This is a genomic window from Bradyrhizobium archetypum, assembly GCF_013114835.1.
Taxonomy (GTDB): domain Bacteria; phylum Pseudomonadota; class Alphaproteobacteria; order Rhizobiales; family Xanthobacteraceae; genus Bradyrhizobium; species Bradyrhizobium archetypum.
Genome location: NZ_JAAVLW010000001.1, coordinates 571,885 through 686,645 on the forward strand (window position 1 = coordinate 571,885; position 114,761 = coordinate 686,645).

102 protein-coding genes and 1 pseudogene (1 of these 103 running past the window's edge) are annotated in these 114,761 nt (G+C 63.1%); 47 read left to right on the forward strand and 56 right to left on the reverse strand.

Features of this window, described 5'->3' with window-relative positions:
• Together HCN50_RS02555 and HCN50_RS02560 are read left to right on the forward strand one after the other, a co-directional pair.
• On the forward strand, positions 1-98 hold the 3' end of the coding sequence (locus HCN50_RS02555) for a sugar kinase (RefSeq protein ID WP_171708030.1). It extends 796 nt beyond the left edge of the window; 98 of the gene's 894 nt are visible here — the last part of the coding sequence; its start codon lies off the left edge, out of view; it ends in the stop codon at positions 96-98.
• 25 nt (positions 99-123) lie between these two features.
• Positions 124-1,035, forward strand: a complete 912-nt coding sequence (locus HCN50_RS02560) for a ribokinase (RefSeq protein ID WP_171708031.1) — start codon at positions 124-126, stop codon at positions 1,033-1,035.
• On the opposite strand, the pseudogene HCN50_RS33370 reads toward HCN50_RS02560, so the two are convergent.
• Positions 1,035-1,197, reverse strand: a pseudogene (locus HCN50_RS33370) (ABC transporter substrate-binding protein); the annotation flags it as partial. The gene HCN50_RS02560 and the pseudogene HCN50_RS33370 overlap by 1 nt on opposite strands.
• A gap of 194 nt (positions 1,198-1,391) precedes the next feature.
• Positions 1,392-2,612 carry an NAD(P)/FAD-dependent oxidoreductase gene (locus HCN50_RS02570; protein ID WP_171708032.1) on the reverse strand — a complete coding sequence of 407 codons (1,221 nt, stop codon included), beginning with the start codon at positions 2,610-2,612 and terminating at the stop codon, positions 1,392-1,394.
• A gap of 271 nt (positions 2,613-2,883) precedes the next feature.
• Here HCN50_RS02570 and HCN50_RS02575 point away from each other — a divergent pair, with 271 nt between their 5' ends.
• The gene (locus HCN50_RS02575) at positions 2,884-3,681 is read left to right on the forward strand and encodes an enoyl-CoA hydratase/isomerase family protein (RefSeq protein ID WP_171708033.1); all 798 of its coding nucleotides are present in this window, start codon (positions 2,884-2,886) and stop codon (positions 3,679-3,681) included.
• Between the two features lie 135 nt (positions 3,682-3,816).
• Here HCN50_RS02575 and HCN50_RS02580 read toward each other — a convergent pair whose 3' ends face one another.
• Together HCN50_RS02580 and HCN50_RS02585 are read right to left on the reverse strand one after the other, a co-directional pair.
• On the reverse strand, positions 3,817-5,523 hold the full coding sequence (locus HCN50_RS02580; protein ID WP_171708034.1) for an IlvD/Edd family dehydratase: 1,707 nt from the start codon (positions 5,521-5,523) through the stop codon (positions 3,817-3,819).
• A 125-nt stretch (positions 5,524-5,648) separates the two neighbouring features.
• A complete protein-coding gene (locus tag HCN50_RS02585; RefSeq protein WP_171708035.1) occupies positions 5,649-6,467 on the reverse strand; it encodes an NAD-dependent epimerase/dehydratase family protein in 819 nt (272 codons plus the stop codon).
• A gap of 93 nt (positions 6,468-6,560) precedes the next feature.
• Here HCN50_RS02585 and HCN50_RS02590 point away from each other — a divergent pair, with 93 nt between their 5' ends.
• Positions 6,561-7,529 (forward strand): SMP-30/gluconolactonase/LRE family protein, encoded by a 969-nt coding sequence (locus HCN50_RS02590; protein WP_171708036.1) that lies wholly within the window; start codon positions 6,561-6,563, stop codon positions 7,527-7,529.
• A gap of 433 nt (positions 7,530-7,962) precedes the next feature.
• Here the strand turns inward: HCN50_RS02590 and HCN50_RS02595 are convergent, their stop codons facing one another.
• Together HCN50_RS02595 and HCN50_RS02600 are read right to left on the reverse strand one after the other, a co-directional pair.
• On the reverse strand, positions 7,963-9,393 hold the full coding sequence (locus HCN50_RS02595) for an aldehyde dehydrogenase family protein (RefSeq protein WP_171708037.1): 1,431 nt from the start codon (positions 9,391-9,393) through the stop codon (positions 7,963-7,965).
• A 191-nt stretch (positions 9,394-9,584) separates the two neighbouring features.
• Positions 9,585-11,951 (reverse strand): thiamine pyrophosphate-binding protein, encoded by a 2,367-nt coding sequence (locus HCN50_RS02600; RefSeq protein WP_171708038.1) that lies wholly within the window; start codon positions 11,949-11,951, stop codon positions 9,585-9,587.
• Positions 11,952-12,088: 137 nt separating this feature from the next.
• On the opposite strand from HCN50_RS02600, the gene HCN50_RS02605 reads away from it, so the two are divergent.
• Together HCN50_RS02605 and HCN50_RS02610 are read left to right on the forward strand one after the other, a co-directional pair.
• Entirely contained in the window at positions 12,089-12,550 is a 462-nt protein-coding gene (locus HCN50_RS02605; protein WP_171708039.1) for an Lrp/AsnC family transcriptional regulator, read from the forward strand.
• An 860-nt stretch (positions 12,551-13,410) separates the two neighbouring features.
• Complete coding sequence (locus HCN50_RS02610; RefSeq protein WP_171708040.1) at positions 13,411-14,562, forward strand: DJ-1/PfpI family protein; 1,152 nt, start codon at positions 13,411-13,413, stop codon at positions 14,560-14,562.
• Positions 14,563-14,581: 19 nt separating this feature from the next.
• Here the strand turns inward: HCN50_RS02610 and HCN50_RS02615 are convergent, their stop codons facing one another.
• From HCN50_RS02615 to urtA, 10 genes are all read right to left on the reverse strand, one after another.
• Positions 14,582-15,544 (reverse strand): DMT family transporter, encoded by a 963-nt coding sequence (locus tag HCN50_RS02615; RefSeq protein WP_210264770.1) that lies wholly within the window; start codon positions 15,542-15,544, stop codon positions 14,582-14,584.
• 192 nt (positions 15,545-15,736) lie between these two features.
• A complete protein-coding gene (locus tag HCN50_RS02620; RefSeq protein WP_171708042.1) occupies positions 15,737-16,579 on the reverse strand; it encodes an aldo/keto reductase in 843 nt (280 codons plus the stop codon).
• Positions 16,580-16,703: 124 nt separating this feature from the next.
• The gene (locus HCN50_RS02625) at positions 16,704-17,744 is read right to left on the reverse strand and encodes an aliphatic amidase (protein ID WP_171708043.1); all 1,041 of its coding nucleotides are present in this window, start codon (positions 17,742-17,744) and stop codon (positions 16,704-16,706) included.
• Between the two features lie 37 nt (positions 17,745-17,781).
• A complete protein-coding gene (locus HCN50_RS02630; protein WP_171708044.1) occupies positions 17,782-18,129 on the reverse strand; it encodes an FmdB family zinc ribbon protein in 348 nt (115 codons plus the stop codon).
• Between the two features lie 94 nt (positions 18,130-18,223).
• Complete coding sequence (gene fmdA, locus HCN50_RS02635; protein WP_171708045.1) at positions 18,224-19,453, reverse strand: formamidase; 1,230 nt, start codon at positions 19,451-19,453, stop codon at positions 18,224-18,226.
• 35 nt (positions 19,454-19,488) lie between these two features.
• Positions 19,489-20,178: an urea ABC transporter ATP-binding subunit UrtE gene (gene urtE, locus HCN50_RS02640; RefSeq protein ID WP_171708046.1), complete on the reverse strand. Its 690-nt coding sequence runs from the start codon at positions 20,176-20,178 to the stop codon at positions 19,489-19,491.
• A gap of 68 nt (positions 20,179-20,246) precedes the next feature.
• The gene (gene urtD, locus HCN50_RS02645) at positions 20,247-21,002 is read right to left on the reverse strand and encodes an urea ABC transporter ATP-binding protein UrtD (protein WP_171708047.1); all 756 of its coding nucleotides are present in this window, start codon (positions 21,000-21,002) and stop codon (positions 20,247-20,249) included.
• A 124-nt stretch (positions 21,003-21,126) separates the two neighbouring features.
• Positions 21,127-22,275: an urea ABC transporter permease subunit UrtC gene (gene urtC, locus HCN50_RS02650; protein WP_171708048.1), complete on the reverse strand. Its 1,149-nt coding sequence runs from the start codon at positions 22,273-22,275 to the stop codon at positions 21,127-21,129.
• Positions 22,276-22,293: 18 nt separating this feature from the next.
• Entirely contained in the window at positions 22,294-23,220 is a 927-nt protein-coding gene (gene urtB / locus HCN50_RS02655; protein WP_171708049.1) for an urea ABC transporter permease subunit UrtB, read from the reverse strand.
• 125 nt (positions 23,221-23,345) lie between these two features.
• Positions 23,346-24,605, reverse strand: coding sequence for an urea ABC transporter substrate-binding protein (urtA, locus tag HCN50_RS02660; RefSeq protein WP_171708050.1), 1,260 nt, complete (start codon positions 24,603-24,605; stop codon positions 23,346-23,348).
• A gap of 176 nt (positions 24,606-24,781) precedes the next feature.
• Here urtA and HCN50_RS02665 point away from each other — a divergent pair, with 176 nt between their 5' ends.
• Both HCN50_RS02665 and HCN50_RS02670 read left to right on the forward strand, forming a co-directional pair.
• The gene (locus tag HCN50_RS02665; RefSeq protein WP_171708051.1) at positions 24,782-28,153 is read left to right on the forward strand and encodes a hybrid sensor histidine kinase/response regulator; all 3,372 of its coding nucleotides are present in this window, start codon (positions 24,782-24,784) and stop codon (positions 28,151-28,153) included.
• Positions 28,143-29,069 carry a response regulator gene (locus HCN50_RS02670; protein WP_171708052.1) on the forward strand — a complete coding sequence of 309 codons (927 nt, stop codon included), beginning with the start codon at positions 28,143-28,145 and terminating at the stop codon, positions 29,067-29,069. The genes HCN50_RS02665 and HCN50_RS02670 overlap by 11 nt, the downstream gene beginning before the upstream one ends.
• 157 nt (positions 29,070-29,226) lie before the next feature.
• Here HCN50_RS02670 and HCN50_RS02675 read toward each other — a convergent pair whose 3' ends face one another.
• From HCN50_RS02675 to HCN50_RS02695, 5 genes are all read right to left on the reverse strand, one after another.
• Complete coding sequence (locus HCN50_RS02675) at positions 29,227-29,643, reverse strand: globin family protein (protein WP_171708053.1); 417 nt, start codon at positions 29,641-29,643, stop codon at positions 29,227-29,229.
• A gap of 74 nt (positions 29,644-29,717) precedes the next feature.
• Positions 29,718-30,512, reverse strand: coding sequence for an ABC transporter ATP-binding protein (locus tag HCN50_RS02680; RefSeq protein WP_171708054.1), 795 nt, complete (start codon positions 30,510-30,512; stop codon positions 29,718-29,720).
• 11 nt (positions 30,513-30,523) lie between these two features.
• Complete coding sequence (gene ntrB / locus HCN50_RS02685) at positions 30,524-31,432, reverse strand: nitrate ABC transporter permease (RefSeq protein WP_171708055.1); 909 nt, start codon at positions 31,430-31,432, stop codon at positions 30,524-30,526.
• Between the two features lie 64 nt (positions 31,433-31,496).
• Positions 31,497-32,813, reverse strand: a complete 1,317-nt coding sequence (locus HCN50_RS02690; protein ID WP_171708056.1) for a CmpA/NrtA family ABC transporter substrate-binding protein — start codon at positions 32,811-32,813, stop codon at positions 31,497-31,499.
• Positions 32,814-33,140: 327 nt separating this feature from the next.
• Positions 33,141-34,055: an intradiol ring-cleavage dioxygenase gene (locus HCN50_RS02695; RefSeq protein WP_171708057.1), complete on the reverse strand. Its 915-nt coding sequence runs from the start codon at positions 34,053-34,055 to the stop codon at positions 33,141-33,143.
• Positions 34,056-34,188: 133 nt separating this feature from the next.
• Between HCN50_RS02695 and HCN50_RS02700 the strand changes: the two genes are divergently transcribed.
• Both HCN50_RS02700 and HCN50_RS02705 read left to right on the forward strand, forming a co-directional pair.
• Positions 34,189-35,463: a serine hydrolase domain-containing protein gene (locus HCN50_RS02700; protein ID WP_171708058.1), complete on the forward strand. Its 1,275-nt coding sequence runs from the start codon at positions 34,189-34,191 to the stop codon at positions 35,461-35,463.
• Between the two features lie 199 nt (positions 35,464-35,662).
• The gene (locus tag HCN50_RS02705; protein ID WP_171708059.1) at positions 35,663-37,171 is read left to right on the forward strand and encodes a sensor histidine kinase; all 1,509 of its coding nucleotides are present in this window, start codon (positions 35,663-35,665) and stop codon (positions 37,169-37,171) included.
• Positions 37,172-37,187: 16 nt separating this feature from the next.
• Here HCN50_RS02705 and HCN50_RS02710 read toward each other — a convergent pair whose 3' ends face one another.
• The 3 genes from HCN50_RS02710 to HCN50_RS02720 form a co-directional block, all read right to left on the reverse strand.
• Positions 37,188-38,507 (reverse strand): TRAP transporter large permease, encoded by a 1,320-nt coding sequence (locus HCN50_RS02710; RefSeq protein ID WP_171708060.1) that lies wholly within the window; start codon positions 38,505-38,507, stop codon positions 37,188-37,190.
• Positions 38,504-39,019 carry a TRAP transporter small permease gene (locus HCN50_RS02715; protein WP_171708061.1) on the reverse strand — a complete coding sequence of 172 codons (516 nt, stop codon included), beginning with the start codon at positions 39,017-39,019 and terminating at the stop codon, positions 38,504-38,506. The genes HCN50_RS02710 and HCN50_RS02715 overlap by 4 nt, the downstream gene beginning before the upstream one ends.
• A gap of 82 nt (positions 39,020-39,101) precedes the next feature.
• Positions 39,102-40,100, reverse strand: a complete 999-nt coding sequence (locus tag HCN50_RS02720) for a TRAP transporter substrate-binding protein (RefSeq protein ID WP_171708062.1) — start codon at positions 40,098-40,100, stop codon at positions 39,102-39,104.
• An 845-nt stretch (positions 40,101-40,945) separates the two neighbouring features.
• On the opposite strand from HCN50_RS02720, the gene HCN50_RS02725 reads away from it, so the two are divergent.
• Both HCN50_RS02725 and HCN50_RS02730 read left to right on the forward strand, forming a co-directional pair.
• Positions 40,946-41,317 (forward strand): helix-turn-helix domain-containing protein, encoded by a 372-nt coding sequence (locus HCN50_RS02725; RefSeq protein ID WP_376700250.1) that lies wholly within the window; start codon positions 40,946-40,948, stop codon positions 41,315-41,317.
• A 388-nt stretch (positions 41,318-41,705) separates the two neighbouring features.
• Entirely contained in the window at positions 41,706-42,524 is an 819-nt protein-coding gene (locus HCN50_RS02730; protein WP_171708063.1) for an enoyl-CoA hydratase, read from the forward strand.
• A gap of 220 nt (positions 42,525-42,744) precedes the next feature.
• On the opposite strand, the gene HCN50_RS02735 is transcribed toward HCN50_RS02730, so the two are convergent.
• The 8 genes from HCN50_RS02735 to HCN50_RS02770 all read right to left on the reverse strand — a co-directional run bounded on the left by HCN50_RS02735 (position 42,745) and on the right by HCN50_RS02770 (position 51,796).
• Positions 42,745-43,827, reverse strand: a complete 1,083-nt coding sequence (locus tag HCN50_RS02735) for an isocitrate/isopropylmalate dehydrogenase family protein (RefSeq protein WP_171708064.1) — start codon at positions 43,825-43,827, stop codon at positions 42,745-42,747.
• Between the two features lie 130 nt (positions 43,828-43,957).
• Complete coding sequence (locus tag HCN50_RS02740) at positions 43,958-45,028, reverse strand: alcohol dehydrogenase (RefSeq protein ID WP_171708065.1); 1,071 nt, start codon at positions 45,026-45,028, stop codon at positions 43,958-43,960.
• Between the two features lie 91 nt (positions 45,029-45,119).
• Positions 45,120-46,094, reverse strand: a complete 975-nt coding sequence (locus tag HCN50_RS02745) for an ABC transporter ATP-binding protein (protein ID WP_171708066.1) — start codon at positions 46,092-46,094, stop codon at positions 45,120-45,122.
• Complete coding sequence (locus HCN50_RS02750; RefSeq protein ID WP_210264744.1) at positions 46,091-47,071, reverse strand: ABC transporter ATP-binding protein; 981 nt, start codon at positions 47,069-47,071, stop codon at positions 46,091-46,093. Before HCN50_RS02750 ends, HCN50_RS02745 begins: the two co-directional genes overlap by 4 nt.
• Before the next feature lie 11 nt (positions 47,072-47,082).
• A complete protein-coding gene (locus HCN50_RS02755) occupies positions 47,083-47,955 on the reverse strand; it encodes an ABC transporter permease (RefSeq protein ID WP_171708068.1) in 873 nt (290 codons plus the stop codon).
• Positions 47,942-48,892, reverse strand: coding sequence for an ABC transporter permease (locus HCN50_RS02760; protein WP_171708069.1), 951 nt, complete (start codon positions 48,890-48,892; stop codon positions 47,942-47,944). The genes HCN50_RS02755 and HCN50_RS02760 overlap by 14 nt, the downstream gene beginning before the upstream one ends.
• Before the next feature lie 6 nt (positions 48,893-48,898).
• Entirely contained in the window at positions 48,899-50,440 is a 1,542-nt protein-coding gene (locus tag HCN50_RS02765) for an ABC transporter substrate-binding protein (protein WP_171708070.1), read from the reverse strand.
• Positions 50,441-50,590: 150 nt separating this feature from the next.
• The gene (locus HCN50_RS02770) at positions 50,591-51,796 is read right to left on the reverse strand and encodes a CaiB/BaiF CoA transferase family protein (protein ID WP_171708071.1); all 1,206 of its coding nucleotides are present in this window, start codon (positions 51,794-51,796) and stop codon (positions 50,591-50,593) included.
• A 194-nt stretch (positions 51,797-51,990) separates the two neighbouring features.
• On the opposite strand from HCN50_RS02770, the gene glgA reads away from it, so the two are divergent.
• Positions 51,991-53,418 (forward strand): glycogen synthase GlgA, encoded by a 1,428-nt coding sequence (glgA, locus tag HCN50_RS02775; RefSeq protein ID WP_171708072.1) that lies wholly within the window; start codon positions 51,991-51,993, stop codon positions 53,416-53,418.
• A gap of 7 nt (positions 53,419-53,425) precedes the next feature.
• On the opposite strand, the gene HCN50_RS02780 is transcribed toward glgA, so the two are convergent.
• The gene (locus tag HCN50_RS02780; protein ID WP_171708073.1) at positions 53,426-54,589 is read right to left on the reverse strand and encodes a patatin-like phospholipase family protein; all 1,164 of its coding nucleotides are present in this window, start codon (positions 54,587-54,589) and stop codon (positions 53,426-53,428) included.
• A 23-nt stretch (positions 54,590-54,612) separates the two neighbouring features.
• Positions 54,613-55,437, reverse strand: coding sequence for a 3-hydroxybutyrate dehydrogenase (locus HCN50_RS02785; protein ID WP_171708074.1), 825 nt, complete (start codon positions 55,435-55,437; stop codon positions 54,613-54,615).
• A gap of 186 nt (positions 55,438-55,623) precedes the next feature.
• On the opposite strand from HCN50_RS02785, the gene HCN50_RS02790 reads away from it, so the two are divergent.
• The 4 genes from HCN50_RS02790 to HCN50_RS02805 all read left to right on the forward strand — a co-directional run bounded on the left by HCN50_RS02790 (position 55,624) and on the right by HCN50_RS02805 (position 58,366).
• Positions 55,624-56,526, forward strand: a complete 903-nt coding sequence (locus HCN50_RS02790; protein ID WP_171708075.1) for a LysR family transcriptional regulator — start codon at positions 55,624-55,626, stop codon at positions 56,524-56,526.
• A gap of 113 nt (positions 56,527-56,639) precedes the next feature.
• Positions 56,640-56,825, forward strand: coding sequence for a hypothetical protein (locus HCN50_RS02795; RefSeq protein WP_171708076.1), 186 nt, complete (start codon positions 56,640-56,642; stop codon positions 56,823-56,825).
• A 368-nt stretch (positions 56,826-57,193) separates the two neighbouring features.
• Positions 57,194-57,634, forward strand: coding sequence for an antibiotic biosynthesis monooxygenase family protein (locus HCN50_RS02800; protein WP_171708077.1), 441 nt, complete (start codon positions 57,194-57,196; stop codon positions 57,632-57,634).
• A gap of 162 nt (positions 57,635-57,796) precedes the next feature.
• Positions 57,797-58,366, forward strand: coding sequence for a NuoB/complex I 20 kDa subunit family protein (locus tag HCN50_RS02805; RefSeq protein ID WP_171708078.1), 570 nt, complete (start codon positions 57,797-57,799; stop codon positions 58,364-58,366).
• 129 nt (positions 58,367-58,495) lie between these two features.
• Here the strand turns inward: HCN50_RS02805 and HCN50_RS02810 are convergent, their stop codons facing one another.
• Positions 58,496-59,215 carry a peroxiredoxin-like family protein gene (locus tag HCN50_RS02810; RefSeq protein WP_235976706.1) on the reverse strand — a complete coding sequence of 240 codons (720 nt, stop codon included), beginning with the start codon at positions 59,213-59,215 and terminating at the stop codon, positions 58,496-58,498.
• A gap of 81 nt (positions 59,216-59,296) precedes the next feature.
• Entirely contained in the window at positions 59,297-59,581 is a 285-nt protein-coding gene (locus HCN50_RS02815; protein ID WP_171708080.1) for a hypothetical protein, read from the reverse strand.
• A gap of 241 nt (positions 59,582-59,822) precedes the next feature.
• On the opposite strand from HCN50_RS02815, the gene HCN50_RS02820 reads away from it, so the two are divergent.
• From HCN50_RS02820 to HCN50_RS02835, 4 genes are all read left to right on the forward strand, one after another.
• Complete coding sequence (locus HCN50_RS02820; protein ID WP_171708081.1) at positions 59,823-60,314, forward strand: DUF302 domain-containing protein; 492 nt, start codon at positions 59,823-59,825, stop codon at positions 60,312-60,314.
• A gap of 90 nt (positions 60,315-60,404) precedes the next feature.
• Positions 60,405-61,766, forward strand: coding sequence for a dihydrolipoyl dehydrogenase family protein (locus tag HCN50_RS02825; RefSeq protein WP_171708082.1), 1,362 nt, complete (start codon positions 60,405-60,407; stop codon positions 61,764-61,766).
• 131 nt (positions 61,767-61,897) lie between these two features.
• Positions 61,898-62,383, forward strand: coding sequence for a cupin domain-containing protein (locus HCN50_RS02830; RefSeq protein ID WP_171708083.1), 486 nt, complete (start codon positions 61,898-61,900; stop codon positions 62,381-62,383).
• A 119-nt stretch (positions 62,384-62,502) separates the two neighbouring features.
• Positions 62,503-63,732: an MFS transporter gene (locus HCN50_RS02835; protein ID WP_171708084.1), complete on the forward strand. Its 1,230-nt coding sequence runs from the start codon at positions 62,503-62,505 to the stop codon at positions 63,730-63,732.
• Here HCN50_RS02835 and HCN50_RS02840 read toward each other — a convergent pair.
• From HCN50_RS02840 to HCN50_RS02855, 4 genes are all read right to left on the reverse strand, one after another.
• Positions 63,695-64,990, reverse strand: a complete 1,296-nt coding sequence (locus tag HCN50_RS02840; RefSeq protein WP_171708085.1) for an MFS transporter — start codon at positions 64,988-64,990, stop codon at positions 63,695-63,697. The genes HCN50_RS02835 and HCN50_RS02840 overlap by 38 nt on opposite strands.
• A 45-nt stretch (positions 64,991-65,035) precedes the next feature.
• The gene (locus HCN50_RS02845) at positions 65,036-65,530 is read right to left on the reverse strand and encodes a PRC-barrel domain-containing protein (protein ID WP_171708086.1); all 495 of its coding nucleotides are present in this window, start codon (positions 65,528-65,530) and stop codon (positions 65,036-65,038) included.
• 47 nt (positions 65,531-65,577) lie between these two features.
• A complete protein-coding gene (locus HCN50_RS02850) occupies positions 65,578-67,776 on the reverse strand; it encodes an amylo-alpha-1,6-glucosidase (protein WP_171708087.1) in 2,199 nt (732 codons plus the stop codon).
• Positions 67,777-67,842: 66 nt separating this feature from the next.
• Positions 67,843-69,606 (reverse strand): ABC transporter ATP-binding protein, encoded by a 1,764-nt coding sequence (locus tag HCN50_RS02855; protein ID WP_171708088.1) that lies wholly within the window; start codon positions 69,604-69,606, stop codon positions 67,843-67,845.
• A 322-nt stretch (positions 69,607-69,928) separates the two neighbouring features.
• Here HCN50_RS02855 and HCN50_RS02860 point away from each other — a divergent pair, with 322 nt between their 5' ends.
• Positions 69,929-70,999 carry a glycosyltransferase family 4 protein gene (locus tag HCN50_RS02860; RefSeq protein ID WP_171708089.1) on the forward strand — a complete coding sequence of 357 codons (1,071 nt, stop codon included), beginning with the start codon at positions 69,929-69,931 and terminating at the stop codon, positions 70,997-70,999.
• Between the two features lie 136 nt (positions 71,000-71,135).
• Here the strand turns inward: HCN50_RS02860 and HCN50_RS02865 are convergent, their stop codons facing one another.
• On the reverse strand, positions 71,136-73,094 hold the full coding sequence (locus HCN50_RS02865) for an alkyl/aryl-sulfatase (protein WP_171708090.1): 1,959 nt from the start codon (positions 73,092-73,094) through the stop codon (positions 71,136-71,138).
• A gap of 50 nt (positions 73,095-73,144) precedes the next feature.
• Positions 73,145-73,573: an anthrone oxygenase family protein gene (locus HCN50_RS02870; RefSeq protein ID WP_171708091.1), complete on the reverse strand. Its 429-nt coding sequence runs from the start codon at positions 73,571-73,573 to the stop codon at positions 73,145-73,147.
• 63 nt (positions 73,574-73,636) lie between these two features.
• Between HCN50_RS02870 and HCN50_RS02875 the strand changes: the two genes are divergently transcribed.
• The gene (locus HCN50_RS02875) at positions 73,637-74,116 is read left to right on the forward strand and encodes a MarR family winged helix-turn-helix transcriptional regulator (protein ID WP_171708092.1); all 480 of its coding nucleotides are present in this window, start codon (positions 73,637-73,639) and stop codon (positions 74,114-74,116) included.
• A gap of 113 nt (positions 74,117-74,229) precedes the next feature.
• Here the strand turns inward: HCN50_RS02875 and HCN50_RS02880 are convergent, their stop codons facing one another.
• Positions 74,230-75,234 carry an ABC transporter substrate-binding protein gene (locus HCN50_RS02880; protein ID WP_171708093.1) on the reverse strand — a complete coding sequence of 335 codons (1,005 nt, stop codon included), beginning with the start codon at positions 75,232-75,234 and terminating at the stop codon, positions 74,230-74,232.
• Positions 75,235-75,329: 95 nt separating this feature from the next.
• Here HCN50_RS02880 and HCN50_RS02885 point away from each other — a divergent pair, with 95 nt between their 5' ends.
• The 14 genes from HCN50_RS02885 (at position 75,330) to soxA (ending at position 88,215) form a co-directional block, all read left to right on the forward strand.
• Entirely contained in the window at positions 75,330-75,977 is a 648-nt protein-coding gene (locus HCN50_RS02885; protein ID WP_171708094.1) for a TetR/AcrR family transcriptional regulator, read from the forward strand.
• Positions 75,978-76,062: 85 nt separating this feature from the next.
• Positions 76,063-76,833, forward strand: a complete 771-nt coding sequence (locus tag HCN50_RS02890; protein WP_171708095.1) for an ABC transporter permease — start codon at positions 76,063-76,065, stop codon at positions 76,831-76,833.
• Positions 76,834-76,846: 13 nt separating this feature from the next.
• Complete coding sequence (locus HCN50_RS02895; protein WP_171708096.1) at positions 76,847-77,884, forward strand: NAD-dependent epimerase/dehydratase family protein; 1,038 nt, start codon at positions 76,847-76,849, stop codon at positions 77,882-77,884.
• On the forward strand, positions 77,871-78,695 hold the full coding sequence (locus tag HCN50_RS02900) for a GNAT family N-acetyltransferase (protein ID WP_171708097.1): 825 nt from the start codon (positions 77,871-77,873) through the stop codon (positions 78,693-78,695). Before HCN50_RS02895 ends, HCN50_RS02900 begins: the two co-directional genes overlap by 14 nt.
• A gap of 11 nt (positions 78,696-78,706) precedes the next feature.
• A complete protein-coding gene (locus HCN50_RS02905) occupies positions 78,707-79,762 on the forward strand; it encodes a dihydrodipicolinate synthase family protein (protein ID WP_171708098.1) in 1,056 nt (351 codons plus the stop codon).
• Positions 79,750-80,538, forward strand: coding sequence for an ABC transporter ATP-binding protein (locus tag HCN50_RS02910; RefSeq protein WP_171708099.1), 789 nt, complete (start codon positions 79,750-79,752; stop codon positions 80,536-80,538). The genes HCN50_RS02905 and HCN50_RS02910 overlap by 13 nt, the downstream gene beginning before the upstream one ends.
• A 118-nt stretch (positions 80,539-80,656) precedes the next feature.
• Positions 80,657-82,048 (forward strand): MFS transporter, encoded by a 1,392-nt coding sequence (locus tag HCN50_RS02915; RefSeq protein WP_171708100.1) that lies wholly within the window; start codon positions 80,657-80,659, stop codon positions 82,046-82,048.
• A gap of 154 nt (positions 82,049-82,202) precedes the next feature.
• Entirely contained in the window at positions 82,203-82,652 is a 450-nt protein-coding gene (locus tag HCN50_RS02920) for a (2Fe-2S)-binding protein (RefSeq protein ID WP_171708101.1), read from the forward strand.
• Positions 82,653-82,662: 10 nt separating this feature from the next.
• Entirely contained in the window at positions 82,663-84,861 is a 2,199-nt protein-coding gene (locus HCN50_RS02925) for a xanthine dehydrogenase family protein molybdopterin-binding subunit (RefSeq protein ID WP_171708102.1), read from the forward strand.
• Between the two features lie 55 nt (positions 84,862-84,916).
• A complete protein-coding gene (locus tag HCN50_RS02930; protein WP_171708103.1) occupies positions 84,917-86,188 on the forward strand; it encodes an NAD(P)/FAD-dependent oxidoreductase in 1,272 nt (423 codons plus the stop codon).
• Complete coding sequence (gene soxX, locus HCN50_RS02935) at positions 86,181-86,636, forward strand: sulfur oxidation c-type cytochrome SoxX (protein ID WP_235976707.1); 456 nt, start codon at positions 86,181-86,183, stop codon at positions 86,634-86,636. Before HCN50_RS02930 ends, soxX begins: the two co-directional genes overlap by 8 nt.
• Before the next feature lie 9 nt (positions 86,637-86,645).
• The gene (locus HCN50_RS02940; RefSeq protein ID WP_171708105.1) at positions 86,646-87,125 is read left to right on the forward strand and encodes a SoxY-related AACIE arm protein; all 480 of its coding nucleotides are present in this window, start codon (positions 86,646-86,648) and stop codon (positions 87,123-87,125) included.
• Positions 87,125-87,445, forward strand: coding sequence for a thiosulfate oxidation carrier complex protein SoxZ (soxZ, locus tag HCN50_RS02945; RefSeq protein ID WP_171708106.1), 321 nt, complete (start codon positions 87,125-87,127; stop codon positions 87,443-87,445). Before HCN50_RS02940 ends, soxZ begins: the two co-directional genes overlap by 1 nt.
• Complete coding sequence (gene soxA / locus HCN50_RS02950; protein WP_171708107.1) at positions 87,442-88,215, forward strand: sulfur oxidation c-type cytochrome SoxA; 774 nt, start codon at positions 87,442-87,444, stop codon at positions 88,213-88,215. Before soxZ ends, soxA begins: the two co-directional genes overlap by 4 nt.
• A gap of 54 nt (positions 88,216-88,269) precedes the next feature.
• Here soxA and HCN50_RS02955 read toward each other — a convergent pair whose 3' ends face one another.
• Entirely contained in the window at positions 88,270-89,043 is a 774-nt protein-coding gene (locus HCN50_RS02955; RefSeq protein ID WP_171708108.1) for a ferredoxin--NADP reductase, read from the reverse strand.
• Between the two features lie 145 nt (positions 89,044-89,188).
• Here HCN50_RS02955 and HCN50_RS02960 point away from each other — a divergent pair, with 145 nt between their 5' ends.
• The 5 genes from HCN50_RS02960 (at position 89,189) to HCN50_RS02980 (ending at position 94,915) form a co-directional block, all read left to right on the forward strand.
• A complete protein-coding gene (locus tag HCN50_RS02960) occupies positions 89,189-90,388 on the forward strand; it encodes an amidohydrolase family protein (RefSeq protein WP_171708109.1) in 1,200 nt (399 codons plus the stop codon).
• Positions 90,389-90,576: 188 nt separating this feature from the next.
• Positions 90,577-92,181 (forward strand): SUMF1/EgtB/PvdO family nonheme iron enzyme, encoded by a 1,605-nt coding sequence (locus HCN50_RS02965; RefSeq protein WP_171708110.1) that lies wholly within the window; start codon positions 90,577-90,579, stop codon positions 92,179-92,181.
• Between the two features lie 18 nt (positions 92,182-92,199).
• On the forward strand, positions 92,200-92,625 hold the full coding sequence (locus tag HCN50_RS02970) for a DUF4399 domain-containing protein (protein WP_171708111.1): 426 nt from the start codon (positions 92,200-92,202) through the stop codon (positions 92,623-92,625).
• 221 nt (positions 92,626-92,846) lie between these two features.
• A complete protein-coding gene (locus HCN50_RS02975; RefSeq protein WP_171708112.1) occupies positions 92,847-94,247 on the forward strand; it encodes a selenium-binding protein SBP56-related protein in 1,401 nt (466 codons plus the stop codon).
• 2 nt (positions 94,248-94,249) lie between these two features.
• On the forward strand, positions 94,250-94,915 hold the full coding sequence (locus HCN50_RS02980; protein WP_171708113.1) for a hypothetical protein: 666 nt from the start codon (positions 94,250-94,252) through the stop codon (positions 94,913-94,915).
• A gap of 16 nt (positions 94,916-94,931) precedes the next feature.
• Here HCN50_RS02980 and HCN50_RS02985 read toward each other — a convergent pair whose 3' ends face one another.
• The 8 genes from HCN50_RS02985 to HCN50_RS03020 all read right to left on the reverse strand — a co-directional run bounded on the left by HCN50_RS02985 (position 94,932) and on the right by HCN50_RS03020 (position 103,134).
• Entirely contained in the window at positions 94,932-95,387 is a 456-nt protein-coding gene (locus HCN50_RS02985; protein WP_171708114.1) for a MarR family winged helix-turn-helix transcriptional regulator, read from the reverse strand.
• A 26-nt stretch (positions 95,388-95,413) separates the two neighbouring features.
• On the reverse strand, positions 95,414-96,118 hold the full coding sequence (locus HCN50_RS02990) for an ABC transporter ATP-binding protein (RefSeq protein WP_171708115.1): 705 nt from the start codon (positions 96,116-96,118) through the stop codon (positions 95,414-95,416).
• Entirely contained in the window at positions 96,115-96,906 is a 792-nt protein-coding gene (locus tag HCN50_RS02995; RefSeq protein WP_171708116.1) for an ABC transporter ATP-binding protein, read from the reverse strand. Before HCN50_RS02995 ends, HCN50_RS02990 begins: the two co-directional genes overlap by 4 nt.
• On the reverse strand, positions 96,903-98,789 hold the full coding sequence (locus HCN50_RS03000) for an ABC transporter permease (protein ID WP_171708418.1): 1,887 nt from the start codon (positions 98,787-98,789) through the stop codon (positions 96,903-96,905). Before HCN50_RS03000 ends, HCN50_RS02995 begins: the two co-directional genes overlap by 4 nt.
• Before the next feature lie 166 nt (positions 98,790-98,955).
• The gene (locus HCN50_RS03005) at positions 98,956-100,158 is read right to left on the reverse strand and encodes an ABC transporter substrate-binding protein (protein ID WP_171708117.1); all 1,203 of its coding nucleotides are present in this window, start codon (positions 100,156-100,158) and stop codon (positions 98,956-98,958) included.
• A 23-nt stretch (positions 100,159-100,181) separates the two neighbouring features.
• Positions 100,182-100,766 (reverse strand): amino acid synthesis family protein, encoded by a 585-nt coding sequence (locus HCN50_RS03010; RefSeq protein WP_171708118.1) that lies wholly within the window; start codon positions 100,764-100,766, stop codon positions 100,182-100,184.
• Entirely contained in the window at positions 100,763-101,692 is a 930-nt protein-coding gene (locus HCN50_RS03015; RefSeq protein ID WP_171708119.1) for a UPF0280 family protein, read from the reverse strand. The genes HCN50_RS03010 and HCN50_RS03015 overlap by 4 nt, the downstream gene beginning before the upstream one ends.
• The gene (locus HCN50_RS03020) at positions 101,689-103,134 is read right to left on the reverse strand and encodes a 6-hydroxynicotinate reductase (protein WP_171708120.1); all 1,446 of its coding nucleotides are present in this window, start codon (positions 103,132-103,134) and stop codon (positions 101,689-101,691) included. The genes HCN50_RS03015 and HCN50_RS03020 overlap by 4 nt, the downstream gene beginning before the upstream one ends.
• Positions 103,135-103,420: 286 nt before the next feature.
• On the opposite strand from HCN50_RS03020, the gene HCN50_RS03025 reads away from it, so the two are divergent.
• From HCN50_RS03025 to HCN50_RS03045, 5 genes are all read left to right on the forward strand, one after another.
• Entirely contained in the window at positions 103,421-103,903 is a 483-nt protein-coding gene (locus HCN50_RS03025; RefSeq protein ID WP_171708121.1) for a (2Fe-2S)-binding protein, read from the forward strand.
• Positions 103,903-107,457 (forward strand): molybdopterin cofactor-binding domain-containing protein, encoded by a 3,555-nt coding sequence (locus HCN50_RS03030; protein WP_171708122.1) that lies wholly within the window; start codon positions 103,903-103,905, stop codon positions 107,455-107,457. The genes HCN50_RS03025 and HCN50_RS03030 overlap by 1 nt, the downstream gene beginning before the upstream one ends.
• Positions 107,458-107,518: 61 nt before the next feature.
• The gene (gene pncB, locus HCN50_RS03035) at positions 107,519-108,823 is read left to right on the forward strand and encodes a nicotinate phosphoribosyltransferase (protein WP_171708123.1); all 1,305 of its coding nucleotides are present in this window, start codon (positions 107,519-107,521) and stop codon (positions 108,821-108,823) included.
• Between the two features lie 44 nt (positions 108,824-108,867).
• The gene (locus HCN50_RS03040; protein WP_171708124.1) at positions 108,868-110,163 is read left to right on the forward strand and encodes an O-acetylhomoserine aminocarboxypropyltransferase; all 1,296 of its coding nucleotides are present in this window, start codon (positions 108,868-108,870) and stop codon (positions 110,161-110,163) included.
• Between the two features lie 3 nt (positions 110,164-110,166).
• Entirely contained in the window at positions 110,167-110,952 is a 786-nt protein-coding gene (locus tag HCN50_RS03045) for an alpha/beta fold hydrolase (protein WP_171708125.1), read from the forward strand.
• A 199-nt stretch (positions 110,953-111,151) separates the two neighbouring features.
• Here HCN50_RS03045 and HCN50_RS03050 read toward each other — a convergent pair whose 3' ends face one another.
• The 4 genes from HCN50_RS03050 to HCN50_RS03065 all read right to left on the reverse strand — a co-directional run bounded on the left by HCN50_RS03050 (position 111,152) and on the right by HCN50_RS03065 (position 114,730).
• Positions 111,152-112,171 carry a S1C family serine protease gene (locus HCN50_RS03050; RefSeq protein WP_171708126.1) on the reverse strand — a complete coding sequence of 340 codons (1,020 nt, stop codon included), beginning with the start codon at positions 112,169-112,171 and terminating at the stop codon, positions 111,152-111,154.
• Between the two features lie 82 nt (positions 112,172-112,253).
• Positions 112,254-112,703: a gluconate 2-dehydrogenase subunit 3 family protein gene (locus tag HCN50_RS03055; RefSeq protein ID WP_171708127.1), complete on the reverse strand. Its 450-nt coding sequence runs from the start codon at positions 112,701-112,703 to the stop codon at positions 112,254-112,256.
• Between the two features lie 8 nt (positions 112,704-112,711).
• Positions 112,712-114,316, reverse strand: a complete 1,605-nt coding sequence (locus HCN50_RS03060) for a GMC family oxidoreductase (protein ID WP_171708128.1) — start codon at positions 114,314-114,316, stop codon at positions 112,712-112,714.
• A 126-nt stretch (positions 114,317-114,442) separates the two neighbouring features.
• Positions 114,443-114,730, reverse strand: a complete 288-nt coding sequence (locus HCN50_RS03065; protein WP_171708419.1) for a GIY-YIG nuclease family protein — start codon at positions 114,728-114,730, stop codon at positions 114,443-114,445.
• Between the last annotated feature and the right edge of the window lie 31 nt (positions 114,731-114,761).

Consider the following 114,761-nt stretch of genomic DNA (forward strand, 5'->3'; position numbering starts at 1 on the left):
CCTCGACCTTCAAGATCCAGCGTCTTGGCAACGAGGCCGGCCTGCCGACGCTGATCGACATCGACGCAATCGCGCGGGAATTTCGGGTACACGCCTGAAGGAGCGAATGGGGGGTTGCTACGCATGAGGCGCGTGTTCGTCGCCGGCAGCATCAACATGGATGTAGTGGCGACCGCCGACCGGCATCCCAAGGTCGGCGAGACCGTCGCCGGCAAGGAGGTGCACTACTTTCCGGGCGGCAAGGGCGCCAACCAGGCGGTGGCCGTCGCAAAGCTCGGCGCATCGTCAACGCTGATCGGCCGGCTGGGCACGGATGCATTCGGCCAGCAATTGCGGCAGTTTCTCGCCGCCCAAAGTGTTGATCTCACGCTGGTCAAGGACACCGCGGATGTCCATACCGGCACAGCCGTGATCACCATCGCCGACGCCGACAACACCATCGTCGTCGTGCCCGGCGCCAATGCGTTGGTCAGCGCCGAGGACGTCGCCGCCCCCGTGCTCGCCAAGGGCGACGTCGCGGTTAGCCAGTTCGAAATTCCGCAAGCTGCGATCGCCGCCTTCTTCAAGCGGGCGCGCACGGCCGCGGCGACCACCATCCTCAATCCAGCGCCGGCGCGCCCGTGTGGCCGCGACCTGCTCGATCTCGTCGACATCCTCATCCTCAACGAAACCGAGCTGGGGCTTCTGGCGCAGGCCGAGCTTCACGATACCGATGAGCCCGTCCGGTTTGTCGAGGCCGCGCGACGGCTGCCAACGGCTTCAGACAAGATCATCTGCGTCACCCTGGGCAAGCGCGGCGTGCTTGCGCTAATCGGCGGCGAGCCCATGCTGATAGCTGGACGTGTCGTGAAAGCGGTGGACACCACCGGCGCCGGCGATTGCTTCGTGGGCGCTCTTGCCGCGCAGCTTGCCAATGGAAAGCCAATCCGCGACGCGCTTGAATACGCCAATGCCGCCGCCTCGATCTGCGTGCAACGGATGGGCGCCGCGCCGTCGATGCCGACGGCTGCCGAAGTGGCGGCGATGCGGGGCTAGCTGCCGAGCCCAAGCCCTTCATTGAGTTGGTTCTCGTTGCCGAGTTGCGAAGCCGGAAGTACCTCGATTTCGAACCGGCCGTTGGTGCGCTTTTTGATCTCGCCGGCCGCCCACAGCCGCCTCGGTGTGGTAGGGTTCGGTGACCTCATAGACATGCGCCCATCAGCCCCGTATGCGCTGCAGCCGGGTCCGGCCGCAGCCAAGACGACAATGGCACCGCTGATTAACCTGAGATTGCACGCCCAACCGGACATATACCCTCCGAGAACTGACCGCCGGAGATTCTTGACGGTGCTTCGTTCGGCAAGGTTGCCGAGTTGATCGGCAGATGCAAGCAGACCAACGCTGCACAAGACTTAGATCAGGGCACTCTTCAGGTCGAAGCCGGGATCGGCAGCCTGCTCCGGCGTGATCGAGCCGTTGGCGGCAAGCAGGCGCCGTCCGAACATGTGATCGCCCGCGCGGTTGACGGACTCGATGCCGACAAGTTGGCCCTCCCTGTAGCAAAAGGCGGAGAACGCGGCTTTGGCCTGATCGCCGCGGACCACCACGCGATCATAGCCGGTGGTTAGTCCCGCGATCTGGAGTTTATCCGGCCCCTGGTCGCTCCAGAACCAGGGCAGACCGTCATAGGGTTTAGCATCGCCGGTCAGACGGGCCGCAACGCAGCGCGCGTGGTCGGTCGCGTTCTGCACCGATTCAAGCCGCAGCGAGCCGCCGAAGCGCGGGCTCGCGAACAGCGCGCAGTCGCCGATCGCCGAAATATGGGGATCGGCGGTCAGGAGATGCTGATCGACGATGATACCCGACGCGACCGGCAGCCCCGCCTTCTCCGCCAGCTCCACGTTGGGCAGGACGCCGACGCCGACCACGATCAAATCGGCTTTGATATGCCGCCCGTCGCTGAGGCTCACACCGGTGACCTTGCTGCCGTCGCTCTCGATGCTCGTGACTTGCACGCCGAGATGAATCCGGATACCGGCAGCGGCGTGCCGCGATTGAAAGTATTCCGAGATTTCCGCAGTCACCGCGCGCGCCATCACCCGCGGCGCGAGCTCGACAACATCGACTTCGAGGCCCTTGGCCCGCGCCGTCGCCGCAAACTCCAGCCCGATGAATCCGGCGCCGATGACGACAACGCGCTGGCCTGCCGTGATGTAGTCGCGCAGCGACTGGCTTTCGTCGAGCGTCCGCAAGTAGCGCACGCTGTCGAGATTGGCGTTCGGAATATCGAGCAGACGATTGCGCGCGCCGGTCGCCAGCACCAGATGGCCGTAATCGAGTGACGCGCTGGAGGCGAGCAGCAGTTTGCGCGCGGCACGATCGATCGACACCGCGCGATCGGAGATCAGGTCGATCTTCTGGTCGGAATAGAATTTTTCCGGCCGGAACATCAGGCTGTCGGGCCCGCCGGTTCCCTTCAAATAGGCCTTGGACAGCGGCGGCCGCTGATAGGGCAGATGGCCTTCGTCATTCACGAGCGCGATGCGCTCCGAATAGCCGTGCTGGCGCAGCGAGGCCGCAAGCTGATAGCCAGCGTGGCCGGCGCCAATGATGACAACCGGTCCTGCCGTCATCGCAAGATCCTACGTTCGAGCGCACGGGAATGGCCCATGTCGTTTCCTCTCCAGTGATTTTGGCTTGCCTGTCCCGTCCCTTGGAAGCGGCGCTCGTGTCCGTCCCGAACGATGACGGGCGCTATCTGACCTCATGGAACGACGAGACGCAAGGGCGTCGGCGGCCCTGAGGACGGCCGTTACCGGATTTTGCGGGCCCGGGTGGGGATTGTCACTTCTTGCCTTCTCTATTTAAATGCCCGGCCCATCCGCGCGCTCCGGAGGCCCTGCCATGTCGACTTCCGATAATACCGCCGCCGACGCCCCTGCCCTGCTCAGGATCGAGGGCCCGATTGCCACGATCACGCTCAATCGCCCTGCGGCCTTCAACTCGATCAATCTGTCGATCGCGCAAAAACTGGAGCAGCTTGGCGCGGAGGTCGAGGCCAATGACGACATAAGGGTGCTGGTGATCGAGGGCGAAGGCCGCGCTTTCTCCGCCGGCGGCGATCTGCAGACCATCGGCGCCGCCGCCGCTAACGACACGATCGCGCCCGTCGTGGGAGAACTGCTGAAGCACTACCATGCCTTCATCCAGACGCTGCGGCGGATGCCCAAGATCGTCCTCTCCAGCGTCCACGGCTCCGCCGCCGGGGCCGGCATGGGGCTCGCCTTCGTGACCGACCTCTGCATCGCTGCCGACGACGCCCGTTTCACGCCGGCCTACGCCAAGATCGGCGTCTCGCCGGATGGCGGCAGCACGGTGGGCATGGTCGGCACCGTCGGCACCCGCCGCGCGCTGCAGATATTCTTGGCCGAGGACAATTTTACCGCGCAGCAGGCTTACGAATGGGGCCTAGTCGCCCGCGTCGTTCCGGCAGCAGAGTTGAAGGCCGAGACGCGCAAATTCGCCGAGCGGCTGGCGCAGAACCCGCACGCCGCGATCGCCGGCACCAAGTCGCTGGTCTATCAGGCCGCGGTGACGCCGACCAAGCAGCAGCTCGACGCCGAGGAAGCAAAGATTATCGACGCCATGCAGACCGATGCGTTCCGCGTTGCGGTGAAGAAGTTCACCAGCAAGTCGAAGTGATGGCTGGCTGGTAACGCGCACTCAACTGTCATCATCCGCGAAGGCGGATGATCCAGTACGCCGCGCTTTCTCGATCCAATCTCAGTGCCTCGGTGTACTGGATGCCCCGCCTTCGCGGGGGCATGACGCCACAGGCTAATCCTTCCCCTGCCCGCGCATGAAATCGAAGTCGCAGCCTTCATCGGCCTGCAGAATGGTTTCGTTGAACAAATGCGCGTAGCCGCGCCTGGCCCAATCGGGCGTCGCGGCCGGCGCAAGCGCCGCTCGGCGCTTCTGGAGCTCCGCCTCGTCGATCAGTAGGTCGATGCTACGGTTTGCGACGTCGAGACGGATCATGTCGCCGTTCTTCACCAGCGCCAGCGGCCCGCCCACGGCGGACTCCGGCGTGATGTGCAGCACGATGGTGCCGAATGCCGTTCCGCTCATCCGCGCGTCCGATATCCGCACCATGTCCTTGGTGCCACCGCGCGCGAGTTTCTTCGGGATCGGCAGGTAGCCAGCCTCCGGCATGCCCGGCGCGCCCTTGGGGCCGGCGTTGCGCAGCACCAGCACGTCGTCGGCATTGACGTCGAGATCGGGATCGTCGACGCGCAGCGTCATGTCCTCGACGGATTCGAACACCACTGCGCGGCCGGTATGCTGCAGCAGTTTTGGGCTCGCCGCCGATTGCTTGATGACGGCCCCGCGCGGCGCGAGATTGCCGTGCAGCACCGCCATTGCGCCTTCCGCCTTGATCGGATTGTCGCGCGGACGGATGGCATCCTGTCCCGGCACGTCCTCCGCGGCGGCGACGATCTCGCGAAGGGTCTGTCCCGTGATGGTTTTTGCGTCGAGATCGATGAGATCGCCGAGTTGCGCCATCAGCTTCGGCACGCCGCCGGCATGATGGAAATGCTCCATGTAATGCTCGCCCGACGGCTTCAGATCAACCAGCACCGGCACCTCGCGGCCGAGCTTGTCGAACGTCGCGAGGTCGATCTTGTGCGGCGAACGATGGGCGATCGCGGTGAGATGGATGAGGCCGTTGGTCGATCCGCCGATCGCCTGCATCACGACCTGCGCGTTGCGGAATGCCGCCGGGGTCAGGATTTCGCTCGGCTTCGGTCCTTTGGCTTTCGCCATGGCAGCCGCGACCCTGCCGCTCGCTTCCGCCGAGCGAAATCGCTCGGCATGCGGCGCCGGGATCGTCGCGCTCATCGGCAGCGACAGCCCGAGGGCCTCGGTGATGCACGCCATCGTGCTCGCGGTGCCCATCACCATGCAGGTGCCGACCGAGGGCGCGAGCCGGCCGTTGACGGCTTCGATCTCATCGTCATCGATTTCGCCGGCGCGATATTTCGCCCACAGACGCCGGCAATCGGTGCAGGCACCTAACACTTCACCCTTGTGATGTCCGACCACCATCGGCCCTACCGGAATGACGACGGTCGGCAGGTCGGCAGAGACCGCGGCCATGATCTGCGCCGGCAAAGTCTTGTCGCAACCGCCGATCACGACAACGGCGTCCATCGGCTGCGCGCGGATCATCTCCTCAGTATCCATCGCCATCAGATTGCGCAGGTACATCGAGGTCGGATGGGCGAAGCTCTCGGCGATCGAAATGGTCGGGAACACCATCGGCATCGCGCCTGACAGCATCACGCCGCGCTTCACCGCTTCGATGATCTGCGGAACGTTGCCGTGACAGGGATTGTAGTCGCTATAGGTATTGGTGATGCCGACGATCGGCCGGTTCAGCGCATCGTCGGAATAGCCCATCGCCTTGATGAAGGCCTTGCGCAGGAACAGCGAGAAGCCAGCGTCGCCATAGCTCGTCAGTCCCTTGCGAAGTCCGTCAGCCATCTTCTTGTTCCCGTCTTCGAGGCGTCGGCGCTCCCGGGCATCCTGATCAGGCCTGGGCACGATATGATCGTCAGTATGGTTTCCGGGCCGGCGCCGCAAGGGCGCACGGCGCGCAATTCGATATCTCACTTCCAGTCGATGATCCGGTCCTTGTCGCCGTCGAACTCCATGCTGCAGAACGTGCCGCCCTGGAAGTAATCGCCGACCGGATCCGGCTTCAGCTTGGCCTGCTCGGCCATGGCGTGTTCGCGGAAATCCTCTGCCCGGCCGGTCGGCCGATAGCCGAGCTCATAAGCGCGGTGATTGTCCCACCAGGCGCGCTCGTTATAGGACGCGCCGTAGAAGATTTCGAAGTGGATGGCAGGATGCTCGAGGCCGATGCGGCAGAGCTGCACGAGATCCTCCGGCTTCAGCCAGATCGACAACCTGCGGTGATCCAGCGGCATCTCGCCGAAATTGCCGATCCTGATACAGGTGACGCCGAGTCCGTGCTTGTCGGCATAGAGCGCCCCGACCGCCTCGCCGAACACCTTGCTGACGCCGTAGCGGCTGTCCGGGCGCGCGGTGACGTCGGTGCCGATCCGGTGATGACGCGGGTAGAAGCCGACCGCGTGGTTCGACGAGGCGAAGACCACCCGCTTGACACCCTTTTTCCGTGCGGCCTCGAACAGGTTGTAGCCGCCGATGATGTTGGATTGCAGGATCGAATCCCATGGGCCTTCGACGGAGTAGCCGCCGAAATGCAGGATGCCGTCGATGCCTTCGCAGATTGCCTCGACCTGGGTGAGATCGGCGAGATCGGCGGCCTTGAACTTCTCGTCCTTGCCAAGATCGGCCGGCGCCTTCAGGTCGCTCAGCAGCAGATCCGGATAGATCGGCGGCAGCAGCTTGCGCAAGGATGTGCCGATCCCGCCGGCGGCGCCGGTCATCAATATACGTGGCATTTCGTTCCTCTTATCTCGCAACCGATTTGCGGTCATTAGCAGGTAATGATAGCTAACCCAAACGCAGAGGGAACGCACCAACGAGAACAGCAAATGTCCGATGCAGCATCGCATTCAGCCGACTGGCGCCCGGCTACCTATTATCCCGATCCGGCGATCCACGCCCTCGATCCACGCTTCGAGAAGTATTGGCTCAAGCTGTCGGCGGTGGAGCGGCTGACCACCGGCCTGCGCTGGGCGGAGGGGCCGGTGTGGTTCGGCGATGGGCGGTATCTGCTCTGCAGTGACATTCCGAACCAGCGCATCATCAAGTGGGAGGAGGAGACCGGCGCGGTCAGCATCTTCCGCAAGCCGTCCAACTTCGCCAACGGCAACACCCGCGACCGCCAGGGACGCCTTGTCACCTGCGAGCACGGCGGCCGTCGCGTGACGCGCACCGAATATGACGGGTCGATCACGGTGCTGATCGATTCCTTCGACGGCAAGCGGCTGAACTCGCCGAACGATGTCGTCGTGAAGTCCGACGGCTCGATCTGGTTCACCGACCCGGTGTTCGGCCTGCTTGGCAATTACGAGGGCTACAAGGCCGAGCCCGAGATCGACGCTAATGTCTACCGCATCGACGGGCAGACCGGCAAAGCCACGATCGTTGCCGAAGGCGTGCTGGGGCCGAATGGCCTCGCTTTCTCGCCGGATGAAAAAATCCTCTATATCATCGAGTCCCGCGGCGTGCCCAACCGCAAGATTCTCGCCTATGACGTTTCGCCTTCCGGCGACAAGCTTTCCGACAAGCGCGTGTTTGTCGATGCCGGACCGGGCACGCCGGACGGGTTTCGAATAGACATCGACGGCAATCTCTGGTGCGGCTGGGGCATGGGCGATCCGGAACTCGACGGCGTCGTGGTGTTCGCCCCTGATGGCGTCATGATCGGCCGCATCGCGCTACCAGAGCGCTGCGCCAATCTCTGCTTCGGCGGATTGAAGCGCAACCGCCTGTTCATGGCCGCGAGCCAGTCGATCTACGCGCTCTATGTGAATACGCAGGGCGCGCCGGGGGGATAGGTTTCCGCGCGCACCCGCTGTCGTCCCGGAGTTGTTGGAGCAGGCTGGAGCACCAGGCTTTGCAAAACGACTTCCTGTGGTTATGGGTCCCGGATCGGCGCTCGCTAGCGCTCGCTTGTCCGGGACGACAGGATGTCAGAGACTCGCCTACTCAACCCTTCTTCTCCTGCGCGTCGACGGCCTGGTTGACAAGCGCGTCTTCGAACACCTTTTCCAGCGTTGCTGCATACTCATTGAATCAGCCAGCGGCAACAGCGCGACAAGCGCAACGGCAATTTTCTTCATGGGCATCCTCCGCATTTTCTTATTTGCGTCGCAGCCGTGTCAGCCGCACGTTGACGCTGGCTTCAGCCAGCCGACGATTCTGGTCAAAAAATGCCGGCCGCGGTTCCGCGGCCGGCACCTTTCACGAGCGGCGCGAGCGCCGCATCGATTACGCTGCGTTGTAGCCGGCGACCGCCTTCACCTCGAGATATTCCTCAAGGCCGTACTTGCCCCATTCGCGGCCGTTGCCGGACTGCTTGTAGCCACCGAACGGCGCAGTGCGGTCGTTCGGCACGCCCTGCAGATTGACGTTGCCGGCGCGAATTTGCCGAGCGACGCGCCGCGCGCTTTCCACCGTATCGCCCGTGACGTAACCGGCGAGACCATAGGGCGTGTCGTTGGCGATCCTGACCGCATCGGCTTCATCCTTGGCGCCGATGATGGTCAGCACCGGTCCGAAGATTTCTTCGCGCGCGATCGTCATGTCGTTGGTGACGTCGGCGAAGACGGTCGGGCGAACGTAGAAGCCCTTGTTGACGCCTTCGGGGAGGCCGGGACCGCCGGCGACGAGGGTCGCGCCTTCGTCGATGCCCTTCTTGATCAGCGCCTGGATCTTGTCCCACTGGCCGCGGTTGACAACTGGGCCGATGGTGGTGCCTTCGGCCCGGGGATCGCCGGCCTTGGTCTTGTCGGCGACGCCCTTGGCGATGGCAGCGACTTCCTTCATCTTCGACAGCGGCACGATCATCCGCGACGGTGCGTTGCACGACTGTCCGGAGTTGTTGAACATATGCATGACGCCACCAGTGACGGCCTTGGTGAGGTCGGCGCCTTCGAGGATGACGTTCGGCGACTTGCCGCCGAGCTCCTGGCTGACGCGCTTCACCGTGGGCGCCGCGCGCTTGGCGACGTCGACGCCGGCGCGGGTCGAGCCGGTGAACGAGATCATGTCGATGTCGGGATGCTCGGCCATCGCGGCACCGACCTCGGGGCCGAGGCCGTTGATCAGGTTGAACACGCCCTTCGGCACGCCCGCTTCATGCAGGATTTCGGCGAAGATCAACGCCGAGGTCGGGGTGAATTCCGAGGGCTTGAGGATCATCGTGCAGCCGGCGGCGAGCGCGGGCGCGACCTTGCAGGCGATCTGATTGAGCGGCCAATTCCACGGCGTGATCATGCCGACGACGCCGACCGGTTCGCGCACGACGACGGCCGAGGGAAGCGTCTCCTCGAAATGATAGTTCTTCAGCACCTCAAGCGTGGAGGCGATGTGGCCGAGGCCGGCGCCGGCCTGCAGCCGCTCGGCCATCGGCAACGGTGCGCCCATCTCGTCCGACACGGCCGCACCGATCTCCTTCATGCGGCCTTTGTAGATTTCAATAATCTTTTCCAGCAGCGCGATGCGCTCTTCCCGGCTGGTCTGCGAGTAAGTCACGAAGGCGCGCTTGGCGGCGGCAACGGCCTTGTCGAGGTCGGCCTTCGAGCCGAGCGCAACTTCATACATCGCTTCTTCGGTCGCCGGATTGACGACAGGCGTGGACTTCTTGACGACGGGATCAACCCAGGCGCCATCGATGTAGAATTGCATGCGATTGACCATCGGAAACCTCTTTATCTCGAAGCAATGGAGGGCGGAACGGAAGCGTTCGGCAGGCATCCTTGCACGAAAGCCGGAGCAGTTGAACCCGCCATCTGCGGGCTGCCGCGATGCGGCAGGCGCTGGATATAAGGACGGGGACGTTGGTGTAGCAAGGTGTACTCCTGTTACCGTCCCCTCCACGGGAGGGTAAATCACACCGCCATCTTCCTGTGCCGCACCGGCGCGCCGACCGTCAGGCTTTCCGCGGCATCGATGATGGCGTTGGCGTCGATGCCGTAGTGGCGGTAGAGGTCGGCAATGGTGCCGGTCTGGCCGAACTGCTCGACGCCGAGCGCCTCGACGCGGTGGCCGCGGACGCTGCCGAGCCAGCCAAGCGCGGCAGGATGGCCGTCGATAACGGTCACGACGCCGCAGTCGCGGCCGAGCGGCGCCAACAACTTTTCGATATGGCTCAGATGCTGCACGCCCCGGCGGTCGCGCCGCAAATTCCGCGCGGCGGACCATCCGGCATGCAGCCGGTCGGCCGAGGTTATTGCCAGTAAACCGACATCGCGGTGGCTTTCGCCGATGAAGCCCACCGCCTCGATTGCCTCCGGCGCCACCGCCCCGGTATAGGCGATTACGACGTCGCAATTCGGCCCCGGCTCGCGCAGCCAGTAGGCGCCCTCGGTGATGCTGCGCTGCAGCTCCGGCGTCATGATCCGCTGCGCCTGATCGACCGTGCGGGTCGAGAGCCGCAAATAGACCGAGCCGCCCTCGCCGCCTTCGCGCTGCATGTGATGAAAACCCCATCCCATGATCACGGCGAGTTCATCGACGAAGGCGGGTTCGAACGAGGCCAGCCCGTCCTGCGCCATCCCGATCAGGGGCGTTGCGATCGACTGGTGCGCGCCGCCTTCCGGCGCCAGCGTGATGCCGGACGGCGTCGCCGCCACCATGAAGCGCGCGTCCTGATAACAGGCATAGTTCAGCGCATCGAGGCCGCGCTCGATGAAGGGATCGTACAACGTGCCGACCGGCAGCAACCGCTCGCCATTGATCTGATGCGAGAGCCCCAGCGCCGAGAGCATGATGAAGAGGTTCATCTCGGCGATGCCGAGCTCGAAATGCTGGCCCTTCGGCGAGAATTCCCAGGTGTAGGCGGACGGGATCTTCTCCTGCCGGAACAGATCGTGGTTCTCCGCCTTCGCAAACAGCCCGCGGCGGTTCACCCACGCGCCGAGATTGGTCGACACGGTGACATCCGGCGACGCGGTCACGATCCGCGCGGCTAGTTCCGTATCGCCGCGCGCCAGTTCATTGAGCACCAGTCCAAAGCCCTGCTGCGTCGACATCTGCGCCGCCGGCTTGAAGGCGAGCCGTTCGGGCACCTCGATGACAGGCGCGGTTAGCCGGCGGCGGCCTTCCTGGTTGAAGGGCGCTGCCGCCAAAAATGCTTCGAGCTCGGCCGGCGGCTGCGACAGACCTTCGAACTTGTCCCACTCATGGCCGGGGCGAATGTTCTGCGCCGCGCGCCACTTTTCCATCTGCGCCACCGTCATCAAGCCGGCGTGGTTGTCCTTGTGGCCCTGCATCGGCAGGCCGACGCCTTTGATGGTGTAGGCGATGAAGCAGACCGGCCGGTCGTGATCGATTGACTCGAAGGCCTCGATCATGCTGGCCATGTCGTGGCCACCGAGATTGGACATCAGCGCCAGCAATTCGTCATCGCTGCGCCGGTCGATCAGTTGCGACACCTTCCCCTGGTCGCCAATGTCGTCCTGCAGATGCTTGCGGAAGGCCGCGCCGCCTTGAAAGCACAGCGCGGCATACATCTGGTTCGGACAATTATCGATCCAGCGCCGCAACGCCTCGCCGCCGGGCTCGGCGAACGCTGCCTGCATCAGGCGGCCGTATTTCACGATCACGACCTCCCAGCCGAAATTGCGAAACATCGTCTCGAACTTCGCCCACAGCCCTTCGCGCACGACGGCGTCCAGGCTCTGGCGGTTATAATCGACGACCCACCAGGTATTGCGCAGGGCGTGCTTCCAGCCCTCCAGCAACGCCTCGAAAATGTTGCCCTCGTCCATCTCGGCGTCGCCGACGAGTGCAATCATGCGCCCCTCGGACCGCTCCTTCATCCAGCCATGCGCTGTGACGTAATCCTGCACCAGCGAGGAGAACAGCGTCTGCGCCACGCCGAGGCCGACGGAGCCGGTAGAGAAGTCGACGTCGTCGGCATCCTTGGTGCGGGAGGGATAGGATTGCGCACCCTTGTAGCCGCGGAAATTCTCCAGCTTCTCGCGCGTCTGGTTTCCGAACAGATACTGGATGGCGTGAAATACCGGGCTCGCATGCGGCTTTACCGCGACGCGATCCTGCGGACGCAGCACCGAGAAGTACAGCGCCGACATGATGTTGGCGAGCGAGGCGGACGAGGCCTGATGACCGCCGACCTTGAGCCCGTCCGTATTGGGCCTGACATGGTTGGCGTGATGGATCGTCCATGACGACAGCCACAACACCTTGCGCGCCAGCGCGGTCAGCATTTCCAGGCGTGCGGGCTCGATCGGCATGGCCGTGCTCCGGAGGCATTGATTATGCGCCGATTTTAGCGGGCGGCGAGCTACCAAAATTCTCAATTTCCTGCGACATACCGCGCAATATTGGGATAATTTACTATCGTTAGCCTCCAAACCATGAGTTCATCCTAATGCCCGCTCTCGACGCCATTGACCGCAAGATCCTCAGCCTGCTGCAATCCGACAGCCGCATGACCATGCAGGAGCTTGCCGACAGGGTCGGCCTGTCCGTGTCGCCGTGCCATCGCCGGGTCAAGCTTCTGGAAGAGCGCGGCGTGATCACGCGCTACATCGCAACCGTCGACCAGAAGTCGCTCGGCCTGCATGTCAGCGTTTTCATCTCGATCAAGCTGGCGCGGCAGAAGGAGGAGGACCTCAACCGGTTTGCGAAAGCGATCTCGAAATGGGACGAGGTGCTGGAGTGCTATCTGATGACCGGCAACCGCGACTATCTCCTCCGCGTAGTCGCGGCTGATCTGTCCTCCTACGAAGCGTTCCTGAAGAACAAGCTGACCCGGCTCGACGGCATCGCCTCGATCGAGTCGAGCTTTGCGCTGAGCCAGGTGAAGTATTCGATCGCGCTGCCGGTGTGATGTGGAGGTAGCGCCACAACCTCGACTGTCGTCCCCGCGAAGGCGGGGATCCGGTACGCTGCGGCTTCTCGGTTCAATCACTGGCGTCTCTGGAATACTGGATCCCCGCCGTCGCGGGGATGACGACTGAATATGAGACGGCGATCTCGCGACATGAACTGTCCGAGGTTTGCTGGAAGCTTCCCGCCCTCGCATTCAGAGGGCGCAGGGAAGACCGGGTGCACGCCGCACCCGCGGTCTCGTGTGCAACTATGCGCAAAAAGCACGCACACGAGCATACAGGTACAGCGGGAGCATCCCGGCCTTCCCTGCGCAATGGCTTTACGGCTTACTTCGTGCTCTCCCCGGAGAACGGCTCTTTTGCCTCCGTCGCCACGCTTCCACATGACTTAACGCCAGCACCGCGGCGCCCGAACCACACGACTTCGCCGTACGCTTCAAGCGCGTACGTCTATCGCGCCATCAGCGTCCATCGCATCTCACCGCACGTCAGTGACGATGGCCAACGCCCCTCATCTGCCGTGAGACGGGTGCAGTTATGCGACTGATTTGGGTGAGAACGAAAGCGGAATATTTTTGATTCTTGTTGATTCCTGGCTTGACACAATTTCTGAAAATCAGAAGTGATTTGCCTATGCTCCCTGCCGATCTTTGCAATTGCTGGATGTTCGATCCACCTTCGGAAAGGGGCGGTACATCAGAAGCGTATATCGTGGAACGGCTGCGCCGCGTCCGGTACAGGAGAGCAAGCAGTTTCCCAACCCATGGCCGTTTTCGCCGGATTTACGTCATTCCAGGCGAACCGTGGCGGCGGTAAAAGGGAACCGGTTGGATATGAGTGAGGCGCAAGCCAGCAGACCATGAATTCGCGACGTGTAATGTGGAGCGCGCTCGGCGCAGTTGCCCTTGCCACCCTGATCGGCGGAGCCTGGATTTTCTCGCTGCCGGCGGCGCCATCCGTCGATAACCCGCCGCCGATTGCGCAAGACGAGCGCGACGCGACGATCGCGGCGCTGAAGCCGCCGAAGCGGCAGCGCCCGCTGGTCACGATCATCGGCATCAACGACGCGACAGAGACAACCGACTACCTGACGCCCTACGGCATCCTGCGGCGGGCCGACGTCGCCGACGTCGTGACGCTGGCAACCGCGCCCGGCCCGGTCACGCTCTTTCCGGTGCTCAAGGTCGAGCCGCAGGCGACCATTGCGGAGTTCGATGCACAGCATCCCGACGGCGCCGACTATGTTGTGGTTCCCGCCATGAGCCGCGACGACGATCCGGTGGCGCTGCAATGGATCAGGAGCCAATCAGCCAAGGGCGCGATCATCATCGGCGTCTGCGCGGGTGCCAAGGTGGTCGGCGATGCCGGGCTGCTGCATGGCAAGCGGGCGACCACGCACTGGTATTACATCAAGGAGTTGCGCGGCAAGCATCCCACGATGCGTTATGTCGAGGACCGCCGGCTCGTCGTCGATGACGGCGTGGCGACCACAACCGGCATTACGGCCTCGATACCGATGTCGCTGACACTGATCGAGGCCATCGCCGGGCGCGACAAGGCCAGGGCGATCGGCCGCGATATCGGCCTCGCCGACTGGGACGTGCGCCACGAGAGTGACGAGTTCAAATTCACACGGCCGTTTGCGCTGACGGCGATCGGCAACACGGCGGCGTTCTGGGCCCATGAGCGGCTCGGCATCGAACTCAAGGACGGCATCGACGAAGTGTCGCTGGCGCTTGTTGCAGACGCATGGTCGCGGACCTATCGATCGCAGGCAGTGACGTTCGCCGGCAACGGGAATGTACGACAAAGTCGCAACGGCATCCGCATCTACCCCGATCAGGTCGCGGCAAGCTGGCCGGCGGAGCGCCTGTTGCCGGCGATTGATGATCGTAAGCCCGCGGAAGCATTGGACGGCGCCCTGCAGGGAATTGGGGCGCGCTATGGCACCCGCACGACCGATTTCGTCGCGATGCAGCTCGAATATCCAAGGCGCCGAGCGACGCAGTGACGGATTTGTTTTGTGGAGCTCAGGCGTTCGGCGACGGCTCGCCGGAGACGGAAAGAAGCTGCGATTGCCTGATGCGCTCGCGATGGGCGGTGTAGAGGCCGCTGGCGACGATGAAGGCGGCGCCGGTGATGGTGTAGGCGTCAGGCACTTCGCCGAAGATGAAGAAGCCGAGCACGCTGACCCACAGCAATTGCGTGTAGGAGAACGGCGCCAGCACCGAGGCGTCGGCATAGCGGAACGCCAGCACCACGATCCACTGCCCTGCGGTCGAGGCGATGCCGATCAGGATGCCGAAAGCGACGTCGTGCCAGGTCGGCGTTACCCAGACGAACGGCACCAGCGCGGAGAGAATGCACAGGCCCACGATCGACGAATAGGCCATCACGGTCATGGCGCGCTCGGTGCCGCTCATCATCCGCGTGATGATCAGCGTGCAGGCCCAGGCCAGCGCCGAGACCAGCGGAAAGAACGCAGCCGGATGGAACGCGCCGGTGCCCGGGCGCAGGATGATGAGCACGCCGATCAGCCCGACCGCGGTTGCGATCCAGCGGCGCAGGCCGACCTTCTCGCCGAGAAAGATGATCGATAGCGCGGTGACGAACAGCGGCGCGACGAAGCCGGTGGCGGAGGCTTCCGCAATCGGCAGGAACCGCAGGCCGGAGATAAAGAACAGCGAGGAACCCAGGATGGTCGCGCCGCGCAAGAGATGCAGGCCGAGCCGGCCCGTCTGCATCGCAAACAGCGGCGAACCCGGCAGCATCGCCGGCGTCATGATCAGCGCGAATACCAGGAAGCGGATCCAGGTGATTTCGATCGAGGGCAGCGTCGCCGAGAGATATTTCGCGGTAACGTCGGAGGTGCCGAGAAACACGGTCGAGGCCAATACCAGCGCGATGCCCTTGAACGGGCGGTCGGCACGCGCAGGCGCCTTGCGGGCGGAGGCGGTCCTGTTCTCGGGAAAAGCTAAGGGTGCGCTGTCCAGCCTTGCGGCTGCGGCGGGGGGCGGTGTCACGGCAATCTCGAAGGCAGCAATATTTCGAATCGGGCGAGGTTGTAAAAAACACCAGATCGCGCGAGGCGACTAGGTCCGAAAACAGGATGCGGATATGCGCAGAGGGCGCGATTGCAACACTTTGTTAAGGATCGTGTTCCCGGTGATGACCGGATACAAGCCCTACAGCATCGGCAGGCCGCGCGGCTTCGGCCCTCGGGGGAAGGCCTTATCGAGCGCGGCGATGTCGGTGGCGCTCAGTTTCAGATCGCCGGCAGCGGCGTTCTCTGCCGCATGTTCCGTGCTTGAGGCTTTTGGAATCGCAAGCACCGATGGTGCGCGCGTGAGAAACGCCAGTGCGACCTGGCGCACGGTCGCCCTGTGCGCGTCCGCGATTCCCTGCAGCACCTCGCCGCCCTTGCTGCGCGCGGAAGGAAAATCATTGTGGCCGAACGGCGAATAGGCGACGACGGCAACGCCATGCTTTTCGCACCACGGGATCACGGCATGCTCGATCGCACGCTCCTGCAGATGATAGAGCACCTGGTTGCAGGCGATCCTGCCCTCGCCTGCAACATCGAGCAGTTCGTCGAGATCGTCAGAATCGAAATTGCTGACGCCCCAGGAGCGGATTTTTCCGGCTGCCACGAGGTCCTCGAACGCCGCGACTGTCTCTTCGAATGGGTAGGAACCGCGCCAGTGCAACAGATAGCAATCGAGATAGTCCGTCTGCAGCCGCTTCAGCGAACGCTCGCAGGCGGTGATGGTGCCGCGCCGCGAGGCGTTGCTCGGCAGCACCTTCGAGACGAGGAAAAGTTTTTCGCGCGAGAGCCCCGCGATCGCATCGGCAATCACGGGTTCGGCATCGCCATACATCTCGGCGGTGTCGATGTGGGTCATGCCCGTTTCGATGCCGCGGCGGAGCGCCGCAACGGCGGCCTTGCGGTCGCCGCTGTCGAGATACCAGGTGCCCTGCCCGATTACGGATACGTCGGGGCCGTTTTTGCCGAATTTTCTTGGTTGCAAGGGTCGCCTCGTCCATCTCTCTCGCGAGGGACATTAGATGAAACGAATGGCGATGTCCTCTCACAACATCGTCGTCCCGGGCTTGACCCGGGACGACGGTTGTGGGTGTGGCACGCTTAGTGGCTCAATAATTGTTCGCGGGTGCCTCGTTCGGAATCCCTTCGATCGGGCATTCGTCGGTGCCGACGGTCGGGCGCGTCAGCGCCTCGACCATGTCGCGGGTGCCTTCGGGATCGGCGATCCACTTGGCATAGAAATCGTACGGACAGGCGGCGACGCCGCGCGCGCCTTCGCCGGAATTGATCATGCCGGTGTAGCCGCGGTGCAAGAGCTTGAAGAGATGGTTCTGCGACTGGTTGTTGCGGCGCGCATCGCGGATCAGGTTCTTCGATAATGCTGCATATTGGATGCCGTATTCCTCCTCGCCGGTCTCGCCGAGCGTGCGGCCGTCGAAGCCGATGATCGCGGAGTGGCCGAAATAGGAATAGACGCCGTCGAAACCGGCGGCATTGGCGACCGCGACATAGACGTTGTTGGCCCAGGCCATCGCCTTGGAAATCATGACCTGCTGTTCTTTGGCGGGATACATGTAGCCCTGGCAGCGCACGATCAGCTCCGCGCCCTTCATCGCGCAGTCGCGCCAGATCTCCGGATAGTTGCCGTCGTCGCAGATGATCAGGCTGATCTTGAGGCCCTTCGGGCCATCGGAGACGTAGGTGCACTTGCCGGGATACCAGCCTTCGATCGGCACCCATGGCATGATCTTGCGGTACTTCTGGACGATCACGCCCTCGTCGTCCATCAGGATCAGGGTGTTGTACGGCGCCTTGTGCGGATGCTCCTCGTGACGCTCGCCGGTGAGCGAGAACACACCCCACACCTTGGCCTTGCGGCAGGCTTCCGCGAAGATATCGGTCTCCGCGCCCGGGACCTGCGAAGCGGTTTCGTACATCTCCTTGGAGTCGTACATGATGCCGTGGGTGGAATATTCCGGGAAGATCACAAGGTCCATGCCCGGCAGGCCGCGCTTCATGCCGACGATCATGTCGGCGATCTTGCGGGCGTTCTCGATCACCTCGGCCTTGGTGTGCAGGCGCGGCATCTTGTAATTGACGACGGCGACGCCGACCGTGTCGTTGCTTGAGGAAATGTCACCGTGGAGCATGGGATCGCCTCTTGTTCTCTTGGGTTTTGACAGATCGCTAGTGGCTGATCATCCATGGGCGCGCGGTCGGAAAGCCCTTGGCGCCGCTCTTGGTCTTGGTCATCAGCCGCGCCGGCTTTTTCTTTCCGGTTGAGCAGCAGCCGCAGCCGGGACCGTGCGCGGCCTTATATTCGGCCAGCGTTTTCGGCGCATGCGCGCTGCGTTCGTTGGTGGCGATCGCTTTCCGCTTGTCCGAGGGCATGCAGAAGAACGCCGGCGCGGTCAGGATCACGCGCGGCGATGCCGTCTCGCATCGCGGGCAGTCCTGCGGATCGTCGCATTCGGCCATCGGCCGCATGTCCGTGAACGGGCCGCAATCGTTGCAGAGATATTCGTAGACGGGCATCAGAGGTCCTCGAAGGCGAATAGCGAACTGATTGCATTCTCCGCGGATGCGGGCGGCCGACACGCCAGCCGTCCCGCATCCTTCGCGCGCTGGATCACTTGTCCGGCGAGATCGGCATCTGGATGTCGCCCGTGATGTGTTTGATCGGACCCGCCGAGGACGGCATGATGTCGAAGTCAAAGATCTCCGTCGGCAGCCACAGCGTGGCGCAGGCGTTGGGCACGTCGACCACGCCGGAGATGTGGCCTTGACACGGCGCGGTGCCGAGGATCGAATAGGCCTGCGCGCCGGAATAGCCGAACTTCTTTAAGTACTCGATCGCATTCAAACAGGCCTGGCGATAGGCGATGTGGACGTCGAGGTAGTGCTGCTTGCCCGCCTCGTCGACCGAGATGCCCTCGAAGATCAGGTAATCCTTGTAGTTCGGGGTGATCGGTGACGGCTTGAACACCGGATTCTTGATGCCGTATTTGGCGACGCCATCCTTGATGACGTCCACCTTCAGATGCAGCCAGCCCGCCATTTCGATTGCGCCGCAGAAGGTGATCTCGCCGTCGCCCTGGCTGAAATGCAGATCGCCCATCGAAAGACCGCCGCCCGGCACATAGACCGGGAAGTAGATTTTTGAGCCGCGGGAAAGATCCTTGATGTCGCAATTGCCGCCGTGCTCGCGCGGCGGCACGGTGCGCGCGCCCTCCGCGCCGACCTTGGCCTTCGCGTCGCCCTTGGCGCGGCCGGCGTGCGCGGTAGGCGCGAACGGCGGATTGGCCAGACCGGGAATGCGGGTCGGATTGGTCGAGATCAACTCGGCCTCCCGCGCGTTCCATGTCGCCAGCATTTTTGGATCAGGCAGACAGCCGATCAGGCCGGGATGGATCAGGCCGGCAAAGGAAACGCCGGGCACGTGGCGCGACGAGGTGTAGAGACCCTTGATGTCCCAGATCGACTTCTGCGCCAGCGGGAAATGATCGGTCAGGAAGCCGCCGCCGTTCTGCTTGGAGAAGAAGCCGTTAAAGCCCCAGAGGCTTTCCTTCAGCGGGCCGACATCGAGCAGATCGACCACGAGCAGATCGCCGGGTTCGGCGCCCTTGACACCGATCGGGCCGGACAGGAAGTGCACGATCGACAGATCGATGTCGCGCACATCGTCGGCGGAATCGTTGTTCTTGATGAAACCGCCGGTCCAGTCATAGGTCTCGATGATGAAATCGTCGCCCGGATTGACCCATGCCACGATCGGAATATCGGGATGCCAGCGGTTGTGGATCATGTCGTTGTCGTAGGCCGACTTCGAAAGATCGACCTTGATCAGTGTCTCTGGCATCGATAGCTCCCCTTTCTTGGCAACACAGTTACGGTTCAGACCGACAGAAATTTTGAAACTTGCGCGGCATCGACGAGCTCGCGCGGGTCGTCGCGGACGATTTCGCCGTTCTCGATCACCAGCACGCGGTCGGCGATATCGAGCGCAAAGCTCAGGACCTGCTCGGAGACGACGATCGACAGGCCGCGCTCGTCGCGGATCCGCTTGAGGGTGCGCGCCATGTCCTTGATGATCGACGGCTGGATGCCTTCGGTCGGCTCGTCCAGCAGCAGCACCTTCGGCTTGGTGGCGAGCGCACGGGCGATCGCCAATTGCTGCTGCTGCCCACCGGAGAGATTGCCGCCGCGCCGGCCCTTCATTTCCAGCAGCACCGGAAACAGTTCGTAGATGTCATCAGGCACCTCGGAGCCGCCCGATACCACGAGGCCGGTCTCGATGTTCTCCTTCACCGTCATCGTCGAGAAGATCATGCGGCCCTGCGGCACGTAGGCGAGGCCCTTGGCAACGCGCGCATAGCTCGGAAGCGCGTTGAGCTCGGCGCCGTCCATTTTCACCGAGCCGCTCTTGGTGGGCAGGATGCCCATCAGCGACTTCATCAGCGTGGTCTTGCCCATGCCGTTGCGGCCCATGATCGCGACGATCTCGTTGGGCGCGACCGAGACGTTGAGGCCGTGCAGCACCTCGCTTTGGCCGTAGGCGACATGAAGATCCGAAATAGCCAGCATGCCCCTGCTCCTTATTTCTTGCGCATGATCTTGTCCGGAAACCGGACGCCACTTTCCGGGATCATGCGCTAGTGCCCCAAATAGACTTCGATGACCTTCGGATCGTTCTTGACCTTCTCCATCGTACCCTCCGAGAGAATCTGGCCCTGGTGCAGCACGGTGACCTTGTGGGCGATGTCCTCGACGAACTTCATGTCGTGCTCGATCACCAGCACCGAGCGGTCCTTGATGATGCGGTTCAAGAGCTCGGCGGTCTTGGCGCGCTCGCTGACGCTCATGCCGGCGACCGGCTCGTCGAGCATCAAGAGCTCGGGGTCCTGGATCAGCAGCATGCCGATCTCGAGCCATTGCTTCTGGCCGTGGCTGAGCTGGTCGGCATAGGTGTCGAGGCGATCCTTCAGGAAGATCATCTCGGCGACCTCCTCGACGCGCTGCTTCACGGCATCATCCCGCTGGAAGGCGAGCGAGCCGAACACGGTGCGGCCCTTGGGAAAAGAAATCTCCAGGTTCTCGAACACCGTGAGGTCCTCGAACACCGACGGGGTCTGGAACTTGCGCCCGACGCCGGTCTGCACGATCTGGTTCTCCTTCAGTTTCGTCAGCTCCTTGCCGCGAAACTGGATCGAGCCGGAGGTCGCCTTGGTCTTTCCGCAGATCAGATCCAGCACCGTGGTCTTGCCGGCGCCGTTGGGGCCGATGATGACGCGGATCTCGTTCTCCTCGACATAGAAGGAGAGATTGTTCACGGCCTTGAAGCCATCGAACGACACCGTGAGCGCCTCGACCGCGAGCAGGAAGGGTTTGGGCTGGTGACCGATGAGCATGATCTATCTCCTCATTTCCGCCAGTGTGGCATCGGCACCGGGGTGACCGATGAGCATGATCTATCTCCTCATTTCCGCCAGTGTGGCATCGGCACCGGGATGACCGATGAGCATGCTTGCCTCCTCACTCTGCCGGTGCGCCGTCGGCGACGGAATTGCCGCTCCAGCCGCCCGACTTCTTCGCCCTGATCGAAGCGATCAGGCGATCGACACGGGGCTGGACATGATCCGCCCAGATGCCGGACAAACCGTTCGGGAAGGCCAGCACGACCGCGATGAACAGCGCGCCAAGGCCGAACAGCCAGAGCTGCGGGAAGGATTCCGAAAGGCTGGTCTTGGCGAAGTTCACCAATATCGAACCCCACACGGCGCCGAAGATCGACATCCGACCGCCGACTGCCGTGTAGATCACCATCTCGATCGATGGCACGATGCCGACAAAGGACGGCGACATGAAGCCGACATTGAGCGCGAACATGGCGCCGCCGATGGCGGCGAAGATTGCAGCCACGCAGAAGGCGAAGATTTTGAAGTTGGCGACGCTGTAACCGGAGAAGCGGACGCGGTCTTCCTGTTCGCGCATCGCCACCAGGATGCGGCCGAGCTTGGTCAGGCGGATGAACTGCGCGATGCCGATGCAGGCAAACAGCAGCACCACCTCGACGAAGTACAGGATGATCTTGGCATGGTCGGGCCGGATGTCCCAACCCTTGAGGGTGCGCAGGTCAGTCATGCCGTTGATCCCGCCGGTATAGCCCTGCTGTCCAACAATCAGGATGGTCAGGATCGCGGCGACGGCCTGGGTGATGATGGCGAAATAGGTGCCGCCGACGCGGCGCTTGAACATCGCCGTGCCGATGATCAGAGCGAACAGGCAGGGCACCAGGATGATTGCAGCGATGGTAAAGGTGAGACTGTGGAAGGGCTGCCAAAACAGAGGCAGCGAGGTGACCTGATTCCAATCCATGAAATCCGGAATGCCGGGTGTCGACTGGATCTTGGTGTTCTCGACGCTGGAAGCTTCCAGCTTGAGGAACATCGCCATGCAGTAGCCGCCGAGGCCGAAGAACACCCCCTGCCCGAGGCTCAAAATGCCGCCATAGCCCCAGCACAGCACAAGCCCGATGGCGACAAAAGCATAGGTCAGGTATTTCGCAACCAGGTTGAGGCGGAACACATCCAGCGACAGCGGCAGGATCACGAACAAGACGGCGGCCAGCGCAATGAAGCCGATGAGCTCGGAGCGATTGAAGAAGCGCGAGTTGATGATCATGACCGTGCTTTCTTTTTCTTACTTGCGAACCTTGAGCGTGAAGAGACCCTGCGGTCGCAACATCAGGATTCCGACGACGGCGAGCAGCGTGAGAACCTTGGCCATCGAGCCCGACATGAAGAATTCCAGGGTCGATTGCGTCTGCGAGATCGAGAAGGCCGACGCGATGGTGCCGAGCAGGCTCGCGGCGCCGCCGAATACGACGACCAAGAAGGTATCGACGATGTAAAGCTGGCCCGACGTCGGACCGGTCGAGCCGATCATGGTGAAGGCGCTGCCCGCGACCCCGGCGATGCCGCAACCGAGCGCGTAGGTGTAGCGATCCACCTTTTCGGTATTGATACCGACAGCCCCGGCCATGATGCGGTTCTGCACGACCGCGCGGACCTGCCGGCCCCAGCGCGACTTGAACATGACGTAGGCGACGGCGCAGGTGATCAGAACCGTCAACCCCATCACGAAGACGCCATTGATCGGCACCTCGATGCTGTCGGTTACCTTGAGCGAGCCCAGCATCCATTGCGGCAGCTCGACGCCGACCTCGCGCGCGCCGAAGATTGAACGGTAGGCCTGCTGCAGCATCAGGCTGAGGCCCCAGGTCGCGAGCAGCGTGTCGAGCGGCCGCTTGTAGAGGTGACGGATCAGCACCCATTCCACCAGCATCCCCAACGCGCCGGAGACGAAGAACGCCAGCATCATCGCGAGAAAGAAGTAGCCGCTGAACAGGCTCGGCAGGAAGGCCTGGAAGAAGTTCGACGTCATCCAGGTGACGTAGGCCCCCAGGATCATGAACTCACCATGCGCCATGTTGATGACGCCCATCTGGCCGAAGATGATCGCAAGGCCCAGCGCCATCAGCACGTAGACGGAGAACAGGATCAGGCCTGCAAATCCCTGCATGACGAAAATCGAGCCGAGATCGCCAATCGAATAGTCGCCGAACATCTGACTTCTCCCAGGAGGATGGGGTCCCGCGCCGCGAGCAAAGTCGCGACGCGGGGTCGTCAAGGGCGGATTGACGGTCCGCGCCAGGGAGCTCTTGCTTGGGAAAGTTGCGAAAGTCCGCGCTTTTATTGGTAGCCCTTCGGGAACGGATCGGGCTCGACCAGATCTGCTGTCTCGAAGATCAGCTCGAACTGGCCATCGAGCTTGGCGCGGCCGACGCGGGTCTTGGACCACAGGTGATGGTTTTCGTGGATGCGCACGTAGCCTTCGGGCGCCTCCTTGAATTCCACGCCCGGCGACGCAGCGGCGATCTTGTCGACATCGAAGCTGCCGGCCTTCTCGCAGGTCAGTTTCCACAGCCACGGGCCGAGATAGCCGGCCTGCGTCACGTCGCCGATCACGGTCTTCTCGCCCCACATCTTCTTGAAGGCCGGGACGAATGCCTTGTTGTTGGCATTGTCGAGCGACTGGAAGTACTTCATGCAGGCATAGGCGCCCGCGATGTTTTCGCCGCCGATGCCGTCGATTTCATCTTCCGTCACCGAGATCGTCAGCAGCGCCTGCTTCGACAGATCGACGCCGGCCGCCTTGAGCTGCTTGTAGAAGGCGACATTCGAACCGCCGACCACGTCGGTGAAGATCACGTCGGGCTTGGTCAGCTTGATCTTGTTGATCACCGAATTGAACTGGGTACTGCCGAGCGCGTAATATTCCTCGCCGACGACCTTGCCCTTCAGCACGTTCTCGACGTGCTTGCGCGCGATCTTGTTCGAGGTGCGCGGCCAGATGTAGTCCGAACCGATGAAGAAGAACGATTTGGCGCCCTTCTCCTTGGCGATCCAGTTCAACCCGGCGAGAATCTGCTGGGTGGCTTCCTGGCCCGTGTAGATGACGTTCTTGGACTGCTCGAGGCCTTCATAGAAGGTCGGGTAATAGAGCATGCCGTTGTACTGCTCGACCACCGGCAGCACCGCCTTGCGCGAGGCCGAGGTCCAGCAGCCCATGATCGCCGCGACCTTGTCGTTGACAAGCAGCTTCTTGGCCTTTTCCGCAAATGTCGGCCAGTCGCTGGCGCCGTCTTCCTGGATGAATTTGATCTTGCGCCCGAGCACGCCGCCCGCGGCGTTGATCTGTTCGATCGCGAGCTTCTCAGCCTGGATCGAGCCGGTCTCCGAGATCGCCATCGTGCCGGTGGCGGAGTGCAGAATGCCGACGGTGACCTCGGTGTCCGTGACCGCGAGCCCGGTGGTGTTGACCATGGCGGTTGCCGGACCTGCCCCGAATGAAGGCCGCGGAAGCATCGAAGCGAGCGGGAGCGCCGCCGCGCCCATCAGCAGTTTGCGGCGAAGCGGCGACTGCAAGCCCTTGTTTGGTTCGTCTGACATGAGCACCCCATTTTTTTGTTCGAGAACGCGCCTATTGGTGAGGCGAGGATGCCCAGAATTGTGCACTGCACAGATACGTGGGATTGCGTATATTGCACCGCAAAATTACGACGTAGGTTTTGGTACGGACTTTGCTGGGCCAGGCGGGGTCGCTGAACTGGGCAGGAGCAGCAAAAGTGGCAGGGCGGCAGCGGATAGACCGCGTCAGGCGCCAATATAACCAATGGGTCGCCAACCAGACGCTGGAAGACTACGCGCTGCGCTTCACCGCCAAGAGCGCGAGGCGCTGGTCCGCCGCCCGCGTCGCCAACACCGCGCTCGGCGCGATCTCCTTTCTGGCGCTGGAAGCGATCGGCGGCACGATTACGCTGAATTACGGCGCCACCAACGCCACCATTGCCATTCTGGTGGTCAGCGTCATCATCTTCTTCTGCGGCCTGCCGATTGCCTATCATGCCGCCAAATGCGGCATCGATATCGATCTGCTGACCCGCGGCGCCGGCTTCGGCTATATCGGCTCGACCATCACCTCGCTGATCTACGCCTCCTTCACCTTTATCTTCTTTGCCATCGAGGCGGTCATCCTCGCATCCGCGCTGGAGATGTGCTTCGGCATCCCGCGGCCGGTCGGCTATCTCATCAGCGCCGTCGTCATCATTCCGCTGGTGACCTACGGCATCACGCTGATCAGCCGCTTCCAACTGTGGACGCAGCCGATCTGGATCATCCTGCACATCCTCCCCTTCGTCGCGATCGCCTACGCCAATCCGCATTCGTTTACGGAGTGGCGCAAATTTGCCGGCGAGCATGGCGATGCTAGCGGTCACCTCGATCTCCTGCTGTTCGGCACCGCCGCCTCGGTGGTGTTCTCGCTGGTGGCGCAGATCGGCGAACAGGTCGACTTCCTGCGGTTTCTGCCGCGCGACCGCCGTACCTCGCGGACATCGTGGTGGATTTCGCTGCTGATCGCGGGGCCCGGCTGGATCATCTTCGGCGCGCTCAAGCTGCTGTTGGGTTCGTTTCTCGCCTTCTTCGCGTTGAGCCACGGGCTCTCCAATGAGCAGGCAGCCGAGCCCGCACAGATGTATCTTGAGGCGTTCCGCTACGTGCTGTCGCAGCCGGACATGGCGCTGGCGCTGACCGGCAGCTTCGTCATTCTCTCGCAGATCAAGATCAACGTCACCAACGCCTATGCCGGCTCGATCGCCTGGTCGAACTTCTTCTCGCGGCTGACCCACAGCCATCCCGGCCGCGTGGTATGGCTGGTCTTCAACGTGCTTGTCGCGCTGCTGTTGATGGAAATCGGCGTCTACAAGGCGCTAGAGCAGACGCTCGCGCTTTATTCCAACGTGGCGATTGCCTGGGTCGGCGCGCTGGTTGCCGATCTCGTCATCAACAAGCCGCTGGGCCTGCGGCCACAGCATATCGAGTTCAAGCGCGCGCATCTCTGCGACATCAATCCGGTCGGCGTCGGCGCCATGACGATTGCGACCATCGTCTCGATCTCGGCGTTCTACGGCCTGTTCGGGCCGACGGCGAAGGCGCTCTCCGCTTTCGTGGCGCTCGCGGCCGCCTTTGTCGCCGCACCGCTGATCGCATGGGCGACTGACGGCAAATACTACATCGCGCGCAAGCCGAAACGGAGCTGGCAGAACATCGAGCAGATCCAGTGCTGCATCTGCGAGCATTCGTTCGAGCCGGAGGATATGGCCTCGTGCCCGGCCTATGCCGGGCCGATCTGTTCACTGTGCTGCTCGCTCGACGCGCGCTGCCATGATCTCTGCAAGCCACATGCACGCGCCGGCGCGCAGGTCTCGGACCTGCTCGGAAAACTGTTGCCAGAGGCGATCTACACGCGGATCAACTCGCAGGTAGGGCATTATCTCGGCGTGTTCGCGGTGTCCGCCGGTCTCGTCGGGCTGACGCTGGGGCTGATCTATTTGCAGAGTTCGGCAACGCTGCCTGTCGACAATGTCCAGCTATCCGATGTGCTGTGGAAAGTGTTCTTCGCGCTCACCATCATCATCGGCGTGGTGGCGTGGCTGTTCGTGCTGGCGCAGCAAAGCCGTCGCGCGGCGGAAGCGGAGACGCGGCGGCAGACCGCGCTCCTGATCCAGGAAATCGACGCGCACAAGCGCACCGATGCCGAGTTGCAGCGCGCCAAGGAAGTGGCGGAGTCCGCCAACCTCGCCAAGAGCCGCTATGTCGTCGGCCTGAGCCACGAACTGCGCTCGCCGCTCAATGCCATTAGCGGCTATGCGCAGTTGCTGGAACAGGACTTAAGCCTCGCCACCAAGCCGCGCGACCAGGTGCGCGTAGTTCGCCGCAGCGCCGATCACCTCTCCGGGCTGATCGACGGCATTCTCGATATTTCAAAGATCGAGGCCGGCCGGCTCTATTTGTCGCGCGACGAGGTGCCTCTCAGCGAGTTTCTCGACCAGCTCGTCGGCATGTTTCGCGTTCAGGCCGCCGCCAAGGGCATCGATTTTGTGTTCAAGCGGCCATCGGTTCTGCCCGCCGTGGTCTATGCCGACGAGAAGCGGCTGCGGCAGGTTCTGATCAACCTGTTGTCGAATGCGCTGAAGTTCACGCACACAGGCAGCGTGCAGTTCGTCGTGCACTACCGCAGCCCCGTCGCCGAGTTCGAGATCATCGATACCGGGCCCGGCATCCAGGCTGACGATCTCGAGCGCATCTTTGCCCCCTTCGAGCGCGGCGCGCTTGGCGTGTCGCAGCCGCAGACCGGCACCGGGCTCGGGCTGACCATCAGTCGCCTGCTCGCCGGCGTGATGGGCGGCGACATCAAGGTGACCAGCGAAGTCGGCGCCGGCAGTACCTTTCGTGTGAAACTCCTGCTGTCGGAGGTGACCAATCCGACGCGGATCGTGCCGGTGGAGGCGCCGATCTTCGGCTATCACGGCCCGCGCAAGACGATCTTGATCACCGACGACGATCCGACCCACCGCGACCTGCTGCGCGAGGTGCTGGCGCCGCTCGGCTTCATCCTGCTCAGCGCGCCTGATGGCCCCGGTTGTCTGGCGCTGGCGCAGCACTGCCGGCCCGATCTGTTTCTATTGGATATCTCGATGGCTGGCATGGACGGGTGGACCGTGGCGGAGACGCTGCGCGCCAGCGGCCATCACCAGGCCCGTATCCTGATGGTGTCGGCAAGCGCACTGGAAGCGCATGGTGCGCCGCTGGCGCAGCCGTTCCACGACGGTTACCTGATGAAGCCGATCGATATTCCGCGATTGCTCGCGACAATCAGGCAATTGCTCAAGATCGACTGGCAGTACGAGGCCGAGCAGCCCGCCCTGCCGCGCTGGAAACCGGATACCGGCTCGCGGCCGCCGGTGAAGCATGTCGAGGAGCTGATCAGTCTGGGACGGCTCGGCTATGTCAGAGCCATCCAGGTCAAGCTCGACGAGATCGGGAACGAGTACCCCGAGCACGCCGACTTCGTGGCACAAATGCGTGGTTTGATCGACCGCTTCGATCTCGACGAGTACATGGCGACCCTGAAAGCCCTGCACAGCCATGATCATTGAATCGAGAAAGCGCGACGTTGCCCTCGTCGTCGACGATTCGCCGGAGACGCTGCGGCTATTGACCGATGCACTTGACGGCGCGGGCATGACCGTGATGGTCGCGCTCGACGGCGCCTCCGCGATGCGGATCGTCGACCAGATCACGCCCGACATCGTGCTGCTCGACGCGGTCATGCCGGGCATGGACGGGTTCGAGACCTGCCGACGGCTGAAGCGCGACGCCGGCCTCGATCATGTGCCGATCATCTTCATGACGGGGCTGGCCGAAACCGAGCACATCGTGCGCGGGCTGGAGGCCGGCGGCGTCGACTATGTGACAAAGCCCATTGCGGTCGAGGAGATGCTGGCGCGGATCCGCGTTCACCTCGCCAATGCCCGCCTGACCCAGAGCGCACGCGCCGCGCTCGATGTTTCCGGCCGCTATCTGCTTGCCGTCAACAATGCGGGCAAGATCATGTGGGCGACGCCGCAGGCGCAGAAGCTCTTGTCGGATGCGCTGGCCGGTGAAGGCAACGATGTGGTGCTGCCGGATCCGATCCCGCAATGGCTGGAACAGGCGCGCAAGGGCAAGGCGGCATCGAAGGCCACCGCGATCGCGCCACTTCCCGGCAACGAGCAGCTCCGGCTGCAATATATGGGGCAGCTCGGCGCGAACGAATTCCTGCTGCGGCTGGCGAAAGATTCCGGCGCCGAAGCGCCGGCGGAATTCTCCAGCGAGCTGGGGCTGACCACGCGCGAGGGCGAGGTGCTGTCATGGCTGTCCAAGGGCAAGACCAACCGCGACATCGCGCAGATCCTGGGCCTCTCGCCGCGCACCGTCGACAAGCACCTGGAGCAGATCTACGCCAAACTCGGCGTCGAGAACCGCACCGCGGCCGCCGCGATCGCGGTGAATGCGAGGAACAGGAAGGGGTGAGAGACTAGCGCCGCTGCCTCTCCCTCTCCCCGCGCTTGCGGGGAGAGGGTTGGGGTGAGGGGCTGCCTCCGCGAACAAACCGGAAGACCTTCTCGTGGAGAGAGCCCCTCGCCCCGACCCTCTCCCCGCAAGCGCAGGAGAGGGAGAGGAGCCGTCCTCACTCCGCGGCTTGCGGCTTGCCGTAGGCCTCGGAGATCATGTGGCCGGACAACGTGCCGTAGGCCGCGGTCCAGGCGGCGGCGACCTCCGGCGTCCAGGCATCGCCCAGACCTTTCTCCAGCGTCCACAACAGCGCCACTGGATAATGTTCCGGCTTGGCACCGTAGCTGACATGACGCGTGGCGAGCGCGCTTGCCGCCGGCAGAATGGATTGAAGGTTGGAGAGACCGTTAACGACCACGGCCAGCGTGGCCATCAACTTCTTGCGCTGCTCGGTCATGTCAGAAGGAAACATCGCCTTGACTGATGGCGCTATCTCGAACAGGCGATCATAGAAGATCACCGCGGCCTGTTCCGAAATCGAAGCAACCTTGGAAAAACTGTCCTGGATGAGCTTGACTTGTTCGGGTGTCATCCGTGCCTCCTTGCACGTTGCCTCCCTCGCCGCGCCGTTGCGGCGAGATGAAGATTGGCCGAGAGCAGAAAGCCCTAAGCCGCCTCGACGAAGCGATGCCGCTCGTAGAGGAATTCGAGCACCCGCTGCCGGCACTTGAGATAGCCAGGGCTGGTCGCGAGCTCGAGCCGCTTCCGCGGCCGCGCCAGCGGCACTTCCAGCACCTCGCCGATCCGCGCGCTTGGGCCGTTGGTCATCATCACGATGCGGTCCGACAGCAGCACGGCCTCGTCGACGTCATGGGTGATCATCAGGATGGTGTTGCCGAGCTTCTGATGCAGTGCCATCACCGAATCCTGCAGATGCGCCCGCGTCAGCGCATCGAGCGCGCCGAACGGCTCGTCGAGCAACAGCACCTTCGGCTCCATGGCGAGCGCGCGAGCAATGCCGACACGCTGCTTCATGCCGCCGGAAATTTCGCTCGGACGCTTGTCCTTGGCATGCGCCATCTGCACGAGGTTGAGGTTGTGCATCACCCAGGCGGCGCGCTCGGCCCGTGTCTTGGTCGAGGCGAACACCTTGTCGACGCCGAGCTTGACGTTTTCATAGACCGTCAGCCAGGGCAGCAGGCTGTGGTTCTGGAACACCACTGCGCGATCCGGTCCCGGCGAATTGACCTCGCGGTTTTCCAACAGCACGCCGCCATTGGTGGCGCCGGTGAGACCGGCCACGATGTTGAGCAGCGTGGACTTGCCGCAGCCGGAATGGCCGATGATCGAGACGTACTCGCCCTTCCCGATCGTCAGGCTGATGTCCTTCAGCACGTCGGTCGTGGCGTTGCCGCGGGTGAAGGTCTTGTCGATGTGATCGAGCTTCAAATAGGCCTGCATGACATGCTCCTTCAGTTCAGCGCGGTGCCGCGGGTCACGATCTTGGCCAAGCCCGCGATCAAGCGGTCGAGCACGAAGCCGATGATGCCGACATAGAACAGCGCCAGGATGATTTCGCTGATGTGCGAGGAGTTCCAGGCGTCCCAGATGAAGAAGCCGATGCCGACGCCGCCAATCAGCATTTCGGCGGCGACGATCGCCAGCCACGACAGGCCGATGCCGATGCGAAGGCCGGTGAAAATGTAGGGCGCCGCCGCGGGGATCATGATCTTGGAGAAGAACTCCACCGGATTGAGCTGCACGACGGCCGCGACATTGCGATAATCCTGCGGGATGTTGCGGATACCGACTGCGGTGTTGATGATGATCGGCCATACCGAGGTGATGAAGATGACGAAGATCGCCGACGGCTGGCCGTCACGGAACGCGGCGAGCGACAGCGGCAGCCAGGCCAGCGGCGGAATGGTGCGCAGCACCTGGAACAACGGATCGAGCCCGCGCATCGCCCATACCGACTGCCCAACCAGTGTGCCGAGCGCGACGCCGACGACGGCGGCGATCGAATAGCCATATGCGACACGCTGCAGCGAGGCGGACAAATGCCAGAACAGGCCCTTGTCGATACCGCCATTGTCGAAGAACGGATCGAAGATCAGCTCCTTGGTGTCCTTGAAGACGCGCGACGGCGGCGGCAGGGTCGAGCCGGTGCGGCGGCAGACCAACTCCCAGAACAGCATCAAGAGCGCGAGAACGATCAGCGGCGGCACGACGCGCGCCGCGATCTCCTTTGTCATCTTGACGTATTTCTCGGCGCGCGGCGCCGGCTTGGGCGTCATCGTCACCACCGGCGCCGCAGCGGTCGGCGAAGCGGTCGGAATGGCAACGGCGGTGGCTTCAGCTTTGATCGCAGGCATCGACATCGAAATTCTATCTCCGTGTTCAAAAGGCGGGCCACCCGCTCCTCGACGGCCGGCCCGAGTTTGATCAGACATCAACACGCTTAATTGAAAGGGATTTCAGATACGCAGCCGGGTTTTCCGGATCGAACACCTTGCCATCGAAGAAGGTCTCCTTGCCGCGCGAGGTCGAGGCCGGAATGTCGGATGCGGCGACGCCGAGCGTCTTGGCCGCCTCGCGCCACATGTCCTCGCGGTTGACCTTGGCGATCAGCGCCTTGCCGTCGAACCCGGCTTCATATTTGCCCCAGCGGATGTCCTCGGTGATGAACCAGAGATCGTGGCTCTGGAACGGATAGGAGGCGTGATCGCGCCAGTACTTCATGATGTGCGGCGAGTTCTCGACGACCTTGCCGGGAATGCCGTAGTCGAACTTGCCCGCCGAACGGTCATAGACGTCGTCGACCGGGCAGTTCATCCACTGCCGCTTGCCCATGATGGCGGCCAGCTCTTTCTTGTTCTCGGCCTTGTCGGCCCATTGCTGCGCCTCCATCACCGCCATCAGGATCGCGTTGGCCGCTTTCGGATATTTGTCGACCCAGGCAGCACGCATGCCGAGCGATTTCTCGGGATGCTTGTTCCAGAGTTCGCCGGTGTTGACCGCGGTGTAGCCGATGCCCTGGTTGATGAGCTGCAAATTCCAGGGCTCACCGACGCAGAAGCAGTCCATGGTGCCGACCTTCATGTTGGCGACCATCTGCGGCGGCGGCACGACGATGGTCTCGATGTCCTTGTCGGGATCGATACCGCCGGCGGCGAGCCAATAGCGGATCCAGAGATCATGGGTGCCGCCGGGAAAGGTCATCGCGGCCTTTACCGCCTTGCCCGACGCCTTCTTCTTTTCCAGGGCCGCCTTGAAGGGCGACGCGTCAACGCCGAGCTTCAGATCGGCATATTCCTTCGCGACCGAAATGCACTGACTGTCGAGATTGAGCCGCGCCAGGATGTACATCGGCGTCGGCTGATTGTTCTGCGTCACCTTGCCGGCCGAGATCAGGTACGGCATCGGCGTCAGGATATGCGCGCCGTCGATGCCGTTGCCTTCACTGCCGAGCACGAGGTTGTCGCGGGTGGTGCCCCATGACGCCTGCTTGGCGACTTCGACGTCGGGCATGCCGTGCTTGGCGAAAAATCCCTTGTCCTTGGCGACAAAGAGCGGACCCGCGTCGCTCAGCGCAATGAACCCGAGCGTTGCCTTGGTCACTTCCGGCCCCGCGCCTTGCGCAAATGCGCCGGCCGGGAAATTCAGCTTGGCCGCGGCCAGCAAGGCCGCCGTGCCGCCCGTCGCCTTCAGGATCTGGCGGCGGCTGAAACCACGTGAGGTCGGATGGGTGGGCTTCGTCATTGGTATCTCTATCCTTCGTTGGAAATGGGCCGTCCGACTGGGTCACCGCGCGAGGCGCAGGAAGGCGCGTTCCAGGGAGGCCCCGGAGTGCGGCGTCACAATTCGGATGAGTGGTCTCAAGGGACGGCATCAATGGCGTCAGCACTAGCTATTCAAGCATCGTGCCAAGCCCGTCGTGGCGCATAATGGCGAGCAATATCAATGAGATATAAATCTATCGTCTTAAAAATAGGCAGCGGTCAGGAACCAGTCACAGCATGCCAAACTTGCGATTCGCCCAATCCTTGTGCGGCGCACAAGGATTGGGCAAGCCGTAAGCGCGCGGCCTCAGGCGTTCTCGGCAGTCTTCGCCATCATCGGTTTTGGCGCGTTTCCATCTCCCGGCTTCATCCGGAATTCGTAGGTCATCAGGTGCCAGGGGCCGGCGGCCGGCTTACCGTCCGGCATCGTTGAATCGGTGCGTCGTTCAATCTTCGCCACCAGCTCATCCTTGACCCCGAATACCACGTCGGAATCGAGATATTTGTCGCCATCCATGAAGACATGCGTGATCAGCGGCTGGTAGCCGGGCGCATCGACCAGGAAATGCACATGCGCCGGCCGCATCGGATGGCGGCGCGTCTGCAGGATCATCTCGCCGACGGGACCATCGGTCGGAATCGGATAACTGCACGGCAGGATGGTGCGGAAGAAGAACCTGCCATCGGCATCTGTGATGAAGCGCGCCCGCGACGACGGCCCCTGCGCGGCATAAGTGGGCTTTTGCGAGTCATAGAAGCCGTCACCATCGGCGTGCCAGACGTCTACCGGCACGTTCGCCAGCGGCTTGCCCTTGAGGTCGGTGACGCGGCTTTGCACGAACATTCGCTCGCCAGCCAGCTCGGCGGAGATATCCGTGCCATGCGGCGCCACCTTGTGCTCGCCGACATAGAACGGGCCGAGCACCGTCGTCTCGGTGGCACCCTCGCGCTCCCTGTGGTTCACGGCGTCAACCAGCATCGACACGCCGAGCACGTCGGAGAGCAGAATGAACTCCTGCCGGATCGGGGTGCACTTCTGGCCGGTCCGGGTCAGGAAGTCGATCGCATATTCCCACTCCTCGAAGGTGAGATCGGTCCTGCGGACATAGTCGTGCAGCGATTTCACCAGTTCCTGCAGCAGGAATTTGGCGCGCGGATCAGGCGTGTCGTCGAAGCTGCGGATCACGGCGGCGGTCAGTTCGGTTTCACTGAATTGGCGCATTTTGCTGTCCTGCGGGATAGACCAAGGTTGGCGCGACCCTACACCACCGCCGCATTTCGGATAAGCAGGCCGGTTGGAACGGGATACACTTTTCGGCTATCAAAGCCCCATCGTCAGCCGGAGATCAGCGCCGATGTTAGCTCCTACCCCCGCCTCGCCCGAGCAAGCCGGAATGTCTAAGGCGGCGCTCGATCGCCTCGAAAATCACCTGAAGCAACGCTACATTGATGCCGGCCGCTTTCCCGGGACGCAGCTCCTGATCTACCGCCGCGGCAAGATCGTGCATTCGACCGCGCAGGGCTTTGCCGACGCCGAGCGCAAGGTGCCGGTCAAGGATGACACCATCTTCCGCATCTATTCGATGACCAAGCCGCTCACCTCCGTCGCCTTCATGATGCTGGTGGAGGAAGGCCGTGTCGCGCTCGACGAGCCCGTGCACAAATACATCCCGGCATGGAAGAATCTCGGCGTCTTCGTGGCCGGCACGCACCCGGCGTTCCTGACCCGCGCGCCGTCGCGGCCGATGCTGATCGTGGACCTGTTGCGGCACACGGCAGGCCTGACATACGGCTTCCAGCAGCGCAGCAATGTCGATGCCGCCTATCGCGAGAACAAGATCGGCGAAGTGGTCAAGGCCGGCACGCTGCACGGGATGATTGACGACCTCGCGAAAATCCCGCTGGAATTTTCGCCGGGCGAGGCCTGGAACTATTCCGTCGCCACCGACGTGATCGGCTATCTCATCGGCCTGATCAGCGGCAAGCCGTTCGAGCAATTTCTCAAGGAACGCATCCTCGATCCGCTCGGCATGAACGACACCGATTTCTTCGTGCCCAAGGGCAAGGCGCATCGTTTCGCCGCGTGTTATTCGGCAGATCCGCAGGGCGGCATGACGTTCCATGCCACCGAGCGCAAGGGCACGCTGACGCTGCAGGACGACCCGGCGACGAGTTCGTTCCTGGAGCCGCCCTCCTTCATCTCCGGCGGCGGCGGCCTGTGCTCGACCGCGGCCGATTATCTCACATTCTGCCGGGCGCTGCTCAACGGCGGCGAGCTCGGCGGCGTCCGCCTGCTGGGCCCGAAGACCTTGAAGCTGATGACGTCAAACCACCTGCCGGGCGGCGTGGACCTGCCGGCGATGTCGCGCTCGCTGTTTTCGGAAGCCGCCTATAACGGCATCGGCTTCGGTCTCGGCTTTGCCGTCACCATGAATCCGGCACAGACGCTGATCGCCGGCAGTCCCGGCGAATTCAACTGGGGCGGCGCGGCGACGACGTCATTCTTCATCGATCCCGCCGAAGAGCTGATCACCATCTTCATGACGCAGGTGTTGCCGTCGAGCGCCTATCCGCTGCGGCGCGAGCTGCGCACCATGGTGTACGCCGCCATCACCGACAGCAATCTCTAAGACCAGGCGTGATTCCGAGGCGATGCAAAAAGCATCGCCGGGACGGACTTACGGGAGGTTGAGAGGTTCCGCAGCACGAAGGCACGCACGCCGGAACCCGGCCGCTTTCGGAGAACGGTCCTACATCTTCCTAATATCCTTGGCGAAATTCGGCGGCTTCTCCTATGCTCGCCTCGATTGGGCCGATCCGGGGCTTGTGTTGCCGAAACTTTCACTGCCAGTGCGTCTCGTCCTTCTGGTTGCGGGAACTACGCTGCCGCTGATCCTTTTCGCGGCCGGCATCGTTCTTACCCATTACAAGCAGGACCGTCAGAACGCGACGCAACGCGTGCTTGAAACGGTTCGCAGCATCCGCCTCGTGCTCGATGCTGAGATACAGCGCATGACGGGTGCACTGCAGGTGCTCTCCCTGACCAACGCGTTGCGCGACGGCGATTTCAATGGATTCCGCCGTATTGCCCAAGGTTTCCTCGATCAGTACGGCGAAGGCGGCGTCGTGCTGGTCGCGGACCGCGACGGGCGCCAGGTGTTCTCATCGCTCACGTCGGACACCGCAAGCCTGCCACCGCGCAACAATCTCGCCATCGTGGACAGGGTATTCGCGGAAAAGAAGCCGGTCTATTCGAACCTGTTCTTCGGTGCCGTCAAGAAACGCCTGATCGTAACGGTCGAAGTGCCCGTCATCGTCGACGGCGAGGTTCTCTATGATATTTCCTTCAGTCCGCCGATCGAGATTTTCCAGGCGATGGTCGAGCAGCAGCGCCCGAGCAAGGACTGGACGATCTCGATCTTCGACGGCGAAGGCACCAATTTCGCGCGCGTGCCTAATCCGCACGAGACCATCGGCAAACGCGCGTCACCCTCGCTCTATGCCGAAATGTTCCAGACAAGCGAGGCCACCTTGCCGACGGTATCGCTCGAAGGCGTGCCGCTGATTACGAGCTTTGCCCGCTCCTCGCTCACCGGATGGACGGTTGCAGCCGGCATCGCCGAAAGCTCCCTCGTCGCGCCGCTTTGGCGCAACCTCGCGATCACCAGCGTGATGGGCGCCGTGCTGCTGATGGTCGGCCTCGCCTTTGCGGTGCGAATGGCAACCCAGATTGCCCGCGGCGAGATGCTGCACAATCTCCTGATCGAGGAGCTCAACCATCGCGTCAAGAACACGCTCGCGGTCCTGCAGTCGATCGCCACCCAGACCTTCCGCAGCGCGAGCCGCACCGAGCGCGAGAAATTCGAGGGAAGGCTCGGCGCGCTGGCGGAGGCGCACAATTTGCTGAGCCAGGAAAAATGGCAGGGCGCCGAGTTGCGGGAAGTCGTCGCGCGGGTGCTGCAGCCTTATCTGCTCAACAATCAGGAGCGGGTGCGGATGTTCGGGCCGCAGGTTCCGCTGTCGCCGCGGCTCGCCGTCGTGCTGTCGATGATCGTGCATGAGATCGCAACCAATGCCGCCAAATACGGCGCGCTATCCAACGACATCGGCACCATCGCGGTGGATTGGGAAATCCTGCAGGAAAGCGACGGTCGCAAGTTGCGGTTGATCTGGAGCGAGGCCGGCGGCCCGCCGGTCACGGCGCCGGTGCAGCGTGGTTTCGGCTCGCGGCTGATCGAGCGCAGCGCGCGTGACCAGCTTGGCGGCGAAGCAACCGTCGACTTCCTGCCGCGCGGCGTCGTCTATACGGTAAGCTGCGCCCTCGACAGGGAGGAATAGATCGACGGGAAGGTCGCTATCTGAGCATCTCCGGCACGATCAGGCGCGGCAGGAACAGCGAAACGCTGGGCCATATGATGACGGCGGCGAGCACCAGCAGCATCGGTATCAGCATGATCACCGTGTCTTTCAACGCGTAGCGTAGCCGCACACCCGCGATCGAGCAGGCGATCATCAGGCATAGCCCATAGGGCGGTGTCACCAGGCCGAACGCCAGCGACACGATCGAGATGATCGCAAACTGCACGGGGTGCAGGTCGACCGACTTTGCCAGCGGCTCCAGCACGGTGCCGACGATCACGATCGCCGGAATGGCGTCGAGAAAACAGCCGACGACGAGAAAGCAGAAGGCGATGAAGAAGCCCGCCGTGACCGTGCCCATGCCCCAGGTCGAAACATTCGCCAGCAGCTCCTGCGGGATCCTGTAGTAGGCGAGCAGCCAGCCGAACGCGCTTGCGGTGCCGACGCAGAACAGCGCGACACCGGCCAGCCGCCCGGTGTCGAGCAGCGCCTTATAGAGTTCGCGAACGCCGGTTTCACGATAGAAGAACGCGGAGAGCGCCACAGAGTAGAGCACTGCGACGCAGGCGGATTCGGTGGCGGTAAACCACCCGAGCAGGATGCCGCCGACGATAATGAACGGCGTCGTCAAGGCCGGTATCGATCGAAAGATGGCATAACCGATATCGGCCCAACTCGATTTCGGGTAAGTCGGATAGCCGCGGCGCACCGCGTAGACATGCACGGTTGCCATCTGCGCGCCTGCGATCAGGAGCCCGGGAACGATGCCGGCCAGATACATCGCTGCAATCGAGGTCGAGATCAGCCCACCCCATACGATCATCAGGATCGAGGGCGGGATGATGACGGCCAGCACCGCCGAGACTGCCGTGATAGCAATCGAAAACGAGAGGTCGTAGCCCTCCTTCGTCTGGGCATCGATGAAGATCTTGGACTGGCTTGCCGCGTCGGCGGTGGAAGAGCCGGAAATGCCGGCAAAGAACACGCTGAGCACGACGTTGATCTGCGCCAGCGACCCTGGCCAGTGCCCGACCATCGAGCGCGACAGCGCCACCAGGCGATCGGTAATGCCACCGATGCCCATCAGGTTGGCGGTCAACAGGAAGAACGGCACGGCGAGGAGGATGAAGGAGTTGTAGGCGTTGAAGGTCTCCTGCGCGAGCGTCATGATCGACAGCCGCGGCTCGATCAGGAGGATCGGTACACAGGCAAGGCCGAGCGCAAAAGCGACCGGCACGCGCACGATGAGCAGGCCAATGAAGACGCCGAACAGGACCAGCGCGGCCTCCCCGGCAGAAAGTACGTTACCGCTCATTGCTTTGCCCCAAGCAGAATTCGCGCTTCGTCGAGTATCTGTTCGCCCGCAAACACCATCCACGTCGCGCCGGCTACCGGCCATGCGACATGAATCAGCCAGAGCGGCAGATCGGCCAGTTCGGAGGTCCTGTTCCAGGCGAACCGTGTGAATTCCAAGCCAGCCCACACGAACACCAGTGCCATTGCCAGCACGCCGAGCCGCGCGAGAATTCGCACCAAAGCTTCGCTCCGACGCGACAGCGTAGGCCAGACGTCGACCTCGAAATGCTGTGCCTCCCTGATTCCGACCATGGCGCCGATCATGATGGTCCAGACGAACAGGAAGCGCGCCATCTCCTCGGTCCAGATGTAGGACGGAATGAACGGCGTGTAGCGCGAGATGATTTGCAATGTAACCGGAACGACCAGAATGCCGACGCAGGCCGCGAGCAGGATTTCCAGCAATTTGGCATAGGCCGCCGTTACGCGTCGCCACAGCGACGGGTTCGGCGGCATCGGTATTTCAGTCATCATGGCTCCGGGAGATAACGGTCACGGAATAAGGCAAGCCGCAGGGCCTGCCCCGACTTCCAGTCGCTCGGCGCGACTGTTCTTAAGCGACGTTGATCTTCTCGTAGATGGCTTCGGCCCCGATTTCCTTGGCGTAGGCAGCCATCACGGGGTCGGCCAGCTTCTTCATGGCGTCGCGCTCCTCGAAGGGGACGCGCTTGAGTTTGCCGGCCTTCTCCATCGTGTCGAGCTTGACGACCTCCTCGCTCGATTCCAGTTGGCGGCCGTAGTCGCCGGCTTCCTTGCCGGCCTTCATGATCGCGTCCTGCAGGTCCTTTGGCAAGGTCTTCAACGTCTTCACCGAGAAGCAGATCGGCCGGATCGACACCGCGTGCTGCGTCAGGCTTAGATGGGGCGCGACTTCGTAGAACTTCATCGCTTCGACACCGGCCGCCTCGTTCTCACCGGCAGCGATCACGCCGTTCTGGATGGCGTTGTAGATTTCGTTGTAGGCGATCACTGTCGGACTCATGCCCACCGCCGCAAATGTCTTCGACCAGATCGGCGCGCCCTGCACGCGCACCTTGAGGCCCTTGAGATCGGCGAGGTTCTTGAGCGGCTTGTTGGCAAAAATGTTGCGGACGCCGCCGCCGGCATAACCAATCAGAACCACCTCGGCCTTGGCCGCAACCTCGTCGGCGATCGGCGCCAGAATATTCGCTTCGACCACCTTGTTCATGTGCTCGATGCCCTTGAACACAAAGGGCGCGTCGATAAAGGGTGCGGCCTTGGCGAAAGTCGACATATGCGCCGGCGAAACGATGCCGTAGTCGACCGCCTTGCCCTGCGACATGTACTCGAAATACTGCTTTTCGAGGCCGAGCGATGAGTTGCGGTGCAGCGTGAAATTAATCGGCTTGCCGTAGTACTTCTTCACCAACTCTTCGAAGCGGAGCAGCGCCCTGTTGAACGCGTGATCGTCGTTGAACTGCACGGCCCCGTTGAGCGTGACAGGCGCCTGCGCCCGCAGAATCGATGGAAAGCCCAATGCGCCGGCAGCCGCCGTCGCACCAAGGCCAGCAAGTACAGCTCTTCGCTTCATGGCGCTCCTCCCCTGTAATGCCCGTCCCTTGTAAGCGGGACTTTGGGCCTGGCCGACGACACGGCCGCGACGCAAAGCGTATGCAAAACGGTGCGGCTGTGGAAGCCAATTTAAGCGGTGTCTTAAATAGTATCTTGGGAATAAGCCGCAGACGGCCGGGCGATCATGCGTGGCAGGCCGGCCCGGAGGCTCGGAAGTCGCTCGCAGCATAGAACCGACGCCCCGCAAAAGTTGCGCGATGTCGGATGCGCGGCCCGCTCCCGTCGAAGGTGCACAACACGTTCCCGTTCGCTGCGCAAATCGATTTGCAAGATTCCGATAGCCCGGGAAGGCGCAAGTTGCCGCAATTTCCCGGAACGCCTGATCCAGCAAGCCGGACTGAACTTTGCTGCATTTCATCAGGCATCAGCATGACGGAATTTCGCGCGGTGAGTGCCGGCAGCGCTGCGCGCGATTGCATCATAGAGGGGCGAAACCCCGTATAAACCCGGTGGTTGAGCGCGACATAGTAAGCATGCGGGCCAAAATCTGTGGCCTTTGAACTCGCGGTGGTTGTGGTTTGTCGAATATTTTGTCAAATGTAGGGGACGGGGTTTTTGCCACTACGCCCCGGGCGACGACAGCTTTAGGTAGTTGACGCCGCCGGTATCAGGATGCTTCCAATGCGTGCAGGCGTTTGGCTACCATCCTGCAATCTCTAGGATTCCCGTGCTGCTATACAACTCACGGATCCGGACTGACTTAGGCATGGCAAAATATGGATGAAACCCTGACCTACTTTTGCCAGGGTTTCCCGATTGAAGGACGGTAAAACCAGAATGAACAGCAGATCAGCAGCGAAAAAGATGAAGCAGCGCAGCGCCGGCAAACCCGATATCGAGTTGGGCAAGCGGATTCGCCTGCGGCGTGTAGAGCAGAAAATCTCTCAAGCGGAGCTTGGCGACAAACTCGGCGTCAGCTTCCAACAGGTGCAGAAGTACGAGAAGGGCGTCAACCGCGTCGGCGCTGCTCGTCTTCAGCAGATCGCTACCGCGCTCGATGTGCCGGTCACGTTCTTCTACGACGGCGACAGCAAAGCGCGCGAAGTCGAGAGCCTGCTCTTCCTCGACAGTGCCTTCAGCCTGCGGCTGTTGCGCGCCTACAGCAAGATCAAGGATCAGACCGTGCAGCGTCAGTTGGTGTCCTTGATGGAATCGATCGCCGCCAACGAGGGCTAGGCAATATCGCGCCTGGATCGCAGCACCGCGGACCCGATCATTCGACGCGAGAAATCGCCGGGTAGCCTGTTGCTGCGCTAGGCCTGATCTTGATCTGGCCGTGACAAGATCGGTTCGTCGCCATGGGAAATGGCGGAATCCGGCCGCTGCAAGAAGCCTGCGCGGCACGTTCCGGCGAATAGTCGCGGCTTCAGTTTCCGGAAAGTCTTCGGCATCGTCACGTCAATAACGCCACGCCATCACGCGCGTGAGATCCGGCCGTGCGCAACGATGGTACGCCCCTCCCCGCGCCCGCCTGACGCTTCCGTGCAACGGAAGATGCGACGATTGACCTCGGCGCGAAGCTTGTCCGACAATGGACAAGCCTCCCGATTGAAAGCCGCAAGCAATGCTCGATATTTCCAAATCAGCCGTTTCCCATGCCGATGGCAAGATCCTGCAAAGCGTCAGCGATGGCGTCGGCATCATCACCTTCAACAATCCCGACAAACGCAACGCGATGTCGCTCGAAATGTGGGAGGGGCTCGGGCATGCGCTGGCCAGCCTGCGCGACGATCCCGACGTTCGTGTCGTGATCCTGGTCGGCGCCGGTAACAAGGCCTTCGTCTCGGGCGCCGATATCAGCCAGTTTGAAAAGACCCGCCACAACGCGGCGGCGTCGGAGGAGTATTCAAAGCGCAGCGAGGCGCAGCGCGCGCTGCTGGCAAATTATCCGAAGCCGACGATTGCCTGCATCCGCGGCTTCTGCCTCGGCGGCGGCATGCAGGTCGCGATGCTCTCGGATATCCGGATCGCCTCCGATAACAGCCGGTTCGGCATTCCTGCCGCCAGGCTCGGCATCGCCTACGGCTATGACGGCCTGCGCCACTTGGTTTCGCTGGTCGGACCGTCCTGGGCGCGGCTCATCATGTACACGGGCATGCGGATTGAGGCGGCGGAAGCCTTGCGGATCGGACTGGTCGATCGCGTGCTGCCGGATGCGGAGTTGTGGGACGCCACCATGGAGATCGCGCGCACCATCTCCGGCAACGCGCCGCTTGCGATCAGGGCCGCCAAGATCACCATCGCCGAAGTGCTGAAGGATGAAAGCAATCGCGACATGGAGGCGATCAAGGCGATCGGCCGCGCCTGCATGGACAGCGAGGATTTTCGAGAGGGCCGAACGGCTTTCATGGAAAAACGCAAGCCGCACTTCAAGGGGAAGTAGCCCTTGGGGCTCTCTCCGCAGTCATCATCCGAAGGCGAAGGCGGATGATTCAGTATTCCAGAGACACCAATGGTCGAACCGAGAAGCCGCGGTGTACTGGATACCCCGCCGGAGCCTGTCATCGGGCGCGAGGTTCCGCGCGACCCGTTGGCGGGGTATGACGACGGTGGCGTACTGACACACAAGGCGACGATCAATATTCGCTCCTTGGTCATGCCCCCTACAACCCCGCCAGCACCGCCTTCGTCACATCCGCCGTGCCGCTGCTGCCGCCGAACTCCATCGGCTTGATTCCGTCCGCATAGGCTTTGTCGACCGCGCGCTCGATGCGTTCGCCGGCCTCAGCGGCGCTTTCGAGGCCGTGCTTCTCAGCCAGCCAGTCCAGCATCATCGCCGCTGACAGGATCATCGCGGTGGGGTTGGCCTTGCCCTGCCCCATGATGTCGGGCGCGGTGCCGTGGCACGGCTGGAACACGGCGTAGCGGTCGCCGATGTCAGCTGACGGCGCCATGCCGAGCCCGCCGATCAGGCCGGCGGCGAGGTCGGAGAGAATGTCGCCGAACATGTTCTCCGTCACCATCACGTCGAAATCCCAGGGGCGCTTCACCAGCATCAGCGAGCAGGCATCGACATAGACCCGGTCCGCCTTGACGTCCGGATGGCGCCTGGCGGCTTCATTGAACATCTCGCGAAAGAACGCGAAAGCCCTGAACACGTTGGCCTTGTCGACGCAGGTCAGGCCGCCATTCGCTCTGCCGCGCGCCTTGCGACGTTCGGCGAGCTTGAACGAATACTCGAACAGCCGTTCCGAGGTCCTCCGGGTAATGACGAGTGTTTCGCGTGCTTCAGTGTCCGTCACCACGCCCTTGCCCATCGAAGCGAACAGCCCTTCGGTCGATTCCCGGATCAAGACGAGGTCGATGCCGCGCGCATCCGCGCCGACGATTGGGCTCGGCACGCCCGGGATCAGCCGTGCCGGGCGCACCCCAGCATAGAGATCGAAATGGAAGCGCAGCTCGATCTGCGGCGCGATCTCGGTATTGTCGGGGTAGCGCACCGACGGCAGGCCGCAGGCGCCGAGCAGGATGGCATCCGCCTCCTCGCATAGCCGCACGGTGCTGTCGGGCATCGACTTGCCGGTCGCGAGATAGTTGTTGGCGCCCGCCGGCGCCTCGGTGAAGCGGAATTTCAGGTCCGACTTCGCCTCGACCCTACGCAGCACTTCCAGCGCCGGGGCCATCACTTCAGGGCCAATGCCATCGCCGCCGAGCACGGCGATGTGGAGGGCGTTATTTGCGGACATGGGGATTCCTTGAGAGACTAAGAAAGAAAGTAGCCGTCATTGCGAGCGAAGCGAAGCAATCCATTTCACGGCATAACGGACAGATGGATTGCTTCGTCGCTTCGCTCCTCGCAATGACGACGGCAACAAGCTACGGCGTCAGCACCGCACGGCCAACCAGTTTGCCTTTCTGCAAATCAGCCAGCGCTTCGTTGGCTTTCGCAAGCGGCATCCTCGTCACCGGGATTGGCGCGATCATCTTGTTGCGCACGAGTTCGAGCAATTCCTTGGTCTCGCGCAAGTTGCCGACATAGCTGCCCTGGATCGTGATCGCCTTGATCGGGATCAGCGGTAACGCAAAGGTCGCGCCGCCGCCGAACAGGCCGACGATAACGAGCTTGCCGCCCTTGGTGAGGCAATCGAAGCCAAGCTGCGTCGTCTGCGCGTTGCCGACGAGGTCGATCACGGCGCGAATGGGTTCGCCGGCCTTCTTCGCGAGTTGCTCCAGCGCATCCGGCGCCTTGCCATCGACGGTCGCGAGCGCGCCCGCGGCTTCCGCCGCCTCGCGCTTGCGCGCATCGATGTCGACGACGATAGCGCCCTTGCCGCCCATCGCCTTCAACAGCGACAGCGCCATCAGCCCGAGCCCGCCGGCGCCGAAAATGACGATCGGCGAGTTGAAGGCGAATTCGACCTTCTTCAGCGCGCTGTAGGTGGTGACGCCGGAACAGGCGTAGGGCGCCGCCGTAACCGGATCGAGGCCCTTCAGGTTCAGGAGGTACTTTGGGTTCGGTACGGTCATGTGGTCGGCATAGCCGCCGTCGCAATAGACGCCGAGCGAGTTGGGCTTGATGGCGCACATGTTCTCATCGCCGCCGACGCAGGTCGGGCACTTGCCGCAGCCGAGCCAGGGATAGACCAACGCGACGTCGCCGACCTTGAGATCGCCCTTGTCGGCCGCCGTCACGTCCGGCCCGAACGCCACGATCTCGCCGACCGTCTCGTGGCCCATTGTGCGCGGCAGCGACACGCCGCGGTCTTTTAGCGACAATGGCTTGCGGCCATGGCCGAGATCATAGCCGCCTTCCCAGATGTGAAGGTCGCTGTGGCAGACGCCGGCGGCTTTCACCTTGATCAGCACCTGCGTACCTGTCGGCTGCGGCGTCTCCTGCTCGACCTCTTTCAGGGGGGCATTGAACTCGGCGACCTGATAACTCTTCATCGCTTCTCTCCCGTCATTCTTGTTCTTGCACGCATTTCTTGAGGACAGACATTGCCACGTCTGCCCGATCGAGACAAACGCGGCTGGCTGTTCAGATCAGCGGATGATGGCACGCCGCGAACTGGCCGGGCGCGACGGCGCGAAGCTCCGGCACCTCCTTACTGCATTGCGCATCCGCGCGCGGGCAGCGGGTGCGAAACCGGCAGCCCGACGGCGGCGCGATCGGCGACGGCGGTTCCCCGACCGGTACTGATACGGCGGGGCGGATATCCGGATCGGGCACCGGGATCGCCTCGATCAGCAGCGCGGTATAGGGATGCGCCGGTCTTGCGAACAACTGCTCGGAGGGACCGACCTCGCAGAGCCGGCCGAGATACATCACCGCGACGCGGTCGCTGACCGCCTTCACCACGGCGAGATCGTGCGCGATGAACAGCAGCGTCAATCCGAACCGCCCCTTCATCTCCTCCAACAGATTGAGGATCTGGGCGCGGATCGAAACGTCGAGCGCGGAGACCGGCTCGTCGCAGACGATGAACTCCGGATTGAGAATGAGCGCCCGCGCGATGCAGATGCGCTGGCACTGCCCGCCGGAAAATTCGTGCGGCAGCCGCCCGACCACCAGCGCCGGATCGAGGCCGACGGCGCTGAGCACCTCGTAAACAAGTTCCCTGCGCTTCTCCGCGTCCTTGATGCCGGCGATCACCAGCGGCTCGGCGACGATGTCGCCGATCTTGCGGCGCGGGTTGAGAGAGGCGATCGGATCCTGGAAGATCAGTTGCACGCGGCGGCGCATCATCCGCAAGGCATCGCCCTGCATCGCCGTGAGATCGTGGCCGTCGAACAGCACCCGCCCCGAGGTCGGCCGGCGCAACTGCAGCACCGCGCGCCCCAGCGTCGATTTTCCGCAGCCGGATTCGCCGACCAGCCCCAGCGTCTCGCCGCGGGCGATCTGCAAGGAGACGCCGGACACGGCATGAACCGTCCTCTGACCGACCGGATATTCCACGACCAGATCATCGACGGCGAGCAGCGGTTCGCTAGGTGGCACGGCTTGCTGCATCATGCGCCGGCCTCGGCATGGACTTCGATCGGATAGAAGCAGGCGTATTGATGCTCGCGGGACTCGGCTTCCGTCAATGCCGGCTTCTCGTTTTTGCAGCGGGCCGCCGCATAGCGGCAGCGCGGCGAGAACGAGCACCCCTGCAACGGCCGGGTCGGATCGGGCGGGCGCCCCGATATCGCGGGCAACGGCGTGTGGGGCGCGGCATCGAGCTTGGGCAGCGCCGCCAGCAGCGCTTCGGTATAAGGCATCCGCATTTTCTTGAACAAGGCGGGCGTCGGCGCGCGCTCGACCACGCGGCCGGCATACATCACGGCGACGTCATCGGTGCGGCCGGCGACGACGCCGAGATCATGGGTGATGATGATCATCGCCATGTGCCGGCGGCGCTGCTCGCGCGCCAGTAGATCGAGGATCTGCGCCTGGATCGTGACGTCGAGCGCGGTGGTCGGCTCGTCGGCAATCAGGAGTTTCGGTTCGCACGACAGCGCGATCGCAATCGCAACCCGCTGCCGCATGCCGCCGGAAAGCTGGTGCGGATACTGCCCCAGCCGCTGCTCGGGCGCGGGGATGCCAACCGCCGTGAGCAGTTCGACGCTGCGTCTGGAAGCAGTGGCATCATCCAGTTCGAGATGCTCCTGCAGCGTCTCGATCAACTGGGTGCCAATCGTGAGCACGGGATTGAGCGAGGTCATCGGATCCTGAAATACCACTGCCAGCGAGCGGCCGCGAAGCCGGCGCAGCCTCTCCGCCGGAAGCTGGAACAGATCCTGCCCGTCGAACATTACGCGGCCGGAGAGCTTTGCCTTCTTCGGCAGCAATTGCAGGATCGCGCGCGACAGCATTGTCTTGCCGCAACCGGATTCGCCGACGATGCCGAGCGTTTGCCCCGCCCCTACCGTAAGGTTCACCCGATCCACCGCGCGCAGATTGCCGCGCGGGGTCGGCAGGTCGACGGTGACGTCTTCGACGGAAAGCAAGGTGTTCCCGCTCACAGCGCGCCCTGACGTGGATCGGTCAGCGCGCGCAGCGCGTCGCCGATGAGATTGAAGGACAATACGGTCAGGAACATCGCAATCGCCGGAAAGAAAGCGAGCCGCGGCGCGATTTCGAGGCTCTCACGCCCCTCCCCGATCATGCTGCCCCAGCTCGAGATCGGCGGCGGCACGCCGAGCCCCAGGAAAGACAAGGCGCCTTCGACCACGATGAGAACTGCAATGCCGAGCAGGAAGAACGCCAACAGCGGCAACATGACATTGGGCAAGAGTTCGCGCAGCAGGATGCGCGCATGCGTCGCCCCCAACGCCTGGGCCGCGATCACGAATTCACGCCGCGCCAGCGTGAGCGTCGCCGCCCGCGCCACGCGCATAAAGGCGGGAACGCTGAGCACACCGAGAATGCAAGTAAGATAGAAGATCGATTGCCCGAGAAAGGCGGTCACGGCCAGCGCCAGGATCAAAGGCGGAAACGCCAGCAGCACATCCATGCTGCCGACCACCATCGTTTCGAACCGGCCACGGAAATAGCCCGCGAGCATGCCAAGTGCGCCGCCGATGATGAGCCCAATCACCGACGCGCATATCCCGACCACCAGCGATATCCGCGCCCCGTAGATCAACCGTGATAGCTCGTCGCGGCCAAGGCCGTCGGTCCCCAACCAATGCTCCGCGGAGATCGGCGCGCGCCGCTCCAGCATGTCCATGTCGGTCGGGCTCGGCAGCGGCAGCACGGGCGCAAGGATCGCGACCGCGAACATGAAAATCATCCAGCCCACCGCCATCCAGAACAGCAGCCCCAACCGCCGTCCGCGCTTGGCAGGTTGCGCCGTGGCATCCTCGTCGAGCGTGAGTTCAAGCGTGGCCATGACGGATCCTGGGATCGAGGACGGCGTAGAGCAGGTCGACGATGAAGTTCATGATGACGAAGCCGGCGGCGACCAGCAGCACGACGCCCTGCAGGATGATGAGGTCACGGGTGTAGATGGCGCCAACCAAGAGCCGGCCGATCCCCGGCAACGCGAAGATCGTCTCCACAATGACCGCGCCGCCGATCAACCGACCGATATTGATGCCGGTGATCGTGATCAGCGTGAGCGACGAGGGCTTGAGAGCGTGCACGAACAGGATGCGCGACGCCTTTAACCCCTTGGCTTTTGCCAGCGCGATATAGTCTTCCTGCAGGGTCGCGATCATATCGGAGCGCAATACGCGCATGATCCCCGGCCATTCGGCGAGCGCCAGCGTCAGTGCAGGCAGCACCATGAAGCGTAAATTCGCGACGGGATCTTCCGCCAACGGGACGTAACCTGTCGCCGGCAACCAGCGCAGCTCCACCGCGAACAGATAGATCAAAAGGATCGCCGACAGGAAGGCCGGCACCGAAAGCATGGCAAACGCGCTGCCGGTCATGAAGCGGTCGAAAGCGCCACCACTGCGGGCGGCGCAGACGATGGCAAGGGGCACGCCGATGACGAGACCCATGACCTCGGCCAGGATCATCAGCTCGAACGATACCGGAAGACGCTCGGTCACCGCCTGCAACACGGTTTGCCCGGTGCGGAATGACCGGCCGAAATCGCCCTGCAGGATGTTACCGAGCCAACCGAAGTAACGGATCCAGATCGGTTGATCGAGCCCCATGTCGCGACGCAAGGCAGCAACGTTCTCCGGCGTCGCCTGATCGCCAAGGATCACGTAGGCGAGATCGCCGGGCAGCAGCGACGCGATGAAGAAGGTCAACAGCGATACTGCGATCAGGACCGGTATCAGGTACAACAGCCTACGCGCGACAAACAGCAGCATGGAAGATTATTCCAGCCAGATCCCGGAGACGTCCACCACCCCGCTGTACATCTTGGGCAAGCCCTTTAGCTTGGCGCTCGACAGCGCGTAATACGTGTTCTGGAATGTCCAGAACCAGATCGCTTCCTTGTTGATGATACGGCTGATTGCGCAATAGTCCTCGATGCGCTTGTTCTGGTCGGCGGTGACGCGCGCGCGCTCGAGCAGCTTGTCGAGTTCGGGATTGGAATAATTGGCGAGCGCAACCGGGCTGCCGGTACGGAAATTGGCATACATCTGAATGTCAGGATCGGCGAGATCGATGATTCGCCAGGGCGTCAGTTGAAACTGGCGCATGAAGGCACGCGGCGGAATGGTGGCCTGATCGACCTGCTCTATCTCCATGGTGGCACCAGCCCGCTTCCAGAACTGTTGCAACACCTGGCCAACGGTGCGTCCACGCGGCGTTGCCGTGACGAGCATCTTGAATTCGACGGGCTTACCATATTCCTTGATCAGCGCCTTGGCCTTTTCCAGGTCCTCGGGAAGCGCACCATCGTCCTTGCATTTGACCCAGGAGCCGTCGCCGTAAGGGTTGCTGGCAGGTCTTGCAAGACCATTGGTGATCGCTTGAGACATCTTCTTGCGGTCGAGCGCCATCACCAGCGCCTGGCGAACACGCACGTCGTCGAACGGTGCGACCTTGGTGTTGAAGGCATAGACCTGCGCGCCGGACCCAACATAGGTGTGCACGGCCAATTTCGGGTCCTTCTGCGCCTTTATGATATTGTCGGCGTCGTATTCATCGTCCCAAATGATGTCGGCCTCACCCGATTGCAGGCTGGCGAAGCGCGACTGCGCGTCCGGCAGCGGCTTCAATGTGATACGGTCGAGATAGGGCCGGCCCTTGTTCCAATAGTCGGGATTTTTCTCAAGCACCATGCGGTCGCCCGCACTCCATGACTTCAGGATATAGGGACCGGTGCCAACGGGATTGCGGTTGTAGTCATCGCCCTTGGTCTTCCACGCGGTTGGCGATTGCACTGAATTGTTGGCGCTTGCAAAGCTCACAAGCGCCGGCATGTTTACCTGTGGATCATTCAGGTTGTAGACCACCGTCAGCTCGTCGGGCGCCTGCACGTTGTTGACATAGGCGATGTAAAAGGCGCAGCGGCATTTGTTGGCAGGGTCTTTCTGCCGATCGAAATTTTCCTTGACCGCTTGGGCGTTGAAAGGCGTGCCGTCGTGGAATTTAACACCGGGTCGTAGCTTGAAGGTCCAGGTCTTGAAGTCCTCGGAAGGAGTCCAGGACAGCGCAAGTTTCGGTTGCACAGCGCCCTTGTCGTCCAGAGACGTCAGCGTATCGAAAATTGCCGCTGCTGCACTTCCGGCCGAAGTATCAAACACGCCGACCTTCAGCGGATCGAAGCCGGGAATATCGAGTTCAAGGCCGAAGGTAATGCTGCCGCCCGCCTTCTGCGCGCTGGCGGGCATTGCCGACAACGCCGCGCCAAATCCCGCCACAAGAAATATTCGCGCGAGCGCGCTCGAACGGATCGCCGCTGCCATTGATGTTCCCTCCGATGTGTCGTTCGTCCGGTGTTCCGGATCGTCGATGGCTGCCCGCGAGATTGTCCGGAAACGCAGTCGCGGGCAAGGCCGTTCACACGCGGCGGGTGAAAAGCCGCAGGTTGATGTTTCGCTACGCGGATCGCGCCGTCAGCCGCGCGCAGTAACTTGTTCCTGACCGGCAAAGGACGCGATCTCATCCTCCGACAGACCGGTCTCCTTCAGATAGGCGCGCGTATGCTCGCCGAGCGTCGACATCCGTTTTGCCGCCGACACTTTCGCGCCCGACATGCGGAACGGCAGATTGAGCACCTTGAAGGTGCCGCCGCCGTCTTCGACCTCGGCCAACGCGCCGCGATGGGCGATCTGCGGATCGCGCAACGCTTCGGCGACGGTGCGGTAGGCTGATGACGGCACGCCCTCCGCATTCAGCGCGGCGAGACATTGCGCCGTTGTCACGGTACGCGACCACGCCTCCACGCCTTCCATCAGGCTCACCCAGTTTTCCCGCCGATCGGAATATTTCGCAAAGCGCGGATCGCTCACCCACTCGGGATGACCGATCACCTGCATCAGGCTCTGAAAAGTTTTCTCGCTGGCAATCGCCATCATCACGTAGCCGTCCGTCGTCTCGATCGGACCGAACATCGGCCGCTGCGTCGGCTTCACCTCGAATTGCGACCACTGCAGCTCGTTCAGCGTCAGGCTTAGCATCGATTCCAGCATCGAGACGTCGATATGCTGACCCTGCCCGGTTGCCGTGCGCTGATACAGCGCCGCCGAAACCGCGCCGAATGCGTAGACGCCGGTCAGCACATCGGCGTGGTAGATGCCGCAATAGTCAGGCCGGCTGCGTCCCGGCTGATAGGCGAGATGCGCCATCTCATAGCCGGAAGCGGCGTGAATGACCGGCGCATAGGCGGGCAGTTCCGCCGACGGTCCGGTCTGGCCGTATCCCGAGATCGAGCAGTAGACCAGCTTCGGATTGAGCGCGTACAGCGAGACGTAGTCGAGCTTCAATCGCCGCATCACGCCCGGCCGGAAATTCTCGACTAGCACATCCGCGGTCGCGACCAGCCGGCGGACGACTTCGGTGCCCTTGGACGATTTCAGATCGAGAACGAGGCTGTTCTTGCCGACATTGAGCTGGCCGAAGGCGGTCGAGCAGTTATTGCGCACCGGAGGACGGGTACGCATGGTTTCCCCTTCCTCGGTTTCGATCTTGATGACTTCAGCCCCCATGTCGGCTAACATGCGTGTGCAGTGAGGCCCGGCAATCGTTGTTGAGAAATCGAGGACGCGCAGGCCTGCGAAGCTTCCTGTCAAATTCCTCTGATCGTTACCGATTATTGTCATTCTCTCGTAGCTCCTCTGGGCCTGACGGCACTTGTTGTTGGCGCGCGACGCGACCCTAAAGGGCGCTTCCGCGGCAGGAAAGACTTTCGCTCGGGCAAACCACTGTGAGGGTCTGCATTACTGTCCGAATAGTCGTCTGGCAATTGGACCCGTTCTTGCATCATCCCTCATCACGGCTGGTCGAGGGCTTTTCTTTGAAGGTCTTGTTCGTCACCACGGAAATGGATGATTTCGTCCGGGTGGGCGGTCTCGCCGCCGTCTCCGCGGCGCTGCCTCGGGCGCTTCGTCCCTGGAGTGATGTGCGGATCCTGCTGCCGGGCTACCGCGACGTCGTCGAACAGTTCACCCACATTGAAATCGTTGGACAATGCGCCGCGCTGGCGGAGATGCCGGCGTGCTCGCTGGGCCGCGCATCGACCAGGGACGGGCTGCCGGTCTACGTGCTGCTCTGCCCGCATCTCTACGAGCGGCCGGGTAACCCTTACGGCGATGAGTCCGGCCGCGACTGGCCGGATAATGATATCCGTTTCGGGCGCTTCGCCTCCGCCGCTGCCGAGCTGGCGATGGGCACGCTGGACAAGAATTGGGCAGCGGACCTCGTTCACGCCAATGACTGGCAGGCCGCGCTGGTGCCGGCCTATCTGGCCTGGAAAGGCGCGAAGCTCCCTTCGATCCTGACCATCCATAATCTCGCCTATCAGGGGCTATTCCCGCGGGACGCGCTGCGCCGGATCGGCGCCCCCGAGAGCTCCTTCCACATCGACGGGCTTGAATTTTACGACAAGCTCTCTTTCCTCAAAGGCGGCATCGTCTACGCCTCGCATCTGACCACTGTGAGCGCGACCTATGCGAAGGAGATCACGACACACGAACTGGGCTGCGGGCTCGAAGGCCTGCTGCGACGCCGCTCGGATGCCGAACAACTGACCGGCATATTGAACGGCATCGACGAAAGCTGGGATCCGCGCGCCTGCACGCAACTGGCGCAACCTTTCGGCGCCGGCGACTGGGAGGGCAAGCAGGCGAACGCCAACTACGTGCGCAAGCAATTCGGCCTCGCGCTGTCGCGTGGGCCCCTGTTTGGACTGGTCGCCCGCCTGGTGCACCAGAAAGGCGTCGATCTGGTCTTGTCCGCCGCCGATCAAATCATCGAGGCGGGTGGACAGATTGTGGTGACCGGCAGCGGCGAGCCTGAGATCGAACACGCGCTGGTCGAAGCACACCGTCGAAGGCCGGACGCGATCGGCGTCGTCATCGGCTTCAACGACGCCCAGGCCCGGCGAATTTTTGCCGGCAGCGATTTCACGCTGATGCCGTCGCGGTTCGAGCCGTGCGGGCTCAGCCAGATGTACGCGCAGCGGTTCGGATCGCTGCCGATCGGCCACCAGACCGGCGGGCTGGCGGAGACCATCAAGGACGGCGAAACCGGCTTCCTGTTTTCGCACCCGTCGGCGGAGTCGTTCCTCGGCGGCGTCAGGCGCGCTTTCGACGCCTTCCGCGCCAAGGACCGGCTCGACGCGATGCGGCGCAGCGCGATGGCACGGACCTTTAGCTGGGATCTGTCGGCCGCCTGCTATAGCGCGCTATATCGCAAGACGATCGCCCCCTCCATCATCGCCTAACGTTCGGCTACTCGGCCGCTTCCGCCATGACCTCGATTTGCTCGTGCAGGATGACGCCCGCGAGCGGATCGAATTCGCCCATCCAGGGCTTCTTTGCGAGCACCGATCTGGTATGGCGGTAACCGGCATCCCAGCGCTGCATGATGCCGGACGGGCTGAAATCGATATCCTTGGTGTGGTCCTCGCGGCTGAGCTGGGGGGCAAGCAGGCGCACGATATGCATCCGGGTCGGACAGCCATAACCAGCGAGCTCCCTCACCGTCTCGCTGTTGCGCTCGGCCTCCGGCAAGCGCGCTGCGAGCTGGTTGATGACATGGCGCAGCCGATGCGCCTGCTGCTGGCGGGCGATGTGGCTGGCGATCCGGCTTGAATACTGCACGTCCTTGTGGCGGTTGAGCACCTCCGCCATCGTGGTCGGCTCGGCGCCGGACGGATTCCACAAATGCACGGCAAAGATCAGCGAGTTCTTGCGCGGATTGTCATCGAACACGGCTTCTGTCGGCGTATTCGATAATATGCCGCCGTCCCAATAGAGCTCACCGTCAATGCGGATCGCAGGGAAGGCCGGCGGTAGCGCGCCCGAGGCCATGACGTGCTTGACGCCAAGCTCGCAGTCCCGGCTGTCGAAATAGCGCATCCGGCTGCTGCGGACATGCGCGGCGCCGACCGTCAGGCGCGGCTTGCATCGATTGACCAGATTGAAATCGACGAGCTCCGTCAGCGTCCGCTCCAGCGGCGCCGTGGAATAATAGCCGGCATGGTCGGGACCAAGCGGATAGGAGTCGGCGGCATGCGCAAGCGGGTTGGGCCGGAAGAAGCCGGGAATGCCGTGGGTCACAGTCGACCAGTAAGAGAGCTTTTCGTTGAAGCCCGGAAAGATGTCGCGGAAATTCCAGACCGGATTCTGTTCCATTCTCTTCCAAAACTCACGAAGACGCGGCAACCGGTTCTGCGGCGCGTTGCCGGCAATCAGGCTGGCGTTGATCGCACCGATCGAGGTGCCGATGATCCAGTCCGGCTCGATCCCGGCCTCGTTGAGCGCCTGATAGACGCCGGCCTGATAGGAGCCGAGCGCGCCGCCGCCCTGCAGCACAAGGACGACCTGGCCCGGTTCGGAATTGGCCCGCGCGCGCATATTGGGCGATGAACAGAATTCCTGAACGTCGTGCATGTCACGCTCCCTTGGTTTTCTTCTCAATGGGCAGTCCAGCCGCCATCGACGGGCAGCGCGATGCCGGTAATCGACGCCGCCGCGTCGCTGGCGAGAAACACCGTCAGCGCCCCCAATTCTTCGACGGTGGCGAAGCGCTTGTTCGGCTGCTGGGCGAGCAGCACGTCACGGATAACCTGCTCGCGCGAGATGCCATGCGCCTTGGCCTGCCCGTCGATCTGCGCCTCGATCAGTGGCGTGTAGACGTAACCGGGGCAGATCGCGTTGCAGGTGATGCCGTCTTCCGCCGTCTCCAGCGCTGCGACCTTGGTAAGGCCGACGATGCCGTGCTTCGCCGCGACATAGGCCGACTTGAACGGCGAGGCGATCAGGCCGTGCGCGGAGGCAATGTTGATGATGCGGCCGAACTTGTTCTGGCGCATCGCGGGCAAAGCCAACCGCGTGGTGTGGAACGCGGACGACAGGTTGATCGACAGAATCGCGTCCCATTTCTCGACCGGAAACTGGTCGAGCGGCGCGACGTGCTGAATGCCGGCATTGTTCACCAGAATATCGAGCCGGCCGTGACTGGCAACCGTGCCCGCGATCATCTCGGCGATCGCTTCCCGGCTCGTCATATCCGCCGCGGAATAGCTGACCTCGACACCGAAATCGGCTTCGATCTGGCCGCGGGTTCGGGCGATCTCGGCCGCAATGCCCAAGCCGTTCAGCACCACTGCCGAGCCGGCCTCCGCCAACGCCCGGGCAATCCCGAGCCCGATACCACTAGTCGAGCCCGTCACCAGCGACACCCTGCCGGCCAACGGGCGCGCAGCCGCCACACCTTGCGTTTTGAACTGAATATTCATGGCCCGTCCTTTCGTGTGAGGATTCAGCGCCCGGCGCTGACCATCGTGGCGCCACCCTGCCCGGCCGCCGTCAATTGAGGAAATGCCGTTTGGCTTCCAAAACCATAGGCCGCTGCTATGGCGGTTATGGTGTCATCGCGGGCCGCGATCAGCTACGGTGCGGCCAAGACAGACCGGGGCACGGCCATGGAGATGCATCAGGTTCGCTATTTTCTTGCGGTTGCGCGCGTGCTCAACTTCACGCGTGCCGCCGACGAATGCAATGTCACGCAGCCGTCGCTGACACGGGCGATCAAGCAACTGGAGGCCGAACTCGGCGGCGATCTGTTTCGCCGCGAGCGCCCCGCCGCGCAATTGACCGAGCTCGGCCAGCGCATGCATCCCCTGCTCAAGCAATGCTACGAGGCGGCGACCGGCGCCCGCGAGCTCGCCTCGTCATTCAAAAGCGGCGAGGTCGGCGCGCTCCGGATCGCGCTGACCCATTCCGTCGACTTGTCGCTCCTGATTCCGCATCTCAACCAGATCAAGCGGATGTTCAATCGCCTGGAGTTTCGCTTTTTGCGGGGCAATGCCCGCGAGGTCGCGGAATATCTTAGGAGGGGCGAAGCCGAACTCGGCATTGCTGCCGAAATCAGCGAAGAGTGGGACCGGCTCGACACCTGGCCGCTGTTCACCGAAAAATTTCAACTCGTCGTCAACAAGAAACATCCACTGGCAGCGCGCGGCAAAATCGAATTCAACGATCTTCGCAGCGAGCAATTGCTGTCACGGAATTACTGCGAGCATGCGGCGCGACTGAACGGCTCGCTCCGCGAGCACGGCCTCGACGTCGATCGCTGCCATGAGATCGCATCTGAGCGCGACCTGATCGAACTGCTGGAAGCCGATATCGGCATCGCCGTGGTGCCCGATACGGCGTCGATCCCGCCTTCGCTGAAGCGCGCCAGCCTCGAAGGGCTGGACGCGCGGCGCACGGTGAACCTTTACGGCGTGGCTGGGCGTGAACGCACTGCAGTAGCATCCGCCGTGATGCGGATGTTGCGCGGCACCAACTGGCAGCAGTTCATTGACAGAAATGGGATTCCGTAGAAGCTCTGCCCGGATCGTCTCTCCGCGCTTTCCGCCGCATTTCCGCTAATCTCGACCCTCCCAATCCGAGCCGGCTGCACCATATCAGACATAGCTGTGAGTTGGAGAGACCGATGAAATCTCATCCACACCCGAACCGCAAAGAATGGGAACAGATCGCCGAGGATTTGCAGGAGACAGCAGATAGGCTTCCGCCCGGCAATGACAAGGAAGCCGTCCAGCGCAAGGCCTTGCAAATGAGGAAGGCAGTCGAAATCGGAAATTGGCTGGTCTCGCCCGGCGTGCTGCCACCCCGCTGATGCGGCGCTCCGCCTGGCAGAATCGCGGTGTATGCCTCGAACAAAAAGCGACCCCGCCATTTGAAATCGCAAAATGACGGGGCCTTCGGAGCGTTTCACCTTTGTGGAGGTTACTTGCTCCTTGCCGACATAACCAGCGACGCGCGGTCACGTTCCGGGTTTCGTCCAGATTTTTCTTCCCGAGAACTTTCATTCTCGAGATTTTTGGCCGGTTCCAATTCCGTGAAGCCTGTATCGATCGGCCGGGGCACCTGCCTTATGCGGCAGGGTCCCGTTAGCGCGAGCCTTGCACGCCCCCCTGCACACCTCAGGCAATTCTCGGAACTGCCCTCCCTTGCCGGAATTTCCATAGTAGAGGCGAGGCCGCCATGACCAAGCCGCGCCGGCGTCGCCGAGCCGGCGGATGCCGGACCCGCGCCGGCACATGGGGCGCAGCCCTGCAAGGCCGCGCTGAATTCGGTCTCGATCAAGGGAGATCAGCCATGCCGCAGATCCACGCCGACAAACAACCCGTTACCCAGATCACGATCGTCGAGTCGGAGCCCGACAAGCAGGCGGAGGCGTTGTCGGTCATGACCGAGCGCGCCCGCTTCATGGCGCGTCAGCCGGGCTTCATTTCGATCAGCCTGCATCGCAGTCTGGATGGACGCCGCATCGTCAACTACGTGCAATGGCAGAACAGCGACTTGCTGCGAGCGGCCCATCAATCGCCGGAGTTTCGCAAGAAGTGGGGCCACTTCGACGAAATCACGAGCGAGATCGATCCGCACTTGTACGAAGTTTCTGCCGTCCTGGACGGGAAAGCGTAAGTATCGCGAGGCCGTTCCGCACGTCTGGCCGCCTTCGCGGAACAGGTGCATACGCTGTCGCGTTGAACATCGCAGAGCCGGTCCAGTGATGCTGAAATCAGCGACCGCCGGCTAGCTAATCCGACGTGATCGCATCCCGGCTCAAGCAGTGGGAACAACCTGATGCAGGACTCCCGACCATTGATCACGCCTGCGGGAAGCGGAATCCTGGATCCCGGGACCGGCGTTCCCGTGAGTGATAGCTATTTCTTTGCCGGATTGAACAGCGAGCTCAGTGACAAAGGTTTTTTCGTTACCGCCGCCGATGATTTGATTACGTGGGCCCGCAGCGGTTCGTTGATGTGGATGACATTTGGCCTCGCTTGCTGCGCAATCGAAATGATGCAGATGGCAATGCCCCGCTACGATGCCGAGCGGTTTGGATTTGCGCCCCGTGCCAGTCCGCGGCAGGCGGATGTCATGATCGTCGCCGGTACATTGTGCAACAAGATGGCCCCCGCGCTGCGCAAGGTCTACGATCAGATGCCCGAACCCCGATACGTGATTTCGATGGGTTCGTGCGCCAATGGCGGCGGCTATTACCACTACTCGTATTCGGTCGTGCGCGGCTGCGACCGCATCGTTCCTGTCGATATCTATGTTCCGGGCTGCCCGCCGACCGCTGAGGCGCTGCTGTACGGCGTGATGCTGTTGCAGAAGAAGATTCGGCGTTCAGGCACCATCGAACGTTAGACGTCGATCGCCCGGAAACGGGAACCATGCGGCGGGCGCGGACCCGCAACATAAGCAAGGCCCAGACAGCAAGCACGCAAACGCTCCTCCCGCCAGGCGCAATGTGGGGACGACCTGGACAGGCTCCGACTATCGCTCTTCGCTTGCACAATTCAACGCGGCGATCAGGTCGTCGATCTCCATGCGCTTGCGGAAATCAGGATCGACGAAGCGGGCTTTCACCCGTCCATCACGGCCAACCACGAAGGTCGCGGGGATCGGCAGCACCCAGCCGTCATTGCCCTGGAAACTCGCCATATCCTGGTAGGAAAGCAGGTGCTGGATCTCGGTGCCGAGCCAGATCGCAAGATTGAGCGACAGCGCATAGCCGTTATCGAGGTCGGTGAGCACGGGGAATGGCGCGTTAGCCTCGGCTTTGAATTTTTCGGCGTAGGCCTGCGTCTCCGGCATGATCGCAACTGTTTGTGCGCCCAATGCCTTGATTCGATCCTGCGCCTGAATCACTGCACGCACGTTCAGCCGGCAATAGGGGCACCAGTGGCCGCGATAGAACATCACGGCGACCGGACCGTGGTCGAGAAGCGATTTCAGGCCGACCAGCCGGCCGGTCTCGTCCGGCAAGAGGAACGGCGGCATCACCTCGCCTACCCGCGGCGCATTTTCGCCGCCGCCGTTCTCATTGAGCCGCACCACCAGCCGGTCGACCGCTTCGCCATAGGCGGGAAACAGCTCCCGCCCCGCCGCGGCGTAGGCCTCGAGCTGCTCACGCAAGGTGCCTTCCATGTCGCGGCATCGCTGGAACGCCTCCTTGAGACGTTCGGCATTGGCTGGCGATAGCGCTGTCGTCATGGCTTGCTCCGGCATGTCAGTATTATTTTCCGGTCCGGGCCGTCCCGCAAGGGCGGCCCGAACGCTTCAGCTCCCAAGGGCTCAGGGCAGATAGAAATTGCCGGTCGGATCGAGCATGCCGGAGGTCGAATAGAGCTGGCCCTTATCCATGAAGAACACAGTGTTATCAGGCACCTTCTTGGCGTTCTTCATCATCGCATCGTGGTTCTTGGCCGTCGCTGCCATCGCCATCGCCGACATCTTGCCGGGGCCGGCATACATGTAGGCCATGCCCGCATTGAATTCCCAGGGAACTTGCGAGAAGGCGGTCGTTGCGACGGCAGCAAACGCGGCGGCGGCAATCAGCGTCTTGGAAATGGCTTTCATGGGGATCCCTCTGGATGGATGGTGACGCCCGCCAATCGGGCGCTGTCCCATCAGAGGACCGCCTGAGCCGAATGAGAAATGCCGTTGCACAATCGGTTCGATAGCCAGGGCGTATTGAGAGACGGCCAATAGCCCAGCGCTATCGACTTGAGAGCGGATGCGCATTTCATATTGGCTCGATGGACCTTCATCCTGTCCTCGAAGGCATGCCGAGGCATGCGCAACCGACAGGAGATTTCCGATGACAACTCGTTTGACGAACCGCATTGTAAATTGTTGCGCCTCGCTGCTGCTGGCCATGCTCGTGCTTTCCGTCGTCTCCGCCGCAAGGGCCGACAGCAATGACGGCATCGTTCGCGTCAAGAGCGCGGTGCCGATGGCCGAGGCGATCAGCCGCATCAAGGCGGACATTGCCGGCAAAGGCATCAAATTCTTCATGGAGATCGACCAGGCGAAGCTCGCGGCCGACGCCGGCATCAAGCTGCGCCCCTCGACACTCTTGGTGTTCGGCAACCCGCCGCTCGGAACGCAGTTCATCACCTCGAACCCGAACGCCGGCCTCGACTGGCCGGTCCGGCTGCTGCTGACGCAGGACGATAACGGCGACGTCTGGGCGGTGTGGACAGATTTCGGATGGATTGCGAAACGCCACAATATCAGGGACCGGGCTGCGCAATTCGAGATGGCGACCAAGGTGGTCGGCTCGATCACATCGAGCATTACGGCCAGGTAACGCCCCGCGACCTCTCGCGCGTAACGTCTTCAGGCCGCGCCTCGGCGCGGCCTGATCGCATCAGGACCCGCCAATAGAGGGATGAATTCGATGACATCGGAAAAATTCGACGTGGTCATTCTCGGCGGCGGCAACGCCGGTATCGGTGTCACCGGCCCGGTCCGGCGCGCCGGAATGTCGGTTGCGATGATCGAAGCCGATCTGCTCGGCGGCACCTGCCCCAATCGCGGCTGCACGCCCAAGAAGGTGCTGGTCGCCGCCGGTCATGCGCTGCACGAAATCGAGCGCGCTTCCATCCACCACATCGCCATCGGCAAGCCGAAACTCGATTGGGCGGCGCTGATCGACCGCGAGAAGGACATGATCAAGGATATCCCTGCCAATCTCGCCCGATCGATGGCCAAGCGTGACGTCGCGGTCATCAAGGGCCATGGTGCGTTCATCGGCCCCAACACAATCCGTGTGAGCGATCGCGAGCTCGAAGCCGGACATGTCGTCATTGCGACGGGATCGAAGCCGCGGCCGCTGCCGATTCCAGGCGCCGAGCTCATGATCACGTCGGACGATATGCTGAGCGAACGCGAGCTACCCGGCTCGGTCATTTTTGTCGGCGGCGGCGTGATCGCGCTGGAATTCGGCCACGTCTATGCCCGTGCCGGTGCTGAGGTCACGATCCTCGAAGCCCTGCCGCAGCTATTGCCGGCCATGGATGCCGATGCCGTCGCGCGCCTGCAGGCCGATAGCGAGCGCATCGGCATCCGGGTGAGAACCGCTGTCCATGTCAGACGAATTGAAACCGCGAACGGCCGCCTGCGCGTTCACTTCACTCATGGCGGCATCGAGCGCACGGCCGAGGCCGAACGGGTCGTCAACGGCGCCGGGCGCGTCGCCAATGTCAACACGCTGAATCTCGCCGCGGGCCAGGTCGAGCACGCCAACGGCCGCATCGCGATCGACCGGCATCTGCGGTCGACCTCCAACCCCAGCGTCTATGTCTGCGGCGACGCGGTGCCGACCTCACCGCAACTGTCGCCGATCGCGACTTATGAGGGCGACATCGTCGGCCGCAACATCGTGGAGGGCCCGAAATATTGTCCCGAGTACGCCAGCATGGCGACATCCGTCTACACCGTGCCGCCGCTTGCTTCCGTCGGCCTGACGGAGGCCGCTGCCAGGCAGAACGGCCTTGCCGTCGATGTTCACACCAACGACATGCGCGACTGGTTCTCCGCGAAAACCTACGCCGAAACCGTGGCATGGTCGAAGGTGATCGTCGATCAATCCACCGACCGCATCCTCGGCGCGCACTTTGTCGGGCATGCGGGGCAGGAGCTTGTGAACATTTTCGGGCTGGCGATGCGCTTTGGAATCACTGCGCGCCAGATCCGGGAGAATGTCTACGCTTATCCGACCTTCTCCTCCGACATCAAGCACATGCTCGGCCACGGCTAGCCACATAGCGCGGCGCTATCGACTCGAAAGCCAATCGGCATTTCCTCTCCTGCGCAATTTCCGTGATGGTGGTGACGTCGCCGGCCAGACCGTTCGGGCCAAGGCAAGACCGAAACAAAGGAGATCACGACATGTCCAACATCACGTCACGCGCGATCCGCCAAAGCCTCGCGCTCGCCGGAATAGTCGCAGGCTCGTTTGCGACCGTCTCAAGCGCTGCGGCCGGCGAATGTCCGGCCGGCAAGATGCAGGCGAATGTCCGCCCGATGGTCGACCACAAGCCGATCGGCGTCACCGACGTCACGCTCGGCTCGATCAACCTCGAAAAGCAGCCGGCCAACATCAGAGATCGCGAGCTGCGCTTCCGCAAGCTGACGATCGCGCCCGGCGGCATCGTGCCCTGGCACAGCCATGATGATCGGCCCGCGCTGATCTACATCCAGCAGGGCGAGATCGTTGAATACGCCAGCAACTGCTCGGAGCCGATCGTGCACAAGGCCGGCGAGATCCGGCCGGAAGTCGCCGGCACCTCGCACTGGTGGAAGAACCTCGGCAAGGAGACGGTCATTCTCTATGTCGGCGATGTCCGCAAGGATCCGCACGACCACAACATGTAATCGGTTGCAACGAGCGCCATCCGACGTCTCGTTGCCGGATGTGACGGCCTGGGTCGCCATGTCGCCCCGCGCGCCCAGCCGTCACATCCTTCTTTTCCGAGATGACACCGAGAAGCGTCATGACCGACATCTCCGCGCCGATGAAATCCGAAACGACGGAAATGCGCGGCCACTCGCCGGGCGTGGCCCTGCGCTCCCTGCTTATCGGCCTCACCGCGTTCCTGACAGTGGTCGATCTGTTCGCGACACAGGCAATCCTTCCCTCGCTGACCCGCCACTACAACGTGACCCCGGCCGCGATGGGTTTCGCGGTCAATGCCAGCACCATCGGCATGGCGGCCGCCGGCCTCATCGTCGGCTTCCTGAGCCCACATATCGACCGCCGGCTCGGCATTCTCGTAAGCCTCGTCGTGCTCGCGGTTCCCACGACGTTGCTGGCGATCGCGCCCGATCTCGCCACATTTACTGCGCTCCGCATCGCGCAGGGCCTCTGCATGGCCTCGGCCTTCGCGCTGACGCTGGCCTATCTCAGCGAGCAATGCAGTTCGGTGGACGCGGGCGGCGCGTTCGCGGCCTATATCACCGGGAACGTCGCGAGCAACCTGATGGGCCGGCTGATCTCGGCCGCCGTCGCCGACACGTTCGGGTTGGCCTCGAATTTCTATTTCTTTGCATTGCTCAACCTTGCCGGCGCGGCGCTGGTGTATTTCACCATCCATCGGGTCAAGCCGATGCAGGCGACGCCCGCCGTGCAGTCGCCGTTCGCGGCGGCGATCGCACACTGGCGTAACCCGGCGCTGCGCGCGGCATACGCCATTGGGTTCTGCATCCTGTTTGCCTTTATCGGCACTTTCACCTTCGTCAATTTCGTGCTGGTGCGCGCGCCGCTGTCGCTCGGGCGGATGGATCTCGGCTTCGTCTATTTCGTGTTCGCGCCTTCGGTGGTCACGACGCTGTTCGCCGGCCAGGCGGCAGTGCGCTTTGGTGCGCGGCCTGCGATCTGGGGTGCGCTGGCGGTCGCCGCTTTGGGCCTGCCGCTGATGCTGTCCGCGCATCTGCCGGCGGTGCTGACCGGCATGGTGCTGGTCGGCGTCGGCACGTTCTTCGCGCAAGCCTGTGCGACCGGTTTTGTCGGGCAGGCTGCGCGCGACAACCGCGGCATTGCCAGTGGAACTTATCTTGCCTGCTATTTCCTCGGCGGGCTCGTCGGTAGTGCCGTGTTGGGCCAGTTATTCGACCGCTTCGGCTGGACCGCTTGCGTTGCCGGCGTCGGCGCGTCGCTGGCCATCGCGGCACTTTTGACCGTGCGCCTCACTCTTGAAGCTCGACCCGCCGGGTCTCCGGCATGAAGGTCCAGATCACCGTCAAGCCAAGGGTTGCGATCCCCGCCAGCCCGATGAACGCGATGCTGCTGCCAAAGACATCGCTGATATAGCCCGCCAATACTGTGCTCAGCGAAGCCCCAATGCCAGTCGCGGTTCCGACGATTCCCTGCGCCAGATTGAAGTGGCCACTGCCATAGGCGACATCGGCCACGATCAGCGGCACCATCACGCTAAGCACGGCCGCGGTAATGCCGTCGAACACCTGCACCAGGACCAGAACATAGGGATCTCGAACGACCGCAAACAGCAAACCACGGATCACCAGCGCAGCGAACGCCAATAGCAGCAGCGGCCGCCTCCCCCAAGCCTGCGCCTTGCGTCCGACCGAGGGTGACGTCAACGCGACGATCGCTTGAGGTACGATGATGCAGGCCGCAATCAGCACAGGCGCCCATTGAGCCGATCGCGTGGTGACCACGCCGGCCATCAGCGGCAGCATGGCAGCGTTGGCAAGTTGAAACAGCAAGACGCCGCCGGCGAAGATCAGCAGCGGGCGCTGCCGAAGGAGATGAAGCACACTGGTCGCTTCCCTGTCGGCAGCCGTGGTTTCGCCGTCCTCGCTCAAGGCACCGTGCGCCTGCGCCACGTTGATTTCCTGGCCACGAATCCGGGCAAGCGCCAACAAGGTGGGAATTGCGAGAAAGAAGGTGACGAAGAAGACCGACTGGCTGGACAGCAGATAGCCGCATGCGCCCATCAGCGCCGCCGCTGAACCATTACCAAGGGACGCGAAACGGGCATTGCGTCCGAGCCGTTCCCCGATCGCAAACGGCCCGACCAGGCCGAGGCTGATCGCGGCGATTGCCGGGCCCAGCACGCAGCTCGCAAGCGCATGCAATATGGCGGCCGCCGTCACTACCGGAAAGATCGGCCATAAGGCGTAAGCCAGCGCGGCGCAGCCGATGGTGGCGACCGCGAGCCCAGCCACCAGCCGCTCGGAACGGGCAGCATCGACGACGGCTCCGCCCGGCATCTGCCCGAGCAGGCCGATGATCCCGCCGATCGAAAGCACGAAGCCAATCTCGACCTGCGTCCATTTCTGCGTGGTCAGGTAGACCGCGATAAACGGACCGAAGCCGGTCTGAACATCGGCGAGAAAGAAGATGAACCAGTCGAGGCCGCGCTGGCTCTCGCGCGACGGTTTGTGCCGCTCCTTGGGCGCGGGCGGCAGTGGCACAACATTGTCCTCGCCGGCGGATCGCCGATGGCGATCGTCGTTCATCGGATCGAGCGACTGGGACGGGCGCGCGATCAGAACGTTTCTCCTTTACTTGTCGAAATCCCACGGCTGTAGGCGGCCGGCCGCACCGAGTACGATGACCGGCGCGTCCTGCTTGTATTCCGGCGCCGCCGTCACCTGCTCCTTGGTCAGCTCGAGCGTGATGCTGTCGCTCTTGTTGGCAACGCGACCGAAATGCAGCGCACTCCAGTCGACGACGATCTTTCGGCTGCCGACCCCGAGAAAGCCGCCGAAATCGATGACGGCGGCGCGCACCGTGCCCTCGCGGTCCACGATCACATCGACGATACGCCCCATATTTTCGTTGGCCGCGCTGCGGACCTCGCGGCCCAGAATGCCGAGGGCGTCGCGGGCACCGATCACAGTGACCGACGGCGGAGGCGCCGGTTCCTTTTTCGTGGCATCTTTCGCGGCATCAGCCGGCGCGGCACGGCTTCCCTGCGCTCCATCTTCCGCTGCCGAAACCGGAAGGCTCATCGCTAGCCCGGCGATCAGCGATATCATGACAATACCGGCGCGCATATGGCCTCCTGAACTCCGAGGACGCATGGATAACGAATGCACGACCGCTAATGCGTCAACACGATCGACACCTGAATCTGACCGCGGGTTCGCACGACCTCGAGCGACACCTCATCGTCGTGACGGCGGACCCTCAAGTCGACGCTGGAAGGCCCGAGCCGCAGATCGCGCAACACCACCTCGTTGAGGAATTCCGGCAGGCGCGGATCGCGCAGCCTGATCTCACCGCGAGCGGCATCGAATTCGAGACCGAGCGCCGCTTCCAGGAGCGTGAACGGCGTCGCGCTGGCCCAGGCCTGCGGCGCGCAGGCAACGGGATAGAGCACCGGGCCGCGCCGCCTTTCGCGCTGGAATCCGCAGAACAATTCCGGCAACCGCCGCAGGTCCATGTAGCTGGCGGCGTCGAACAGGCCCTTGAACAGATGCGCCACCGAATGCTTCAGGCCATAGCGCGCGAATCCGAGCGCGATCAGCGCATTATCGTGCGGCCAGATCGATCCATCGTGATACGACATCGGATTATAACGCGCTTCGCCGCGCGCGACGGTACGGATACCCCATCCCGAAAAGAATTTCTGGCTCATCAGATCGGCCGCGACCAGCCGCGCACGATCGGTGCGGGCGATGCCGGTGAAGAGAAGCTGGCCGGCATTCGACGTTCGCACCTTGCACTGCCGCTTGGCGCCGTCGAGCGCTACCGCATAGGTGCCGAGTTCCTCGCACCAGAACGCCGCTTCGAAGTGCTCGGCAAGCAGCAGCGCTTCGGATTCGAGCTTCGCCGCCTGATCGATCAATCCGAGCCGCCGGGCGCATCGCGCCGCCAGCCGCTTGCTGGCAAAGACATATCCCTGAACTTCAGCGAGCGCGATATAGCCTTCGGCGAGCTCTCCATCGGCATGAAAGATCGCGTCGTAGGAATCCTTCCAGCCCTGGTTGGCAAGCCCCTGCTCGGTGGCGCGCTGATATTCAACGAATCCGTCACCGTCGGGATCACCGGGGCCGTCGATCCATTGCAGCGCCGCCTGAATCGAAGGCCACAGCTCTGCCAGCGTTTCTTCGTCGCCCGTGCGTTCGACGTAAAGGCCGGCCAGCAGGACGAACAACGACGTTGAATCGACGCTACCATAATACTGCGCGAACGGCACTTCGCGCAGCGCGGCCATCTCGCCGCCGCGCATCTCGTGCAGGATCTTGCCCGGCTCGGCGTCGGCTAGCGGATCCTTGGTCTTGGCCTGGAAGAAAGCCAGCCGCCGCAGCACACCCTGCGCAATGCGCGGATCAACCCACAGCATCTGCAACGCAGTGATCAATCCGTCGCGGCCAAAGGTGGTGGAATACCAGGGAATGCCCGCATAGGGATAGCGCCCTTGCGGCGTTTCGGTCATCAGCATGTTGAGGTCGGCCATCGCCTGGCATAGCACCTCGTTGAAGATATTGTTCGACGTCTCGATGCTTGCCGCGCCCGCTGTCGAGCGCCGCATCTCGCGACGGTGTGCCAGAAGACCGCGGAAGAACGGCACCGGCTTCTGCATGATCGGCTTGTTGCAGGATATCGCGACGAACAATGCGATTACTTCCTTCGGCGCCAGCTCGAAATGGTAGGTTGCCGAATTGACGGAGAGCCGCGTCGGCCGCGGCTCGAAATGCAGGGCGGTGATGCGGACCTTGCCGTCGAGCCCGCTATATTCCAGCACGACATCGGCGGGCCCAAGCAAGCGGCTGGCGCCGATTCCCCGGCGCTGCCGGCGCTCGCCGCGCACCTCGAACAAGTCGGCGAAATCATTGTCGAACAGCAGCGTCAGATCAAAGCTCGCCGGCCGGTCGCCGTGATTTTGCAGCGCGATGCGCTGATAGGCCGTGCCGCGCCACAGGAAGATCGAGCGCACGATATGCAGCGTGTCCTTCTGCAGCACCAGCCTGCCGTTGCGATACACGTCGGAATTGGTGAGGTCGACCGTCAACGCCGAATTGTCGTCGCGCAGATTGGAGCCGAGCAGCAGCGGCTGGACCTCGTCGAGCACCATCTCCAGCCGGGCGAGATACCGGGTATCGGCATTGAACAGGCCATCGGGCCCGCCGGCCGAAGCGCCGATATCGCCGTGGCTGTCCAGCACAATGAACGTGTCGTCATGCTTGAGCGAGCGGCGCTGCCGCGTCGCCGGTCCCGTCATCGGGATGTAGAAGGGTGATTCCGCGACGCGTTCGGCAGCCTCAATGCTGATCAGTTGAGTGACTTCGGCTGTCATGTGGACCTCAAGCGATTTCCTTGCGTGGTGATGAACGCATCGGGACGCAAACGCTACTGCCGCAGATCAGGCCGCATGGCTGGCGAGACGGCCCATTTCGCGCGCCACCAGTTCGCGGTAAGGGCCCCTGCCCTGCACAAGAATGTCGGGCGGCCCGTCCTCGATAATGCGTCCGCCCTGCAGCACCACCACGCGGTCGAAATTGCGCAGGGTGGCGAGACGATGGGCGATGGCAATCACCGTGCGTCCCCGCATCAACCGCGACAATGCCTCGCGGATCGCCTCCTCGGATTCACTATCCAGCGAGGCGGTCGCTTCGTCCAGCAATAAGATCGGCGCGTCCTTCAGGAAGGCGCGCGCGATAGCGATCCGCTGCCGCTGTCCGCCGGAGACCTTGATGCCGCGATCGCCGACCATGGTCGCCATGCCCTCGGGGAGATTCTCTATGAAATCGCAGCGCGCCGCAATCGCCGCGCGCAACACCTCGTCGTCAGTCGCGTTCGGCCGTCCATAGCGGATGTTTTCCATGATCGATCGGTGGAACAGCGAGATGTCCTGCGGCACCACCGAGATCGCCTCCCGCAGGCTTTGCTGTGTCACCCGCGCAATATCCTGGCCGTCGATGGTGATGCTGCCGCGCTGAATGTCGTAGAATCGCTGCATCAGTGCAAACAAGGTGGATTTTCCGCCGCCGGAATGGCCGACCAGCCCGACCCGTTGTCCCGGCTGGATGCGCAGGGAGAATTTCTCGAACACCTGAGCGCCGCCAGGATAGTGGAACGCAACGTTGTTGAAGGCGACGGCAGCCCCGCTGCGGACCAGCGGCTCGGCTTCGGGATGATCCTTCAACTCGTGCGGCAGCAACAAGGTCGCAATCGCTTCGGTCAGGCGGGCGACATGCTGGGTCACGTCGACCAGCGCCACCGCAAGGTCACGCGTCGCGCTCAGGATCGACAGCCCAAGCGTACAGACCAGCACGACGTCGCCGGTGGTCGCTCCGCCGTTCTGCCAGAGCGTGATGGCCCATGCCAGCAGCGCGATCGTCAGCACGATGGTCACGACCGCGTGAAGAAGCCGCAATTTTTCGAGATAGCGCAGGCTGCGCCCGCGGGCATCGAGTTCCCGCTCAACGGTGGCGTCGAAGCGGTCGTGCTCGTAGCTGAGGCCGCAGAACGCGCGCACCAGCGGCAGATTGCTGATGACATCGACCATCTCGCCGTCCACCGCAGCCGCCTTGTCGGCAAAGTCGTCATGCAGCGGCTTACCCGCTGCGGCGAGATGGAACATCGCCATCAGCATGATACCTGCGATGACGATCAACCCCGCGGACATTGCCAGGCTGACGGTTCCGATCAACAGGATCGCCGATACGGTAGCGATGCATGGCGGCAACACGTTCCAGACGAACATGTTTTCTACGGTGAAGACAGCGTTGGAGGTCGCCGTGATACGGCTGGTCAGCATGCCCGGTAGCCGGTCGGAGAAATAGCTGGGAGCATGACCGGTCAGATGGCGAAACATGTCGCGGCGGAGATCGCCCGTGACGCCCACGAAGGTGAAGCTCGCAGTCCAACTCGCGATCCGCCACAAAAGATTGTCGGCCGCGATCAGCGACATGAGAAAAGCGAATGCCAGCCATACGCTTGCTGCGCGCTCCGACCCGGCCGTCAGGCTGTCGACCAGATTCTTCACGCCATATTGCGTGCCCACCGAACAGGCAACCGCAGCCACGACCGTGGTCACGATGACGATATGGGCCATGCGCCGCCGCCGCAAATAGCGCAACACGAATGGAAACGGTCGGCGCGCATACCCTGAAAGATTGTCCATGTCGTCAGCAAACCTGTTGAGAGTGAACGAGAATCCCTAACGCGTGTCGCGCACGAGGACGTGAACGATGCCGCTTAGGTCTTGCGGGTGCGCGGCCATCACCGCGCAACAATTCTGCAGCATCAAGGTTGCCTCAAATCTGTTTGTGTCAGATGGCATCAGCAAGACAGCCGTGTGGAAGAACCAAGATGCGCCGATGATGGGAACTTCGCAGATGCAAGAACGTTCCCGCTATCGGCACGCAGGTGTCGATCCGGCACGCAGGTGTCGATCGCGGGCAGAGGGCTTCATTCAACCACCAATCCAGACAGGAGACGGAAAGATGCGCATCGCGCAGGTCGCCCCGCTGACGGAGGCTGTTCCCCCCAAACTGTACGGCGGCACCGAGCGGGTCGTGCACTGGCTGACCGAAGAACTGGTAGCATTAGGGCATGAAGTCACATTGTTCGCCAGCGGGGATTCCCGCACTTCGGCGAAGCTCGATGCGACGTGGCCGAAAGCGTTGCGCCTTGATGGCTCGGTTCGAGACCCTAACGCGCTGCACATGGTGATGCTGGAGCGCGTACGGCAGAAGTGCGACGACGAAGAGTTCGACTTCCTGCACTTTCATCTCGACTACTATCCATTCTCGCTGTTTTACCGGCAGCCGACGCCGTTCCTGACCACCCTGCACGGCAGGCTCGACCTGCCGGAGCACCAGCCGGTGTTCAACACCTTCTCCAAGGTGCCGGTGATCTCGATCTCCAACGCGCAGCGCCGCCCCGTGCCGCAGGCCAACTGGGTGCGCACGATCCACCACGGGCTGCCGGAGAACCTGCTGACACCGCAGCAGATACGGCCGTCCTATCTCGCCGTATTGGGGCGGATCGCGCCCGAGAAGGGTGTGGATCGCGCTATCCGGATCGCCACCCGGTGCGGAATTCCACTCAAGATCGCAGCAAAGGTCGATCGCGCCGACCAGGACTATTACGACGAATTGATCTCGCCGCTGATCAAGACCAATCCGCTGGTCGAATATATCGGCGAGATCAGCGACCGCGAGAAGTCCGATTTCCTCAGCGGCGCGATTGGCCTGCTGGTCCCGATCGACTGGCCGGAGCCGTTCGGCCTTGTGATGATCGAGGCCATGGCCTGCGGCACCCCGGTCCTTGCGTATAATCGCGGCTCGGTGCCGGAGATCATCGACGACGGGCTCACCGGATTCGTCGTGGAAGATGAAACCAGCGCAGTCGCCGTGGTCGACCGCCTTGCCGCGCTGGACCGCGCAGCGATCCGCAAGCAGTTCGAAACCCGCTTCACCGCGCGCCGCATGGCGCTCGATTATCTTGCCGCGTATCGCGGCCTGATGGAGCAGGCGGAGCCGCGCATCAAGCTGGTCAGCAGCGCGGAGTAGATGGCGTAATGACGCCTTGCCCTGTCGTCGCAAGACGGCCGTAGGGTGGGCAAAGCGCAAGCGTGCCCACCATCGCATAGATCCGGACGGATGGTGGGCACAGCGCTCCCGCGCCTTTGCCCACCCTACTCGTGTCTCAGCTCACCGCTATCCGCTTCGGCTCGACGATCTCGAACATTCGCGGAAATTCGTCCATCAGCATCATCAGCTCGTCAAGCCGCATCGGATCGCCGGTCACCTTGATCTTGCCGGAGCCGACTGCTTCCGGAAAACTCGTCAGCTTGGCGATCACTTCGTCGAGCACGTCGCGCGGCAATGTAAAGCCGGCATCGGCATCGGGGGCTTGCGCGCCCGCGACATAGGTCAACGCGCAGTTTTCCAGGTTGAGAATGAAGGTCTCGCCGGTATCGGTGAAATTCCAGTTCAGCACCATGCGTTTGCCTTCCGCCTTGGGGCCGTTGAGGCGAACGCCGAGCACGTCCCATAGCTGCTCGGTGCGCAGCGCGGCGAGCGTTTCGCGCGGCATTGCGGCGCGCGGCGGGGTCTTCGGCATGCCCTGCCGCAATTCCTGCGCGCCGAACAGATAGGCGTTGCGCCACGTCGAACTCTCCGAGGCATAGCCGAGCTGCTCGAACGTGTCCGCCAGCATGGCGCGCGCCGCCTGGTTATCGGGCTCGGCGAACACCAGATGACTCACCGCCTGCGCGACGAAGCGGAATTCTCCTTTCGCAAAATCCTCTCGCGCACGTGCGAGGATTGCAGCCGCACCGCCCATATACTCGACATATTTCTTGCCGGACTCCACCGGCGGCAGCGGATCGAGGCTGACGGGGTTGGCATCGTACCAGCCGAGATATTTCTGGTAGATCGCCTTCACATTGTGTCGGATGTGGCCATAGTACCCGCGGCCGTGCCAGGCGCCTTCGAGGCTCGCGGGCAAGCGGATGGTCTCGGCGATCTCGGACGCGGTAAGTCCGTGATTCATCAGGCGGATGGTCTGGTCGTGCGCGAACTTGTAGAGATCGCGCTGCTGGCGGATCATGGTGTCGATCCGCTCATGGCCCCAGACCGGCCAGTGATGCTGGCCGCACATCGCCTCCGCCTTGCCGCCCCACATCTGCAAGGCTTCGCCGAGATATTTCGACCAGGCCAGCGCGTCGCGCACGTCGGCGCCGCGGAACGGCAGCAAATTGTGGAAATTATGCGTGCAGTTTTCCGCGAGATTCAGGAGCTTGTAGCGCGCGATAAAGAAGTGCATTTCCGCCGGCGCTTCGCTGTTCGGCGCCATCTGGAATTCGAATTCGACGCCATCGACGATTCGCTTGTCGCCGGTCGCCATGATCAGATCGGTCGGGCGCACCAGCGCGACTGCGCCTGCCGCCATGGTCTTGCCGAGGCCGCAATCGACCTGCCCGCGAACGCCCTTGGCGAGGAACGGCCCGAACTGATATTGCGCGCGACGCATCATCGCCGGCCCAGCGATGATGTTCTCGGAGACCGCGTGCTCCATGAAGAGATTGGGCGCAATGATCGACACCTTGCCGCCGGCAAGCGCTTCCTCATCGAGCACGCCGCGCGCGCCACCCCAGTGATCCGCATGGGTGTGGGTGAAGATGACGGCCGACACCGGCCGCTTGCCCCGGTGCTGGAAATAGAGTGCCATGGCGGCGCGCGCGCCTTCGATCGAGGTCAGCGTGTCCACCACGATCACGCCGCTGTAGCCCTCGATCAGCGTCATGTTGGCGATGTCGAGCCCGCGCACCTGATAGACGCCCGGTACCACCTCGAACAGGCCGTGATGCATGTTGAGCCGCGACTGCCGCCACAGGCTGGGGTCGACTGTCGGCGGCGCTTCCTCCGCCGACAGGAAACCGTAAGGCTCGAGGCTCCAGACTACCCTGCCCTGCGACGATGTTATATTCGCATTCTCGATCGAACCGAGGAAGCCGCGCGCGGCATCGTCGAAATCACGCGTGTCAGAGAACGGCAGCGCCTTCAGCGTCGCCGCGTGCTGGGCGATGACGGAAGCGGAAGCTTGCTTCGGCGATTCCTTGTGGACTTCCCCCGATGTCTCGGTGGTGGCCGGTTGGCTCATTGCTGTGCTCCCGTTTTCGCGATGGAACGTTGAGAGATTCGAGGTGGGCGCTAATTTAGCGCCCACAGATAGACAACCGTCGCGGCGATCCCGAGACCCGTTCTGACCGCGTGCAGGCCTCCCCACTTCTCGATCAGGGCGCGCGATTGCAGGCCGGCGTCATCATCGGCAATCGCCTGCAATGCGCGATTGGTCGGCATGATGCCAAACAGCGTATAGGGCCAGTTGGCGAGAATGAGCACCGCCCCGATGATCCAGCGCCAATCGTCTGTCGCCCAGGCGGCGATCAGACCGAGCACGCCCGAAATCACCGCGCAACTCGCCTGCATCATGAGGCCGCGGTCGTAGCTTGGCTTCCACTGCTTCAGGAGAGCCCGGTCATCGAGGCCAAGGCGCGCCGGCTGCTCGGCGAAGTTGATGTAGAAGGCCGCTCCCGTGAACGCGGCCGCGACGATCATCGCAAGCTGTCCTGCAAACATCATCTACCCCAGGTCATTTGCCGATATTGACAATATATTGTCATATTGGATACTAATAGTCAAATGACAGAAAATCGACGTACGTCCGGCGGCGAGGCCCTGACCGATCTGGTTCTTGCGGTGTTCCGGCTTAACGGCCGCCTGCTCACGGCCGGCGACCGTTTGGTCGCCGATCTCAACCTCACCAGCGCGCGCTGGCAGGTGCTGGGCGCAATTGCGCTTTCGCCAAGCCTGCAACCGGTGGCCTGGCTGGCGCGAAACATGGGGCTCAACCGCCAGGGTGTTCAGCGCATCGTCAACGAGATGCGGGAGGACGGCCTTGTCGAATTGCGCCCAAACCCGCACCATCGGCGCGCGCATCTCGTCGCGCTGACGAAACGCGGAGAGGACGCCTTTGCTTCCGCCAGCCGATTACAGGCGCCTTGGGCGAACGCGCTCGCTAGCGGAATCAGCGCCAAGGAGCTCGAGAAGGCGCGCCGCCTTCTCACGACATTGTGCGAAAGGCTCGATCAGGAATTGGGCAAGAACCACAGCGATGATTAAGCCGTCATGTCCTGCCCTCACCTCAACGTCATTGCGAGGAGCGAAGCGACGAAGCAATCCATTCTTTTCTCCGTCTGGCGAGATGGATTGCTCCGCTTCGCTCGCAATGCCGGCTACTGCTTAACCTTGCTGGCATCCATCTTGATCGACGTATCCAGCATCTTGGTCGAAAACGCAGTACTCACGTCGAACGGCTTTTCCATGCCGAGATAGGTCTGCACCAGCTCGTAGTCCTTCTTCATGCGCTCGGAATCGATCCAGCCCAACGCCTTGGTCGTGGTGAATTCGTCCGTCATCAGGAATTTGATGCGCTCCCACTGGCGCTGTTGGTTCTCCTTGTCGAGACCCGAGGCCTGGTCGAGCAGCGCCTTGAGGCAGGGCGCGACGTCGGCGACACAGGCGGCGTAGGCCTTCTGGCTGATCTTGACAAACTCCTCGACCAGTTTCGGATTCTTTGCAAGATAGGCACCGTTGACGATTACCGAGTTGCCGTACGGATTGAGGCCAATGTCCTTCCAGTTGACGTAGCCGAGATCGGCGCCGAACTCGATCACCTTCAGATCGTGCTCATTGTAGAAATCGCTGATGATATCGACGGTATGGCTCTTCAATGCCGCGATCTTGGCGGTCGGGCCGACATTGACGAAGCTTACTGCGTCAGGCGCGATCCCGGCGGCCTTGGCAAAGGCCGGCCACATCACCCGCGACGCATCGCCCGGCGGATTGCCGATCTTGTGGTTCGGAAAGTCCTTCGGCCCGTTCACACCGTAGCTCTTCAGCCAATAGAAGGTCTGCCCGGTATTGGCGTAGATGCTCATCAGCGCCACCACGTCGGCGCCCTTGCTCTTGGCCACCAGCGCGGTGGCGAGATCGGCGATGCCGAACGGCGAGCCGCCGGAGCCGACCTTCAGCGAGGAGACGCCGGATCCCTTGCCGACCTCGATGGTCAGATCGATGCCGGCCTTCTCGTACCAGCCCTGCGACTTCGCGAAATAGAACGGCGAATGGTCGGCGGTCGGCGTCCAGTTCAGGATCAGGTTGACCTGCTCCGCGGCAACGCCGGGCATAGCCGGCACGGCAAGTGCAAGCGCCAGTCCCGCAATTCGCAATGCCTTCATTGCACCCTCCTCGTTCTGCCGATCTTGTCGCCGCGCATCCGTGACGCTACCAATGCAACTCGGGACCAGACGAGTTGTCAACTATTTGGTTGGAAATGTCCAAAAAACGTTCTGACGATACCAGGCCGCAGCGGCGCGATCCGGCCGCGACCCGCCAGAAGCTATTGACGGCAGCGCGGCGTGAATTCGCCACTAGCGGCCTCGCCGGGGCCCGGGTCGACGAGATCGCCGCGCGCGCGGGCGTCAACAAGCAGCTAGTCTATCATTATTTCGGCGACAAGGATGCGCTCTATCTGGCGGTGCTGGAATGGGTCTATGAGGAGATCCGCGCCCAGGAGCGCAAGCTCAACCTGGAGGGATTGCCGCCCGAACAGGCGATCAAGAAACTGATCGAAAGCTCGTTCGATCACCTCGCTGCTCATCCCGACTTCATCGTGCTGCTCAACGATGAGAACCGCGGCGGCGCCCGCCATGTACGCGGGTCGCGGAAACTGGAGGCCATGCATTCGCCCCTGGTCAGCTTGGTTTCGACCATTCTCTCGCAGGGGGTAAAGGCCGGCATATTCCGCAAAGGGATCAATCCGGTACACCTCTATATCTCGATCGCCGGGCTCAGCTACTTCTACTTCTCGAACACGCCGACGCTCTCTGCCATCTTCGGCAAGGATCTGTCGAGCCGGGCCGCCCGGCAGGCCCGCCGCAAGCACGTGGTCGATCTGGTGATGCATTCACTACGTCCATAATCAACCAGATGGTTGATTAGTGAGGGAGGCGACGATAGACTGCGCTCGCGGCCGGGAACCGGACGCGGGACCAAGGGAGTGCGTGGTGTTCAGCGACGACGGACGATCGGTGCGATCCCTGGCGATCATCCTGATCGTGCATCTGGCCGTGATCGTGCTCTGGCAGGTGCTGGTCGATGCCTTCCAGGTGCCGAAATTCATCCTGCCCTCGCCGCTCGCGACGATCGCGACGTTGGGTTCACCCAGCTATGCCTGGCTCTCCAATCTCGCGGTGACGGCGATCGAAATTCTCGGCGGCTTCTGCCTCGGCGCGCTGGTCGGTATCATGCTGGCGGTGATGTTTACCTGGTCGCCGCTGGTCAGCCTGTTGCTGCTGCCGCTGTTCGTCACGCTGAACATGATTCCGAAGGTGGCGCTTGGGCCGCTGTTCATCGTCTGGTTCTCCTACGGCATCTTTCCGAACATCCTGATCGCGTTTTCGATCTGCTTCTTTCCGATCCTGCTGACCACCGCCCGCGGCTTAAGCGAGGTCGAACCTGACCTGCTGGATCTCGTGAAATCGCTGCGCGGCTCGCGCTGGACGCTGTTCCGCAAGATCCAGTTGCCGGGCGCGCTTCCTTACGTGTTTTCCGGGATGAAGGTCGGTGCGATCCTGGCGGTGGCCGGCGCGATCGTCGGCGAGTTCATCGCGTCCGAGCGCGGACTCGGCTACCTCATGATCCAGGTGCAATCCTCACTGGATACGCCGGCAATGGTGATGGCGGTCGTGCTTCTGACGCTGCTCGGCGTGGCGCTGTATGGCATCGTGCTCGGGCTTGAGCGGATGTTCGTCGTCCGTGACATCCGCCTGCAATGAGAGAGGAATCAACATGCTGCTCACACGCGAAAGCCTGCCGCAGACGATCGCCGATATCGCCGCACTCGATGAGCTGCTGTGCCGCCCGAGCCAGGCACTGATCGACGATCTCCGCAAGGTCGACGGCGATATCATGATCCTCGGTGTAGCCGGCAAGATGGGGCCGACGCTCGCGGGCCTTGCCAAAGCGGCCGCGCCGGAGCGGCGCGTGATCGGCGTCGCCCGGTTCAGCGACCTCGTCGTCAAGGACTGGCTGCAGGCGCGCGGCATCGAAACCATCAATTGCGATCTGCTCGATGAGGCCGCCATCAAGGCGCTGCCGAAGATTCCGAATATTGTGTTCATGGCAGGCCGCAAGTTCGGCGCCGAGGGTGATCTGTCGCTGACCTGGGCGATGAATTCGTACGTCCCTGCCCTTGTCGCGCAGGCCTTTTCATCTTCCCGCATCGTCGCGTTCTCGACCGGCTGCGTCTATCCGTTCGTGCCGGTGGACGGCAAAGGCTCGACCGAAGACATGCCCCCCGATCCGCCCGGCGAATACGCGCAGTCCTGCGTCGGGCGGGAACGCATGTTCGAGTATTTTTCGAGGAAGTATTCGACGCCCGGGCGACTGTTCCGGCTCAACTACGCGATCGACATGCGTTACGGCGTGCTACACGATATTGCCGGCAAGGTGCTGCAGGGCAAGCCGATCGACGTCAGCCTCGGCCACGTCAATTTCATCTGGCAGGGCGACGCTTCCGCGCAGGCGCTGCGCTGTCTCGCGCATTGCGATACGCCGACCTCGCCGATCAATGTCAGCGGCCATGAAATCCTCTCCGTGCGCGATCTCGCCGCGAAATTCGGCCAGCGCTTCGGGCGCGCCCCCGTGATTGTCGGCGAGGAAGAGCCGACCGCCTGGATGACCGACACTTCGCAGGCGGTGAAACTGTTCGGCTTGCCGATCGTCGATACCGAGACGCTCATCAATTGGACCGCCGACTGGGTGTCGCGATCGATGCCGAGCCTTGGCAAGCCGACCAAATATGAGGTGCGTGATGGCCGCTACTGAGCCCATCGACATCGTCGAGCTCGGTGTCGGCGATGCGCCCGCCGGACTGGCGCTGTCGACCGAGGCAGGCTGGAACCAGAACGAGGCCGATTGGCGGTTTTTCCTAAGCAGGGGAATTGTCTTCGGCGTGCGTGACGGCAACCGGCTGGTCGCAACCGCGGCACTGCTGCCGTACTCGGCCGGTAACGCCTGGATCAGCATGGTGCTGGTGACGCCAAGCTGGCGGCGCCGCGGCATTGCGACAAAGCTGGTCGGCACCTGCCTCGGCGTGGCGGCACGTCGTGGCATTACCACCTGGCTGGATGCGACGCCGGCTGGCGCCTCCGTCTATGGTCAGCTCGGCTTCACCCCGACGCTGCAGTTGCGGCGGCTCCGGCTGGAAAGACCGCAGCGCGCCACGGCGACACAGCCGCTACCAGCCGGCGACCTCGGCGCTCTGGCCGCGCGCGATGGCAGCGCGTTGGGGTTCGACCGCAGTACGTTGCTATCCGAATTTGCTGCCCGCCCGGGCTCCCGCATCGTGACGAGTAATCGAGCAATGGCGCTGGTCCGTGACGGGCGCACCGCGCGCCATATCGGTCCACTGCTGGCCGACCGCGCCGATCAAGCACTGGCGTTGGTCGACGCCATCACTAGCTGCGAGAGCGGACCCTGGCTGATCGACGCCGTCCATTCTCAGGAGGCGTTTCTGCACGGGCTTGTCCAGTCAGGCTGGAATATCGAGCGGCCGTTTCAGCGCATGCGATTTGGCCGCCTCACCGCGCAACCTTCGCAACCGCCGTTCGCCGTCGCCGGCCCGGAATTCGGATAGGAACCGTCGTCATGCATCATAGCGAGATCAAAGCCGAGGTCCGGAAGCTGATTGCCGACGGCACCGTGCTGCCGGCGCATCCGCTCGCGCTCGATGCCAACCGCGCGCTCGACGTCCGGCATCAGCGGGCGCTGACACGCTACTACCTCGATGCCGGCGCCGGAGGTCTCGCTGTCGGTGTGCACACCACCCAATTCGCGATCCGTGACGTCGGCCTGTACCGGCCGGTGCTGGAGCTGGCGGCAGAGACGGCAGTCTCGTGGACAAAACGCCCCGTCGCAATGGTCGCCGGGCTGTCCGGTCCGACCCAGCAAGCCATTGGAGAGGCGCAAACCGCACGCGGCATCGGCTATCACGCCGGCCTGCTCAGCCTTGCCGCAATGAAATCGGCGTCCGAGGACGAGATCATCGTCCATTGCGAGGCGGTCGCGCGCGAGATCCCGCTGGTCGGCTTTTACCTGCAGCCGGCCGTCGGCGGCGTCATCCTCAGCGCCGATTTCTGGCGCCGATTTGCGGCCATCGACAACGTCATCGCCATCAAGATCGCCCCCTTCAACCGCTACCGGACGCTGGACGTGCTCCGCGGCGTGGCAGCGGCCGGTGCGCTCGACCGCGTCGCGCTTTATACCGGCAATGACGATCACATCCTGCTGGACCTCACCCTGCCCTTCGACCTGCGCGACAACGGCGTCACCACCCGCGCCTATTTCAAGGGCGGGCTCCTTGGGCACTGGTCGGTCTGGACGGCTAGCGCGATCAAGCAGTTCGAGATGTGCAAGGCGGCGCGCGGCAAGGATACCGTGCCCGCCGATCTCCTGGCGCTGGACGCACGTGTCACCGATTGCAACAGCGCGTTCTTCGATGTCGCCAACAATTTTCACGGCTGCATCGCCGGCTGCCATGAGATCCTGCGGCGGCAGGGGCTGATGCAGGACCTTTGGTGCCTCGATCCTGCCGAAGGGCTCAGCCCCGGCCAGATGCACGAGATCGACCGCGTCTACCGCGAGCATGCCGATCTCTCCGACGACGCGTTCGTGAAGGCGAACCTCGAGAAATGGCTGGCATGAGCGCGGACGAACCCTTCATCAGCCTGCGCAACGTCCGCAAGGTCTATCGCGCGAAGGGCACCGAATTCCTCGCTGTCTCCGATGTCACCATGGACGTCAGGGAGGGCGAGCTGGTTTCGCTGGTCGGCCCATCCGGCTGCGGCAAGACTACCGTGCTGAAGATCCTGGCCGGGCTGCATGAGGCCGACGGCGGTACGATCAAGATCGGCACTTCAAAAACACCGTTCGATCCCGCGCGCGACATCGGTATGGTGTTCCAGCAGGCCCTGCTGCTGAAATGGCGAACCATTTTGGACAACGTGCTGCTGCCGGCCGAAATCGTCGGCCTGCCGATGAAGGCGGCGCGGACCCGCGCCCGCGATCTGCTCAATTTGGTCGGCCTTGCCGGTTATGAAGACAAGTATCCGCAACAATTGTCCGGCGGCATGCAGCAACGCACGGCGATTGCGCGCGCCTTCATCCATGATCCAAAACTGATCCTGATGGACGAGCCGTTCGGCGCGCTCGATGCGCTGACCCGCGAACAGATGAACCTCGAAATGCTGCGGATCTGGCGCGAGAGTGGCAAGACCATCCTGTTTGTGACGCACTCGATCCAGGAAGCGGTGTTTCTCGCATCGCATTGCGCCGTGCTCACGGCGGGTCCTGCCAGGATGGCGGAGTATTTCCCGATCGACCTGCCGTTTCCCCGCGCGCTGGCTATCAAGACCACGGATGAATTCGGCGCCTATGCGCGGCGAATCTATGCGCGGCTGGGGCTGAGTGCCGACGCGTAGCTCGCGGGGCCACCACTTCGCATACGCATCATGCATCAACGCGCCTGTGGCGCCCGCCGCGTCCGTAGTACACGCCGCGGACGGGCGCGTCCGCGGCCGGCGTGGAGAGCCCGACAGAATGTCCGCAGAAGTAACCTCAAAATCATCGACCGCTCCCATGGACGGCCTGCCCCCCGAACTCAGGCGCTGGGCGGTCGCCGCGATCTTTACGGCGCTCGCAATGGCTTCGCTGGATACGGCGATCGCCAATGTCGCCCTTCCGGCGATTGCCGCCGACCTTCACGTCAGCCCGGCTGATGTGGTCTGGGTCGTCAACATCTACCAGATCGCGCTGGTTGCGACGCTGCTGCCGCTCGGCGCGCTGGGCGAGATCGTCGGGCATGAGCGCATCTATATCGGCGGTCTCGTGCTGTTCACGCTCGCTTCGCTCGGCTGCGCCCTGGCATGGTCGCTGCCCAGCCTGACCGCGGCCCGCGCGCTGCAGGGCCTGGGTGCCAGCGGCGTCATGAGCGTGAACGCGGCGCTGGTCCGCTTCGTCTACCCAACCCACATGCTCGGCCGCGGCTTCGGCCATAACGCGCTCGTGGTCGGAACGGCGTTCACGTTCGGTCCGAGCATTGCCTCTGCCATCCTTGCCATCGGCACATGGCCGTGGCTGTTCGCGATCAACATCCCCTTCGGGGTGATCGCGATCTGGATCGGCCTGAAGACCTTGCCGAAAACGCCGCGCGCGAAGCATGCGTTCGATTTTGCGAATGCCGCGCTGACTGCAGGCTGCCTTGGACTTTTCATCGTCGGAATTGGCAGCGCCGCGCATCAGGCCTCGCTCGCCCTGGTCGGGCTAACGCTCGGCGCGGCATTGGCGCTAGGCTGGATCATCACCCGCAGACATCGGGACCACCCGGCGCCGATGTTGCCGATCGACCTGTTCCGCCGGCCGATGTTTGCGCTCTCGGCCGCTACGTCAGTCTGCGCATTCGCCGTGCAGGGCCTGGCCTTCGTCTCGCTGCCGTTTTATTTCGAGGATGTGCTGCACCGCTCGCAGGTGGAGACCGGCTTCTTCATGACGCCCTGGCCGCTGGTGGTTGCGATCATGGCGCCGGTCGGAGGCCGGCTTTCCGACCGCCATCCCGTCGGCATCCTTGGCGGGCTCGGGCTGGTGCTGCTCGGCATCGGCATGGCGCTGCTGGCAACGTTGCCACCCGACCCCGGCATTGCCAACATCGTCTGGCGCACCGTGATTTGCGGCATCGGTTTCGGCTTTTTCCAAACGCCCAATCTGCGGGCACTGATGTCAAGCGCACCGCCGCATCGCTCTGGTAGCGCGAGCGGCATCGTTGCGACCTCACGTCTGACCGGGCAAACCCTCGGCGCCGCGCTGGCAGCGCTGTGCTTTGCCCTCGCCGGCCACAACGGCGCAACGCTGGCGTTGGCGCTCGGCGCCGGATTTGCCGCACTTGGCAGCCTGATGAGTTTCCTGCGGCTGGCCGTGGGTGCAGAACGGACATGACAGCCATGCGACGGGCACGCACCCAGGCAACACCGGCCGCTCGAATTTCTTCCGGCCCCCAAGCACGCTTTTTCTTGATTTGAACAGTTCCAGGTTGCAGGCCATCTTCCCGCGCGCAGCTCACTCGGTGGATTGGGCTAACAGGGGATACGCGATGGCAAACCTCACAATTAACGGCAAGACAATTAATGTGGACGTCGAAGACGACACGCCGCTGCTTTGGGCAATCCGCGAGAACGTCGGACTGACCGGTACCAAATATGGCTGCGGCATTGCACAATGCGGCGCCTGCACCGTGCATATCGACGGAGTAGCAATGCGCTCCTGCGGCGTCACGGTCAGCGAGGCAGTCGGCAAGCAGATCACCACGATCGAAGGGCTCGCAAGCAACGGCACGCTGCACAAGGTGCAGCAGGCCTGGATTGCCAACGACGTGCCGCAATGCGGCTATTGTCAGGCCGGCATGATCATGGCGGTCGCCGCCCTTCTCAATGAGAAGCCGAAGCCGACCGACAAGGATATTGACGAGACCATCACCAATATCTGCCGCTGCGGAACCTTCCAGCAGGTCCGCGAGGCGATCCATGCCGCCGCAAGCGCTTGAGGGGAACGTCATGAATCAGCACGTCATGCCCAAGTCAAACCTCAAGCTCAACCGGCGCGCCTTCGTGATCGGCACCGCCGCGGCCGGCGCCGGCCTCGCGATCGGCCTCGATCTTCCCTTCGGCGGACCGAAGGTGGTCCGCGCTGCCGACGGCTCACCGGAAGTCAACGTCTGGGTGGTGATCCGGCCCGACAATACGACGGTGATCCGCGTCGCCCGCTCCGAGATGGGTCAGGGCACCCTGACCGGCCTCGCCCAGCTCGTCGCCGAAGAGCTCGAATGCGACTGGTCCAAGGTCGTCACCGAATATCCGACGCCGGGTCAAAGTGTCGCACGCAAGCGCGCCTGGGGCGATTTCTCGACCGGCGGCAGCCGCGGCATCCGCTCGAGCCATGACTACGTCCGCAAGGGCGGCGCCACCGCCCGCGTCATGCTGATACAGGCGGCCGCCAATGAATGGAAAGTGCCGGCATCGGAATGCACGGCCGCCAACAGCATCATCACCCACACGCCGTCGGGCAGAACCACGACCTACGGCAAGGTGGTCGAGGCCGCGGCGCGGCTCGAGCCCCCGGCCGACGTCAAGCTGAAGGACCCAAAGGATTGGAAGATCGCCGGCAAGGCCGTCAAGCGGCTCGATACCGTCGACAAGACCACGGGCGCGATGATCTATGGCGCTGACATCAAGCTGCCCGGCATGCTCAACGCCACGATCAAGGATTGTCCCGTCTTCGGCGGCAAGCTGAAGAGCTATGACGAAGCCAAGATCGCCGGCATGAAGGGCGTCAAGAAGGTGGTGAAGGTCGGCGACAGCGCCGTCGCCGTCGTCGCCGATACCTGGTGGCACGCCAAGACCGCGCTCGATGCGCTGCCGATCGTCTGGGACGAAGGCGAGAACGCCAAGGTCTCCAGCGAGTCGATCGCCAAATGGCTGGCCGAGGGCCTCGACAATGCGCAGCCGGCCTATATCGGCAACCAGAACGGCGACGCCAAGGCTGCGATTGCCTCTGCCGTCAAGAAAGTCGAGGCGGTCTATAACTATCCGTACCAGAACCACGCCACGATGGAGCCGCTGAACGCCACCGCGCTCTATACGCCGGATAAATGCGAGGTCTGGTGCGGTACGCAGAACGGCGAAGCGGCATTTGCCGCCACCATTGAAGCATCGGGGCTAACCGCCGAAAAATGCGAGGTGCACAAGCTCATCCTCGGTGGCGGCTTCGGCCGCCGTGGCATGACCGACTACGTCCGGCAGGCGGTGCTGATTGCCAAGGAGATGCCGGGCACGCCAGTCAAGCTGCTTTGGTCGCGTGAAGAGGACATGGCGCAAGGCAAGTTCCATCCGGTCACGCAGTGCAAGCTGACCGGGGCGTTCGATGCCGACAACAATCTCACGGCGCTGCACGTGCGGTTGTCGGGACAGTCGATCCTCTACACGGTGCGTCCGGCGGCGCTGGTGAACGGCATGGATACGGCTGCGTTCCAGGGCCTCAGTCCTTCCGGCGACGCGGCGATCGGCTACTCCGTGCCGAACCTCCTGGTCGAGCATTCGATGCGCAACCCGCATGTCCCGCCCGGCTTCTGGCGCGGCGTCAACGTGAACCACAACGCGATCTACATGGAATGCTTCATGGATGAACTGGCGCATTCGGTCGGCCAGGATCCGGTGGAATTCCGCCGCAAGCTGATGAGCAAGCATCCAAAACATCTCGCGGTACTCAACGCCGTGGCCGAGAAGATCGGCTGGGGCACGCCCGCGCCGCAAGGCGTCTATCGCGGGATTGCGCAGGTGATGGGATACGGCAGCTATGTTGCGGGTGCTGCGGAAATCTCGGTCACCGAGGGCAGCAAGATCAAGGTGCACCGCATCGTTGCCTCGACCGACCCCGGCTACATCGTCAATCCGGCGCAGGTCGAGCGACAGATCGCAGGCTCCTTCGTCTATGGCCTGTCCGCCCTGTTCTATGGCGGCTGCACGGTGAAGGACGGCAAGATCGAGCAGACCAATTTCGACACCTACAATTCGATGCGAATCGCCGAGATGCCGAAGGTGGAATGCGTGATGGTGCCGAGCGGCGGCTTCTGGGGCGGCGTCGGCGAGCCGACCATCGGGGTCGCCGCGCCCGCGGTGCTCAACGCCTACTTCGCGGCAACCGGCAAGCGGATCCGTTCGGTGCCGCTGAAGGACCAGAACATCACGTTCGCCTGACAGCAACGGGCGGCGGCCCGATCCGGCCGCCGCTCCCCTTTTCCCGGATATTGCCATGGTCGCCACGCGGCTGATGACGCGCAGAGATGTCGCTCGCGGCATCGCCGCGTCTGCGGCTGCAGCATTGCCGTGCCCCGCATTTGCGCAAGGGACCGCGCGTATCGTCGTGATCGGCGGCGGCTTCGGCGGCGCGAGTTGCGCGCGAGCGCTGCGGCAGCTTGATCCAAAGTTTCAGGTGAGCCTGATCGAGCCAAATCAAACCTTTACGGCCTGCCCGTTCAGCAACGAGGTGATCGTGGGCATGCGCGAGATGCCCGCGCAGCAATTCACCTACGATAGAATCGCCGCAGCGGGAGTAGCCGTCATTGCCCAAGCCGCCGCCAAGGTCGACGCTCAGGCGCGCACCGTCAGTTTGGCCGACGGGACTTCGCTCGCCTACGACCGCCTGGTGCTGTCGCCCGGCATCGACCTTCGCTTCGATGCCTTGCCCGGCTATGACGAATCCGCTTCCATCAAGATGCCGCACGGATGGAAGGCCGGCGAACAGACGATCCTGCTACGCAAGCAGGTCGAAGCCATGGAGGACGGCGGCACGGTGGTGATCGCAGTCCCCGCGGCGCCCCTGCGCTGTCCACCCGCACCTTACGAGCGCGCCAGCCTCATCGCGCATTATCTGAAAACCCGGAAGCCGCGCTCGAAGGTCCTGATCCTTGATGCCAAGGACGGCTTTTCGCAGCAAAGACTGTTCGAGGCCGCCTGGAAGGAGCTCTATCCCGGCATGATCGAACGGATCGCATTGTCGCAAGGCGGCAGGGTGACTTCGGTGGAGACCGCAAGCAATACCATTGTCACCGACTTCGGCAATTATGTCGCCAACGTCGCCAGCGTAATCCCGCCGCAGAAGGCCGGGCGCATCGCCGAGCTCGCCGGGGCCGCTGATAATACCGGCTGGTGTCCGATCGATCCTGCGAGCTTTACGTCGAAACTTGTGCCAAATATTCACGTCATCGGCGATGCCTGTATCGCCGGTCAAATTCCGAAGGCGGCGTCGGCCGCGAGTGCGCAAGGTAAGGCCTGTGCGGCCGCGATCGTCGCCATGCTGTCGGGCAAGACGCCCGAAACGCCTCGGCTGAGCGGCGCCTGCTACAACACCGTCGCGCCGGGTTATGCATTCTCGCTGTCGGGTGTCTATCAGCCGAAGGACGACCAGTTCGCCGAGATCGAGGGCGCGACGAGCCCGGTCAATGCACCGCGCGATCTGCGTCAGCGCGAGGCCGAGGCTGCGGAAAGCTGGTTCAGGACGATCACGGTGGAAACCTTTGGCTAGATCGCGCATCCATATCGGAATCTGGCTTGCCGGCGTGGCGGTTGCGGCGCCATGCCCCGCCAGCGCCCAGGCGCTACAGCCCTATGCCGTCGTCGGCGACGCCATTCCGGAGCCGCTCACGAATACGCGAGGAGATGCCACACGCGGGCGCGCGCTCGTCGTCGAACGTTCCAGCACTTGCATCCTCTGCCATAACGGCCCATTTCCCGAACAGAAATTCCAGGGCGATCTGGCGCCTGATCTTTCCGGCTCCGGCAGCCGCTGGTCCGAAGGACAGCTTCGGTTACGGCTGGTGGACGCGTCACGCCTCAACCCCGCGACCATCATGCCGTCCTACTACCGCCTCGACGGCCTCAATCGCGTCGGCACGCCATGGCGCGGCAGGCCGATCCTGTCGGCCGAACAGATCGAGGATATCGTGGCGTATCTCGTGACGCTGCGCGAATAGGAAGGCAACATGCAACAACCGACAAATTCATCACGCCGCAAGTTCCTCGGCCTCGCCGGTGGCGCCGCCGCGCTCGGCGCGCTGCCCGTCGTTATCATCCGTCCCGCGGAGGCGACGCCCGCGATGCTTGCCGCGGCGATCCAGAATGTCACCGGCGGCGCGGCAGTGCGGACCGGCAAGGTCAAGCTCGAGATTCCCCCGCTGGTCGAGAATGGCAACACGGTACCGATGACGGTCACCGTCGCGCATCCGATGGCGCCGGAGGATCACGTCCGCAGCATTCACGTCTTCAATGAGAAGAATCCGCAGCCGAACATCGCCAATTTCCACCTCGGCCCGCATAATGGCCGCGCGCAGGTTTCGACCCGCATCCGTCTCGCAGACAGCCAGAAGATCGTCGCGATCGCAAAACTCTCGGACGGCTCGTTCTGGTCGGCCAGCGTCGATGTCGTCGTCACCCTGGCAGCCTGCACCGAGGAGGTGATCTGATGGCATCCGCCCTGATCAACGTTCCGGCGAAAGCCAAGCGCGGCGATATTATCGAGATCAAGACGCTGATGTCGCACATCATGGAAACCGGCTATCGCCATACGGCATCAGGCGAAATCGTTCCGCGCAACATCATCACGAGCTTTACCTGCCGCTTCAACGGAAACGAGATTTTCCGCACTGATCTGTTTCCGGCGATATCAGCCAACCCGTTCATCACTTTCTTCACCACCGCGACCGAAAGCGGCAAGTTCGAGTTCGAGTGGATCGGCGACCGGGGATTTTCCGAAACCGCATCAGCGTCGATATCGGTCGAATGAGATTTTCGGGCGCCATAGCCGCCGCACTGCTGGCGGCGGGCGTCGTTGGCGCCGCCGAAATCCCGCAGGCCGAACGTCGCTCCGGCTACGACTTCATGAAGCCGGACACCAAGGCGATGCAGGACGAAGATACCGCCAATCCCGGCATGCTCTGGGTGCTCGACGGCGAGGCGCTCTGGAAGCGCAAGGCGGGTGGCGCCGACAAGGCCTGCGCCGATTGCCACGACGATGCCCGCACCAGCATGAAGGGGGTGGCCGCCCGCTACCCCGCTTTCGACAAGACAACCGGCCGTCCCCTCGATCTGGAGCAGCGCATCAATTCCTGCCGCACCAACCAGCAGCAGGCGACGCCGTTACCGTTCGAGAGCCGCGAGCTGCTGGCGCTCACGGCGTTTATCGCGCGGCAGTCGCAAGGCGCGCCGATCGAAACCGGCGCCGACCCGCAGCTTGCGCCGTTCATCGCCAAGGGACGCGAGCTCTACATGCAGCGGCAGGGCCAGCTCAATCTCGCCTGCGCCAACTGCCATGACGACAACTGGGATAAGAAGCTTGCCGGCGCCGCGATCACGCAAGCGCACCCGACCGGCTATCCGCTCTACCGGCTGGAATGGCAGTCGCTGGGATCGCTGCAGCGGCGCTTGCGCGCCTGCATCAGCGGCATTCGCGCGCAGGCCTATGATCACGGCGCGCCGGAGCTGGTTGAACTCGAATTGTACCTGATGTCGCGCGCGCGCCGGATGGTGATGGAGGCGCCGGGGGTAAGGCCGTAGGACGCTTCACAAGCTCCTCAGGGTGAGGAGCGACAGTGTGCGTGAGGATGCGGATTACCGCTCCGCGAATGCCTTTTCGACCACGAACTGGGCCGGCTCGCCGTGATTGCCTTCGACGAATCCCCGGCTGTTCAGCAACGCACGCGTGTCCGTCACCAACGCCGGGCTGCCGCAGATCATGACGCGGTCCTGCGCGGGATCGAGCGAGGGCAGCCCGATATCGGCAAACAGTTTGCCTGACGTGATCAGGTCGGTGATCCGGCCGCGGTTGCGGAAGGGGTCTCGCGTCACGGTCGGGTAATAGATCAACTGGTTGCGGACATAGTCGCCGATCAGCTCGTCGTTCGGCAGCTTCTCAGTGATCATCTCGCCATAGGCGAGCTCGGCGACCCGGCGGCAGCCGTGGAGCAGCACCACCTTCTCGAACCGCTCATAGGTCTCGGGATCCTTGATCACGGAAAGAAACGGCGCGAGACCGGTGCCGGTACCGATCAGGTAGAGGTTGCGGCCGTCTTCGAGATTGTCGATCACCAGCGTGCCAGTCGCTTTGCGGCTGACGATGATCTCGTCGCCCTGCTTCAGGTGCTGCAGGCGTGAGGTCAGCGGGCCGTCCGGCACCTTGATCGAGAAGAATTCGAGCCGGTCCTCGTAGTTGGCGCTGGCGACCGAGTAGGCACGGAGCAGCGGCTTCTCGCCGACCTTCAGACCGATCATGGTAAATTCGCCGTTGCGAAAGCGAAACGACGGGTCACGCGTGGTGGTGAAGCTGAACAGCGTGTCGGTCCAGTGATGGACGCTGAGAACGCTTTCCTGGTTGAAGTTGCTCATCGCACCCTTCCCTGACCCGCAAAGCCGGTTGACCGGCCGCATCATTTGTATACGATCATTCGTATACAAATGAATAATCCGGCTTGATCCGCTCGTCAAGCCGGGCAGAATGTCCGGCGAAAGCATTGAACCAAAAGGAAAAACCATGGCCCACGATGCACCGCAGGCGACCGGCCCGAGCAAGCTGGTGATCCGCAACATCGGCCTTGTGCTATCGGGGGCTTTGGAAAAGCCGATCCTCGATGCCGACACGATCGTGGCCGAGAACGGCAAGATCACTGCCATCGGCCGCTTCAAGGACATCAACGCCGAGGGTGCCACCACCATCGTCAACGCCAACGGCACCACCGTGGCGCCGGGCCTGATCGACAGTCATGTTCATCCTGTCGCCGGCGACTGGACGCCGCGACAGAACCAGATCAACTGGATCGACAGCTATCTGCACGGCGGCGTCACCACGATGATCTCGGCCGGCGAAGTGCACATGCCCGGCCGACCCCGCGACGTCGTCGGCCTGAAAGCGATGGCAATCTTTGCGCAGCGCGCGTTCTGGACGCTGCGTCCAGGCGGGGTGAAGGTGCATGCCGGCGCGCCGGTCATCGAATGCGAGATGGTCGAGGACGATTTCAAGGAAATGGCTGCAGCCGGCGTCAAGCTGCTCGGCGAAGTGGGCCTAGGCGGCGTGAAAGACGGCCCGACCGCCCGCAAGATGGTCGGCTGGGCGCGCAAATACGGCATCCAGAGCACGATCCACACCGGCGGCCCCTCGATCCCCGGCTCCGGTTTGATCGACAAGGACGTGGTGCTGGAAGCCGATACCGACGTGGTCGGCCATATCAATGGCGGCCACACCGCCCTGCCCGATGACCAGATCCGTTGCATCTGCGAGGGCTGCAAGCGCGGGCTGGAGCTGGTTCACAACGGCAATGAGCGCTCGGCACTGTTCACGCTGCGCATCGCGCGCGAGATGGGCGACCTGAACCGCGTCATCCTCGGCACCGACGCGCCGGCCGGCTCCGGCGTGCAGCCGCTCGGCATCTTGCGTATGGTCTCGATGCTGTCGTCGCTCGGTGAATTGCCGGCCGAACTCGCCTTCTGCCTTGCGACCGGCAATACCGCACGGATGCGTGAGCTGGACTGCGGAATCATCGAAGTCGGCCGGTCCGCCGATTTCGTCATCATGGACAAGGCGCAGCACTCGCCCGGCAAGAACATCCTCGCGAGCGTGCAGCTTGGTGACCTCCCTGGCATCGGCATGACCATCATCGATGGCATCGTCCGCACCCAGCGCAGCCGCAACACGCCGCCGGCTGGCAAGGTCCCGGAGATCGTCAGCGGGCATTGATGCACACGGACTCGCGCGATCGTGACGTGCGATCAGAGTCCTTCCTGTGATTGAACTCACACTCAGCCGGCATGGAACCCGCGGAGGGCTGCTTTGCGGCGAACAGCCGGCGTGGTACGCTGTGGGCACTGGAAAGATTGTTTACCTAACGCTGTAATTGCATCAGCTCGAGGAAATCAATCCGAGCCATGGCCCAAATTCGTGACATCAAGTCGGGCCGCGCTGGTGAGCCATCGCGCGAGCCAACGCCGCGGCGCCTTGCCGCCATCGTCGCCGGCGACATCTCCGGCTACAGCCGCCTGATGCAGATCGACGAGGAAGGCACGCACAACCGCGTCAAGCGGCTCGAGCGCGACGTGATTGAGCCCACCATCAGAGAACATCACGGCAGGCTCGTCAAAACGACGGGCGACGGCTTCATCGCCATTTTCGACAGTCCTGTCGAAGCCGTGCGCGCCAGCATCGTGATCCAGCAAAATCTGGTCGGCCGCAACGCATCGCTACCCAAGCATCATTGGATCGAATACCGGATTGGCGTCAATCTTGGCGACGTGATCATCGAAACCGATGACGTCTATGGCGACGGCGTCAACATTGCGACACGGCTCGAAGGGATAGCCCATCCCGGCGAAGTCTATATCTCCGGCGGCATCTACGAACAGATCAAGCATAAACTTGTTTGCGGATACGAGTCGCTCGGTGATCGAAAGGTCAAGAACATCACCGATCCAGTCCGGGTCTATCGTGTGCTTCCCGACCCCTCTGCCCTTCACGAAGTCCGGAACCGGCGCGAACGTATCCTGATCCTTTTGCTCTGCCTTGCGATATTGACCATTGCGGGCGGCGCTTTCTGGTACATGTTCGCCCAATATCGCAAAGCGACAGAACAGGCGTCTGCACCCGTTTCATCTCCGGCGGAAACGCCGAAGGTGCCTGCACCCGCTGCGAGACCACGAGCGGCGCCACCTCAACCCTCGCCTTCCGTGGCACCAACTCAGCAACAGGCGACGCCTCGGCCGGAGACGTCTCCAACAGAGAAGCAAGCGGCGCCGCTGGCGCCGCCCGCATCTCCCGCCGCTCCCGAAACTCGGCCGACGACGCAAGCAGCCGCGCCGATTCCAGAACCCGAGACAATTTCCCTTCGGGGCGGCAGCTTCGCGATGGGCAGCAATGAAGACATCTCGGAGCGGCCGGTCCGTCAGGTAACGATCAAGCCTTTTGCGATGGGGAAATTTCCCGTCACTGTGCGGGAATGGAATGCATGCGCAGCCGCAAAGGCGTGTGGGTTCACGGCGATCGGAAAGGACGATGCACCCATCACCAACGTGAGTTGGAGCGACGCCAAGCAATATGTCGCCTGGCTCGCGCAAGCTACCCGAAAGCCATATCGCCTGCCGAGTGAAGCCGAATGGGAATACGCTGCGCGCGGCGGCACGCAGACCAGATACTGGTGGGGCGATCAGTTTCAGCCTGGCGCGGTCAATTGCCGGAACTGCAGCGACATTCCAGCCAGCGAACAGCCGGCCAGGGTTGGCAGCCTCAAGCCAAATCCGTTCGGGCTGTTCGATATGGGCGGCAGCGTTGACCAATGGGTCGAAGATTGCTGGCACAAAAATTACCAGGGCGCCCCGACCGACGGGTCAGCATGGGTCGAGAATGATTGTAGCTCGCACGTCATCCGTTCCGGATCCTGGAGGAAAGATTCGAATTATGCCCGGACATCGAACCGCGGCAGCTATGACACCAACGTGCGATATCCCACCCATGGGTTCCGCGTTGCGCTATCCCAGTGAGGAAGTTGCGAGGCAGTCATGAAGGCTATGCAGTGGATCGCTCTGTCAGCAGCGCTCACCTGCCTGCCGTTCGCCGCATACGCCCAAGGAAAGCCCGCTGGAAAGGATGCTCGTCTCTATTTCGTGTGGCCGCAGAACGGCGCCGTCATCAAAGGCGGGTTCTGGTGCCGCTTTGGTCTGCGAAACATGGGCGTAACCCACGCAGGCGACACCTACCCGAACAGCGGCCATCATCATCTTCTCATCGACGTGAATGAACCCATCAATCCCAACGAACCGATTCCGCAAGACAAGTCACATCTGCATTTTGGGGCAGGTCAGACCGAAGCCCGGATCGAACTTCCGCCTGGCAAGCACACGCTTCAGCTTGTGCTGGGCGACGCCGAGCACTATCCACACGTCCCTCCGGTCGTCTCCGAAAAAATTACCGTAACGATCAAATAGAGCCTGCGGATCGCCTCCAATACAGATTGTTCGAAACCGGCGCAGCAGTCTGATCGGTAGCAGCATCGTTGTTTTCGCCTGGTCATATTGCGTGTATCATCGACCGGCAAACCCCGGCCGGCGGCACTCGCGAGAGGAACTTAGCGCACCGGGTGATGTCTTGCTGCTGCAGGCCGCTGAGCCGTGATGCTGACAATTCAGGCAAACAGGGAGGCAGTACGATGAATATTCGGCCCGATCCCACGTTTTACGCTTCGCCCAAGCTTGCCATGGAAGCTCCGCCGGAGAGTTTCGCCTACACCGTGCTGCTCAGCCCGGACGCTTCGAAACCGGACGCACTGGCCGTAATCGACGTTAGGCCCGACTCTCAGACCTATAGCCAGATCGTTCACACCGTGACGATGCCCAACAAGGGCGACGAGTTTCACCATTTCGGTTGGAATGCCTGCTCATCGGCGCTGTCGCCGCTCTCCGGGCATGCCTTTCTCGAACGGCGCTATCTCATCATCCCGGGCATGCGGTCTTCCCGCATCTACATCGTCGATACCAAGCCGGATCCCACCAAGGCGGCAATCCACAAGATCATCGAGCCCGAGGAAATTTTCAGGAAGACGGGGTACTCGCGGCCCCACACCGTTCATTGCGGGCCGGAAGGCATCTATGTCTCTACGCTCGGCGGCGGCGGCAAGGACGGCACCGACGGACCGCCCGGCGTCTTCATCATGGATTGCGAGACGTTCGAGGTGCTCGGACGGTGGGAGCTCGATCGCGGCCCGCAAACATTGCATTATGACTTCTGGTGGAACCTGCCGCGCGACTACATGGTGACCAGCGAGTGGGCATTACCGCCGCAGTTCGAGAACGGCATCGTTCCGGAAGATCTGCTCTCCAACAAATACGGCCATCGCATCCACTTCTGGGATCTGCGGGCCCGGCGTAACGTTCAGACCATCGATCTCGGCGCCAACCATCAGATGGCGCTGGAAGTGCGTCCCGCGCACGATCCGGTTCGCGAATACGGCTTCCTCGGCGTCGTGGTCGACACCACGAACCTCGAAGGCTCGATCTGGACCTGGTGGCGCGAGGGCGGCAAGTTTCACATCGAGAAGACAGCGACCATTCCGCCCGAGCCGGCGGCGAAGGAGCAACTGCCGCCGCTGCTGCAGGGGTTCGGCGCCGTGCCGCCGCTGGTATCGGACATCGACCTGTCGATGGACGACAGATTCCTTTACGTCGCCTGCTGGGGCACCGGCGAGATGCGTCAATACAATGTCCATGAGCCACGAAGGCCGAAGCTTGCCGGCTCGGTGCGGATCGGCGGCATCGCGCGCCGCACGCCACATCCAAACGGCAAGGCCTTTGCCGGCGGTCCCCAAATGGTCGAGATCAGCCGCGACGGCAAGCGGGTGTACTGGACCAACTCGCTGTATTCGACGTGGGACAACCAGTTCTATCCCGATGGCGTTCCGGGCGCCATGGTAATGGCCGATGCGAAGCCGGACGGCGGCCTCGAGCTCGCGAGGGATTACTGGGTCAACTTCCCCGATGGATATCGCGCCCATCAAGTCCGGCTCGACGGTGGTGACTGTTCGACGGATTCGTTCTGCTATCCATCGGTCTGAAGTTGAGTGCAGCCGACTGGACACCGATCTGGCTCTGGCTGGCTGTCATCGCGAGCGGCCTCTATCACGGCATCAACCCGGGAATGGGGTGGCCGCTCGCCGTTTCCGCCGGGCTGATGGAGCGAAGCCCGCGGGCGCTGGTATCAGCGCTTTGGCCGCTCACCGCCGGCCATCTGCTGGCGATGCTCGTTGTGATCCTTCCCTTCGCGCTGCTTGTCGCCATCGTCGAATGGCAACGCACGATCCAGATCGGCGCCAGCCTCCTTGTCATCGGCTTCGGCCTTTACCGATTGGTCAACCGGCGCCATCCAAGGGTGCTGGCACGGATATCGCCGGCGCAATTGGGGCTATGGTCATTCGCCGTGGCCCTCGCGCATGGCGCCGGGCTGATGCTGGTTCCGATCTATCTCGGCCTCTGCCGGGAAGCCGAACTGGATAGCGGACACGTGGCTGCCGGCGCGCTCATCAATACGAATCTCGGCATGGCCGTGCTGGTTGCCGCGGTCCACGCCGCCGCGATGATCGCGGCCGGCGGATGTTGCGCGTGGCTCGCCTACCGCTATCTCGGCCTCAAGTTCATATCGCAGAGCTGGTTTAATCTGGACACCATCTGGGCCGTTAGCCTTACTCTGGTGGGTGCAATCGCGCTGGTGCTCAACTTGAGTTAGCGCAAGCCGCAGGTCTTCAGCGCAGCTTGTCGAGCAGCGCGATCAGCGTCTCGCGTTCCTTGGCATCGAGCGGTGCCAGCGTCTCTCGGGTGATCGCGAGTGCGTTCGGTGCCGCCTTCTCCGCCAGTTGCTGGCCGGCGCGCGTGAGACTCACCAGCAGGCGGCGGCCGTCCTCAGGGTCGGGGCTGGTCTCGGTCAGGCCGCGCGCGGTAAGGCGGTCGATCACGCCCTTGATGGTGGCGACGTCCATCGCCGTCAGCCGTCCGAGCAGGTTCTGCGAGCACGGGCCGGTCTCGGCCAGCTTCGCGAGCGCCGCCCATTGCGTCGGCGTCAGGTTGATGCCGATCTCGCGGGCGAAGATCGTGGCATGGCGCTGCCAGACCTGGCGCAGGATGAAGCCGATCTGCTCGTCGAGAATGTAGGACGGCCGCGCCGGCTTGACCGCTCGTTTCGGCGAAACACCCCTTCCCATCGATCCCGCCCCTCCTTTGCGCCCGGCTACAGCGACAGATGCGCGTCGCGGATATCCGGCTGCGCGTCGAGTTCGGCCATCGTGCCGCCGAAGCAGATCCTGCCGCGCTCGATGATATAGGCACGATCCGAGATCAGCCGCGCGAAATGCAGGTTCTGCTCAGAGACCACGACGCTGACGCCTTCCTTCTTCATCGCCAGGATGGCGTCGACCATCTGCTCGACGATCTTCGGCGACAGCCCCTCTGACGGTTCGTCAAGCAGCACCAGCGACGGATTGCCCATCAGCGTCCGCGCGATCGTCAGCATCTGCTGCTCGCCGCCGCTCATCCGCCCACCGGGACGGTTGCGCATCTCGCCGAGATTGGGAAACAGCGTGAACAGCTTTTCGCGGGTCCAATGCGGCGCATTCGGCCGTTTCGGCTGTCGGCCGACTTCGAGATTTTCCTCGACCGTGAGATCGGTGAAGATGCGCCGCTCCTCCGGCACATAGCCGAGCCCGCCGCGCACGATCGCATGCGTCGGTTCGCGCGAGACGTCCTTGCCCTCGAACACGATCCGTCCCGAGCGGTTATCGACCAGGCCGACGATGGAGCGGAAGGTGGTCGACTTGCCTGCGCCATTGCGACCCAGCAGCGCCACCACCTCGCCTTCGCCGACTTCGAGCGCGATATCGAACAGGATATGCGCCGGGCCGTAAAAACTGTTGAGATCGGCGACCTGCAGCTTCATGCGCCGGCTCCTTCGCGATGACGCGCATCGTAAACCAGGCCCTCGCCGAGATAGATCGCGCGCACCTCGCGGTTGCCGCGCACTTCCTCCGGCGAGCCCTCCGCGATCAGGCTGCCACGGTTCAGCACCAGGATACGGTCGGCATGTTCGAACACCACGTCCATGTCGTGCTCGGTGAAGAGCACGCCGATCGATTGCTCACGGGCGATGCGCGCAGTGAGCCGCATCAGTTCGATGCGCTCGCGCGGCGCCATGCCGGCAGTCGGCTCGTCCATCAGCAGCAGCCTCGGCTGGTTGGCAAGCGCGATCGCAAGCTCCAGCCGTTTCAGATCGCCGTACGCCAACTCGCCGCAGGGTCGCTCGGCATAGGCGCCCATGCCGACGAGATCGAGCAGCCGTCCCGCTTCCCCGCGCGCGTAGGCGGCAGTCGAGCCCCAGAGATTGAATAATTGCCGGCCGTACGACACCAGTGCGACCTGCACATTCTCGCGCACCGTCATGGTCGGGAACGTCGCCGTGATCTGGAAGGTGCGGCCGACGCCAAGCCGCCAGATCGCGCGTGGTTTCCGCCCCACCGTATCCTCACCAAGCAAGGTGATGCGGCCACTGTCCGGCATATTCTGGCCGTTGAGCATGTCGAAGCAGGTGCTCTTGCCCGCACCGTTGGGCCCGATCAGCGCCAGGATTTCGCCTGCGCGCAATTCAAACGACACGCTGCGCACCGCATGGACGCCGCCATAGGATTTGCTCAAGCCGTCGACCGACAGCAATGTGGGGGCCACGCTCATTCGGCTACCTCCACCTGCGAGGTGGCAAGCGCGGACTTGGTATCGGTCGACCGGCGGCGATTCCGGAGCATCTCCAGCGTGCCTACAATGCCCTTGGGAAATGCCACCACCATCAGGACGATGAAGCCGCCCAATACCAGTTTCGAAAGGTCGGTCTGGCTGACGAGCCAGATGTTGGCCGCCTTGAACACGATCGCGCCGATCACCGCCCCCGAAACCGTCTCGACACCGCCGAGCAGCACCATGACCAGTGCATCGACCGACAGCGAGATGCCGACGCTGTCCGGAAACACGCTGCCCTTGAGATAGGCGAACAACGCGCCGCCAATGCCTGCAACCGCGCCTGAGATCACGAACGCCGTCCACTGCACGCGCTTGCCGTTGATGCCGACCGCCTCGCTGCGCAGCGGCGAGTCCCGCGTCGCGCGCAGCGCAAAGCCGAACGGCGAAAATACGATCACCCTGAGCACGGTGACCACGAGGGCCGCGACGGCGAGCGACAACCAATAGAAGCTGGACGGGCTTGAGGCCCATCTATCCGGCCAGACGCCGAGGATGCCGTTGTCGCCGCCTGTTACTGTCACCCACTGGAACGCGATAGACCAGATGATCTGCGCGAAGGCCAGCGTCAGCATCGCGAAATAGACGCCGGAGAGTTGCACGGCGAAGAAGCCGAACACCGCGGCACCCAATAGCCCGAGCACCGGACCTAGCAGCAGCGAGACGACCATCGGCAGTCCCGCGGCCTTGGCGAGAAACGCCACGCCATAGGCGCCAAGCCCGAAATAGGCGGCGTGGCCGAACGAGGCGAGCCCGCCGACCGACATCAGGAAATGCAGGCTGGCAGCGAAGATCACGAAGATCGCGATTTCTGAGCCGACGGTCAGCGCATAGTTGCCGGCGAACAGCGGTAGCATCGCCGCAAGGACCAGCGTGCCGATCGACATCGATCGCTCGCCTGAGGTGAGCGGCCGCCATGGATTGACGGTTAGCCCCGGCGTGCGCCGCGCCGCGGCCTCCGGTTTGCCGAACAGGCCCCAGGGCCGCACGATCAGCACCACCGCCATCACCAGGAAAACAAGGATGATGGAGATCTTCGGGAAGATGAGGATGCCGAAGGCATTGAGCTCGGACACCAGCACGGCGGCAACGAAAGCGCCGATGATGCTGCCGAGCCCGCCGATCACCACGACCACGAACACCTCGACAATGATGCGCAGGTCGAGCGCGTGGTGCACGGCATCGCGTGGGATCTGCAGCGCGCCGCCGAGGGCTGCGAGGAAGACGCCGAGCGCGAACACGCTGGTGAACAGCCATTTCTGATTGACGCCGAGTGCCGCCACCATGTCGCGGTCCTGCGTCGCCGCGCGCACCAGCACGCCCCAGCGCGTGCGCTGGAATAGCAGCCAGAGCACGCCGAGCACGACCGGGCTGAGCGCGATCAGGAACAGGTCATAGCTCGGGATGTTCTGGCCAAAGAAATCGACCGCGCCCTTGAAGCCGGGCGCGCGGCGGCCGAGCAGATCGTCCGGCCCCCAGATCAGCACGACGATATCCTGCACCATCAAGGTGAGGCCGAAGGTTGCCAGCAACTGGAACAGCTCCGGCGCGTGATAGATCCGCCGCAGCAGCACCATCTCGACCAGCACGCCGACGGCGGCGACGACCAGCGCCGCGACGACGATGCCGCCCCAGAAGCCGAGCGCGCCGGAGAAGCGCTCGGTCAGCGTGAACGCGACATAGGCGCCGAGCATGTAGAACGCGCCATGGGCAAAATTCACGATCCGCGTCACGCCGAAGATGATCGACAGCCCTGATGCGACCAGAAACAGCGACGCTGCGCTGGCGAGACCGGTCAGGAACTGAACGAAGTAAAAGGCCATTGGCGGTCCGGGTTCGGTAAACATCGGGGCCTGCATCCTTCGAGACGGCGCTTCGCGCCTCCTCAGGATGAGGGTCTGGATCAGGCGGAGGTCTTGACCCTCAAGCTGAGAAGCGCGGCGCAGCCGCGCGTCTCGAAACATGAAGGCCTCGACCTCGAGGAGAGCTTCAGTCTTTCGGCCGGAGCTTCTCCACTTCCGCATCGCTCGGGAGATAATCCGAGCCCTTGCGATAGACCGAATTCACCATCACGCCCTTGCCGTCCTTCAGCGCGGTCTTGCCGACATAGGCACCTAACGTGGACTGGTGATCGATCTTGCGGAAGGTGATCTCGCCGAACGGTGACGGCATCGAGAGGCCTTCCGTCGCAGCGATCAGCTTCTCGGGATCGGTGGAGTTGGCCTTGGCCAGGATCGCTGCCGCCGCTTTGATGGTCTGGTAGCCGACGATCGAGCCGAGCCGCGGATAGTCGTTGTACTTGGCCTGATAAGCCTTCAGGAACTTGTCATGATCCGGCGTCTTGATGTCGTACCAGGGATAGCCGGTGACGATCCATCCCTCCGGCGTTTCATCCTTCAAGGGATCGAGATATTCCGGCTCGCCGGTGAGGAACGAAACCACCGTGCGGTTCTTGAACAGGCCGCGGGTGTTGCCCTCGCGCACGAGCTTAACGAGATCGGCGCCGAAGGTGACGTTGAGGATCGCCTCCGGATTGGCCGCGGCAACCGCCTGCACCACCGGGCCGGCGTCAATTTTGCCCTGCGGCGGCCACTGCTCGTCGACCCACTGGATATCGGGCCGCTTCTCCGACATCAGCTTCTTGAACACCGCGACCGCCGACTGGCCGTATTCGTAATTCGGAGCAATCGTCGCCCAGCGCTTGGCCGGCAGCTTGGCGGCTTCTTCCACCAGCATCGCCGCCTGCATGTAGTTGGAGGGACGCAGGCGGAAGGTGTAGCGGTTGCCCTTCGACCAGGTGATGGCGTCGGTCAAAGGCTCCGCAGCCAGGAAGAATACCTTCTTCTGGTTTGCGAAGTCGGAGACGGCGAGGCCGATATTTGACAGGAAGGTGCCGGCCAGCATCGCGACATTCTCGCTCGACACCAGCTCGTTGGCCGCGGTCTGCGCGTCCGCCGGCTTGCCGCCGTCGTCCTTGGAGATGACGACGAGCTTCTTGCCGTTGATGCCGCCCGCCGCGTTGATCTCCTCGACCGCGAGCTGCCAGCCCTTGCGGTAGGGCTCGGTGAACGCCGGCAACAGCGAATAGCTGTTGATCTCTCCGATCTTGATTTCGCTCTGCGCCATGGCATTGCCTGCCATGCCAGCCATCGCGATCGCCAGCGCCGCGCCCAGTAAGTGTCTCCGTCGCATCCCTACCTCCAATTTATTGTGAACTATCTTAGACCGTCTTCGCCTTTGACTTCCGAAACCGTCAATCCCCCGACGCGCGGCAACGGCCTGCCGCTGTCGGTAACCGCCACCGCGACCATGATCTCGTTGGCGCGCGGTGCGTCATTGATCTGCACCTCCATGCCGTCGAAATGACTGCGCACGAAGGCCGCGTCCTTGTGGCCGAGCGGAATATCCAGCGTCGTCCCCGGCCCGCTGCGCTTCTTCGAAGAAGGAATTAGCGCCGCGCCCTTGCCCAGCACTTTCCGCACCGGCGCGCCCATCTTCGGATGCAGGATTGCCGCAGCGTGTTCGAGCTCGCCGTTTTCGCCGACGGCAGCGGCCTTGCCGTAGCTGTGCGCCTTGGCGCCCTCGATGCCGAGTGCCGCCACCGCCTTCCTGGAAAGCAGATCGCCAAGTTCCTCGCCGATCTCGATCAAGGGCCCGAGATCCTCGACATACCTGCCGGCAAATGGATTTTCGATCACGGCAATCGCCGCCGCCCGCCGGGTCGGCGGCGCAATCTTCTGCCCCATCTCAAGATGGGTTTCCTCGACCACCGTGACGATCTTGCGAATGATCGCGCTCATCTGTCAGCCTCGCTCCCGATCAAACACGCGCTAGTGCTTTCCACTGTGATTCCGTGAACCGTTGGCAACGACGCCCTGATCCCTGTTGATCCCACCGCGGCCGTCTCGCCTAGTAGACGCAAGGCCGCACCTTCAATCAATCCCGCTACAAGCAATTGCTGTGCCCGGTTCACCCCTGCCCGCAGCGCGTCGTCGATTTCCTCCGTGCGGAGTTCGCCGACGGCGCGGGTGACGAGACGCGCGCCGAGATCGGTGTCGGGCTGCAACTCATTCGCCGGGCAACGGACGATCGCGGGATGACCAGGCAAATCGACGGCATTGGCAATGATGGTGGCGGCAGCATCGGCCTGCGATGCCGTTCGCGCCAGTACGGTAACGGCGTCGGCGATGCCAAGCGAAAAGCTGCGGCCATGCCGTCCGCTGGTGGCAATGCCGCGGGCCGCATCATTGGCTTCAATAGTGAAGGTTTGCATCACGCCAAGGTGGTCCGGCCGATCCATCAGCCCGATAGTGAACTGCTCGCCATCCATTAAATGCAGCGCGATGTCGCCGCCATTGTTGACGTAGGCGCGGTCAAGCCGCGCCGCGCCCAGCATCGCGCCGAGAATCTCTTCCGCGACGCTGCCCGCAACCGCCGCCATCGGCGTGATGAAATGCTCAGCCGCAAACGGCGCGACTGCCGCATGCATCCGGCGCGCGACGACACCGTTCAATGCGCATCTAGCCGGATCGGCGGCCGTTCTTAGTTCTATCAACTCTTCGCAGAGCTCATCGAGCAGACCGGTGAAGCGTCGTGCCGCAGCGTCGTAAGCGGCGCGCATCTCGCGTTTATTGCCCTTCGCCTCGATAATCAGGTCGATCGGACCGTCCTGCAAATGCAGCCGCTTGCCGTCCGGAAGAAGCGCCATTTGCGGGAGCCGTTTCATGCGGGGCGTCCGGGCATATGGGGAATCGGGCGGAACTCGCTGTTTTCCCGCAACGATGCCAACGGACGGACATGGTCCATGTGACCGCCGAGCGCGGCATAGTCGGACAGTTTCAGCGTGAACTCGATCGGTGCCACCAGCGCCGGCGTCGGCACATAGCCGAACGCGCCGGCTGGCATCTGCGTGACGTCGACCATGAAGGTGATGCCGCCGCCCGGCCAGACATAAACCGGCGCGCCGCCGCTGGTCACCCGCGTCAGGGCGGCCTTGACCGAGCGCGTCAGCCGCACTGGATTGTCGGTGACACCGGCGCGCAGCGAGCCGCCGGCGCCGCCCATGAACAGCACCGTGCACAGCGCCGGCTCGCAATTCTCCTGAATGCGCTCGACCGAAAACTGAAGATCGGCCGGCATCTGTTTCTCGATCGGTCGCAGCGCCTCGTCGAGTTCATAGTAAGCTGCGTGTTCGCCCGTAGTCGAAACCATCAGCATGGTCAGCCCCGGCCACGCTTCCTTGGGATTGAATGGCCCCAGCACCGACAGCGGGTCGGAGATGTTGGTGCCGCCCCACCCCGTCCCCGGATCGGCGACCTGGAAATAACGGCCCGGGGTCGAGCGCCGGCCCTTCATCTTGATCCCGGTATCGGGAATATCGAGCAACTTGCCGGCCTGATGTTCGCTGAGAACACCGGTGATGTGGTCGTCGACGACAACGACCTCGTCGACCTTGCCGTGCCATTGCTTGGCAAACATGCCGATCGTCGCCGAGCCGCACCCCACGCGCATCCGCTCTTCCTGAACGCCGTTGACAATCGGCGGACGGCCGGCCTGCACCACGACCGTGGCACCGCCATCGATCGTGAGTTCCACCGGTTTGCAGTTGGAAAGATCCATCAGCGCGTCGCAGGTGACGCGGCCTTCCTTCTTGGAGCCGCCGGTCAGATGATGCACGCCGCCAAGCGACAGCATCTGCGAACCATATTCGCTGGTCGTTACATGGCCGATCGCCTCGCCTTCCGCGCGGACCGTCGCCGTCTCAGGGCCGAGATAGCGGTCGGTGTCGATCTTCACCTTGACGCCGCAATAGCTGAAAATGCCTTCGGTCACGACGGTGACCATATCGACGCCGTCGACTTCCGAGGACACGATGAAGGGCGCCGGCTTGTAATCGGGATAGGTCGTTCCAGCGCCGATCGCGGTGACGAACACGCTCGGCTCGTGGACGAGCTTGCCGTCCCAATCGCCGCCGGCCTGGAACGGCACCAGCCGACCGCCATGCGACACCGTTCGTTCCAGCACGATATGCGGATCGACGCGCACCAGCTCGCCATTGTGGTTGGCATAGCGATCGCATGCGCCCGCCGCGCCCGGTTTGATGTAACACATCACCGGACAGGCATCGCAGCGGATCTTGTCGCCACTGGCGACGGTCGCGTCGGTCATGAACAAGCCTGCTGGTTCGAGGCGCCGATCATACCCACGTCCCGGTGGGTGAGATCATTTGTTCGTATACGAATGATGTTGCGCGGGGACTTGAACGGTGTCAAGCGGGCCGGCCAGCCAAACACCCCGCTTGCCGCATAATACCTCATTTGCCTCGCACTTCTGTTCATAAAGCGGGCAACGCGCTGCAGCGCGGGATGGTGCGCTTGCACGTTTGTACACAAACGGTATCTTTCGCAGGCCGCCCAGTGCAGAGTTTTGCAATGCAGCGAAGGCTTGAGGGAGCATGACGCAGAACAGGATGCGCCTGACCGTCAACGGCAAGACTCATGATGTCGATGCCGCTCCCGACACCGCACTGCTGTACGTATTGCGTAATGATCTCGAACTGAACGGACCGAAATATGGTTGCGGGCTCGGCGAATGCGGCGCCTGCGCCGTGCTGATCGACGGCGTCGCGGCCCGTTCCTGCGTGATCCCGATCGAAGGTTGCGCCGGGCGCGACATCGTGACGCTCGAAGGCCTCGGCACGCGCGAACATCCCGATGCCGTGCAGCAGGCATTCATCCGCGAGCAGGCTGCGCAATGCGGCTATTGTCTCAACGGCATGATCATCACCACCAAGGCATTGCTGCTGCGTTCTCCTCACCCGTCGGAGAATGAGGTGCTGGAAGCGTTGCGTCATCATCTGTGCCGATGCGGCGCGCATGTCGAGATCATGCGCGCGGCGATGCGGGCTGCCGGCCATGTGGTTGAGGCGCAGGCGTGATGGCTGCGCCTCACACGCCCGAGCGGTTGCAGGGCACACTGACCGTCGTTCGCCCGGCCTCGCCAGTCGAGGCCGTCAAGTTCGAGACATTCATCAAAATCACCGTCGACGGATCGGTCACCGCCTATAACGGACACGTCGATCTCGGCACCGGCATTCGTACCGCACTCGGACAGATCGTCGCCGAAGAGCTCGATGTGTCCTTTGCGCGCGTCGTGGTCGTGTTGGGTGACACAGCCCTCGTCCCCAACCAGGGCGCAACGATCGCCAGCGAAACGATCCAGATCACCGCTGTGCCGCTGCGCAAGGCGGCGGCACAGGCGCGGCAGTTCCTGATCGCGCGCGCGGCCGAGCGGCTGGAGCTTGCAGTCGACGACCTTGTCATTGAAGACGGTCTGATCCGCGGCAAGGACAATCGCAGCGTCAGCTATGGCGAACTGATCGCAGGCGAATTCATCCAGCTTGAGCTGACCGAGGATGTCGCAGTGAAGTCCGTCGACGCCTACACCATCGTCGGACAATCGGTGCCGCGCCTCGATTTGCCGGCGAAGGCAACCGGCGAGCTGGTCTATGTGCATGACGTGCGTGTCCCCGGCATGCTGCACGGCCGCGTCGTCCGCCCGCCCTATGCCGGTGTCGATGTCGGCGAGTTCATCGGCAATAGCCTGATTGCTGTAGACGAAGCCTCGGTGCGTGACATCCCAGGAATCGTCGCCGTCGTCAGGATCGGCGACTTCGTCGGCGTCGTTGCCGAGCGCGAGGAGAACGCAATCAAGGCCGCCGCCCAGCTCAAGGTGAACTGGAAGCCGGTGCCGACGCTGCCGGACCTTAAGGATATCGCGACTGCGCTGCGCGCCAATCCGTCGACGCCGCGCATGCTGATCGACAAGGGTAACGTCGAGGCGGCGATTGCCGGCGCGGCCAAGCCGATGCCGCGTACCTACATCTGGCCCTACCAGATGCACGCCTCGATCGGCCCGTCCTGCGCGGTTGCGGATTATCAGGAGGATGTGACGCGGGTCTGGTCCGGCACCCAGAATCCGCATCACCTGCGCACTGATCTGGCGCTGCTGATCCAGCGCCGCGAGGCCGAGATCGAGGTGATCCGGCTGGAAGCCGCCGGCTGCTACGGCCGCAACTGCGCCGATGACGTTTCCGCCGACGCCGTTCTTCTATCGCGTGCCGTCGGCCGCCCCGTGCGGGTGCAGTTGACGCGCGAGCAGGAGCACGCATGGGAGCCGAAAGGCACCGCGCAATTGATGGACGTCAACGGCGGCTTGAACGCCGATGGCAGCGTCGCCGGATATGATTTCGCCACCCGCTATCCTTCCAACGGCGCGCCGACGCTGGCGCTGCTGTTGACCGGCGCCGTCCCGCACACGCCCGCGGTGTTCGAGATGGGCGATCGCACCGCGATTCCGCCCTATGATTACGAGAATTTGCGCGTGGTGGCGAACGACATGCCGCCGATCGTGCGCGCGGCGTGGCTGCGTGGCGTCTCGGCGCTGCCGAACACCTTTGCGCACGAATCCTGGATCGACGAATGCGCTAACGAAGCCGGCGTCGATCCGATCGAATACCGACTGCGCTATCTGAAGGACCCGCGCGCCGTCGATCTCGTCAATGCGGTGGCCGAACGTGCCGGCTGGAAGGCGCGGCCGGTACGCGAGGACAAGCAGGCGGAAGGCGACATCGTCCGCGGACGCGGCTTCGCCTACGCGCTCTATGTGCACAGCAAGTTTCCGGGCTACGGCGCGGCGTGGTCGGCATGGATCGCCGACGTCGCGGTCAACAAGGCGACCGGCGACGTCAGCGTGACGCGCGTCGTGGCGGGGCAAGATTCCGGCCTGATGATCAACCCGGACGGCGTACGCCATCAGATCCACGGCAACGTGGTCCAATCGACCAGCCGTGCGCTGATGGAGGAAGTGTCGTTCGACCGTACCTCCGTGACGGCGCGCGAATGGGGCGCCTATCCCATCATCAAGTTTCCCGAGGTGCCCAAGATCGACGTGCTGATGCTGCCGCGCCAGGACCAGCCGCCGCTCGGCGTCGGCGAATCCGCCTCTGTCCCGAGCGCGGCGGCGATCGCCAACGCGATCTATGATGCGACCGGGGTGCGGTTCCGCGAACTGCCGTTCACGCCGGAGCGCATTTTGCGTGGATTGCGCGGCGAGGAGCAGACGGCGCCGGAAGCATTGCCGGCACCACCACCCCAACCTAGTCCTGGATCGCGCGGATGGCAGAATCCATTCGCTATACGCAGCAATGTGTTTGCAACCGCCGCAGCCCTGTGCGCCGCTGCAATCGGCATCGGCGCCGCAACGCTGCCGTGGCGAGCGATCGCGCCGATCGCGCGGCCGGATGCATCAGTGTACTCGGCCGCGACCATCGCACGCGGCCAGCAGCTCGCAGCGCTCGGCGATTGCGCAGTGTGCCATACCTCGGCGAACGGTATTCTCAATGCCGGCGGCCGTCCACTTGCGACGCCTTTCGGCACCATCTACTCGACCAACATCACGCCCGATGTCGAAACCGGCATCGGCGCGTGGTCCTATCCAGCTTTCGAACGCGCGATGCGTGAGGGTATCCATCGCGATGGGCGGCATCTTTATCCCGCGTTCCCCTACACCCATTTCGCCAAGACGACCGATGCCGACATGCAGGCGCTGTATGCGTACCTGATGGCGCAACCGGCCGTGCGCGCCGAGACGCCGCCAAATGCGCTAGCATTTCCGTTCAACCAACGTCCATTGATGGCAGGCTGGAATGCGTTGTTCCACAAGCCCAGCACATTCCAGCCTGACCCTGCCAAGTCCGAGATCTGGAATCGCGGCGCCTATTTGGTCGAAGGCCTCGGCCATTGCAGCGCCTGCCACTCACCGCGCAATGCCCTCGGTGCGGAAGTAACTGGTGCTCACCTTGCCGGCGGATTTGCCGAAGGCTGGGAAGCGCCGGCGCTGACATCGTTGTCGCAGGCGCCGATCCCATGGAGCGAGGACGAACTCTACGCCTATTTGCGAACCGGCGAGTCGCGCTTTCACGGCGTCGCCGCCGGGCCAATGGCCCCGGTGGTGAAGGAACTCGCCGCGCTGCCGGATCCCGACATCCGCGCCATGGCGGTGTATCTCGCTTCATTCAACACGACTTCCACGGATCGCGCGGCGCAGGAGGCGCTGGCTGCGAGACTGGAAGCGGCAACCGGAACGCGGGCGCCAGCCGCCTCCAGCGTCGGGGCCCGGATCTACCAGGGTGCCTGCGCGGTGTGCCACGAGGTCGGCGGCGCGCCGCTGTTCGGTAGCCGTCCGTCGCTGGCGTTGAACAGCAACCTGCACAGCGCCGTGCCTGACAATCTGATCCAGGTCATCCTGCATGGTATTGCCAAGCCCGCGACGACCGATCTCGGCTATATGCCGGCCTTCAAGGACAGCCTGACCGATGGCCAAGTCGCCGAGCTGGTCGCTTATCTGAGGCAACAATTTGCTCCGGATAAACCAGTCTGGAAGGATATTCATGCTGCGATTGACCGTATCCGGCGGGAACATGCGCGCTGAGCAGCCATGCCGCGGCCAAAACCCACTGGTTGGGCAGCCCGCGGCACGGTAAAGTTCCGTCATGGCAGTTACCGATATTGCATCCCGAACTTATAACCATGGCTGGCGGCTCGACCCGATCGTGCGCAGCCTGCTGGACACAGATTTCTACAAGCTGCTGATGCTGCAGATGATCCGCGATCTCTATCCGGCTCAGCGCGTCACCTTTTCCGTCATCAACCGCTCGAAGCATGTCCGGCTTGCCGAGATCATCGACGAGGGCGAGCTGCGCGCGCAGCTCGACCATGCGCGGACCATCCGCTTCACCAAGAAGGAGCTGATCTGGCTCGCCGGTAATACGTTCTATGGCAAGACCCAGATGTTCTCGCCGGACTTCATCCACTGGCTGGCGAACTTCCGCCTGCCCGAATACGAGCTCAACAAGGTCGACGGCCAATACGAGCTGCACTTCCACGGTCCCTGGACGCACACCACGATGTGGGAAATCCCGGCGCTCGCGATCATGAACGAGCTGCGCTCGCGCCAGGCGACCAAGGGCCAGGGGCGCTTTGTGCTCGACGTGCTCTATGCGCGCGCCAAGGCCAAGCTGTGGTCCAAGGTCGAACGGCTGCGCAAGCTCGAAGGCCTGCGGCTGTCGGACTTCGGCACCCGCCGCCGCCACGGCCATCTCTGGCAGCGCTGGTGCGTCGAGGCCGTCAAGGAGGGCCTGGGATCCTCTTTCACCGGCACCTCCAACGTGCTGCTCGCGATGGACAACGATCTCGAAGCGATCGGCACCAATGCGCATGAGCTGCCGATGGTCGCAGCCGCACTCGCCAATTCGGACGAGGAGTTGCGCTGGGCGCCCTACCGCATCCTCGACCAGTGGCGCCATACCTACGGCGGTAACCTCTTGATCGCCCTGCCCGACGCGTTCGGCACCAAGCCGTTCCTGCGCGACGCGCCGGACTGGGTCGCCGACTGGACCGGATTCCGTCCCGACAGCGCGCCGCCGATCACGGCCGGCGAGGACATCATCAAGTGGTGGAAGCAGAAGGGTCGCGATCCCAAGGACAAGCTGCTGGTGTTCTCCGACGGCATGGATGTCGACTCGATCGAGGAGACCTATCGCCACTTCGCCGGGCGCGTCCGCATCTCCTTCGGCTGGGGCACCAACCTCACCAATGATTTCGTCGGCTGCGCGCCGGACGGCTCCGCCGATCTCGATCCGATCTCGCTGGTCTGCAAGGTGACGTCGGTCGACGGAAGGCCGGCGGTCAAGCTATCCGATAATCCCGAGAAGGCGACCGGCACACCGTCCGAGATCGAACGTTATTTGCGCGTGTTCGGCAATGCCGGCCGCGTCCGTACCGCCGTGCACGTCTGAGCCCTTAATACCTTCCCGCCACAAGTTGACCTGACGAGCCCCGCATGCCCGCACCCAAGCCGCCTGCTTTCGAGACATTGAGCCTGCATGCCGGCCAGCGCCCGGATCCCACGACCGGCGCCCGCGCCGTTCCAGTCTACCAGACCACATCCTACGTGTTCCAGGATTCCGACCACGCGGCGGCGCTGTTCAACCTGGAGCGCGCCGGGCACATCTACACCCGCATTTCCAACCCGACGACCGCGGTGCTCGAGGAGCGGCTGGCGGCACTCGAAGCCGGCGTCGGCGCGATCTGCACGGCGAGCGGCATGGCCGCGATGCATCTTGCCATCGCAACGATCCTCAACGCCGGCGACCATATCGTCGCCTCCGCCTCGCTCTATGGCGGCACCATTAACCTGCTCGCCCACACGCTGCCCCGCTTCGGCATCACGACCACCTTCGTCAAGCCGCGTGCGCTCGACGAATTCCGCGCCGCGATCAGGCCGAACACGCGGCTCGTGATCGGCGAGACGATCGGCAATCCCGGGCTCGAAGTGCTGGATATTCCGGCGGTCGCCCAGATCGCCCATGACGCCAAGATTCCGCTTCTGATCGACAACACCTTTGCGACGCCATTCCTCAGCCGCCCGATCGAACTCGGCGCTGATCTCGTAATGAACTCCGCGACCAAGTGGATCGGCGGCCACGGCATTGCGATCGGCGGCGTCATCGTCGATGGCGGCCGCTTCGACTGGCACGCCGCCGGCAAGTTCCCCCAGCTCACCGAACCCTATGCGGGCTATCACGGCATCGTCTTCGACGAGCAGTTCGGCCAGGCCGCCTTCATCATGCGCGCCCGAACCGAGGGCCTGCGTGACTTCGGCGCCTGCCTGTCGCCAACCAACGCCTTCCAGCTGCTGCAGGGCGTCGAGACGCTCGGCGTGCGCATGGAGCGCCACATGAGCAACACGCTCGCGGTGCTGGAAGCGCTGACCGCCAACAAGGCGGTCGACTGGGTGCTGCATCCGGCGCTGGAAAATCATCCCGACCATCAGCTCGCGAAGCGGCTGTTGCCGCGCGGCGCGGGATCGATCGTCTCCTTCGGCATCAAGGGCGGGCGCGCGGCGGGCAAAAAATTCATCGAATCTTTGCGGATGATCAGCCACCTCGCCAATGTCGGCGACGCCAAGACGCTGGTGATTCATCCCGCCAGCACCACGCATCAGCAGATGGACGCCGCCCAGCTCAAGGCCGCCGGGATCGGCGAGGAGCTGGTGCGGCTGTCGATCGGCATCGAGACCGTTTCCGACATCATCGACGATCTCGGCCAGGCGCTCCGCGCATCGCAGAAGGTTTGAACCATGCAGCTTTCCGTCAATGGCGTTGATACGTTCGTCGCGACCGGCGGCCGGCCGTTCGATCCGACGCTGCCCGCCGTCGTGATGCTGCATGGCGCCGGCTTCGATCATTCGACCTGGGCGCTGCACAGCCGCTGGTTCGCCCATCACGGCCATTCGGTGCTGGCGCCCGATTTGCCGGGCCATGGCCGTTCGGAAGGCAGTCCGCTGCCGACGATCGCTGACATGGCCGATTGGACTGCGGCCCTGCTCGACGCGGCGGGCGCGCCGAAGGCGAAGCTGGTCGGCCATTCGATGGGATCGCTGATTGCTTTGGAGACCTCGGCGCGGCATCCCAACAAGGTTTCCAGTCTCAGCCTGATCGGCACTGCCGCGACGATGACGGTCGGGCCCGATCTGCTCAAGGCCGCTGAGGTCAACAATCCCGATGCGATCGACATGGTTTCCATCTGGGGTCTCGGCTTCAAGGCCGAGCTCGGCGGCAGCCTCGCGCCGGGACTGTGGATGCATCAGGGCGCGCAGCGCGTGCTGCAGCAGACGCGGCCGGGCGTGCTCTACAGCGACCTCAACGCCTGCAACACGTATCAGAACGCCCTCGCCGCTGCTGCGCAGGTCAATGTGCCCGTGACCTTCATTCTCGGCGAGCGCGACATGATGACGCCTGCAAAGGGCGGCAAGGCGCTCGCCGCGGCAACGCCGAATGCGCGGATCGTCGTCGTTCCCGGCGCCGGCCACATGATCATGGCCGAGGCGCCCGACGAATTGCTGGCGGCGCTGCGGCTGGGGTAGCGGTCATACACCCCGCTTCCCCCATCCTCCCCTGGAGGGGGAGGATCGGTTCGCATGCAATGCGAACCGAGGTGGGGTGACGGTCGCTCCACATCCGACAGCGTCCGTGTCGAGAGACTGTCACCCCGCCCCGTCTCGCATTGCGCTTCGCTCCATGCGAGCCGACCCGCCCCCTCAAGGGGCGGGTGAGTCCCAATCGTCACTGCTTCACCGGCTTCCGCTCCACCGGATGGATATCAATGCCGCGCAGCCTTCCCATCCGCAGCACGTCCATCGCGAGGGTGCGGCCGATGCGGTCGCGGTCGAGAGCGCGGATCAGATCGTCGACGCCGTTGATCTCGACGCCGTCGAGCTTGATCACGACATCGCCCGGCAATAGTCCCGCCTTCGCCGCCGGGCTGTCCGGCTCGATCTGCGCCAGCAGCGCACCCATCGTGTTGTCGACGCCGGCGACCACCGCGTGGCGCCGCGGGACCGGCGCGGTCTGGCCAGCGACGCCGATATAGGCGCGGCGGACATAACCGTGACGGATGATCTCCGATAGCACGAACTGCGCGGTGTTGCTGGCGACGGCAAAGCAGATGCCCTGCGCGCCGCTGATGATCGCGGTGTTGATGCCGATCACCTCCGATGACGACGACACCAGCGGCCCGCCGGAATTGCCAGGATTGAGTGCGGCATCGGTTTGGATCACGTCCTCGATGGTCCGGCCGCTCACCGAGCGGATCGAGCGGCCGAGCGCCGACACCACGCCGGCGGTGACCGTCGACTCGAAGCCGAGCGGATTGCCGATCGCGACCACGAGCTGGCCACGGCGCAGGCTCTTGGAATTGCCGAGCGAGGCGTAGCGCAGATCGCGCGCACCGTCCGCGCGCAGCAGCGCCAGGTCGGTATCGGGATCGACGCCGAGCACGTGAGCATCGGTGACGAAGCCTTCGGTATCGCGCAGGCGGATCACTTTCGCCGAGCCGACCACATGGCTGTTGGTCAGCACGAGGCCATCGGGCGAGATCACGATACCCGAACCAAGCCCGCCGCGCTCGCGCGCACTGCGCACTTTCGGCCCGGTTTCGACGCGCACGACCGCAGGACCGACCCGCTCGGTCACGTCGATCACAGCATTGGAATAGGCATCGAGCAGAACCCGGTCGTCCGGGGCAGGCTCGGTCGTTCGCGGCGACAGATCGTCATCGGCGGTATCTGAGGTAAAATCCAACATGGCGAGATTCCTTCGGCCCCATCAGATGGTGGCCGGGAACCGCTTGCGCAAGGTGGGACGCATCCTGCGCAGGGCTGGCCCGCTAGGGCGCCCTTCTCAGCGCCCCGCCGCGTGCCTTCACGGGATCGAGCAGCGACCAATCGCCCTCGGGCAGCACATGCCCTTTCGGGAACGGGGCGCGCAGTTCGAGCCCGAGCGAGCGCAGCACGCGGTCATCGCGGTAGTAGCATTGCAGCACGACGCGGACGAGCGTCGCCGCCGCGACACCGCCGGTGGCGCGGAACTCCGCGGCGATCGCATCGCGCCTGGCGGTATCGAGCTCGGCGAGCGGCTTTCCGGCGAGGCCCGCGAGATAGTCGAGCGCGGCGCGCACCAGCATCGTGTCACGGCCGAGCGTCGTTAGCATGTCGGCCTGAACAGCGGGATCGTCCGCACCGGGCACGTTGTATTCGTCGCTGGCGGGAATGATCATCGCGGCAATGGTGCGGAGATCGTCGCGTTGGGTCGAAGTCAATTCATTGGATACGGACATTTGCGACCTCAGTCGAACAGGTTGGCAAGGCGTTGCTTCATCTGATCGGCGACGTAGAGCGCGATCGCCTGGATGGTCGAGGTCGGATTCACGCCGCCTGATGTGACGAACACGCTTCCGTCGACGATGAAGAGATTCTTGACGTCGTGCGAGCGGCCCCATTCATTGACCACCGAGCGTGCCGGGTCGGTGCCCATCCGCGCGGTGCCGAGCAGATGCCAGCCGCCCCAGGGAATCGGGTTATTGGTGCAGATGTCGGTCGCGCCGGCGGCTTCGAGAATCTCCTTACCCCGCGCCAGTCCATGCTCCATCATCTTCCGGCTGTTCGCGCTGATGGTGTAATCGATCTTCGGCGCAGGGATGCCGTGGCTATCCTTCAGCACGGGATCGAGCGTGACGCGGTTGTGCTCCTCGGGCAGGTCCTCGCAGATCGCGGAGACCGCGAGGCGATGGCCATTGAGCCGGCGGAATACGCGGTGATGATCCGCGCCCCACGGCAGAATGCCCTTCTGCTCGCTTGCAACAGCTTCGAACACGGGCCCCGCGCCGCGGCCGAACTGTATGCCGTAACCGCGGACGAAGCCACGGGACAGGTCGGTGTCGTAGAACTCCTTGCTCCACAGGCAGGTCGGCGGCGCGCGGTTGGAATCCGTCGGCTCCTTCACGAAGCCGTAGATCTGCGCATAGGGATGGAACATCAGGTTCTTGCCGACCAGGCCGGATGAATTGGCGAGCCCGTTTGGGAAGCGGCCGGAAGCCGAGTTCAGGAGCAGCCGCGGCGTGCCGACGCCGTTGCAGGCGATGATGACGACCTCAGCCGGCTGGAACTGCTCGATGCCGTCCTTGTCGTAATAAACGACGCCCGACGCCATGCCATGCTCGTTGGTCAGGATCTCGCGCACGCGGCAATGGGTCTTGAGCTCGACACCGGCGCGGATCGCCTGCGGCCAATAGGTGATGTCGGTCGACGCTTTGGCGCCTTGCGCGCAGGCCGGCGTGCAATGGCCGAGATTGATGCAGCGCGCCCGGCCCTCATAGTCCATCGTCGCGACCGTCGTATCCGACGGCCACCAGTGCCAGCCGAGCTTGTTCATGGCCTTGGCAATCAGTGGCCCGGAGAGGCCGAGCGGCTGCGGCGGCATCGGCGGGTGCGTGAGCGGCGATAGCGGATCGCCCGACAGGCCTGAGACGCCCATCATCCGGTCGTTCTCCTCGAAGAACGGCACCAGCGTATCGTAGTCGATCGGCCAGTCCTCGGCGACGCCATCCAGCGTCTTCACCTTGAAGTCGGACGGATGCAGCCGCGGCCAATGCGCGGTGTACATCACCGTCGAGCCGCCGACGCCGTTGAAGTTCACGACCTTGATCGGCGAGTTGTCGTCGTTGATCGGATAGTCCTCGGGCCGGGCGCGGACGTTCGGGCTCGTCGACCACTCGCCGTAGAATTTCGCCTCCCAGTCGCGCCCGGTGCTCGGATATTCGGACGGCTTCATCCAGCCGCCCTGGTCGAGGCAGAGGATGTGCATCCTGGTCTCGGCCAGCGACCACGCCACCGCCGCGCCGGATGCACCGGCGCCGATGATGAGGACGTCAACGGGATCGCTTTTGTTCATTATTTTGTTCTCAACTGTCTGCCGTCATTGCGAGCGGAGCGAAGCAATCCATCGCTCCGCAAGCGGCGGCATGGATTGCTTCGTCGCTACGCTCCTCGCAATGACGTGGATGGGTTCGGGGCAGCATTATATTAGCGACTCGTAGAGGTCTTTCCATTCCGGATTCAGCGCCTCTATCAATGCAAGCTTCTTCGCCGGGCTGCCCGCCTTAATCTGCTTTTCACGCGTGATGGCTTCGATCATGCTTTCGTGCACTTGGTACCAGACCAGGATCTTGCAGCCGTACTTCTTGGAGAAGCCCTTCATGAGGCCCTCTCGATGCTCGAAGGCGCGCTTTGGTAGGTTCGCGGTTACGCCGGTGTAAAGCGTGCCATTGCGCTTGCTCGCCATGATGTAAACGCAGGACTGTTTCATGATTTTTCCTTTGGTCCCCTCTCTCGCCTCG

Bases quoted from the DNA above. Each gene is read 5' to 3' on its own strand.
- HCN50_RS02560 (WP_171708031.1), top strand. From the start codon at position 124: ATGAGGCGCGTGTTCGTCGCCGGCAGCATCAACATGGATGTAGTGGCG.
- HCN50_RS02570 (WP_171708032.1), bottom strand. From the start codon at position 2,612: ATGACGGCAGGACCGGTTGTCATCATTGGCGCCGGCCACGCTGGCTAT.
- HCN50_RS02575 (WP_171708033.1), top strand. From the start codon at position 2,884: ATGTCGACTTCCGATAATACCGCCGCCGACGCCCCTGCCCTGCTCAGG.
- HCN50_RS02580 (WP_171708034.1), bottom strand. From the start codon at position 5,523: ATGGCTGACGGACTTCGCAAGGGACTGACGAGCTATGGCGACGCTGGC.
- HCN50_RS02585 (WP_171708035.1), bottom strand. From the start codon at position 6,467: ATGCCACGTATATTGATGACCGGCGCCGCCGGCGGGATCGGCACATCC.
- HCN50_RS02590 (WP_171708036.1), top strand. From the start codon at position 6,561: ATGTCCGATGCAGCATCGCATTCAGCCGACTGGCGCCCGGCTACCTAT.
- HCN50_RS02595 (WP_171708037.1), bottom strand. From the start codon at position 9,393: ATGGTCAATCGCATGCAATTCTACATCGATGGCGCCTGGGTTGATCCC.
- HCN50_RS02600 (WP_171708038.1), bottom strand. From the start codon at position 11,951: ATGCCGATCGAGCCCGCACGCCTGGAAATGCTGACCGCGCTGGCGCGC.
- HCN50_RS02605 (WP_171708039.1), top strand. From the start codon at position 12,089: ATGCCCGCTCTCGACGCCATTGACCGCAAGATCCTCAGCCTGCTGCAA.
- HCN50_RS02610 (WP_171708040.1), top strand. From the start codon at position 13,411: ATGAATTCGCGACGTGTAATGTGGAGCGCGCTCGGCGCAGTTGCCCTT.
- HCN50_RS02625 (WP_171708043.1), bottom strand. From the start codon at position 17,744: ATGCTCCACGGTGACATTTCCTCAAGCAACGACACGGTCGGCGTCGCC.
- HCN50_RS02630 (WP_171708044.1), bottom strand. From the start codon at position 18,129: ATGCCCGTCTACGAATATCTCTGCAACGATTGCGGCCCGTTCACGGAC.
- fmdA (WP_171708045.1), bottom strand. From the start codon at position 19,453: ATGCCAGAGACACTGATCAAGGTCGATCTTTCGAAGTCGGCCTACGAC.
- urtE (WP_171708046.1), bottom strand. From the start codon at position 20,178: ATGCTGGCTATTTCGGATCTTCATGTCGCCTACGGCCAAAGCGAGGTG.
- urtD (WP_171708047.1), bottom strand. From the start codon at position 21,002: ATGCTCATCGGTCACCAGCCCAAACCCTTCCTGCTCGCGGTCGAGGCG.
- urtC (WP_171708048.1), bottom strand. From the start codon at position 22,275: ATGATCATCAACTCGCGCTTCTTCAATCGCTCCGAGCTCATCGGCTTC.
- urtB (WP_171708049.1), bottom strand. From the start codon at position 23,220: ATGTTCGGCGACTATTCGATTGGCGATCTCGGCTCGATTTTCGTCATG.
- urtA (WP_171708050.1), bottom strand. From the start codon at position 24,605: ATGTCAGACGAACCAAACAAGGGCTTGCAGTCGCCGCTTCGCCGCAAA.
- HCN50_RS02670 (WP_171708052.1), top strand. From the start codon at position 28,143: ATGATCATTGAATCGAGAAAGCGCGACGTTGCCCTCGTCGTCGACGAT.
- HCN50_RS02675 (WP_171708053.1), bottom strand. From the start codon at position 29,643: ATGACACCCGAACAAGTCAAGCTCATCCAGGACAGTTTTTCCAAGGTT.
- HCN50_RS02680 (WP_171708054.1), bottom strand. From the start codon at position 30,512: ATGCAGGCCTATTTGAAGCTCGATCACATCGACAAGACCTTCACCCGC.
- ntrB (WP_171708055.1), bottom strand. From the start codon at position 31,432: ATGTCGATGCCTGCGATCAAAGCTGAAGCCACCGCCGTTGCCATTCCG.
- HCN50_RS02690 (WP_171708056.1), bottom strand. From the start codon at position 32,813: ATGACGAAGCCCACCCATCCGACCTCACGTGGTTTCAGCCGCCGCCAG.
- HCN50_RS02695 (WP_171708057.1), bottom strand. From the start codon at position 34,055: ATGCGCCAATTCAGTGAAACCGAACTGACCGCCGCCGTGATCCGCAGC.
- HCN50_RS02700 (WP_171708058.1), top strand. From the start codon at position 34,189: ATGTTAGCTCCTACCCCCGCCTCGCCCGAGCAAGCCGGAATGTCTAAG.
- HCN50_RS02710 (WP_171708060.1), bottom strand. From the start codon at position 38,507: ATGAGCGGTAACGTACTTTCTGCCGGGGAGGCCGCGCTGGTCCTGTTC.
- HCN50_RS02715 (WP_171708061.1), bottom strand. From the start codon at position 39,019: ATGACTGAAATACCGATGCCGCCGAACCCGTCGCTGTGGCGACGCGTA.
- HCN50_RS02720 (WP_171708062.1), bottom strand. From the start codon at position 40,100: ATGAAGCGAAGAGCTGTACTTGCTGGCCTTGGTGCGACGGCGGCTGCC.
- HCN50_RS02725 (WP_376700250.1), top strand. From the start codon at position 40,946: ATGAAGCAGCGCAGCGCCGGCAAACCCGATATCGAGTTGGGCAAGCGG.
- HCN50_RS02730 (WP_171708063.1), top strand. From the start codon at position 41,706: ATGCTCGATATTTCCAAATCAGCCGTTTCCCATGCCGATGGCAAGATC.
- HCN50_RS02735 (WP_171708064.1), bottom strand. From the start codon at position 43,827: ATGTCCGCAAATAACGCCCTCCACATCGCCGTGCTCGGCGGCGATGGC.
- HCN50_RS02740 (WP_171708065.1), bottom strand. From the start codon at position 45,028: ATGAAGAGTTATCAGGTCGCCGAGTTCAATGCCCCCCTGAAAGAGGTC.
- HCN50_RS02745 (WP_171708066.1), bottom strand. From the start codon at position 46,094: ATGATGCAGCAAGCCGTGCCACCTAGCGAACCGCTGCTCGCCGTCGAT.
- HCN50_RS02755 (WP_171708068.1), bottom strand. From the start codon at position 47,955: ATGGCCACGCTTGAACTCACGCTCGACGAGGATGCCACGGCGCAACCT.
- HCN50_RS02760 (WP_171708069.1), bottom strand. From the start codon at position 48,892: ATGCTGCTGTTTGTCGCGCGTAGGCTGTTGTACCTGATACCGGTCCTG.
- HCN50_RS02765 (WP_171708070.1), bottom strand. From the start codon at position 50,440: ATGGCAGCGGCGATCCGTTCGAGCGCGCTCGCGCGAATATTTCTTGTG.
- HCN50_RS02770 (WP_171708071.1), bottom strand. From the start codon at position 51,796: ATGACAATAATCGGTAACGATCAGAGGAATTTGACAGGAAGCTTCGCA.
- HCN50_RS02780 (WP_171708073.1), bottom strand. From the start codon at position 54,589: ATGCACGACGTTCAGGAATTCTGTTCATCGCCCAATATGCGCGCGCGG.
- HCN50_RS02785 (WP_171708074.1), bottom strand. From the start codon at position 55,437: ATGAATATTCAGTTCAAAACGCAAGGTGTGGCGGCTGCGCGCCCGTTG.
- HCN50_RS02790 (WP_171708075.1), top strand. From the start codon at position 55,624: ATGGAGATGCATCAGGTTCGCTATTTTCTTGCGGTTGCGCGCGTGCTC.
- HCN50_RS02795 (WP_171708076.1), top strand. From the start codon at position 56,640: ATGAAATCTCATCCACACCCGAACCGCAAAGAATGGGAACAGATCGCC.
- HCN50_RS02800 (WP_171708077.1), top strand. From the start codon at position 57,194: ATGACCAAGCCGCGCCGGCGTCGCCGAGCCGGCGGATGCCGGACCCGC.
- HCN50_RS02805 (WP_171708078.1), top strand. From the start codon at position 57,797: ATGCAGGACTCCCGACCATTGATCACGCCTGCGGGAAGCGGAATCCTG.
- HCN50_RS02810 (WP_235976706.1), bottom strand. From the start codon at position 59,215: ATGACGACAGCGCTATCGCCAGCCAATGCCGAACGTCTCAAGGAGGCG.
- HCN50_RS02815 (WP_171708080.1), bottom strand. From the start codon at position 59,581: ATGAAAGCCATTTCCAAGACGCTGATTGCCGCCGCCGCGTTTGCTGCC.
- HCN50_RS02820 (WP_171708081.1), top strand. From the start codon at position 59,823: ATGACAACTCGTTTGACGAACCGCATTGTAAATTGTTGCGCCTCGCTG.
- HCN50_RS02825 (WP_171708082.1), top strand. From the start codon at position 60,405: ATGACATCGGAAAAATTCGACGTGGTCATTCTCGGCGGCGGCAACGCC.
- HCN50_RS02830 (WP_171708083.1), top strand. From the start codon at position 61,898: ATGTCCAACATCACGTCACGCGCGATCCGCCAAAGCCTCGCGCTCGCC.
- HCN50_RS02835 (WP_171708084.1), top strand. From the start codon at position 62,503: ATGACCGACATCTCCGCGCCGATGAAATCCGAAACGACGGAAATGCGC.
- HCN50_RS02840 (WP_171708085.1), bottom strand. From the start codon at position 64,990: ATGAACGACGATCGCCATCGGCGATCCGCCGGCGAGGACAATGTTGTG.
- HCN50_RS02845 (WP_171708086.1), bottom strand. From the start codon at position 65,530: ATGCGCGCCGGTATTGTCATGATATCGCTGATCGCCGGGCTAGCGATG.
- HCN50_RS02850 (WP_171708087.1), bottom strand. From the start codon at position 67,776: ATGACAGCCGAAGTCACTCAACTGATCAGCATTGAGGCTGCCGAACGC.
- HCN50_RS02855 (WP_171708088.1), bottom strand. From the start codon at position 69,606: ATGGACAATCTTTCAGGGTATGCGCGCCGACCGTTTCCATTCGTGTTG.
- HCN50_RS02860 (WP_171708089.1), top strand. From the start codon at position 69,929: ATGCGCATCGCGCAGGTCGCCCCGCTGACGGAGGCTGTTCCCCCCAAA.
- HCN50_RS02865 (WP_171708090.1), bottom strand. From the start codon at position 73,094: ATGAGCCAACCGGCCACCACCGAGACATCGGGGGAAGTCCACAAGGAA.
- HCN50_RS02870 (WP_171708091.1), bottom strand. From the start codon at position 73,573: ATGTTTGCAGGACAGCTTGCGATGATCGTCGCGGCCGCGTTCACGGGA.
- HCN50_RS02875 (WP_171708092.1), top strand. From the start codon at position 73,637: ATGACAGAAAATCGACGTACGTCCGGCGGCGAGGCCCTGACCGATCTG.
- HCN50_RS02880 (WP_171708093.1), bottom strand. From the start codon at position 75,234: ATGAAGGCATTGCGAATTGCGGGACTGGCGCTTGCACTTGCCGTGCCG.
- HCN50_RS02885 (WP_171708094.1), top strand. From the start codon at position 75,330: ATGTCCAAAAAACGTTCTGACGATACCAGGCCGCAGCGGCGCGATCCG.
- HCN50_RS02895 (WP_171708096.1), top strand. From the start codon at position 76,847: ATGCTGCTCACACGCGAAAGCCTGCCGCAGACGATCGCCGATATCGCC.
- HCN50_RS02900 (WP_171708097.1), top strand. From the start codon at position 77,871: ATGGCCGCTACTGAGCCCATCGACATCGTCGAGCTCGGTGTCGGCGAT.
- HCN50_RS02905 (WP_171708098.1), top strand. From the start codon at position 78,707: ATGCATCATAGCGAGATCAAAGCCGAGGTCCGGAAGCTGATTGCCGAC.
- HCN50_RS02910 (WP_171708099.1), top strand. From the start codon at position 79,750: ATGGCTGGCATGAGCGCGGACGAACCCTTCATCAGCCTGCGCAACGTC.
- HCN50_RS02915 (WP_171708100.1), top strand. From the start codon at position 80,657: ATGTCCGCAGAAGTAACCTCAAAATCATCGACCGCTCCCATGGACGGC.
- HCN50_RS02920 (WP_171708101.1), top strand. From the start codon at position 82,203: ATGGCAAACCTCACAATTAACGGCAAGACAATTAATGTGGACGTCGAA.
- HCN50_RS02925 (WP_171708102.1), top strand. From the start codon at position 82,663: ATGAATCAGCACGTCATGCCCAAGTCAAACCTCAAGCTCAACCGGCGC.
- HCN50_RS02930 (WP_171708103.1), top strand. From the start codon at position 84,917: ATGGTCGCCACGCGGCTGATGACGCGCAGAGATGTCGCTCGCGGCATC.
- HCN50_RS02940 (WP_171708105.1), top strand. From the start codon at position 86,646: ATGCAACAACCGACAAATTCATCACGCCGCAAGTTCCTCGGCCTCGCC.
- soxZ (WP_171708106.1), top strand. From the start codon at position 87,125: ATGGCATCCGCCCTGATCAACGTTCCGGCGAAAGCCAAGCGCGGCGAT.
- soxA (WP_171708107.1), top strand. From the start codon at position 87,442: ATGAGATTTTCGGGCGCCATAGCCGCCGCACTGCTGGCGGCGGGCGTC.
- HCN50_RS02955 (WP_171708108.1), bottom strand. From the start codon at position 89,043: ATGAGCAACTTCAACCAGGAAAGCGTTCTCAGCGTCCATCACTGGACC.
- HCN50_RS02960 (WP_171708109.1), top strand. From the start codon at position 89,189: ATGGCCCACGATGCACCGCAGGCGACCGGCCCGAGCAAGCTGGTGATC.
- HCN50_RS02965 (WP_171708110.1), top strand. From the start codon at position 90,577: ATGGCCCAAATTCGTGACATCAAGTCGGGCCGCGCTGGTGAGCCATCG.
- HCN50_RS02970 (WP_171708111.1), top strand. From the start codon at position 92,200: ATGAAGGCTATGCAGTGGATCGCTCTGTCAGCAGCGCTCACCTGCCTG.
- HCN50_RS02975 (WP_171708112.1), top strand. From the start codon at position 92,847: ATGAATATTCGGCCCGATCCCACGTTTTACGCTTCGCCCAAGCTTGCC.
- HCN50_RS02985 (WP_171708114.1), bottom strand. From the start codon at position 95,387: ATGGGAAGGGGTGTTTCGCCGAAACGAGCGGTCAAGCCGGCGCGGCCG.
- HCN50_RS02990 (WP_171708115.1), bottom strand. From the start codon at position 96,118: ATGAAGCTGCAGGTCGCCGATCTCAACAGTTTTTACGGCCCGGCGCAT.
- HCN50_RS02995 (WP_171708116.1), bottom strand. From the start codon at position 96,906: ATGAGCGTGGCCCCCACATTGCTGTCGGTCGACGGCTTGAGCAAATCC.
- HCN50_RS03000 (WP_171708418.1), bottom strand. From the start codon at position 98,789: ATGGCCTTTTACTTCGTTCAGTTCCTGACCGGTCTCGCCAGCGCAGCG.
- HCN50_RS03005 (WP_171708117.1), bottom strand. From the start codon at position 100,158: ATGCGACGGAGACACTTACTGGGCGCGGCGCTGGCGATCGCGATGGCT.
- HCN50_RS03010 (WP_171708118.1), bottom strand. From the start codon at position 100,766: ATGAGCGCGATCATTCGCAAGATCGTCACGGTGGTCGAGGAAACCCAT.
- HCN50_RS03015 (WP_171708119.1), bottom strand. From the start codon at position 101,692: ATGAAACGGCTCCCGCAAATGGCGCTTCTTCCGGACGGCAAGCGGCTG.
- HCN50_RS03020 (WP_171708120.1), bottom strand. From the start codon at position 103,134: ATGACCGACGCGACCGTCGCCAGTGGCGACAAGATCCGCTGCGATGCC.
- HCN50_RS03025 (WP_171708121.1), top strand. From the start codon at position 103,421: ATGACGCAGAACAGGATGCGCCTGACCGTCAACGGCAAGACTCATGAT.
- HCN50_RS03030 (WP_171708122.1), top strand. From the start codon at position 103,903: ATGGCTGCGCCTCACACGCCCGAGCGGTTGCAGGGCACACTGACCGTC.
- pncB (WP_171708123.1), top strand. From the start codon at position 107,519: ATGGCAGTTACCGATATTGCATCCCGAACTTATAACCATGGCTGGCGG.
- HCN50_RS03040 (WP_171708124.1), top strand. From the start codon at position 108,868: ATGCCCGCACCCAAGCCGCCTGCTTTCGAGACATTGAGCCTGCATGCC.
- HCN50_RS03045 (WP_171708125.1), top strand. From the start codon at position 110,167: ATGCAGCTTTCCGTCAATGGCGTTGATACGTTCGTCGCGACCGGCGGC.
- HCN50_RS03050 (WP_171708126.1), bottom strand. From the start codon at position 112,171: ATGTTGGATTTTACCTCAGATACCGCCGATGACGATCTGTCGCCGCGA.
- HCN50_RS03055 (WP_171708127.1), bottom strand. From the start codon at position 112,703: ATGTCCGTATCCAATGAATTGACTTCGACCCAACGCGACGATCTCCGC.
- HCN50_RS03060 (WP_171708128.1), bottom strand. From the start codon at position 114,316: ATGAACAAAAGCGATCCCGTTGACGTCCTCATCATCGGCGCCGGTGCA.
- HCN50_RS03065 (WP_171708419.1), bottom strand. From the start codon at position 114,730: ATGAAACAGTCCTGCGTTTACATCATGGCGAGCAAGCGCAATGGCACG.